Origin of the sequence: Roseibium sp. HPY-6 (genome assembly GCF_040530035.1) — a bacterium.
Lineage (GTDB): Bacteria > Pseudomonadota > Alphaproteobacteria > Rhizobiales > Stappiaceae > Roseibium.
In genome coordinates this window covers 1318401-1433743 of sequence record NZ_JBEWCD010000002.1, presented here as the reverse complement: position 1 = coordinate 1433743, position 115343 = coordinate 1318401, and the positions used below count along the sequence as shown (strand labels likewise).

The 115343-nt window shown below is 56.9% G+C and carries 107 protein-coding genes (2 of these 107 cut by a window edge); 60 read left to right on the top strand and 47 right to left on the bottom strand.

The window, feature by feature from the left end:
• From phoB to ABVF61_RS17975, 8 genes are all read right to left on the bottom strand, one after another.
• Positions 1-519, bottom strand: the 5' portion of a protein-coding gene (phoB, locus tag ABVF61_RS18010) for a phosphate regulon transcriptional regulator PhoB (protein ID WP_353994917.1). It extends 180 nt beyond the left edge of the window; 519 of the gene's 699 nt are visible here — the first part of the coding sequence; it begins with the start codon at positions 517-519; its stop codon lies beyond the left edge, outside the window.
• A 70-nt stretch (positions 520-589) separates the two neighbouring features.
• Positions 590-1288 (bottom strand): phosphate signaling complex protein PhoU, encoded by a 699-nt coding sequence (gene phoU, locus ABVF61_RS18005; protein ID WP_353994916.1) that lies wholly within the window; start codon positions 1286-1288, stop codon positions 590-592.
• A gap of 31 nt (positions 1289-1319) precedes the next feature.
• Entirely contained in the window at positions 1320-2117 is a 798-nt protein-coding gene (gene pstB / locus ABVF61_RS18000; RefSeq protein WP_353994915.1) for a phosphate ABC transporter ATP-binding protein PstB, read from the bottom strand.
• Positions 2118-2128: 11 nt separating this feature from the next.
• Positions 2129-3478 (bottom strand): phosphate ABC transporter permease PstA, encoded by a 1350-nt coding sequence (gene pstA / locus ABVF61_RS17995; protein WP_353994914.1) that lies wholly within the window; start codon positions 3476-3478, stop codon positions 2129-2131.
• Entirely contained in the window at positions 3478-4950 is a 1473-nt protein-coding gene (gene pstC, locus ABVF61_RS17990) for a phosphate ABC transporter permease subunit PstC (RefSeq protein ID WP_353994913.1), read from the bottom strand. The genes pstA and pstC overlap by 1 nt, the downstream gene beginning before the upstream one ends.
• A gap of 81 nt (positions 4951-5031) precedes the next feature.
• The gene (locus ABVF61_RS17985) at positions 5032-6069 is read right to left on the bottom strand and encodes a substrate-binding domain-containing protein (protein ID WP_353994912.1); all 1038 of its coding nucleotides are present in this window, start codon (positions 6067-6069) and stop codon (positions 5032-5034) included.
• A 481-nt stretch (positions 6070-6550) separates the two neighbouring features.
• On the bottom strand, positions 6551-7900 hold the full coding sequence (locus ABVF61_RS17980; protein ID WP_353994911.1) for an ATP-binding protein: 1350 nt from the start codon (positions 7898-7900) through the stop codon (positions 6551-6553).
• Positions 7901-8085: 185 nt separating this feature from the next.
• Positions 8086-8562, bottom strand: coding sequence for an SRPBCC family protein (locus ABVF61_RS17975; protein WP_353994910.1), 477 nt, complete (start codon positions 8560-8562; stop codon positions 8086-8088).
• 317 nt (positions 8563-8879) lie between these two features.
• On the opposite strand from ABVF61_RS17975, the gene ABVF61_RS17970 reads away from it, so the two are divergent.
• Positions 8880-9791, top strand: coding sequence for an MBL fold metallo-hydrolase (locus tag ABVF61_RS17970; protein WP_353994909.1), 912 nt, complete (start codon positions 8880-8882; stop codon positions 9789-9791).
• A gap of 41 nt (positions 9792-9832) precedes the next feature.
• Here the strand turns inward: ABVF61_RS17970 and ABVF61_RS17965 are convergent, their stop codons facing one another.
• Positions 9833-10819: a DUF1499 domain-containing protein gene (locus ABVF61_RS17965; RefSeq protein ID WP_353994908.1), complete on the bottom strand. Its 987-nt coding sequence runs from the start codon at positions 10817-10819 to the stop codon at positions 9833-9835.
• Between the two features lie 253 nt (positions 10820-11072).
• On the opposite strand from ABVF61_RS17965, the gene ABVF61_RS17960 reads away from it, so the two are divergent.
• The 3 genes from ABVF61_RS17960 to ABVF61_RS17950 all read left to right on the top strand — a co-directional run bounded on the left by ABVF61_RS17960 (position 11073) and on the right by ABVF61_RS17950 (position 13300).
• Positions 11073-11450, top strand: coding sequence for a hypothetical protein (locus tag ABVF61_RS17960; protein WP_353994907.1), 378 nt, complete (start codon positions 11073-11075; stop codon positions 11448-11450).
• Between the two features lie 300 nt (positions 11451-11750).
• Complete coding sequence (locus tag ABVF61_RS17955) at positions 11751-11894, top strand: hypothetical protein (RefSeq protein WP_353994906.1); 144 nt, start codon at positions 11751-11753, stop codon at positions 11892-11894.
• Between the two features lie 431 nt (positions 11895-12325).
• On the top strand, positions 12326-13300 hold the full coding sequence (locus tag ABVF61_RS17950) for a magnesium transporter CorA family protein (protein ID WP_353994905.1): 975 nt from the start codon (positions 12326-12328) through the stop codon (positions 13298-13300).
• Between the two features lie 28 nt (positions 13301-13328).
• On the opposite strand, the gene pdxH is transcribed toward ABVF61_RS17950, so the two are convergent.
• A complete protein-coding gene (pdxH, locus tag ABVF61_RS17945) occupies positions 13329-13964 on the bottom strand; it encodes a pyridoxamine 5'-phosphate oxidase (RefSeq protein WP_353994904.1) in 636 nt (211 codons plus the stop codon).
• 80 nt (positions 13965-14044) lie between these two features.
• Between pdxH and ABVF61_RS17940 the strand changes: the two genes are divergently transcribed.
• Together ABVF61_RS17940 and ABVF61_RS17935 are read left to right on the top strand one after the other, a co-directional pair.
• A complete protein-coding gene (locus tag ABVF61_RS17940) occupies positions 14045-14512 on the top strand; it encodes an RT0821/Lpp0805 family surface protein (protein WP_353994903.1) in 468 nt (155 codons plus the stop codon).
• Between the two features lie 201 nt (positions 14513-14713).
• Complete coding sequence (locus ABVF61_RS17935; RefSeq protein ID WP_353994902.1) at positions 14714-15688, top strand: DnaJ C-terminal domain-containing protein; 975 nt, start codon at positions 14714-14716, stop codon at positions 15686-15688.
• 180 nt (positions 15689-15868) lie between these two features.
• Here ABVF61_RS17935 and ABVF61_RS17930 read toward each other — a convergent pair whose 3' ends face one another.
• On the bottom strand, positions 15869-16360 hold the full coding sequence (locus ABVF61_RS17930) for an SRPBCC family protein (protein WP_353994901.1): 492 nt from the start codon (positions 16358-16360) through the stop codon (positions 15869-15871).
• Position 16361: 1 nt separating this feature from the next.
• Entirely contained in the window at positions 16362-16724 is a 363-nt protein-coding gene (locus ABVF61_RS17925; protein ID WP_353994900.1) for an ArsR/SmtB family transcription factor, read from the bottom strand.
• A 90-nt stretch (positions 16725-16814) separates the two neighbouring features.
• Between ABVF61_RS17925 and ABVF61_RS17920 the strand changes: the two genes are divergently transcribed.
• Genes ABVF61_RS17920 through ABVF61_RS17910 form a run of 3 tightly spaced genes read left to right on the top strand, consistent with a single transcriptional unit; the run spans position 16815 to position 18357 of the window.
• The gene (locus ABVF61_RS17920) at positions 16815-17345 is read left to right on the top strand and encodes a MarR family winged helix-turn-helix transcriptional regulator (protein WP_353994899.1); all 531 of its coding nucleotides are present in this window, start codon (positions 16815-16817) and stop codon (positions 17343-17345) included.
• On the top strand, positions 17342-17674 hold the full coding sequence (locus ABVF61_RS17915) for an antibiotic biosynthesis monooxygenase family protein (RefSeq protein WP_353994898.1): 333 nt from the start codon (positions 17342-17344) through the stop codon (positions 17672-17674). Before ABVF61_RS17920 ends, ABVF61_RS17915 begins: the two co-directional genes overlap by 4 nt.
• Positions 17671-18357, top strand: coding sequence for a GNAT family N-acetyltransferase (locus ABVF61_RS17910; RefSeq protein ID WP_353994897.1), 687 nt, complete (start codon positions 17671-17673; stop codon positions 18355-18357). Before ABVF61_RS17915 ends, ABVF61_RS17910 begins: the two co-directional genes overlap by 4 nt.
• 45 nt (positions 18358-18402) lie before the next feature.
• Here ABVF61_RS17910 and ABVF61_RS17905 read toward each other — a convergent pair whose 3' ends face one another.
• On the bottom strand, positions 18403-18918 hold the full coding sequence (locus tag ABVF61_RS17905; RefSeq protein ID WP_353994896.1) for a GNAT family N-acetyltransferase: 516 nt from the start codon (positions 18916-18918) through the stop codon (positions 18403-18405).
• 10 nt (positions 18919-18928) lie between these two features.
• Entirely contained in the window at positions 18929-19438 is a 510-nt protein-coding gene (locus ABVF61_RS17900) for a ClbS/DfsB family four-helix bundle protein (RefSeq protein ID WP_353994895.1), read from the bottom strand.
• 255 nt (positions 19439-19693) lie between these two features.
• Between ABVF61_RS17900 and ABVF61_RS17895 the strand changes: the two genes are divergently transcribed.
• Positions 19694-20089 carry a hypothetical protein gene (locus ABVF61_RS17895; protein WP_353994894.1) on the top strand — a complete coding sequence of 132 codons (396 nt, stop codon included), beginning with the start codon at positions 19694-19696 and terminating at the stop codon, positions 20087-20089.
• Positions 20090-20135: 46 nt separating this feature from the next.
• Here ABVF61_RS17895 and ABVF61_RS17890 read toward each other — a convergent pair whose 3' ends face one another.
• Positions 20136-21458, bottom strand: coding sequence for an NAD(P)/FAD-dependent oxidoreductase (locus ABVF61_RS17890; protein WP_353994893.1), 1323 nt, complete (start codon positions 21456-21458; stop codon positions 20136-20138).
• A gap of 1 nt (position 21459) precedes the next feature.
• Positions 21460-22785: an NAD(P)/FAD-dependent oxidoreductase gene (locus ABVF61_RS17885; RefSeq protein ID WP_353994892.1), complete on the bottom strand. Its 1326-nt coding sequence runs from the start codon at positions 22783-22785 to the stop codon at positions 21460-21462.
• Between the two features lie 220 nt (positions 22786-23005).
• Between ABVF61_RS17885 and ABVF61_RS17880 the strand changes: the two genes are divergently transcribed.
• Entirely contained in the window at positions 23006-23236 is a 231-nt protein-coding gene (locus tag ABVF61_RS17880; RefSeq protein WP_353994891.1) for a hypothetical protein, read from the top strand.
• Positions 23237-23535: 299 nt separating this feature from the next.
• The gene (locus ABVF61_RS17875) at positions 23536-25626 is read left to right on the top strand and encodes a fatty acid cis/trans isomerase (protein ID WP_353994890.1); all 2091 of its coding nucleotides are present in this window, start codon (positions 23536-23538) and stop codon (positions 25624-25626) included.
• A 29-nt stretch (positions 25627-25655) separates the two neighbouring features.
• Here ABVF61_RS17875 and ABVF61_RS17870 read toward each other — a convergent pair whose 3' ends face one another.
• Positions 25656-26549 (bottom strand): LysR family transcriptional regulator, encoded by an 894-nt coding sequence (locus ABVF61_RS17870; RefSeq protein WP_353994889.1) that lies wholly within the window; start codon positions 26547-26549, stop codon positions 25656-25658.
• 159 nt (positions 26550-26708) lie between these two features.
• Between ABVF61_RS17870 and ABVF61_RS17865 the strand changes: the two genes are divergently transcribed.
• The 3 genes from ABVF61_RS17865 to ABVF61_RS17855 are packed head-to-tail and all read left to right on the top strand — an operon-like array spanning position 26709 to position 31031.
• Positions 26709-28325, top strand: coding sequence for a GMC family oxidoreductase (locus ABVF61_RS17865; protein WP_353994888.1), 1617 nt, complete (start codon positions 26709-26711; stop codon positions 28323-28325).
• Positions 28322-29809, top strand: a complete 1488-nt coding sequence (locus ABVF61_RS17860) for an aldehyde dehydrogenase family protein (protein WP_353994887.1) — start codon at positions 28322-28324, stop codon at positions 29807-29809. Before ABVF61_RS17865 ends, ABVF61_RS17860 begins: the two co-directional genes overlap by 4 nt.
• Before the next feature lie 10 nt (positions 29810-29819).
• Positions 29820-31031 (top strand): mandelate racemase/muconate lactonizing enzyme family protein, encoded by a 1212-nt coding sequence (locus tag ABVF61_RS17855; protein WP_353994886.1) that lies wholly within the window; start codon positions 29820-29822, stop codon positions 31029-31031.
• Between the two features lie 59 nt (positions 31032-31090).
• Here the strand turns inward: ABVF61_RS17855 and ABVF61_RS17850 are convergent, their stop codons facing one another.
• Entirely contained in the window at positions 31091-31738 is a 648-nt protein-coding gene (locus ABVF61_RS17850) for a GntR family transcriptional regulator (RefSeq protein WP_353994885.1), read from the bottom strand.
• A 139-nt stretch (positions 31739-31877) separates the two neighbouring features.
• On the opposite strand from ABVF61_RS17850, the gene dctP reads away from it, so the two are divergent.
• The 6 genes from dctP (at position 31878) to ABVF61_RS17820 (ending at position 37014) form a co-directional block, all read left to right on the top strand.
• A complete protein-coding gene (gene dctP, locus ABVF61_RS17845) occupies positions 31878-32861 on the top strand; it encodes a TRAP transporter substrate-binding protein DctP (protein WP_353994884.1) in 984 nt (327 codons plus the stop codon).
• A gap of 59 nt (positions 32862-32920) precedes the next feature.
• Positions 32921-33454: a TRAP transporter small permease gene (locus ABVF61_RS17840; protein WP_353994883.1), complete on the top strand. Its 534-nt coding sequence runs from the start codon at positions 32921-32923 to the stop codon at positions 33452-33454.
• The gene (locus ABVF61_RS17835; RefSeq protein WP_353994882.1) at positions 33454-34767 is read left to right on the top strand and encodes a TRAP transporter large permease; all 1314 of its coding nucleotides are present in this window, start codon (positions 33454-33456) and stop codon (positions 34765-34767) included. Before ABVF61_RS17840 ends, ABVF61_RS17835 begins: the two co-directional genes overlap by 1 nt.
• A gap of 22 nt (positions 34768-34789) precedes the next feature.
• Positions 34790-35575, top strand: coding sequence for a maleate cis-trans isomerase family protein (locus ABVF61_RS17830; protein WP_353994881.1), 786 nt, complete (start codon positions 34790-34792; stop codon positions 35573-35575).
• On the top strand, positions 35568-36383 hold the full coding sequence (locus ABVF61_RS17825; RefSeq protein WP_353994880.1) for a helix-turn-helix transcriptional regulator: 816 nt from the start codon (positions 35568-35570) through the stop codon (positions 36381-36383). The genes ABVF61_RS17830 and ABVF61_RS17825 overlap by 8 nt, the downstream gene beginning before the upstream one ends.
• Positions 36384-36480: 97 nt before the next feature.
• Positions 36481-37014, top strand: coding sequence for a YbhB/YbcL family Raf kinase inhibitor-like protein (locus ABVF61_RS17820; RefSeq protein ID WP_353994879.1), 534 nt, complete (start codon positions 36481-36483; stop codon positions 37012-37014).
• 329 nt (positions 37015-37343) lie between these two features.
• On the opposite strand, the gene ABVF61_RS17815 is transcribed toward ABVF61_RS17820, so the two are convergent.
• From ABVF61_RS17815 to ABVF61_RS17805, 3 genes are all read right to left on the bottom strand, one after another.
• Complete coding sequence (locus tag ABVF61_RS17815) at positions 37344-38618, bottom strand: PQQ-dependent sugar dehydrogenase (RefSeq protein WP_353994878.1); 1275 nt, start codon at positions 38616-38618, stop codon at positions 37344-37346.
• A 214-nt stretch (positions 38619-38832) separates the two neighbouring features.
• The gene (locus ABVF61_RS17810; protein WP_353994877.1) at positions 38833-39150 is read right to left on the bottom strand and encodes a c-type cytochrome; all 318 of its coding nucleotides are present in this window, start codon (positions 39148-39150) and stop codon (positions 38833-38835) included.
• 405 nt (positions 39151-39555) lie between these two features.
• Positions 39556-40428, bottom strand: coding sequence for a LysR family transcriptional regulator (locus ABVF61_RS17805; RefSeq protein WP_353994876.1), 873 nt, complete (start codon positions 40426-40428; stop codon positions 39556-39558).
• A 95-nt stretch (positions 40429-40523) separates the two neighbouring features.
• Here ABVF61_RS17805 and ABVF61_RS17800 point away from each other — a divergent pair, with 95 nt between their 5' ends.
• Together ABVF61_RS17800 and ABVF61_RS17795 are read left to right on the top strand one after the other, a co-directional pair.
• Entirely contained in the window at positions 40524-40994 is a 471-nt protein-coding gene (locus ABVF61_RS17800; protein WP_353994875.1) for a c-type cytochrome, read from the top strand.
• Positions 40995-41014: 20 nt separating this feature from the next.
• Positions 41015-41575: a luciferase domain-containing protein gene (locus tag ABVF61_RS17795; RefSeq protein WP_353994874.1), complete on the top strand. Its 561-nt coding sequence runs from the start codon at positions 41015-41017 to the stop codon at positions 41573-41575.
• Positions 41576-41642: 67 nt separating this feature from the next.
• On the opposite strand, the gene ABVF61_RS17790 is transcribed toward ABVF61_RS17795, so the two are convergent.
• Positions 41643-42368 (bottom strand): haloacid dehalogenase type II, encoded by a 726-nt coding sequence (locus tag ABVF61_RS17790; RefSeq protein WP_353994873.1) that lies wholly within the window; start codon positions 42366-42368, stop codon positions 41643-41645.
• Positions 42355-43266, bottom strand: a complete 912-nt coding sequence (locus tag ABVF61_RS17785) for an alpha/beta fold hydrolase (protein WP_353994872.1) — start codon at positions 43264-43266, stop codon at positions 42355-42357. Before ABVF61_RS17785 ends, ABVF61_RS17790 begins: the two co-directional genes overlap by 14 nt.
• Before the next feature lie 109 nt (positions 43267-43375).
• Between ABVF61_RS17785 and ABVF61_RS17780 the strand changes: the two genes are divergently transcribed.
• A complete protein-coding gene (locus ABVF61_RS17780; RefSeq protein ID WP_353994871.1) occupies positions 43376-44254 on the top strand; it encodes a LysR family transcriptional regulator in 879 nt (292 codons plus the stop codon).
• 100 nt (positions 44255-44354) lie between these two features.
• Here ABVF61_RS17780 and ABVF61_RS17775 read toward each other — a convergent pair whose 3' ends face one another.
• Positions 44355-46514 (bottom strand): malate synthase G, encoded by a 2160-nt coding sequence (locus ABVF61_RS17775; protein WP_353994870.1) that lies wholly within the window; start codon positions 46512-46514, stop codon positions 44355-44357.
• Between the two features lie 225 nt (positions 46515-46739).
• On the opposite strand from ABVF61_RS17775, the gene ABVF61_RS17770 reads away from it, so the two are divergent.
• Both ABVF61_RS17770 and ABVF61_RS17765 read left to right on the top strand, forming a co-directional pair.
• Positions 46740-47660, top strand: a complete 921-nt coding sequence (locus ABVF61_RS17770) for a DMT family transporter (protein WP_353994869.1) — start codon at positions 46740-46742, stop codon at positions 47658-47660.
• Between the two features lie 65 nt (positions 47661-47725).
• A complete protein-coding gene (locus ABVF61_RS17765; RefSeq protein ID WP_353994868.1) occupies positions 47726-50500 on the top strand; it encodes a cation:proton antiporter in 2775 nt (924 codons plus the stop codon).
• Between the two features lie 29 nt (positions 50501-50529).
• Here the strand turns inward: ABVF61_RS17765 and ABVF61_RS17760 are convergent, their stop codons facing one another.
• The 5 genes from ABVF61_RS17760 to ABVF61_RS17740 all read right to left on the bottom strand — a co-directional run bounded on the left by ABVF61_RS17760 (position 50530) and on the right by ABVF61_RS17740 (position 56719).
• Positions 50530-51336 (bottom strand): mechanosensitive ion channel family protein, encoded by an 807-nt coding sequence (locus tag ABVF61_RS17760; RefSeq protein ID WP_353994867.1) that lies wholly within the window; start codon positions 51334-51336, stop codon positions 50530-50532.
• A 126-nt stretch (positions 51337-51462) separates the two neighbouring features.
• Complete coding sequence (locus tag ABVF61_RS17755; RefSeq protein WP_353994866.1) at positions 51463-52980, bottom strand: ankyrin repeat domain-containing protein; 1518 nt, start codon at positions 52978-52980, stop codon at positions 51463-51465.
• Between the two features lie 188 nt (positions 52981-53168).
• Complete coding sequence (locus ABVF61_RS17750) at positions 53169-54032, bottom strand: SDR family oxidoreductase (protein ID WP_353994865.1); 864 nt, start codon at positions 54030-54032, stop codon at positions 53169-53171.
• A gap of 147 nt (positions 54033-54179) precedes the next feature.
• Positions 54180-54923 (bottom strand): crotonase/enoyl-CoA hydratase family protein, encoded by a 744-nt coding sequence (locus ABVF61_RS17745; RefSeq protein WP_353994864.1) that lies wholly within the window; start codon positions 54921-54923, stop codon positions 54180-54182.
• Positions 54924-54937: 14 nt separating this feature from the next.
• Complete coding sequence (locus tag ABVF61_RS17740; protein ID WP_353994863.1) at positions 54938-56719, bottom strand: acyl-CoA dehydrogenase; 1782 nt, start codon at positions 56717-56719, stop codon at positions 54938-54940.
• Positions 56720-56937: 218 nt separating this feature from the next.
• Between ABVF61_RS17740 and ABVF61_RS17735 the strand changes: the two genes are divergently transcribed.
• The 15 genes from ABVF61_RS17735 (at position 56938) to ribB (ending at position 73200) form a co-directional block, all read left to right on the top strand.
• Positions 56938-57930, top strand: coding sequence for an L-threonylcarbamoyladenylate synthase (locus ABVF61_RS17735; protein WP_353994862.1), 993 nt, complete (start codon positions 56938-56940; stop codon positions 57928-57930).
• Between the two features lie 559 nt (positions 57931-58489).
• Positions 58490-59419 carry a histone deacetylase family protein gene (locus ABVF61_RS17730; protein ID WP_353994861.1) on the top strand — a complete coding sequence of 310 codons (930 nt, stop codon included), beginning with the start codon at positions 58490-58492 and terminating at the stop codon, positions 59417-59419.
• A gap of 121 nt (positions 59420-59540) precedes the next feature.
• On the top strand, positions 59541-59789 hold the full coding sequence (locus tag ABVF61_RS17725) for an exodeoxyribonuclease VII small subunit (RefSeq protein ID WP_353994860.1): 249 nt from the start codon (positions 59541-59543) through the stop codon (positions 59787-59789).
• Between the two features lie 317 nt (positions 59790-60106).
• Positions 60107-61309, top strand: a complete 1203-nt coding sequence (locus ABVF61_RS17720) for a helix-turn-helix transcriptional regulator (protein ID WP_353994859.1) — start codon at positions 60107-60109, stop codon at positions 61307-61309.
• Between the two features lie 377 nt (positions 61310-61686).
• A complete protein-coding gene (gene dxs, locus ABVF61_RS17715) occupies positions 61687-63606 on the top strand; it encodes a 1-deoxy-D-xylulose-5-phosphate synthase (protein WP_353994858.1) in 1920 nt (639 codons plus the stop codon).
• A gap of 163 nt (positions 63607-63769) precedes the next feature.
• Entirely contained in the window at positions 63770-65209 is a 1440-nt protein-coding gene (locus ABVF61_RS17710; RefSeq protein ID WP_353994857.1) for an MFS transporter, read from the top strand.
• A 71-nt stretch (positions 65210-65280) separates the two neighbouring features.
• Positions 65281-65673, top strand: coding sequence for a hypothetical protein (locus tag ABVF61_RS17705; RefSeq protein ID WP_353994856.1), 393 nt, complete (start codon positions 65281-65283; stop codon positions 65671-65673).
• A gap of 37 nt (positions 65674-65710) precedes the next feature.
• Positions 65711-66208 (top strand): copper chaperone PCu(A)C, encoded by a 498-nt coding sequence (locus tag ABVF61_RS17700; protein ID WP_353994855.1) that lies wholly within the window; start codon positions 65711-65713, stop codon positions 66206-66208.
• Between the two features lie 134 nt (positions 66209-66342).
• Positions 66343-66969, top strand: a complete 627-nt coding sequence (locus tag ABVF61_RS17695; RefSeq protein ID WP_353994854.1) for an SCO family protein — start codon at positions 66343-66345, stop codon at positions 66967-66969.
• 25 nt (positions 66970-66994) lie between these two features.
• Positions 66995-67132 (top strand): hypothetical protein, encoded by a 138-nt coding sequence (locus ABVF61_RS17690; RefSeq protein WP_353994853.1) that lies wholly within the window; start codon positions 66995-66997, stop codon positions 67130-67132.
• A gap of 49 nt (positions 67133-67181) precedes the next feature.
• On the top strand, positions 67182-67922 hold the full coding sequence (locus ABVF61_RS17685) for a TlyA family RNA methyltransferase (RefSeq protein ID WP_353994852.1): 741 nt from the start codon (positions 67182-67184) through the stop codon (positions 67920-67922).
• Positions 67923-68122: 200 nt separating this feature from the next.
• Entirely contained in the window at positions 68123-69373 is a 1251-nt protein-coding gene (locus ABVF61_RS17680) for a hypothetical protein (RefSeq protein WP_353994851.1), read from the top strand.
• Positions 69374-69451: 78 nt separating this feature from the next.
• A complete protein-coding gene (locus ABVF61_RS17675) occupies positions 69452-70684 on the top strand; it encodes a class I SAM-dependent RNA methyltransferase (RefSeq protein ID WP_353994850.1) in 1233 nt (410 codons plus the stop codon).
• Between the two features lie 3 nt (positions 70685-70687).
• Complete coding sequence (locus ABVF61_RS17670; RefSeq protein WP_353994849.1) at positions 70688-71800, top strand: class I SAM-dependent methyltransferase; 1113 nt, start codon at positions 70688-70690, stop codon at positions 71798-71800.
• Positions 71801-71880: 80 nt separating this feature from the next.
• The gene (gene ribB, locus ABVF61_RS17665; protein WP_353994848.1) at positions 71881-73200 is read left to right on the top strand and encodes a 3,4-dihydroxy-2-butanone-4-phosphate synthase; all 1320 of its coding nucleotides are present in this window, start codon (positions 71881-71883) and stop codon (positions 73198-73200) included.
• Positions 73201-73250: 50 nt separating this feature from the next.
• Here ribB and yghX read toward each other — a convergent pair whose 3' ends face one another.
• A complete protein-coding gene (gene yghX / locus ABVF61_RS17660) occupies positions 73251-74156 on the bottom strand; it encodes a YghX family hydrolase (RefSeq protein ID WP_353994847.1) in 906 nt (301 codons plus the stop codon).
• A 146-nt stretch (positions 74157-74302) separates the two neighbouring features.
• Positions 74303-75148, bottom strand: coding sequence for a LysR family transcriptional regulator (locus tag ABVF61_RS17655; protein ID WP_353994846.1), 846 nt, complete (start codon positions 75146-75148; stop codon positions 74303-74305).
• Between the two features lie 110 nt (positions 75149-75258).
• On the opposite strand from ABVF61_RS17655, the gene ABVF61_RS17650 reads away from it, so the two are divergent.
• Positions 75259-76023 (top strand): TSUP family transporter, encoded by a 765-nt coding sequence (locus tag ABVF61_RS17650; RefSeq protein ID WP_353994845.1) that lies wholly within the window; start codon positions 75259-75261, stop codon positions 76021-76023.
• Between the two features lie 29 nt (positions 76024-76052).
• Here ABVF61_RS17650 and aroC read toward each other — a convergent pair whose 3' ends face one another.
• Complete coding sequence (aroC, locus tag ABVF61_RS17645) at positions 76053-77138, bottom strand: chorismate synthase (RefSeq protein WP_353994844.1); 1086 nt, start codon at positions 77136-77138, stop codon at positions 76053-76055.
• A gap of 313 nt (positions 77139-77451) precedes the next feature.
• On the opposite strand from aroC, the gene ABVF61_RS17640 reads away from it, so the two are divergent.
• Positions 77452-79734: a putative bifunctional diguanylate cyclase/phosphodiesterase gene (locus tag ABVF61_RS17640; protein WP_353994843.1), complete on the top strand. Its 2283-nt coding sequence runs from the start codon at positions 77452-77454 to the stop codon at positions 79732-79734.
• 61 nt (positions 79735-79795) lie between these two features.
• Here ABVF61_RS17640 and ABVF61_RS17635 read toward each other — a convergent pair whose 3' ends face one another.
• The 4 genes from ABVF61_RS17635 to fabI form a co-directional block, all read right to left on the bottom strand.
• The gene (locus tag ABVF61_RS17635; protein WP_353994842.1) at positions 79796-80974 is read right to left on the bottom strand and encodes a DUF3095 domain-containing protein; all 1179 of its coding nucleotides are present in this window, start codon (positions 80972-80974) and stop codon (positions 79796-79798) included.
• A 123-nt stretch (positions 80975-81097) separates the two neighbouring features.
• Positions 81098-81529, bottom strand: a complete 432-nt coding sequence (locus tag ABVF61_RS17630; RefSeq protein WP_353994841.1) for a hypothetical protein — start codon at positions 81527-81529, stop codon at positions 81098-81100.
• A 275-nt stretch (positions 81530-81804) separates the two neighbouring features.
• Positions 81805-82452, bottom strand: coding sequence for a histidine phosphatase family protein (locus tag ABVF61_RS17625; RefSeq protein WP_353994840.1), 648 nt, complete (start codon positions 82450-82452; stop codon positions 81805-81807).
• Between the two features lie 73 nt (positions 82453-82525).
• Positions 82526-83344 (bottom strand): enoyl-ACP reductase FabI, encoded by an 819-nt coding sequence (gene fabI, locus ABVF61_RS17620; protein WP_353994839.1) that lies wholly within the window; start codon positions 83342-83344, stop codon positions 82526-82528.
• A gap of 169 nt (positions 83345-83513) precedes the next feature.
• Here fabI and ABVF61_RS17615 point away from each other — a divergent pair, with 169 nt between their 5' ends.
• From ABVF61_RS17615 to ABVF61_RS17600, 4 genes are all read left to right on the top strand, one after another.
• Entirely contained in the window at positions 83514-84926 is a 1413-nt protein-coding gene (locus tag ABVF61_RS17615; protein ID WP_353994838.1) for an FAD-binding oxidoreductase, read from the top strand.
• A gap of 1001 nt (positions 84927-85927) precedes the next feature.
• The gene (gene dnaA / locus ABVF61_RS17610) at positions 85928-87391 is read left to right on the top strand and encodes a chromosomal replication initiator protein DnaA (RefSeq protein ID WP_353994837.1); all 1464 of its coding nucleotides are present in this window, start codon (positions 85928-85930) and stop codon (positions 87389-87391) included.
• 335 nt (positions 87392-87726) lie between these two features.
• Positions 87727-88158 carry a glyoxalase superfamily protein gene (locus tag ABVF61_RS17605; RefSeq protein WP_353994836.1) on the top strand — a complete coding sequence of 144 codons (432 nt, stop codon included), beginning with the start codon at positions 87727-87729 and terminating at the stop codon, positions 88156-88158.
• 184 nt (positions 88159-88342) lie between these two features.
• On the top strand, positions 88343-90145 hold the full coding sequence (locus ABVF61_RS17600; protein WP_353994835.1) for a caspase family protein: 1803 nt from the start codon (positions 88343-88345) through the stop codon (positions 90143-90145).
• 14 nt (positions 90146-90159) lie between these two features.
• On the opposite strand, the gene ABVF61_RS17595 is transcribed toward ABVF61_RS17600, so the two are convergent.
• The gene (locus ABVF61_RS17595) at positions 90160-91020 is read right to left on the bottom strand and encodes a class I SAM-dependent methyltransferase (RefSeq protein ID WP_353994834.1); all 861 of its coding nucleotides are present in this window, start codon (positions 91018-91020) and stop codon (positions 90160-90162) included.
• A gap of 75 nt (positions 91021-91095) precedes the next feature.
• A complete protein-coding gene (locus tag ABVF61_RS17590; protein WP_353994833.1) occupies positions 91096-91839 on the bottom strand; it encodes an SOS response-associated peptidase in 744 nt (247 codons plus the stop codon).
• 134 nt (positions 91840-91973) lie between these two features.
• Between ABVF61_RS17590 and ABVF61_RS17585 the strand changes: the two genes are divergently transcribed.
• The 5 genes from ABVF61_RS17585 (at position 91974) to ABVF61_RS17565 (ending at position 94986) form a co-directional block, all read left to right on the top strand.
• Positions 91974-92486 carry a hypothetical protein gene (locus ABVF61_RS17585; RefSeq protein WP_353994832.1) on the top strand — a complete coding sequence of 171 codons (513 nt, stop codon included), beginning with the start codon at positions 91974-91976 and terminating at the stop codon, positions 92484-92486.
• Positions 92487-92523: 37 nt separating this feature from the next.
• Positions 92524-92943 carry an NUDIX hydrolase gene (locus tag ABVF61_RS17580; protein WP_353994831.1) on the top strand — a complete coding sequence of 140 codons (420 nt, stop codon included), beginning with the start codon at positions 92524-92526 and terminating at the stop codon, positions 92941-92943.
• A gap of 103 nt (positions 92944-93046) precedes the next feature.
• Positions 93047-94075 (top strand): DUF3179 domain-containing protein, encoded by a 1029-nt coding sequence (locus tag ABVF61_RS17575; protein ID WP_353994830.1) that lies wholly within the window; start codon positions 93047-93049, stop codon positions 94073-94075.
• 38 nt (positions 94076-94113) lie between these two features.
• Complete coding sequence (locus ABVF61_RS17570; RefSeq protein WP_353994829.1) at positions 94114-94524, top strand: TIGR02301 family protein; 411 nt, start codon at positions 94114-94116, stop codon at positions 94522-94524.
• Between the two features lie 189 nt (positions 94525-94713).
• The gene (locus ABVF61_RS17565) at positions 94714-94986 is read left to right on the top strand and encodes a hypothetical protein (protein WP_029063820.1); all 273 of its coding nucleotides are present in this window, start codon (positions 94714-94716) and stop codon (positions 94984-94986) included.
• 69 nt (positions 94987-95055) lie between these two features.
• Here the strand turns inward: ABVF61_RS17565 and ABVF61_RS17560 are convergent, their stop codons facing one another.
• On the bottom strand, positions 95056-95721 hold the full coding sequence (locus ABVF61_RS17560) for a LysE family translocator (protein ID WP_353994828.1): 666 nt from the start codon (positions 95719-95721) through the stop codon (positions 95056-95058).
• 178 nt (positions 95722-95899) lie between these two features.
• On the opposite strand from ABVF61_RS17560, the gene ABVF61_RS17555 reads away from it, so the two are divergent.
• A complete protein-coding gene (locus tag ABVF61_RS17555; RefSeq protein WP_353994827.1) occupies positions 95900-96559 on the top strand; it encodes a hypothetical protein in 660 nt (219 codons plus the stop codon).
• A gap of 46 nt (positions 96560-96605) precedes the next feature.
• On the opposite strand, the gene ABVF61_RS17550 is transcribed toward ABVF61_RS17555, so the two are convergent.
• From ABVF61_RS17550 to ABVF61_RS17540, 3 genes are all read right to left on the bottom strand, one after another.
• A complete protein-coding gene (locus ABVF61_RS17550) occupies positions 96606-98177 on the bottom strand; it encodes a sulfatase family protein (RefSeq protein ID WP_353994826.1) in 1572 nt (523 codons plus the stop codon).
• Positions 98177-100096 (bottom strand): TRAP transporter permease, encoded by a 1920-nt coding sequence (locus tag ABVF61_RS17545; protein ID WP_353994825.1) that lies wholly within the window; start codon positions 100094-100096, stop codon positions 98177-98179. The genes ABVF61_RS17550 and ABVF61_RS17545 overlap by 1 nt, the downstream gene beginning before the upstream one ends.
• A 70-nt stretch (positions 100097-100166) precedes the next feature.
• Positions 100167-101174 (bottom strand): TAXI family TRAP transporter solute-binding subunit, encoded by a 1008-nt coding sequence (locus ABVF61_RS17540; protein ID WP_353994824.1) that lies wholly within the window; start codon positions 101172-101174, stop codon positions 100167-100169.
• A gap of 86 nt (positions 101175-101260) precedes the next feature.
• On the opposite strand from ABVF61_RS17540, the gene ABVF61_RS17535 reads away from it, so the two are divergent.
• Entirely contained in the window at positions 101261-102172 is a 912-nt protein-coding gene (locus ABVF61_RS17535) for a LysR family transcriptional regulator (RefSeq protein ID WP_353994823.1), read from the top strand.
• Between the two features lie 37 nt (positions 102173-102209).
• Here the strand turns inward: ABVF61_RS17535 and ABVF61_RS17530 are convergent, their stop codons facing one another.
• Positions 102210-103109 carry a LysR family transcriptional regulator gene (locus ABVF61_RS17530; RefSeq protein ID WP_353994822.1) on the bottom strand — a complete coding sequence of 300 codons (900 nt, stop codon included), beginning with the start codon at positions 103107-103109 and terminating at the stop codon, positions 102210-102212.
• A 100-nt stretch (positions 103110-103209) separates the two neighbouring features.
• On the opposite strand from ABVF61_RS17530, the gene ABVF61_RS17525 reads away from it, so the two are divergent.
• Positions 103210-103620 (top strand): RidA family protein, encoded by a 411-nt coding sequence (locus tag ABVF61_RS17525; protein ID WP_353994821.1) that lies wholly within the window; start codon positions 103210-103212, stop codon positions 103618-103620.
• Between the two features lie 418 nt (positions 103621-104038).
• Positions 104039-107254: a tetratricopeptide repeat protein gene (locus ABVF61_RS17520; protein WP_353994820.1), complete on the top strand. Its 3216-nt coding sequence runs from the start codon at positions 104039-104041 to the stop codon at positions 107252-107254.
• Between the two features lie 60 nt (positions 107255-107314).
• Here ABVF61_RS17520 and ABVF61_RS17515 read toward each other — a convergent pair whose 3' ends face one another.
• The 4 genes from ABVF61_RS17515 to ABVF61_RS17500 all read right to left on the bottom strand — a co-directional run bounded on the left by ABVF61_RS17515 (position 107315) and on the right by ABVF61_RS17500 (position 112314).
• Positions 107315-107968 carry a class I SAM-dependent methyltransferase gene (locus ABVF61_RS17515; protein WP_353994819.1) on the bottom strand — a complete coding sequence of 218 codons (654 nt, stop codon included), beginning with the start codon at positions 107966-107968 and terminating at the stop codon, positions 107315-107317.
• A gap of 20 nt (positions 107969-107988) precedes the next feature.
• Positions 107989-109251 (bottom strand): BtaA family protein, encoded by a 1263-nt coding sequence (locus ABVF61_RS17510; protein WP_353994818.1) that lies wholly within the window; start codon positions 109249-109251, stop codon positions 107989-107991.
• Between the two features lie 156 nt (positions 109252-109407).
• Positions 109408-110619: a L,D-transpeptidase gene (locus tag ABVF61_RS17505; protein WP_353994817.1), complete on the bottom strand. Its 1212-nt coding sequence runs from the start codon at positions 110617-110619 to the stop codon at positions 109408-109410.
• Between the two features lie 363 nt (positions 110620-110982).
• Positions 110983-112314, bottom strand: a complete 1332-nt coding sequence (locus ABVF61_RS17500; protein ID WP_353994816.1) for a dihydroorotase — start codon at positions 112312-112314, stop codon at positions 110983-110985.
• A gap of 176 nt (positions 112315-112490) precedes the next feature.
• On the opposite strand from ABVF61_RS17500, the gene ygfZ reads away from it, so the two are divergent.
• The 4 genes in view from ygfZ to ABVF61_RS17480 are tightly spaced (at most 55 nt apart) and all read left to right on the top strand, a layout consistent with a single transcriptional unit that may run on beyond the window.
• Positions 112491-113381, top strand: a complete 891-nt coding sequence (gene ygfZ / locus ABVF61_RS17495; RefSeq protein ID WP_353994815.1) for a CAF17-like 4Fe-4S cluster assembly/insertion protein YgfZ — start codon at positions 112491-112493, stop codon at positions 113379-113381.
• Positions 113382-113405: 24 nt separating this feature from the next.
• On the top strand, positions 113406-114068 hold the full coding sequence (locus ABVF61_RS17490; protein WP_353994814.1) for a YfbR-like 5'-deoxynucleotidase: 663 nt from the start codon (positions 113406-113408) through the stop codon (positions 114066-114068).
• A 55-nt stretch (positions 114069-114123) separates the two neighbouring features.
• Entirely contained in the window at positions 114124-114630 is a 507-nt protein-coding gene (locus tag ABVF61_RS17485) for a tyrosine phosphatase family protein (protein ID WP_353994813.1), read from the top strand.
• 16 nt (positions 114631-114646) lie between these two features.
• Positions 114647-115343, top strand: partial view of an NUDIX hydrolase gene (locus ABVF61_RS17480; RefSeq protein ID WP_353994812.1) — the 5' portion only. It continues 287 nt past the right edge of the window; 697 of the gene's 984 nt are visible here — the first part of the coding sequence; its start codon is at positions 114647-114649; its stop codon lies off the right edge, out of view.

The following is a 115343-nucleotide window of genomic DNA, read 5'->3' as shown; positions in this document are numbered from 1 at the left end:
GAACACGCGGCCCGGGGAAGTCATCAGGAACTCAAGAAGCCGGAACTCGGTCGGCCCCAGGTGTATTTCCTTGGTGTTACGGCGAACACGGTGGGTTTCACGGTCGAGTTCAATGTCACCGGACCTGAGCATCGTGGAGACGACTTCCGGACTCGCTCGGCGCAGGATTGCGCGCACCCTTGCCATGAGCTCGGGGACCGAAAAAGGCTTTACGACATAGTCATCGGCACCAGTCGACAGACCGCGGATACGTTCTGCTTCCTCGCCGCGCGCCGTGAGCATAATGATCGGCAAACGTTCGGTGTCTTCCCGTGCCCGCAGGCGCCGGCACAGTTCAATTCCGGAGAGCCCGGGAAGCATCCAGTCCAGCAGGAGCAGATCCGGCAGGCTCTCCCGCAGGCGGATTTCGGCTTCGTCTCCACGGACACAGGATTCGACCTGGTACCCTTCCGCTTCCAAATTGTATCTCAAGAGAAGGCTGAGCGGTTCTTCGTCTTCAACGATCAGCACTTTCGGCATTCGTTCACGCTCCGATATTACCGGCCGGCACACGCATGCCGGCCGAAAGAGTCCCGCAGTCTTTCAGTGCTTAGCCAGCACTTGTTGTTTCATCAAGCTTTTCACGGTCTTCGGGAAGCCGTTCGCCGGTGACCATGTAGTAGACGTTTTCCGCAATATTGGTTGCATGGTCACCGATGCGCTCGATGTTCTTGGCGCAGAACAACAGGTGCACGCATTGAGTGATCACGCGCGGATCTTCCATCATATAAGTCAGCAGTTCACGGAACAGGGACGTGTAGATGGCGTCGACTTCAGCATCGGCCTCCTGCACCCGGCGAGCTGCTTCCGCGTCGCGTTGCGTGTAGGCGTCGAGTACCAGCTTTAGCTGGCCGAGCGCGAGTTCCGTCATGTGTTCAACGCCGATCGCCAGCTTCTTCGATTGCAGATTGCTGTCGATCGCAATCGCGCGCTTGGCGACGTTTTTCGCCAGATCACCAACTCGCTCAAGATCGTTGGCGATGCGGCTTGCCGCGGTGATTTCGCGAAGGTCCTGCCCCATGGGCTGACGGCGCGCGATCATTTCGATCAATTTTGCCTCAACCGCCTGGTGCAGCGTATCGAGCCGTTCGTCGTTTGCGACAGTGGTCTTGGCGAGTTCGTGATCCTGAGAAACAAGAGCTGCGACCGCGTCGGCAAAGGCGCGTTCCGCGAGGCCACCCATTTCGGCGACCTTACCGGCCATTTCCGTCAGTTCCTCGTCATATGCCGAGACAATGTGTTCAGACATCCTGTGTCCCTTTCCGATTTCGGAAAACCGCTTAGCCGAAGCGGCCAGTAATGTAATCCTGAGTGCGCTTGTCTTTCGGATTTGTGAAGATGTCCTCCGTCGGACCTTCTTCAACCAGAATACCCAGGTGGAAAAAAGCTGTACGCTGAGAAACACGCGCCGCCTGCTGCATGGAATGCGTCACGATGACAATGGTGTAATTCTCACGCAGCTCATCGATCAACTCCTCGACCTTTGCCGTGGCAATCGGGTCAAGGGCCGAGCAAGGTTCGTCCATCAGGATCACTTCCGGGCTGACCGCAATGGCGCGCGCGATGCACAGACGTTGCTGCTGCCCACCGGACATTCCCGTTCCGGGCTCGTCCAGACGATTTTTCACCTCTTCCCAAAGGCCGGCTTTCTGGAGGCTCGAGGACACTATGTCGTCGAGTTCCGCCTTATTGCGGGCGAGACCGTGGATACGCGGACCATAGGCGATGTTGTCGTAGATCGACTTCGGGAACGGGTTCGGTTTCTGGAAAACCATCCCGACCTTCGCCCGAAGCTGCACCGGATCGACTTTGGGGTCGTAGATATCTTCGTTGTCGATCTTGATCGATCCTTCCACGCGGCAGATATCAATCGTGTCGTTCATGCGGTTGATCGTGCGCAGGAAGGTCGACTTGCCGCAGCCGGACGGGCCGATGAAAGACGTCACCGAACGCGGTTGGATTTCAATGTCCACGTCCTTGATGGCATGTGTATCGCCATAAAAGACCTGAACCTTGTTTGCGGATATTTTGCTCTCGGTCATTTCGTTCGCCTGTTCAATACTCGGCATCTCGTTCATCGCATCAATCCTTACCAGCGGCGTTCAAACCTGCGGCGCAGGATGATCGCGAGAATGTTCATTGAGAGGAGGAAGATCAGGAGGACGATAATTCCACCCCAAGCTTTCTCAGTAAACGCGAGATCGGACCGCGCCGCCCAGGTGTAGATCTGTGCAGGCATTGCCGAATTCGGCTCGGTGAAGCCGGCGATGAAGCCATCCGGGTAACCGCGCGCGACGAACCCGACCATACCGATCAGAAGCAGCGGTGCCGTTTCGCCCAGTGCCTGTGCCAGCCCGATAATGGTTCCGGTCAGAATGCCGGGCATCGCCAGCGGCAGCACGTGATGGAAGATCGCCTGCATCTTGGAAGCGCCAACACCGAGTGCTGCGTCCCGGATGCTTGGCGGAACCGCCTTCAGCGAAGCGCGCGTGGAGATAATGATCGTCGGCAGCGTCATCAGCGTCAGGACCAAGCCGCCGACCAGCGGCGCAGATTGAGGCAAATGCATGAACTGGATGAAGACCGCCAGACCCAGAATACCGAAAACGATAGAAGGAACGGCCGCCAGGTTCGAGATATTCACCTCAATCAGATCCGTGAACCTGTTCTGCGGTGCGAATTCTTCAAGATAGATGGAGGCGGCCACGCCTATCGGAAGCGACAAAAACAGAACCACCAGCATCATGAAGAAAGACCCGATCACCGAAGCGCCGATGCCCGCCGCTGCGGCATTGTCCACACCGGCGTCCGCACCGGTGATGAAAGGCCAGTTAAAAACGGTCTTGATGACGCCAGCCTCGACAAGATTATCAACGACGTCCAGATCCGATTTCATCAGAAAGCGGCTGTCGGTCATGCCTTCACGGGTGATACGACCGCTCATATAACCGTCTACCCTTGAGGATGCTGCAAGGTCGAACCTGACCGGTTGGCCCAGTTGGTCCTCATTTTCCCGGAAAAACTCGCGGATCGTACCACCCGGCTTGCCGACGATGCGCTCGATGGCTTCGGGTTCCACGGGTGTTTCAATACCGCTTTCCTGGAGCTGGCCGGTCAGCGCATTGATGAAGATTTCCTCGTAGGCCCTTGTCTTGAACAGCGTGCCTTCGGCAGCGTCGTACTGTTCCTGCGTCAGAGTGAACTCAACTTCAACGACCGTGCGCGAGAAAGCCGGAAATCCCTGCGAGATGATCGCGTAGGCCAAAACGACAAGAAAGAACAGCCCGATCGCAATCGCTCCAATGCCGTAAGCCTGAAAGCGCTTCTCAGCAGCGTTGCGTTTGCGTGTCAGATCATCAAGCGCGTAGAGCGACTTCGGCTGCATCGGAGCTTTCGCCGGCGATGCGGATGTCTCGGGAGGAAGTGTTGCGTCGGTCATCAGTCATACTGCTCCCGGTATTTGCGCACGATATAGAGTGCGACAATATTGAGACCCAGGGTTATCACGAAGAGTGTCATGCCAAGCGCGAAGGCAACCAGCGCGACAGGCGACGCAAAGTCTGCATCTCCGGTCAGCTGACTGACGATCTTGGCGGTGACGGTTGTCATGGCCTCGAACGGATTGAGGCTGAGGCGCGCAGCCGCACCGGCACCGAGGACCACGATCATCGTTTCACCGATCGCACGTGAGGCCGCCAGCAGGATCGCACCCACGATCCCGGGAAGCGCCGCCGGCAGGATTACCTGGCGCACCGTTTCGGACTTGGTTGCTCCAAGACCGTAGGACCCGTCGCGCATTGCCTGGGGCACAGCGTTGATGATGTCGTCCGACAGCGAGCTCACAAACGGGATCAGCATGATACCCATGACGAGGCCCGCGGTCATGACCGCCGTTCCCGCCTGCATGATTCCGAGGCCCTCATTACCAAAGACGGACAAGAGCAGCGGGCCTACGGTCAGAAGCGCGAAAAGGCCATAAACGATTGTCGGGATACCGGCCAGCACCTCAAGCAGCGGCTTGGCGACGGCGCGCACCTTGGGTCCTGCGTATTCGGACAGGTATACCGCCGCGAAAAGGCCGATCGGGACGGCAACGAGGAGCGCGACGATCGAAATATAGAGGGTGCCCCAGAGCAGCGGCAGGATGCCAAGCTGGGACGAGCTTCCGCGCCCGGAGAAACTCGGCGACCAAGTCAGGCCGAAGAAGAAGTCGGAGGCGGGATATAGTCTGAAAAACTCCCAGGTGTTGAACACCAGAGACAACACGATCCCGATGGTGGTCAGGATGGCGATAGACGCCGCCGCAATGAGGATTGCCTTGACGCCCTGTTCAACGACGTTTCGCGCCCTGAACTCGGCATTGGTTTCCCGGATAGCCCAGAATGCCGCGAAAAGTGCGACCAGAATGACCGCAATCGACATGATCAGATTGCCGGTCGCATTCAGAATGCGATACCGCTGTGCGGCCCGTAGGATCGGCTGCGTGATCTCGGATGTAACGATCTGCCCAGCATCTCTGAGACGCGTGCTTATGTCCGCGAAGTCGGCACGGGCATTGCGCGCGAATTGCTCGGTCATCGCGCCCGTTGCAACAGCGTTGTCGAGGCCTCTCGCAGCGCGGCGTACCTCGGCAAGAACAAGCCCGCGGGACGATCCTTCTGCGATCGACGTTTCAGGGATCATACCGGAAATGACGTTGTTAACGTAAAATGGCTGCGCGAGCAGCCATACAATGAGGAGCAGAAAGGCAGGGACAACCACCTTCATTGCTACGTTTGCCCCGTAATAGGACGGTAGGGAATGCAGAGCTGACAGCTCTCCCCCAGCACTGGACATGGCCCGCGACCGCCCCAGAACGTACCCCACCCCAGCGATGGCAAGCACGATCAAGATGAGCCAGAACAAAGGCATTTGCTCCCCCGGATAAAAACGAAAATCGAAAAGAAAAGGGGCGGCGGAATATGCCGCCCCGTCGATCGAGCGAGGGCTCGATTACTTCATTGTCTCTTCGTTGGCGACGGACGCCTGAACAGCTGCCAGTTCCGGATCGGATACCAGGCCATACTGAGCCAGCGGGCCCTGCGGACCAGCAATTTCGTCAGCGATGAAGAACTGAGCGTACTCTTTCAGGCCCGGGATCACGCCGATATGTGCCTTCTTGATATAGAAGTACAGCGGACGGGAAACCGGATACTCGCCGGAAGCGATCGTCTCGGTGGACGGAGCAATGCCGCTCATGGTGGCGACTTTCAGCTTGTCGGTGTTGTTCTCATAGAATGCGAGACCAAAGACACCGATGCCGTTCGAGTTGGTGTCGATGCGGGCAAGCGTCTCGGTGTAGTCACCGTCGATGTCAACGGACTTGCCGTCGCGACGGACTGCGATGCAGGCGTCTTCAGCATCGTCCTCGGACATGCCACCATCCATCATTGCCTTCAGGGCACCGGACTCTTCACAACCAACAGCCAGAACCTTCTCTTCGAAGACTTCACGTGTGCCGTGCTTTGTGCCCGGAATGAAGGCCGCAATGTCGACATCCGGCAGTTCAGAGTTGAACTCAGACCACTTGTTGTAAGGGTTGTCGACGATCTCGCCGTCCTTCAGAACTTTAGCGCCGAGCGCGTTGAAAACGTCAACCGGTTCGAAAGCTGTGAAAGCAGGACCGTCTTTTTGAGACGCGAACACGATTCCATCATAGCCGATGCGCACTTCGATGATGTCTTTGACACCAGCTTCGGCACATGCCTTGATTTCTTTTTCGCGGATCTTGCGGGAAGCGTTGGCAACGTCGATGGTGTTTTCGCCAACACCTTCACAGAAGCGCTTCAGGCCTGCGGAAGAACCACCGGACTCAACGACAGGTGTCGGGAAGTCGGTGTTTTCGCCAAAAGCTTCAGCAACGATGGAAGCGTACGGAAGAACTGTAGAAGAACCTGCAACCTGAACCTGGTCACGAGCCTGAGCTGCGCCAACGAATGCAGTGGAAGCAACAGCGAGAGCCGTTGCGCTTACGAGGGTCGTAAATTTCACTTGACCACTCCCTTTGAATGTCAAGGTTTGTAGAGGATCACCGAACACGAGATGCACGTGTGATGCCGGGAAACTAGGCCCGCTGGATGAGAGTTCTATGACAGTTTCTTCTCAGTTTTGTGACAATTTAAATTATTGAAAAATATAGATAATTTTGTTTTCTTGACTGTTTTGTGTCAAAGTCGGGCCTGCATGAATGTTACACTGACGCAACGGTTGCAGGTTGCGGAATCACACTGACGTCGAGTTAGTTCAGATCGCTTCAGGCTGCGGCCATGCATCAAAGGAAATGGACGCTCCACTTGTCAGAACACTGCGCCGGCGCTTCCCGATCATCAAAAGAGATATTCAGAACAAGATCCCGTGACAGGGTTTGGCAATCTCTCGGCAAACGGTCTCTTGAAACAGTTTTAATCGCTTGGCGAAGAAAACAATCGCGTTTCACGGCAAGCCTTCAAGACGATCACTTCACTGCGGCTCGTCATGCAGATGCTGTTTCTTCCTGCTCGTCGGATTGCTCGAGCGCAGGCAGACGGACCCTGAATGTGGCTCCCTCACCCGGCTCGCTCTCGACCTCCAGACGTGCGCGATGCCGAGTCAGGATGTGTTTTACAATCGCGAGTCCGAGGCCTGTCCCCTTCAGTGCACGGCTTGATTCCACGTCCACCCGGTAAAATCTTTCCGTGAGCCGCGGAAGATGTTCGCTTGGTATGCCCTCACCATAATCACGGACAGACAACACCCACGACGCAGCATTCAGATCATCCACTTGTGCACTCAGACCCACATCGACAAAGTTTCCGGAGCTGCCGTATTTCAGGGCGTTTTCAACCAGATTTTCAACGACCTGTATAAGCTCATCCCTGTCGCCTCTCAACCGAACGGCCGTTTTAGGCAAATCGATGCGAATCTTCACGTCCATGTCCCTGGCCAGCGGGGACAGTGCGTCAGACGTATGACGAATGATCTCAGCAAGATCGACAATCGAAGCAGGGCGAACATGCGCCTTCAGCTCGATCCTGGACAAAGACAGGATATCGTCGATCAGCCGGCGCATTCGTCCGGCCTGATCCAGCATGATCGACAGGAACCGGTCCTGAGCCTCCGGATCGTTGCGCGCAGGCCCCTGAAGGGTCTCGATGAAGCCGGTCAAAGACGCAAGAGGCGTGCGCAATTCATGGCTGGCGTTTGCGACGAAGTCGGTTCTCATGCGCTCCAGACGCCGGTTTTCGGTCAGATCCTGAATAACAACAAGAATGAAATCAGGCAGCGGGTTGGAGCGGCCCTGCGCACTCGAACCTGGCATGTAGATGGGCGCAATGTGAGCTTCGTACCAAGTCTCGGTCGGGACTTTTTCAATCCAGCTGATCCGTTCAGCGCCACCAGAATTGCACACACGGTCAAACGCCTCCAGCAGAGAGGGGGCACGCAGGGAGAAAGACAGCGGATCCCCCGGTTTCACGCCGTCATAGGTGGCCAACGCCTGTGCATTGACATAACGCGTGATGCCGCGCCCGTCCGCCACGAAACACGGCGTCGGCAGCGCATCGACTGTCATCTTCATTCCGGTACCGGGCCACATACGGCGCATTTCACGCTGCGTATTCAGCCTGACACGACGGCTCGCAGACCGTCTGGGAATGAACGCCGCAACAGCGGTCATCGCGAGCATTGCGCCCGCCGCCGGCCAGAAGGGCACTTGAAAGAGAACAACGGCCGCGACCGCAGCGGCGAGCGCCGTCAAAAGCACCCAGCGGGCTTCGCCTATTCTCGTCAGGGGTGAGGCGGCGGACTGAGCCTCTGTGGGTTCATCTAAAGAAGATGAGGACATGGAATTACGCGCAATATAGGGAACCTGTGGGCTATGCCTCGTTGACCCGACACTATTTCGACGTCTTAAGAGTTTGCAAGGTCGAAATTCTGGTATCGAAAGCGGGCTGCAGTCGAAGTACCACAGCAAGCATGTCAGGCAGGCGACACACGTGCCAATTTCTTAGATCCGGTTCAACCGTGCTGTCACGAGGCCGGATTTGCTGCCGCAGCCTTCAGATTAGCGATGATCTCCGGCCACCCGTCCTGCCGGCGCATCATATCAAGATACTCCGTGCCCTTTTCGCCGTGGCGCAAAAATTCGTTGTGCACGATTTCAAGCCGGGTTTGTTCGCCCGCTTCGCGAAAATTCACCATAACGCGGCTCGCCGTCAGAGGATCGGCGACTTCTTCCCCGTCCTGGGAGATCTGCCATGCCAACCGGAGATAAATCGGTGGTTCGATCGACAGGACGGTTCCCCAAATGCGCCGTCTTCCATTGCCGTCTATCTCGTAGCAGCTACCGCCGACGCAAGGTTCAATACCTGCATCGATCTGGCCTTCGCCCGGTGTGTGAAACGGCGACCGCCACCACAAATCCAGCTTATCGACGAACAGCGAAAATGCCCGGTCACGCGGTAAATTCAACAAAACGTCGAACCGGCATTCCTGATCATCCGTCATGCTTTTCCCACCACGTTCCCGTTGCCTCGCATTGTCTGTTGCCAGGTCACTTTATCTGAAGTCTCATCAAAGATCTGCTGGCCAGGCGCACCGACATTTTCGTGTACCGGCAAATTTCTTCATATTACGAAAATTGAACACCAAAGCGCGCGCATGCTTTTCGATTTATTGAGTGTTGCGTAGCTGATTCAAACGTCAGATACATGACGATATCATTGGCAGTCGGCAAGTTCTAAGGCGGTACACAGACCGCTTGTTCTGGTGGCCAGACCTTCCTGGTCTGTCTCGCCGCGCCCGGGCATCTTGAAATGGCAAGCATGAAACACGATCGCGACTTTGAGCCCAACTACGGCACTCCAGTGGAGCTTTCTCCAGGGTTCAGGCGCTTGACGGCCCCAAACCCGGGGCCCTTCACTTTCAAGGGGACCAACACGTATCTGCTCGGTACGCGGTCAATTTTGATCCTTGACCCCGGGCCCGCTCTGCCGGAGCACGTCGGATCGCTCGCAAAGGCGTGCGAAGGATCAAAGATTGAGGCGATCCTGGTGTCGCACACGCACATGGACCACTCGCCGGGTGCCAAGTTGCTGAAACAGGAAACCGGCGCTCCTATCATTGGATGCGGCCCGCATAAGGCGGCGCGCGATCTTCTTGAGAACGAAATCAACCCGCTCGACAGCAGCGGTGACAAGGAGTATCGGCCCGACCGCCAGTTGCAGGACGGCGAGATCCTCCAGTGCGCCGAGTTCAGTCTTGAAACCATTGAAACGCCGGGACACACGGCGAACCATCTCTGCTTTGCCCTTCAAGGCGAGGATCTGTTCCTGTCCGCAGACCATGTCATGGGTTGGTCCACGTCGATTGTTGCACCGCCGGACGGATCAATGTGCGACTACATGACGTCAATCGAGAAGCTGCTCGCCAGGGCCGAGACAAATTACTATCCCGGGCACGGTGGAATGGTTGCGGACGCAAAGGCATATGTCCAGGATCTCAAGCAGCACCGCCTCCAGCGGGAGGCCTCCATTCTTGCACTGCTTGCCAAGGGCAGTTGGTCGATCCCGGAAATTGTGGCAGAGCTTTATGCGGATATAGATGTGTCACTTCATCCCGCTGCAGGTTTGTCTGTTTTTGCGCATCTTGAAGATCTTGCTAAGAGATCCCTCATTACCTCGACACCCGAGCTGTCGCTCTCAGCCCGATATTCGATCCAGACCATGCGGTCGTAAGCCGAAGCTGCCAATTTCCCGAAGATGGATGCAAAATGGATCTAACCGGCCAGATCGGAAATGTCCGGACCGTCTGTATCCGGCGCGGCCTCTTCTTCGAAGTATGGCTTGAACCCCGGCAATGGAACGAGGTCTTGCGGCGCTTCGATCAACTCGGGTTCGAGCGTTTCTTCCAGGTCGCTTTCTTCAACCGACAAACGTCCAATATCGCCGTAAGTCTCAAGCAAGACACGATCAATTTCGGCGAACACCGTCCTGATCTGGCCGGCGTTGGTCGACATATCCCGCAAGGGCGTTCTGGAGCGGGATCGCACATCCAGCAGAGCACCCACGCGGTCGGGCCGAATTCGAAGGGCCACATCGAACTTCAGCCCCAGCACAGGGGTAGATCCTTCCGCCTGCAGACGCGTTGCCGCATCGAGCAGATCCGGCGGCAATTCATCAACGACAGTCCAATTGAGGTTTTCAAGTGCCTTGGCGCCCGCAACATGCAATCGGCCAGGCGCGATCCTGTATCTCCTGGGCACAATGTCAGCAGCGCGCTGGCCCGGTTCCAGCCTGGAAAGTATTCCAGACACGGTATACTGCGATACGACAGGCCATACTTTTTCCTCAAGCAGGGACGTCGTCCAGCTCAAGAATGGCTGTTCTGTTGCAACGGTCTGCGGTTTTACCTCAGGCGGATCGAACTTGTCCGTCGTGATGTCATTCGCGCCCGGACTGGCAATCAGCATGCCTGCGACCAACGCTGGCGGGAAAAGGGCGATTATCGCAAAGAGCGATCCCGTCAACGCTGCCGGGATGCCAGGCCCGCCAAGGGTCCAGATGCGGTGAAACGCGACCAACGCCAGCAAAAGCGCGATCAGAGCAAACACGCCAGCGCCCGCGAGCGAGAGCGCAAAAACATCCGCATCCACCAGTCCTGCCCGCTTGGCAAGAAACGCGGTGACAGCGATTGCAAGCGCGATCGAACCTATTGTTCGGCTTGCCGGCGCAGAAGCTGTTTTGTGGATCGCGTATCGCTTCATGTGTTCCCAACCTGCATCGCAAACGCATCGCTGCCCGCGATCGGCCAAATCAGATATCTATTTCGTTTACAGACAAATTGTCAAAAATGAACTTCACTTCCACTGCTTGGTCAGAATAAATTCGTGGTGTCGGCAAAATGGCCACGCTGAGTCGCGTGCGCGGCCAGAACACCTGAATTCCACAGAACAATCCGTTGATCAGCCAGCGCCCGCCCGATCCATGTTTCAAAACCACTGTCCAAGAGATCCAAGCGTGCAGAAAAAGGACAAGAGAACCGGTGGTCTGTTCGGAACAGGTTTTGGCAATATCATTTTGTGCTACGCTTTCATCTTAACATTTTTCCTGTCTCCGTTTGCACTTTACTTCGCGATCAGCTTCTCCGAACCCGCGGAAAACCGTTTTTTTGCCCACTACTACTATATTCGCACAACAATTGCTGTAATGGTCATCGGCGGATGCATGGGAAGTCTGATGATCCTCTTGGGAGCAGACGTGTCTTCGTTCCTGATACTTGCCGGATTGGCTGTCGTTGCCTTGGCGGGAATGCTCACCTTTTTGCGATGCCTGAAGGGAATCCTGTGCGCATTCAAGGGCGAGCCGCCTCGCACCTACACGAGCTATCTGCTGTGAGGTAGGAACCTGGCGGCCCCGAATGAGCAAGCAAAAAATGAAACCGTTACGAATTACTTAACGCAATACTTCAAATTTGCTGCCCCTGGGTTACATCCTGTTATAGAAATTGACTGGCTGAGACGGCTAAAGAAGCGCATGATTTCAATGCTGATTGCGGGATGATCGCGGAAAAATCCGATTTTTAAAGATCCCGCCCTTGGAATGCCGCAATTGGACACGACATGCACGCGGCCCGCAGTTTACCGCGCACCAAATCGCCAGTTAGCGGGGACTGGTACAACAAACGGACCTGGAAAAATGTCTGAGCAATCGTCCCAACCGGTATCAGAAGAACCGGCTGGAGCCAAATTGATTAACCAGTACAAGCCCGTCGGTATTGCTGCTTTGAATGCAGCAGCGCTGTGCAAGAATGCAGGCGCCTCGACGAAGAAAAACAAGTAATTTACCGCGACTGAGCGGACTGATTATTTGAAGAGTTCGTGTTGGCTGCGGCCAGCACAGCGTGAGTTTGTGTCTCAATCCGTTGTGCCGCTTGCACAATCGCCTCGACACGAGCCCGCGATGAAAAGACCCTTGCAAAACGTAGCGCTTGTGAATACCGCAGACGCTTCCTGCCGCTGGGATACATGACCCGGCGGCCGGGGTCTCTCCTTGCTTCCGCTAAAAGCGCGATCAGCCGGCACACCCATTTCGTTGCCCGCTCCGCTTTCTCGTTCGTGTCCTGCCAAGCTTAACCGTCCGGGCCGAAAGGATCGGCGACCCGTGTACGCGCGAAAACCTCTTGCAATAGATGCCAAACTCGCCTTCTCATCAGGCTCTTGTCACCTGCAACCGACCCTTCCGGTGCAATGCGACTGTGCGGAGTTTGCCTCATGATCATTGCCTACTGCCCATCCGTCAAAGGCCTGGAACGAATTGAACTTGCACCGGACGCGCCGCTTCCGGCGACTTCTGTCTGGATCGACCTCGTTGCGCCCACCAGAGACGAACAGAAAGCTGCCGAAAAGCTGATGGGTGCAGAGATCCCAACCCGGGAGGAAATCGCATCGATCGAGACGTCAGAGCGGCTTTACGTGGAGCCGGGTGCCGTTGTCATGACAACTCAGATGCCAATGGCGACACGGACGCTCGATCCCATCCTGTCTTCCGTCACATTCGTGTTGAGTTCAAAACGTCTGGTCACCGTGCGCTATGGCGAACCGCGTTCGATCGCCATCCTTTCAAAAAAAGTACAGGCAGACGCCACGATTGCTCACATGGGCCCGGCGGTTTTCTATGCGCTGCTCGACATTATCGTGGACCGCTGCGCCGATGAAATGGAAAGCGCATCTGCCCGTTACGACGAACTGGCGGTGCAGGTGTTCGGCGACGGCCTCAACATGCGCAAAACGGCGAGCTACCAGATCGCGATCAAACAACTCGGCCAGATCGGGCTTCATGTTGCCAAAATGCACGATGTGTGCACGAGCCTTTCCAGAGCCCTTTTGTTCATGAACACGCATGCGAAGCGGCTTGGCTTGAGCGAGGAGCAGGGAACGGAGCTTAAAACCTACGGCCGGGATATCCGCTCAATCAAGGAACACGCCGATGCCCTGGACAACAAGCTGGCGTTCCTGCTCGATGCAACCGTGGGTCTCGTGACCCTCGAGCAGAACCAGATTTCGAAGATTTTCACCGTGCTCGGTGTCATCTTTCTGCCCCCGACCCTCATCGCTTCGATCTACGGGATGAATTTCACGAACATGCCTGAGCTGCAGTGGGAACAGGGGTTTCTGTTCTCGATTGGCATGATGCTGGTGTCGGTAATCGCCACTTTCCTCTTCTTCCGCTGGAAGCGGCTTCTTTAGAACACGCGCTGTTGCAAAAACGCGGTCTTCACGGATAAAGCCGGTCCTTTTCCCAAGGCTCGTCTGGGGCCTCCCGTTTGAACACGATGCGGTCGTGCAAGCGGAAAGGCCGGTCGTGCCAAAACTCGATCGATGTCGGCACAAGGCGCATTCCCGACCAGTATTCGGGTCGCGGAATGTCTCCAATGCCGAATTTGGCAGTAAACCTGGCGACTTCCTTTTCCAGGGCAAATCGGCTTTCTAGCGGCCTCGACTGTTTCGACGCCCAGGCGCCAATGCGGCTGCCGCGCGGTCTTGACTGGTAATATGAGTCAGCTTCCTCGTTCGAGACCTGATGAACCGCGCCGCGTATGCGCACCTGACGGCGCAGGGACTTCCAGTGAAAACACATGGCTGCCTTTCCCGAAGACAGGAGTTCGGCACCCTTGGCACTTTCGAAATTGGTGTAAAAAACGAAGCCGCGCTCATCGACTTCTTTCAGAAGAACCATGCGCACATTCGGCAGGCCGGTTTCATCGACCGTTGCCAGCGCGACGGCATTCGGGTCGTTCGGTTCAGAGGCCTTGGCGTCCTCAAACCATTCAGAAAAAAGATCAAATGGTTTCTTGACCTCCGCAAAGTCACCTTTTGTTAACTCTTCGGGGGGATGCTTGAGGTCTGTCATAGGTTACCTGTCGAAGAATTCGACCGCCTGCAGTACGGCAACAATCTGCCAGCACGGGGGCTGTCTGTAGAGTGTATCGTATGCGTTCATATACTGTCAGGCGCAACAAGATCCAGTCTCTTGTCGGCCTCCTTCTTCTGCTTGGATGCTGCCTTGCCGGATGCGCCCGGGTGACGGTGCCTATCGGCAGCAACAATGTCGAGACGCCTACGGTGCTTACCGGCTCCATTCCTTCTCCCACCGACCAGGCCTATGCGGATGTTGACGCCGACGACCGCGCCGTCATCGCAGAAAATCTGGACACATTCGCCCCGTCCGCAAATGAGACGGCGGCCGATCAGGAAGTTCTGTTGTCCTGGCTTAATCCGATCAGCGGCAATTCAGGTACCCTTACGAAGATCGATGTCGACAACCTCGGCGAGACAGGTTGCCTGTCGTTCGAAACCACGGCGAACACCATCGCAGGCATCCGGCTCTACTCCGGAACGGCGTGCAGAGACATAACCCAAAAGTTCGCCGTAACAGCGCTCAGCGTTGCCGACGCTTGATCGCCCGGCCAAATCAAATCATAACAAAGCACCTGCCTATCTCGAGCGAAGGACTGGAAATCCGGTTAATTCGTTCCGATATAGACAAGAAGTCCGGTCAAGTTTACCTCGAGAAAACGCGCGCTTCGGAGCAGGTCATGTGTCCGGAGCGTTTATGCGTGAGGTGAAGGGCTGGAAAATCTTAGATACCTGGTGATGTGAATGCGAGATCCCTACAGCGTTCTCGGGGTGGCAAAAAATGCCAGCGAGGGCGACATTAAAAAGGCTTTTCGGAAGCTGGCCAAAAAACACCATCCGGATCAGAACAAGGACGATCCGGCGGCGCAACAGCAATTTGCCGAAGTGAACCAGGCCTACGAAATTGTGGGCGATAAGGACAAGCGGGCGCAGTTCGACCGCGGCGAGATTGACGCGGAAGGCAAGCAGCGCTTCCAGTCAAAAGGGTTCGAAGGTTTTTCCGGCTTTGAGGATTTCGGAACGGGCAACGGTGCCCAGGGCTTTCGCTCAAATGGCGGTTCGGGTGGCTTCGATGACATCCTGAATGACATTTTCGGCGGCTTCGGTGGTCGCTCCGGATCCCGGCCTGGTGCTGGCGCAGGGTTTGGCGGTGGCGGCGCGCGCACGAAAGCACCGCCGAAAACCAAGGGCAAGAACGTGGACATCGTTGCCCGCGTGTCCCTCGAAGACATCGTCAATTCCGGCAAGACGCAGGTGACACTTCCAAGCGGCAAAACCGTCAATGTCACCTTGCCGAAAGGTTTGGAAGAAGGCGAAAAAATCCGCCTGAAGGGTCAGGGCCATCCGGGTGACAACGGCGGGCCTGCCGGCGACGTGATGGTCGAAGTCCGTATCAAGCCACATAAGCTTTTCGAAGTGAAAGGGTCCGATCTTCACCTGGATCTGCCACTGACGCTCTATGAGGCAGTGCTCGGTGCAAAGGTCCGCACGCCGACGCTGTCTGGTGCGGTGAACCTGACGATACCGCCGAACACCTCCAGCGGGAAGGCCATGCGTCTCAAGGGCAAAGGTCTGCCAACCAAGAATGGCGGGCACGGCGATCTCCTGGTGAAACCGCAGATCATCATGGCGCCCCATGCCGACAATGAGCTGGACACCTTGATGAAAGCCTGGAAGGAAATCACACCTTACCGGGCGCGTGGACCGGAGTTTGATTAAGCCGCAATCGGCTTAGTGCCCCCTCAGATGTCCTATCAGCTTTCAGGCTGTCAGTCAGGGTTCGCCGCCCCGGCCTTGAGCCGGGGCCGTTTCCCCGCGTTGACAAAGGTCCCGGATCAAGTCCGGGACCGCTCATGTAATGATGAGAGGGTATGCCCGTCGACCGGACAGCGCACATTGTCAGCTCTGCAATTCCGCCAGCAGTTCTTCCAGCATCTCCATGCCCTTGCCCCAGCCCTTGTCGAGGCCGCTGATCGCACCGGCGAAACAAGAGATCTCCGCTTCGCTTGCATCGTGCGGTGTCCAGACAAGCCGGACCTCGGTCTGGTCGCCGGACTGGGTGAATGTCACCGTTGTCAGAAGCGTGCGCGGCCAGTCGGGCATCATCGGGTTTGCCGTGACCTCCCAGTCTGCATCCGAGACGGAATGCAGCCAGACGAGCCTTTCAGGCGCGACGACCTCGGTATATTCAACCCGCTGATAATGGGATCCACCACCGAACCGCATTTCATTCAGCCAGAGCCCGCCAGGTCTGACATCAAGCTGGTGAATGACAGTTTCGACGCCGGGTCCATACCAGCGGGCGAGCAGATCCGGGTCCGTCCAGGTTTTCCAGACCAGGTCACGCGGCGCGTTGAAACGCCTTTCGAGAATGTACTCAGGCAATGACACGTCAGTTCTCCTGCTTGTCCGTGTTTTTCAACTCTTCAAGAAGCGTGTCGAGCTGATCAAAGCTCGACGACCAGAACGTTCTGAACTCTTCCAGCCACGCGACCGCATCCTTCATCGGGCCGGCGTTCAGCCGGGCCGGGCGCCGCTGGCGATCCGCACCGCGCGTTATCAGACCGGCACGTTCCAGAACCTTCAAATGTTTCGAGACAGCCGGCTGGCTCATGTCGAACGGCTCTGCGATTTCCGCAACGGATGCCTCCCCTGCTGCCAGCCGTGTCAAGATTGCGCGCCGCGTCGGATCGGACAGGGCGGCAAAGACTGCATCAAGTCCGGATCGATCAGATATATAACCAACTTGTTCCATAACTTAATGGTTAAATACTAATCACTGATTGTCAAGCTTGTCAATTTAAATAACATGTTATATAACTTGTTATATAACAGGAGTTGCGGCATGGTTGAAGATGTTGTCCGGGCCCTTGGCTACGGCACGCTCGGAAGCCGGCTCAAACGGATCGGTGAAAAACTGCAGGCACAAACCGAGGAGGTCGGTGTTCAGCTCACCGGCGCCGATTTGCCGGCTTCTCATAATCCTGTCCTGGCAGCGCTTGACCGGAACGGTCCACTCAGTATCGGGCAAATCGCGGAAGCGCTTGGACAAAGCCAGCCCGGAGTGACGCGGATGGTGAACAGCCTCAGGACGGCCGGTCTAGTCGTGGGGCACGCGGACGAAACCGATCGGCGCATCAACAGAATAGCCCTGACGAAAACAGGTGAAGCCCTGGTTCACCATCTGCAGGAGACCTTCTGGCCACAGATCATGGTTGCCGTGAAAGATGCGTGTTCCGACTTGAACGGCTCACTCCTGCAGCAACTCTCCCAACTGGAAGAGGCGCTTGAGGACGTGCCTCTCAAGAAGCGCTGCTCTCAAAGCGACAGCCCGAACTGGGCGGTGCTGACACGGGAAATGGAGAAAGATGTATGATCAAGCGTATCTGGCGCGGATGGACGACCCCTGAGAATGCCGACCGCTATATTCAGGTTCTGACCGGTTCGGTCATCCCCGGCATCGAAGCCATGTCGACACAAGGCTACCTTGGCATTGAAGTCTTGCGCCGTTCGCATGCCGACGAAGTGGAATTCATGACGATCATGCGGTTCCGTTCGATCGACGACATTATCGCCTTTCAGGGTCCTGATTATGAGCGCAGCCATGTGCCGGAGGTGGCCCAACAGGTGCTGAGCCGCTGGGATCAGGTCGCGAAACACTACGAATATCTGACTTCAAGCGAACACTTGGAAATGAAGTCATGAACAATCCTTTGAACCGCGTTGTCTGGTCGGCACTTACGTCGCGGCAAAGCCGGATTTCAATTGGCGGCGCGCGCGCGAGGCGATTTGATCCGGAGATCTCGCCTTTTGCCGCGTCGAAAGACAATTCAGCCGGCGCCCTGGACGCGTTGGCGGACCTGATCGCGCCGAACGATGCGCCGGTGTTCCTGCTTCAGGCGGAACAGATCCGGCTGCCCGACACGCTCGTTGCCGAAAAAACCGCGCTGGGGGTCCTCATGACAGAGCGTGTTGCGACGACAGCGAAGACACATGATTTCGAGATTTCCGCACTCTCAGATAGCGACATACCCGAGATGCTCACGCTTGCGGAACTGACCAAGCCCGGCCCCTTTACCAGCCGGACACCTGAACTCGGTACGTTCCTTGGTGTCAAACTCGACGGGCGGCTGGCTGCCATGGGCGGAACACGGCTGAACCTTAAGGGCTTCACGGAAATCAGTGGACTTTGCACCCATCCTGACCATCAGGGCAAGGGCCTCGCAAGCGCCCTCACCCTTCAGATTGCCTCTGAGATCCGAGCGCGCGGAGATACGCCCTTTCTTCATGCTTATGCGGACAACCACGGTGCAATAGCGCTTTACCGCAAGCTAGGATTTGAAATCTGGGACGAGGTGAATGTCGCCGTTGTCAGCCGTGGATCCTGAAGCGAGGTGAAACGCTTAATTAGCGCCGCGCAAGGTGCGATCGAGCTACTTACGAGTGATTTCGTACGCCCGAGCGGACATCTGAATGGCAGGAAGCAAAAGTCCCGGGAGGATTTCGAACTGTGTCTCACACTGGGTTTTAAAGCACATGGCTTTATAGAACTGCACCGCTTCTGTGCTGCTCTTTAGAACTGTAAGCTGAGCACTGTTTGCCCGATCATGTTCAAGAATTGCATCCCTCAGCAACCTCTGACCGAGGCCCATTTTCTGGAAGTCACGCAGAACATAGAGCCCCCACAGATAAGTCACATTTTTCCGTGACGCCGACATACAACATCCGCAAACACTGTCTTGATGTTCCGCAACGAAAGCCGTCTCTCCGTTACACGGAAGCAAGCCGCCGATATCCTCGCTTGCCAAAGTCTCAACAAGTCTTTTTGTCAGGTCCTGCCCAAGCTCGGCTTGGTAGGTCTCCCACCAACTCGCCCGCAGAAAGGATCTGAGACCATTCACGCGCGCGGCATTGATTTTGGAGATGAAAATACGATGCTGCTCCGCCATTTTTTCCTGACTAAGCCGCGCCCTTTTTCTCAAACTCCCGTAGCCTTTGCCGCAGATATTTCGCAGCCGAACGGTAATGGCTCGGCCCTGAAGCTTCCGCCCAACGCCCGCTCGTCCACGCATTGTTCGCGCCTTTCATGGGCCCGGCATAAAGATCGTGATCTGACAACTTCTCGATCAGACCGAGTAGAGCTTCGTGGCTCTGTTTCAGAAACTCGACTGCCTGCAGCCAGTTCATGTCCGCCTGCTGTTTTCTGAGGTCTGCGTTGTACCGCTTCGTCTCGTTCCACTTGTATCCCTTTGCCGGGAAATAGACTGTCTTGCCCAGTTGGCCGTCTTCATACCAGCCCATGAACAATTCAATCCAGTGGGCACGGTGCGCGACGATGTCTTTCGGCGAGATGCCTTCGCCGTCTGTTTCCAGCTGCAAAGCAACGGGGAGCTTTTCCAAAAGGAGTTCCAGTTTCGAGAACTCTTTTTCGGTCAGCGACAAAAGCTCTTGTTTCGACTGTGCTGCCATATCAAACCCTCCAGGCACCTTGCACTGGAGCGAAATTCAAACATCCCGGCATTGATTTCTGACAAAGTCTTTCCCAGAAAATACCTAGCGTCCCAGGGGATTGAACGCATTGCCCTCAAACACCCGAACAACCTATCAAGGGTTGCAATCCGGCAACACGCTGAGACAATTTGATTTGCGTCGCATATAGATATTGCAATCTTTGAGCGCATCTCCTAGCCAATCTACACCTGATAAAAATGACTAGGTTAGACAATGCGTATTCTATTTGGCCTGATAATTCTCTCACTCTTTTCCTCCTTCAGTTTTGCCGACACAATCCGTCAGACCATACCAGCGAACAAATCGTCGGCGGTGGGTCTTCACGGAACCTATGGCCCCGAATGTGAAAGTGGCGTGACCCCGCAGATTAAAGTGACCAAAGAGCCCGAAAACGGCAGCGTCTCCTTTCAGCAGATCAACACCAAACTCAGCGAAAAGGCCGGCCGCTGCGCAGGCAGGCCCGTGAAGGGAACCGTCGTGGTGTACAAGCCCAACAGAGGCTTCCGCGGCAAGGACGTCTTTCGGATCAGGTTCACCATGGACATGTATGACTATGGTTCTGCCAAGATCAGGAACGTGGCCCATAAATACGTTATCGAGGTAAAGTAGGCTGCACGGCGCGCGGGTCCGTGTTTGATCGCTGAGTGAACAAAGTTTATCTGTCCTGCCAGTCGTAGAACCAGTAAGCGCCCTGGAGAAAGAGCTTGCGGAACGCAGGCAGAGGAAACTTGCGAAGCGGCGCTTGAAGCGGTGCGGGCAGGTCCTGCCGTTTCAAAGAACCGGTTATCAAACCCGCCAGCTTTTCTCCTGAAATGGACGCCATCGCGACACCGCTGCCGTGCCAGCCCATGGCAGCGTAAATGCCCTCCATGCCCGGCACCTCGCCGACGAAAGGCGTTAGTGAACGCGCAATGCAGACATTGCCGTGCCAGCTGAAATCCGCCTCGACATGTGCCCAGGCCGGGAACATCGCTTCGAAATCGCTGCGGGCCCGTTTTCGCATCGCCGCGAGCGATGGCGCGTTATCGAAGATGCCGCCGCGCGTCCCGAACAGGAAACGGCGATCCGGCAGCAATCGAAAGTAATGAAGCAAAATTCTGGTATCGGCGGCCATTGTGTCCGCGGTCCAGCCCTGATCAGACAACTCATTCGCGCTCAGCGGCCGCGTGACCTGAATGGACGACATTACCGGCAGTGTCCGTCCGTACAACCAGTTCGGAACGTTTTCCCTGGCATAACCGTTTCCCGCAAGCACGACCTTTTTCGCGCGCACAAAACCTTGTTCTGTTTCAAGCCGCCAGCGGTCGCCGTCGAGGCTGAGCCCTGTGACCGGTGACTTGCCGAAAATCCGTGCCCCGGCGCGGCGCACTTCATCGCCGAGCGCCAGCACATACTTCATTGGATTGAGGGCAAAACCATATGGCACGTGAAGGCCGCCGTGGAACCCCGGACCGCCATAACCCTCGCCGTTGAGATCCGCCTTTGAAAGTACACGCGCCTTGACACCAAAATTGTCTTTCAGAAATACGGCTTCATCGCCGAGGCTGCTCAGATCCCTGGGGCGATGGGCCAGATAGATCTCGCCGTTCGAGTGACAATCGGCGTCGATATTCCAGTCTTTAAGCCGTTGTGCGACCAGATTAATGCCGGCGACCTGGTAAGCCATAAACTTTCGGGCTTCATCCAGTCCAAACCTTCGGACCAGCTGACTTGTATCGAGCTTGGTTCCCCCAAGGCAACAGAAGCCGCCGTTGCGGCCCGACGCGCCGAAGCCGACATGTTCCGCCTCCAGAATGCATACGGATACACCGCTTTGCGCCAGTTTGAGAGCAGCGCTCAAACCTGCAAAGCCTGCGCCGATAACCGCAACCTCAAAGAGTGCATTGCCCATGAGCTGACGGTCTGAGCGCACATTCCCGACGCTTGCTTCCCAATAGCTGCCGATTGTTGTGCGGGGGATCTTGTTCTGCTGCAGCATGTCAGATCCCAAGCCTGTCGCGCAGAGAAAACCAGGTCATCGCCAGAACAAGAATCGGAAACCGCAGCCGGTCGCCGCCGGGAAACGCGGGAATGTTCAACTTCTCGAAGACATCGAAACGGCCGGCGGTTCCCGCAACGGCTTCCGCCAGGATCTGTCCACCGAGGGTCGCCATCGCGACCCCATGACCCGAATAGCCCGTCGCCGTCAGCATGTTTGGCGCAAGCCTTTTGAAGAAGGGCATACGTTTGGGTGTGATCGCCAGTGTCCCACCCCAGCCATAGTCAATACGAGCATCTTTCAGCTGCGGAAAGATCTCCAACATGGGAGCCCGAACGAACGACTTGATGTCATCGGGAAAACGATATCCGTAATTCTCGCCACCGCCGAACAAAAGGCGGCGGTCCGCAGAAAGACGGAAATAATTGATCACGAACTTGCTGTCGGCGACCGCGGCATTGTTCGCGATCAGATCCCCTGCCTCGTTTTCGGAGAAAGGCTCCGTCGCAACGATGTAATTGTTAATCGGCATGACATGTGCGGCAGTCTCCCGGTCGAGCCGTCCGAGATATCCGTTGCAGGCCAGGATCAAATGATCCGCAGAAACCTCGCCTTGGCCGGTCGCAACGGTAATCTTGCCGCTGCCCTTGCCGCGCACCGAGGAGACGGTCGTTTCTTCGAAGATCCGCGCACCGGCTGCCTCGGCGGCCCGTCCGAGACCAAGCGCAAAATTGAGGGGATGAAGATGGCCGGCACCCATGTCGAGCGAACCGCCAAAATAACGGGGACTGCCGACATGGTCCTTTATTTCATCCGGGCCGACGAAACGAATGTCTTCGTAGCCGTAGTTGAGGTGCAGATGCTCCACATAATCCCGGCTTTCCTCCAGGTAGGACTTTCGGTGATCCGCGTGAAGGATTCCTGGCGTGAAATCACATGCGATAGCGTGCCGCGAAACCAGGTCCCTGACCAGATCCTTGGACTGTTCGGCCAGGTCCCAGAGGAGCTTCGCATGCGCCACGCCGTGCCGCTCTTCCAGAACTGTTTGTTCAACCCGTTGCCCTGACCCAACCTGCCCCCCATTGCGTCCCGACGCGCCCCAACCGACCCTGTTGGCTTCGAGAAGGATCACGTCAAGCCCGCGTTCCGCCAGATGCAGTGCGGCCGAAAGGCCTGTATACCCGCCTCCGACAATGCAAACCTGGCAGGTGTGCTGCCCGCCCAATGGAGTGTGCGACGTGGTCCAGTTTGCCGTTGCAGCATAATAGGAAGGGGCGTGCCGACCAGGCGTATCGTTCGCCGTCAGGAGATCTAGCGCTGTCAGCATCGCGGCTCGCCGGCTCCTTTGAATACACGCGTCGTGACCTGAAGCGTCACCATCTATCGTTCAAGCGCTTGATTCAAGGTGAAGTCAACTCTCTGCGAGGAAGTTTTTGCTTGATTTTGCAAGCCCTTGCAACTCACCCTGCATTAACCGGCACCCTTGACAGCCTGCGCGTGACCCGTGACATGTTCAAATTCAGATGACCCAAAAGGAAGGCAAAACTGTGTTAGGTCCCACGGAACACCCCTGGCTCGACCCTTTGTGGCGGCGTGTCGCGCTTGTCGTATTTTGCGGCGGCTGGACAATAATGGAATACGCGCTCGGCAATCCGGGCTGGGCGATTTTCATTGGAGCGATCACGCTCTATGCCGGATGGAGCTACTTGTTTGCCTACAAAGGTCCGGATGACCCGACCCGGCAGACGCGGCCAAGGATGGACGAAAGCGAGGAATAGCCGAAGTCATGCAACGGGATAGCGTTACTCGATTTTCTGCAATGCTCGTCTTGGAGAGGATACTCCCGTTCGCGATTCTGCTGCTGTTGTGTCTCGCGGCCGGTATCGAGAGTTCCCCGGCAAGCGATAGGCCAAGTCCGAACCTGTCATCGGTACAAGAGACACTCAACAAACGCTGCGTCGTCTGCCATGGCTGTTACGATGCTCCTTGCCAGCTAAAACTGTCTTCACCGGACGGATGGCTTCGCGGAGCGACCAAAGCCAGGGTGTACGACTCTTCCCGTCTTGAAGACGCACCGATGACCCGCCTCGGGATCGACGCCAAAACAGTGCCCGAATGGCGCCAAAAGGGATTTTTCCCGGTTACAGGTACAGATGGTTCTCCGTCCGTGCTCAAGGCATTGCTCGAAGCGGGACGCAATCAGAAATTCACATTGGGGGCTGCACTGCCGGACGACATCAACCTCAGTCCTCTGCGGCGCAACAGCTGCCCGTCCCCGACCGAAGTCACCGACTATCTCACTGATCATCCCTATGGCGGAATGCCGTTCGGGACAGCGCCACTGCCAGACGCAGACTATCTCAAGCTTCAGGCATGGGCCTCGGATGGCGCACCGTCTCCGACCGAAACCACACCGCTTCCGGAGAACGCGCTGGCCGAAGTCGCCCGGATTGAAGCTTTCTTCAACGCCGCAGACCCAAAGTCCAGACTGGTTGCGCGGTATATCTACGAGCATCTCTTCCTGGCGCATCTGCATCTTGAGGGAGGCGGCCCGAGGCGCTTTTTTCGCCTAATCCGCTCGCGAACCGCGCCAGGCCAACCAGCTGATGAAATCCCTTCCAGGCGGCCCTTCGATGATCCGGGCGGGCCGTTTTTCTATCGGCTCATTCCGCTCGACGGCACCATCCTGCACAAGGAACACATTGTCTACCCAATCGGCAGCAAGCGTCTCAAACGCTACGAGGAGCTCTTTCTGGCCGACGACTGGTCTCTTGACGAGCTTCCTCCTTATTCCAGACAAGCCGGCGGAAACCCTCTGTCCACGTTCCGGGCGATCCCGGCGCGAAGCCGCTATCAGTTTCTTCTCGATGACGCGCTTTATTTCGTGCGCACGTTCATTCGCGGTCCCGTCTGTTACGGCCAGGTCGCGGTCAATGTGATTCAGGATCGCTTCTGGGTATCGTTTCTCGATCCTGACACGGACCTTTCCGTGACCGATCCAAGCTACCTCCAAGAAGCTATCCCGATCCTGGAACTGCCCGTCGCGGTTTCTGATGACAAGATCACCGAACGGCTGAAGAGTTTTCTTCTGGTGAGCCCGATCAAGTATCAGGCGTTCCGCCAGAAACGATATGCGGAAAGAGCTCTGGCAGAGGGAGGTCTTGGATATTCCGACATTTGGGATGGTGAGGGAAACAACAAGGACGCGCGCCTTACGATCTATCGAAATTTCTCGTCTGCGTCGGTCGTCACGGGATACGAGGGTACGGTCCCCAAAACCGCCTGGGTGATCGATTTTCCGCTATTCGAGCGGATCTACTATGACCTTGTTGCCGGATTTGATGTCTTCGGCAATGTCGAGCATCAGCTCACCACAAGAATGTACATGGACAACCTTCGCCGCGAAGGTGAACGCATGTTCCTCTATTTCCTGCCTGCCGACATGCGTGACGCTTTGCATGACAGCTGGTACCGGGGGCCGCTGGCAAATCTGATAGATCTCTGGAAAGAAAGCCCGATCGACGTCACTACGCCCTCAGGCATCGCGTATCGCACCGACAATCCGAAGGCTGAGTTTTTGGAAGAGCAGCTAAAAATCGCACCAAGGCTTTGGCCGGTCAGCGATCCGATTAACCGGTGCAATGGCAGCGATTGCGCCAACGAACAGAGCGTCGCGGGCGAGCTTAGATCTCTCAGCGGGAGCCCCGCACCTTTCGCGAAGTTCTTGCCGGACATCTCGATTCTGATCGCCGATAGAGCCGGATCGTACGAAGTCTTTACGCTTGCCCACGACATGGCGCATAGCAATGTTGCATTCATCTTCAACGAGGATCTGCGCCGGGAGCCCGAAAAGGACGAACTCACCATTGTACCCGGCCAGTTCAGCAGTTATCCGAACTTCGTCTTCCGGATGAGCGCCGAGGATGTCGCAAACTTCGTTCAGGACGTGCGTGCAATCCGGAGCCAACAGGACTTCCTTGCCGTTGTCGAGCGCTATGGAGTGCGCAGAACTGACCAGACATTCTGGCAGACCTTTGACCTGATCCAAGCGTCGCTGAACGCTCAAAACGCGATCCAGGCCGGGCTTCTTGATCTCAATCGATACAACGATCCGAAACCCCTTGATCCGATTGAAAGGCTTTTTGAATTCACGTTCTCCGTCGACTAACCGACCGCAGAACCGGAACCGGAACATTCTCAGCCGGCATCTCGACCCAGTTCGCTGATCAGCCAATCACAAAAGATGCGGGCGTCGGGTCCGAGCGCTTCGACCGGTGCCGAAGTCACCAGGTAATGACTGTGGCGGCTTTTGATTTTTCTGTTTGAGGCGCGCACCAGACGACCGGCGTCGAGATAAGGCTTTGCAAGGGTTTGCAGGACCAATGCATGGCCGTGGCCAAGAGCAGCAAGTTCAAGCGCGGAAAGCGTTTGGTCCACCTGAAGGCCGGTCCTTTGCGGAACGGGATGGCCGAATGTGCGGAAGAAGCTTTCCCACGTGTCAATCACCCCCATGATATCGAGACGGGGTGCCTTGGCCAGTGCCGAAAGGTCTTTCTCTCCTTGTGCGAAAACAAGGTCAGGGTGGCACACGGGGATGATCGGATCGTTCAGGAGAAACGTGACCCGCCCGTCGGTCCAGGTGCCGTCTCCGAACCTTATGTCTATCTCGAAGAGGTCCGGATGCAGTTTTTCCGCCCAGGAAGCTGAAATCATCTGCAGGTCAATGCCCGGATGCACCTGCTGGAAGGATCTCAGGCGCGGTATCATCCATAAATGGCTGAAGCTGTTCAGGCAGCGGAAGCGTACCGGCTGCTGGTGCCTTTCGCCAAAGACCGAAACAGTCGCGATTGAAAGGTCCGAAAAGGCCTTCTCGACACTCGGCAGGTAGGTTTGGCCAAGGCGGGTGAGGACGAGCTCCCGATGAACCCGATCGAATAGCGGAAATCCCAGCTTCTGTTCCAGCTGCCGCACCTGGTAACTGACAGCGGCCGGCGTGATGAGGAGTTCCTCGGCCGCGCGCGTGAAGTTTCCCAGCCGCGCGGCAGCTTCGAAGGCCCGGAGCCAGGGCAAGGGAGGAAGACTGTATGTCATCAGGTCAACCAGCTTGTGTGAACTCGGAGATTTTTCTATTTTTTGACAGGTACATCCTGCAAAATTTTTCGAAGTCATACCAAATTTTTTTTCACTTCAAAGTTTCTGCAAACTCGGTGAAACTTCGCGGTGAAAATCATGTGGCGGGCATTATGCTGAATGCAAAACGTTGACTACATCATCGTGGGCGCCGGATCCGCGGGCTGCGTTCTGGCGGAGCGTTTGAGCGCGGACCAAGGGATCAGAGTGTTGCTGCTTGAGGCCGGCAGTGCCGACTCGTCACCCTGGGTTCGCCTGCCCCTTGGCTACAGCAAACTCATCTCCAGTCCGAGGCACACCTGGCAATTCACAACCGAGCCCGACGACGGCCTCAACGGGCGCAGCATTTCCTGGCCGCGCGGTCGTCTTCTCGGCGGTTCAGGATCCATAAATGCCATGGTTTATTGCCGGGGTCTGACGGAGGACTATGACGACTGGGAGGCTTCCGGTGCTGAGGGTTGGGGCTGGCGCGATGTCAAACCGATCTTCGAGCACCTTGAAACAAAGGTATCACCCTCCGGCGAAGAACACGGCAGCGGTCCGATCCACGTTCAGAACACGTCTGAACAGATCCATCGACTGAACAGACATTTTTTCGCCGCGCTTGACGAGACAGGCCTCCCGCAAACAGACGACATCAACGGAGACCGCCCCGAGGGCGGCGCCATCTACCACATCAACACGCGACGGGGTGAGCGCTGTTCATCCGCGCGGGCATTCCTGCGTCCGGCCATGGCGCGCGCCAACCTTTCCGTGCGTACCGAAGCTCAGGTCAAGCGCATTCTTTTTGACGGGGTGACAGCGGTCGGCGTCGAACTCACAAGCGGCGAAACGATCACTGCCTCAAACGAGGTCGTTCTGGCTGCAGGTGCGATCGGTTCACCACAGCTCCTCCAGATCTCCGGTGTCGGTCCCGGCCAGTTGTTGCAAGGCCTCGGAATCCCGGTTCTTTTTGCAAATGACAATGTCGGTGGCAATCTCCAGGATCATCTCACGGCGAGCTACACGTTTCGTGCAAGGGAAGCGACACTCAACTCAGTCCTGCGCCCGCTTGCAGGCCAGGCCACTGCCGCCCTGCAATACGCCTTTTCGCGCACGGGCCCCCTCGCCCTTTCGGTGAACCAATGCGGCGGCTTCTTGCGATCACGCCCCGGTTTGAACCAACCGGATCAGCAGCTTTATTTCAACCCAATCAGCTATCGCATGATGGCCAAGGGCAAAACGGCGAAGATGGCTCTTGATCCGTTCGACGGGTTCATTATCTGCGCGCAGCCGACGCGCCCGACGAGCCGCGGGCGGGTCGATATCAAAAGCGCAGACGGCACCGTTTCGCCGTCAATACAGCCGAATTCACTTTCGACCGAAGAAGACCGGCGCGCCGTCGTTGACGGTGGCAGGCTCTGCCAAAAAATCATGGCCAGCAATGCGATGCGCTCCGTCGTGGAAGCATCGGTCGCCCCGCATCTTGGATCCCTTGACGACAGCGAACTTCTCGCAGATTTCCGCGCGCGCGCCAGCACAGTCTATCATCCGGTTTCCACCTGCCGTATGGGCGAAAACCGGGATACGACCGTGACCGACAGCCGCCTGCGTGTTCACGGCATCAAGGGCCTCAGGGTCGTCGACGCATCAGCTTTTCCAAACATCACATCAGGCAACACCAACGCACCGACGATGATGCTTGCCCTCAAAGGGGCAGACATCATCCTGCAAGACCGGAAACGAGCCACATCATGACCGCTGAGGACATCGCCCAGGATTATCTGAAGACCGGATGGCTGGATAATCTACCGAACGGCCATTTCATAAACGGAAGGGTCACGCCGCCATCAAACCGGAAAATGGAGAGCTTTGATCCAGGCCGCGCGGAGGCGTTTGCGGAGTTCTCACTCGGCGAGAGTAAGGACATGGACCACGCCGTCGCGACGGCAGAGAAAGCTGCTGCGAATTGGCGTCTGGTGCCACCCGGCAAGCGTTGCAGGATCCTCAACAATGTCGCCCGTCTTTTTCGCGAGAATGCTGACCGACTTGCAGTTATCGAGGTGGTCGATAGCGGCAAGACCCTCGCAGAAGCAGCAGGTGACGTTCAGTCCTCCGCGCGGCTCTTCGAGTATTACGCTGGTGCCGCCGATAAGCTGGACGGCAGGTCTGTCAATCTCGGCCCCGCCTACACCGCTTTCACCGTACGCGAACCGGTGGGCGTAACAGGGCATATCATACCCTGGAACTATCCGACATCGACCTTCGCGCGCGGTGTCGCCCCAGCACTCGCCGCAGGATGTTCCGTCGTTGCCAAGCCCGCCGAAACAACACCCTTCACAGCGTTGATCATGGCCGAACTTCTATGCGAGGCCGGTGTCCCGGAAGGACTAGTGAATGTCGTAACAGGTCTTGGCTCGGATGTCGGCGCGCAAATGGCGCGCGACCCACGTATCAAGCAGCTAACCTTTACCGGTTCCGTATCAACCGGCGTCAATGTTGCTCAAATGGCTGCGCCCAATGTCACGCGTCTGACCCTTGAACTTGGAGGCAAGTCTCCGCTGATCGCCTTTGGTGACGCGGATCCCGAAAAAGTCGCCGACGGCGCCTACTGGGCGATCTTTTCCAATTCCGGGCAGATCTGTTCCGCAGGATCCCGTCTGATCCTGCACAAGACGATCCGCGACGATGTGCTTTCAATTCTCACCGAGCGCGCCAAATCAATCAGGCCTGCGCACGGCCTGACGGCCCCTGACATGGGCGCCATCAATTCGCAGCTGCACCTGTCGCGTATCAAGGCCCATGTTGATGCAGCAAAATCACGCGGTGCAAATCTGCTGACAGGCGGGGACGTTACCGTGGACGCGGACACCGGCAAAGGCTGGTTCTTTCAGCCGACCGTCATCGCCGACCTTGCCGCCAACGATCCCGCTGTGCAGGATGAGATCTTCGGACCCGTCTTGTCAGTTCAGAATTTCGAGAGCGAGGACGAGGCTATCCAGTTGGCCAATGGAACGGAATTCGGCCTCATCGCGAGCGTCTACACGCAAGATGTCGGCAGGGCCATGCGGGTCGCGTCAGCCATGGATTGCGGTCAGGTTTCGATCAACGACTACTGGGCCGGCGGCCTGGAACTTCCCTTCGGTGGCAACAAGAAGTCCGGATACGGCCGCGAGAAGGGTTGGGAGGGACTTGACGCCTATACCAAGGTAAAGTCGATCACCATCAGCAACGCGAGCTAAGAACCCTTTCATGAAACTCGCCCAAATCGAGACCTTTGTTGTCGGAAATCCTCCGCCGCGCCATGGCGGGCGCTACTTCATTTTCGTGAAGCTGGTCACCCTATGCGGTATTACCGGCTATGGCGAAATCTACAACGCCACGTTCGGGCCTCATCTGGTCGCCGAGATGGCGAAAGACGTGTTTCAACGGCAGTTTGAAGGCGAAGACCCGCATCATATCGAAAAGCTCTGGCATAAAACCTATGGCGCCGGATACACGCAGCGGCCCGATGTTTCGGTCATGGGCGTTCTCTCCGGGCTGGAGATGGCCTGCTGGGACATTATCGGCAAGGCTGCGGGCAAACCCGCCTACGAGCTCCTTGGCGGCAAGGTGCACGAGCGGCTGCGATCCTACACATACCTCTATCCGCTTGACGGTGATGTCTATCCCGACCCGGACACACCCAATGTCTACAACGATCCCGGCATGGCGGCTGAGGCAGCGATCAAGGCGGTCGAACAGGGTTTTACGGCCGTCAAATTCGATCCGGCGGGCGCTTACACGATCTATGATGGGCATCAGCCGAGCCTTGAAGACCTGACCCGTTCCGAAGCCTTCTGCCGCACAATTCGGGAGGCTGTCGGCGACAAGGCCGATCTCCTTTTCGGCACCCACGGGCAGTTTACCGTTTCCGGTGCGAAGCGCATGGCGCGCCGGCTTGAGGCCTACGATCCGCTCTGGTTCGAAGAACCGATCCCGCCGGAAAAACCGGAGGACATGGCGGAGGTTGCCCGCTACACGTCCATCCCGGTGGCCACGGGTGAGCGGCTCTGCACGAAATACGAGTTCTCACGCGTTCTGGAAACCGGTGCCGCGAGCATTCTGCAGATGAATTTGGGCCGTGTCGGTGGCCTGCTTGAAGCCAAGAAAATCGCCGCCATGGCGGAGTGCCACTCCGCGCAGGTCGCCCCGCATCTTTACTGCGGCCCGCTGGTGGCACTCGCCAATATCCAGCTCGCCACTTGCAGCCCGAATTTCCTCGTCCTGGAATCCATCCGCACATTCGATGGGTTCTACGCCGAGCTCCTGAAGAACCCCATCCGCTGGGAAGACGGGTATGTTATCCCGTCTGGCGCACCGGGCCTGGGGCATGAGCTGAACGAAGATGTCGCGCGGGCACACCCTTATGAGGGCGATGAACTGCATCTCGGATTGCAGGAAAGCCCGGCCGATCCGCTTTGATCGAGTGCTTTGCTGAAGTAACCTCGCTTCACTCGAGCAAGAGATGTCAGCTGGACAACCTATCTGGGCTCTATGGCTTCCAGGATCATGGGTAACCGCTGTCCCTGCAGCATCATGTGATCGCGCATCAGTTCGTCGGCTTGCGTCCCGGTGTTTTTAAGGATCGCTTCCGCAATAGAGGCATGCTCTTCGGTCGATTTCTGCAGCCGACCACGCATCTGGAAAGGCATGGCGCGGTACGGGTTGATATGACCTGCTAGCTGTTCGATCTGCTCAATCAGCCTGTTGTTTCCCGCCGCATTGTGAATGGCCTGGTGAAACGCAAGATTGGCCTTTGCATAACCGTCCTGGTCATTTGCCTCGGCGGCCGTGCGGCAGAAGTGCAGGGCATCCTCGAGCGCGGCGGCCTTGTCGGCAGTCAGCCGTTCCGCGGCCAGACGGCATGCCATGCCCTCCAGCTCGGCGGCGACTTCAAACAGATCAATGAGTTCCTTCGCCGACAGCACCCTGACGAGGGCACCCTTACGCGGCTTGGTTTCCAATAACCCGCTGTCGACCAGAGAGCGAACAGCTTCCCGAACAGGCGTTCGCGAAACACCGAACCGCTCCGCCAGAGCCGCTTCTTCCAGTTGGTCTCCCGGGCGCAGGACACCGGAGCGTATGTCGTTCCGCAAGGTTTCGATCAGTTGGTCGGCAACGCGGGCCATCAGCATCAATCCTTTGATTTCCATCCCCTTTTAGCTTGCGACGCCTTGCATGTCGATACGTATGTTGACATTTATGTATTTATAAAATTATTATATGTATACATATAGAGTTCATATGTACCAAATGGAGGAGACTGACATGAAATCACCCCTGCTCACGGCCACCGCCCTAGTTGCGATGATGTCCGCACAAGCCGCGCAGGCGACGGAACTTCGGCTGTCACATCAATGGTCGACGCAAGATATTCGCCACAACGTCGCGCAGATGGTTGCCGACGAGGTCGCCACTGCTGACGTGGATCTCGCTATCAAGATCTTTCCGTCCAAGTCGCTGTTCAAACCCCGCGAGCAATACAAGCCGCTCAGCAGGGGACAGCTCGACATGACAGTGTTCCCGCTGAGCTATGCCGGCGGTCAGCGCCCTGCATTCAACCTCACGCTGATGCCGGGCCTCGTGAAGAACCACGACCACGCGGCGCGACTGTTCGACTCGCCTTTCATGGATGAGCTGAAGGCCGAAATGGCGGAAGACGATGTCATGGTGCTTGTGAACGGCTATCTGGCTGGTGGTTTTGTTGGCAAGGACAAGTGCATCACCAAACCGGAAGACGTTTCCGGGTTGCAGACCCGTGCCGCCGGGAAGTCCTTCGAACAGATGTTGGTCGGCGCTGGAGCTTCGATCGCATCGATGGCGTCATCCGAAATCTACAGCGCCATGCAGACCGGCGTTCTCGATGCGGCCAATACGTCATCATCGTCCTTTGTCTCCTACCGCATTTTTGAACAAGTCAGCTGTTACACGCCGGCGGGCGATGTTGCGCTCTGGTTTCTCTACCAGCCTCTCCTGATGAACAAATCCACCTTCGACGGACTGAATGGCGCTCAGCAGGAGGCGCTTCTTGCAGCCGCCGAAAAGGCGGAGGCCTTCTACCTCAAGGAGGCCAAGATCCAGGACGCTGCATCAGTCGAGGTCTTCCGCGAGGCAGGCGTCGAGATTGCCGAGATGACGCCTTCCGACTTCGATGCCTGGCGCGCGCTCGCCCAGAAGACCGCCTACAAGTCCTTTGTGGAATCCGTTCCGAACGGGCAATCGCTTTTGGATATGGCGCTTTCGGTCGAATAACCGGATTTCGGACGGCCCGCCGCGGGCCGTCTTCCCACTTACCACCTATGGAGCAGAAAATGGCTCTCGTTCTCTCAAGGGCCGCACGGTTCAGTGCGTCCGGAATCATCAGGCAGGTTTCCGAAGTATCCGGCTGGATAGCGGCGACGATGATCCTGAGCGCAGTGTTCCTCACCTGCCAGATGATCTTCATCCGTTTTGTCCTCAACGGTTCAACCGTCTGGCAAACGGAGGTCGTGGTGTATCTCGTTGTAGCCGCCACGCTTCTGGGCCTGCCTTTCGTGCAAAAGCACAAGGGACATGTCAATGTCGACCTCTTGCCGATGTGGCTCGGCCCGAGAGCGGCGCGCCTGCTCAAGACGCTGACCTCTTTTTCGGCGCTTGGCATTATCGGCGTTTGCACTTTCTATGGGTACGAATACTGGCATCTCGCATTTAGCCGTGGCTGGACTTCCGACACTGTCACCGCAGTTCCGCTCTGGATTCCCTACCTGTCGCTGCCCGTCGGATTCGGCTTGTTGTTTCTTCAACTCGCAGCGGATTGCCTTGAAGCGTTTTCCGATCTCCCGGGCAAACCGGAAGGAGCCCTGTGATGGATCCTCTTCTTCTCGGCACAATCGTTGCCCTTGCCACCATCGTCATCCTGTTCAGCGGCATTTCGGTTGCCATGGGCCTCCTGCTGGTGTCCGCGGTCTTTCTGGTCATTTTCGATGGGCTGCGGTCGCTGGAATTGATGCCGGAAATCTTCTTCGGCAAGCTCGATAGCTTCGCACTCCTGTCAATCCCGATGTTCATCATCATGGGAGCATCGATTGCCTCAACCCGGGCAGGCGCGGACCTTTACGAAGCGCTTGAACGCTGGCTGACGCGGGTGCCCGGCGGCCTGGTCGTCTCCAACCTGGGGGCTTGCGCGCTTTTTTCGGCCATGTCCGGATCCAGCCCGGCAACTTGTGCGGCCATCGGCAAGATGGGGATCCCGGAAATGCGCAAGCGCGGTTATCCGGAGGAAATCGCCACCGGCTCCATCGCCGCAGGCGGCACCCTCGGGATTCTGATCCCGCCTTCTATCACGATGATCGTCTATGGGATCGCCACCGAAACATCCATCGGCCGGCTGTTTCTCGCAGGTGTGATCCCGGGACTTCTACTGGTCGGCCTGTTCATGGCCTGGTCAATCTATGCAACCTGGCGCTCCGGTGGACGGTCAACGGCCCAAATCAGCTATTCTTGGCGTGACCGGGTCGAAATCCTGCCGCGCGTCCTGCCCTTCATCGCCATAATCGTCGGTGTGCTCTACGCCATGTATGGCGGTGTGGCGACACCATCGGAAACCGCGGCGGTCGGCGCCCTGCTGTGCCTGATCGTCGCCATGGTGATCTACAGGCTGCTCAGCCCAAAATCCCTTTGGGCAGTTCTGCGCGACAGCACCAAGGAAAGCGTGATGATCCTCTTCATTATCGCGGCAGCCGGCGTCTTTTCCTATATGCTCTCCAGTCTCTTCATCACCCAATCGATCGCCGCGTGGATCAGCGACCTTGAGGTCAACCGGTGGGTGCTCATGGCCGCCATCAATGTTTTCCTAATTGTTGCCGGGTTCTTTCTGCCGCCTGTCGCCGTGATCTTGATGGCTGCCCCTATCCTGCTGCCTGTAATCGTAAGCGCCGGTTTCGACCCGATCTGGTTCGCGGTTGTCCTGACCATCAACATGGAAATCGGCCTGATCTCGCCTCCGGTCGGGCTCAATCTTTATGTGATCAACGGCATCGCACCGGACATTTCGCTGAAGAAGATCCTCACCGGATCCCTGCCCTTTGTCCTGTGCATGCTTGTCGCGATCCTGTTGCTGTGCCTCTTCCCCGGCCTTGCCACCTGGCTGCCGAACCTCGTTATGGGCCCTGCCTATTGAGCGTCCTCAAAGGAGATTAAACATGACCAATGCATCAACCTACCGCCGGGTCGGACTGATTGTTCCAAGTTCGAACATCACCATGGAGACCGAAATACCGGCTCTGCTGAAAGCAAGAGAAGCGATTCTGCCGGACCGTTTCACCTTCCATTCCTCGCGCATGCGCATGAAAGCGGTTGTGAAGGAAGAGCTCGAAGCCATGGATGCCGACAGCGTCAGATGCGCGAGCGAACTTTCCGACGCCGCTGTCGAGGTGCAGGCCTATGCCTGCCTCGTCGCGATCATGTCGATGGGGCTTGGGTATCACCGAGCATCGTCCGAGAAACTAAACAGAGCAACCACCGAAAACGGTTGCCCGACACCTGTGCTAAACTCCGCCGGGGCACTGGTGGAAAGCCTGCAGGAGATGGGAATGAGGAAAGTTTCCATCATCTGTCCCTATATGAAACCGCTGACAAGGCTCGTTGTGGACTATATCGAAACCGAGGGCATCGAAGTGCAGGATTTCCTGGCGCTGGAAATTCCTGACAATCTGGAGGTTGCCTCACAGGATCCGGCGGCACCGGCCGAACTATGGCGCAAGCTGGACGTAAGGGGCGTCGACGCCATCGTCGCGTCTGCGTGCGTGCAAATGCCGTCGCTCCCGGCGATTGAAATGATCGAACGTGCGTCCGGACTGCCGGCAGTCTCCGCAAGCGTGGCAACGACCCGGAAAATCCTGCAGAGCCTCAACCTCACAGAAATCGCGCCGGGCGGCGGCGCGCTGCTGTCCGGCGGTCAACTCGCGCGGCTTCCCAAAGTTGCCTGAGACCGGTGAAACAGGATCTGCCGACAAACTGCCGGATCAGGTCGCGCTCTACCCCATCAGTCAGGCAACGACCGCGACCTTTTCAGATCTTTATCTGAGACTGGCCTTCCTCTTCTTCATCGAGGCCGGGTCAAAACGGGTCGTGACTCCCACCCAGGACCTGGTCGGAGAAGAGGGAGATCTTCTCATCTTCCCGCCCGGGTCCATGGTCACCATGGAAAACCGGCCCGTTCTGGATCGCAGCTATCGCGCCGTCGGGATTTCCTTTCCAGATGAGCTTGTCGCCACTGTCTTCGCGGACCAACCGGTCCCGGCGGATCGCGGGGGTATCCAGATTCTGCGGGCCGAACCGCACCGGCCGATGGATCTCCTGCCGATCATTGAGGACACGCTGAGCCAGGAAGCCCTGCCTGACGTCATATTGCGCCATCGCTTGCTGGAACCGCTGATCTGGCTGAAGGACAAGGGCGTCCACATCACCCTGTCGGGCGAAGAAGCCCCGCTGAGCCGGGTGCGCCGGCTGATCGAAACCGACTTGAGCCGTCCGTGGCGCGCAAGCGACGTGGCACGGCACCTTGCCATGAGCGAACCGACCATGAGGCGATGGTTGAAAGATGCTGGACAGGGTTTTGCCAGGATCCTGCGCAACACGCGGCTCGAACATGGACTGAGCCGGCTGCAGACCTCGACCGCTTCGGTTTCAGAAATCGCGCTGGAGTGTGGTTTCAAGACACCCTCACACTTTTCCGACGCTTTCCGGAAACGATTTGGAATAACGCCAAAAGAGATCAGAACTTCGGGAGATTGAGCGTTTTCCGACAGTTTATGATCGACCCTCGGAAGCTGGCAGACCTTTGAAAGACTACCTTTCGATCATTCAAGGCAAAGACCGAAAGGAACGCCAAATGCTTCGCAATTCGATTTTTTCTTCCACGCTCATGTTGGGCCTCCTGGCATCACCGGCCATGGCAACGGATTTCCAGCTCACCAGCACCACTATCGCCGAGGGTCAGCAATTAAACGCGGCCCAGGTCTTTCAGGGTTTCGGCTGTGAAGGCGGCAATACCGCGCCTGATCTGGCCTGGTCGGGCGCACCGGAGGGGACAAAAAGTTTTGCGGTCACCGTCTATGACCCTGATGCCCCCACCGGATCAGGCTGGTGGCACTGGTTCGCGTTCAACATTCCCGCCGATGTGACCGAACTCCCCGCCGAAACCGCTCTTCCCGAGGGCGCCGTGGAACTCGCGAACGACTACGGAGTGGCCGGTTTCGGCGGTGCTTGCCCACCTCCGGGCGAAGTTCACCGTTATGAGTTCACGGTCCACGCGCTCGGCACGGAACTTGATCTGGACGGCAGCGTCAGCAATGCGCTGGCCGGATACATGGTGAATGCTAACAGCCTGGCAAAAACTTCGATTACTGCCGTCTATAACAGGTAGATCGCACTCACGGCACAGGATGCTGAGCCTCATAGAACTCCCCGCCGCGTCCTCCTCCCGGAGTGTTGGGCGCAGCGGTTTGAACGACCAGCCCAGCCGTGTGTTTTCGCTATCGCCACAGAAGGAAGGCGACGCCTGGGTGTGCAGGAATGCCCGGCACTGCCGTGGTGAGTTCGAACTTAGTGATGCAATATTTGGTGTTCAGTACCACGTCCCTGGCAGCACAAGACAACGGGGCCAGCAAAAAGATGAGCCCGCGTCCAACCTTCACACTAGGGCTTTTGATGGTCGCCGCGCCCTCGTCAGTGGCGCGGCGACCTGTTAGCGGATCAAGGTGTCAGCTTGTGGATCATGCCTTCGTCGACGGCCGCATAAAGGCTGCCGTCAGGTCCGAGAACCACTGAGCGGAAGCGGCCAGCCTCCATGCCTTCCGGCAATGTCAATTCCGTTACATCGACCACTTCGGTACCATCGTCAGACAATTCAACCACATCGATACGCTGACCGAGAGGCGTGCCGCCAAAGCCGATGCCCATGATACCGACCACCATGGCGCCGTTCCATTTGCCCCAGGCGTCCCCTTCAAGGAAGGCCGCAGAGGACGTGCCCTGCGACCAGCCGTTGTTGTCCCAGATCGGAAGCATGGCGTCAGGATAGGTATCCAGATCGGTCATCGGCATGAACGCGGCGCGCTCGTAACGGTTCATCCCGTCCATCTGGTTGGGGCTGTATCCGCAATAGTCGTCCGGGCAATCTCCTCGACCAGCCATGTTCGGACGTGGATCCCAGCCGGCATTGCCGCCATTGACCAGGACAGTGATTTCGTCCGAATGCCAAGGGCCATGTTCTGCCGTGATCGGTGTGCCCGTCCCCGGATGGAAGGCGATCCCCTGCACATTCCGGTGGCCATAAGTGTAGGTGCGTTTATCGAACCCGTCGGGCGGTGTGTTCTCCGGCGCAGCTGTGCCATCGGCGTTCATGCGCAGCACTTTGCTGCCCATCAGGGTCGGGCTCTGCGGAACCTCCTCGTTGTGATTGTCGCCTGTCGTCAGATAGAGATAGCCGTCGGCAGGATTGAACCTGACACGCCCACCATTATGCGCCCCCGGACCACCGAACGGGTGATCCGATGCAGCCATCTTATAGGGAACATCATCAACGATGTCCGTGCGCTCACCGACGGACTTGAAGTCGTCGCCTACCTTGAGCCGCATCAGCCGGTTGGTGTGCGGGTCCGATTTCTTGGAAGTCGAATAGACGTAAATGTGCCGGTTGTTGGCGAAATCCGGATCGACTGCGACACCCATCATGCCGGCCTGCCCCTCACAGAACAGGTCGTCTTCCGTTGAGGCGTATCCCGAACTTCCGGTCATGCCCAAAAGTGCGTTTACGTCCCCAGAGGGCATAAGCACTGACAAGCCCTTGCACTTTTCAGTAAAGAACATCGTGCCGTCGTCCAGAAAGGCCATGTCCCATGGGTTTTCCAGATCTTCAAGAACCAGCGTATGCTTGAGGCTCGTCGTGTTCTGCGCGAAGGCCGGCATGGCGGCCATCACCGTTCCCACGGCGCAAGATACCATCCAAGTCTTTGTTCTATTTAACATTTAATCCTCCCACTGTGTTTGACTGGGTTTGCCGCTTGAAGCGATCTTTTATTGTTATCTCGCAGCCCGAAGCTTCTCCGGCTTCGGGTCAAACCGTAGTTCCAGGCCCAATATCCGCGGTGCGGAGCCTGACGTAATTCAACACAGGCGATTGACGTGAGAACGCATCGTCAACACAGTCAACCCGAGTAAAACGCTCGAAAAAACACAACCTTCAAGGCGATAAGGAAACAATAAAGGTCACAATGTTGGTGATATCTTCATCGGAGAGATTTCTGGCGCGCGGTGCCATGAGCGCCGTATTGGGTCCGACCTTTTCGCCGGCCCGGTATGTCGTCAGGCGGCCGACCAAATAATCTTCGGTGTTGCCTGCCAGCTTCGGGAAACTTGCCATGCCTTTGGCGGTAGGACCGTGGCAGGACCGGCACGACTTTTTGTAGAGCTTTTGCCCAGCATCCAGATCCTGCGCACTCGTCTGCGTGGCCAATACCATAGCCAAGGCAGCTAATGAGACAAAAAGGCTCTTCCTCATGCTTACGTGTCCCCTCCCACGATCCACATCAGTTGTTTTTTTATGACAGTAACGGCAAATTTCATATACGCAACACATTTTTGTATTTTAAAATTTAAAACAATTTTACACTGTTTTCCGCTCCCCGGTCCTGAGGTCACTTCATATGTGCGCTGTCCTGTCAAAATGGATTGTTGGTGGTATTCGGATCACGTAACGGTCCGCACAAGCAATTTGACAGTATCGACCTTCAGGAAGTTCACAGGAATAGCTATCGCATCAAAGATTTAGTCTGTCGCTCCGCACGCAGAACTAACCGGTAGTCTTAGCTGTGGATCACGCATCGCAGACTGGATTTTCAACACTACCGGGACAGCAGCATCGTGTACTTGCACAAATGCTTGGCGAGTTGCCTGGCTGGTCACATCAATCGATCGTGATACCTGCAAACGCGTCGGCAAAGAAAGCCAACAGGGTTTCGATGTCGGCCTGATTTCTGAACTCACGATGCGTTGCAACCCAGAGGCCGGTCTGCGGCCCTTCGGGAAGTCCGGCGACCGGTAAAAGCTGCGGCGTGTATTCTCCGACAAAATCCGGAAGCATTGCAAGACCAAGGCCTTTTGACGCCAAACCCGCCAAGGCAAGGAAACTGTCAGCGGAAAACTCAAAGCCGCTTTGGAGACTGCCAAATTGCCATTCTCCGACAGTGGATTGTGCAAATCCGGGAGCAACACCCAGCCATTTGTGTTCCTGAAGCGACAAACCCGCGGTCTTCGCCAGATAGTCGCATGCTCCGAACACGCGAAACCTGACCGAGGCTACCTGTACGCCACTCAGATCCGGTGGCAGATCGGCACCGGGCCTGACCAGGATTTCTGCACCGGACATGGACATGTCGACGGGATCGTTCGACACCGCGATTTCGATATTTATGCTTGGATGCTCCTTTCGCAACGCGCCCAGAAGTCCGGGAAGCAGCAAGCAGGCAATCGCGTCCGTCGTCGCCAGCCGGAACGTTCCTTCGATCCCTTTTGATGTGAGTGCAAGACTTCGCCGAATTCTCGCCGAGGCATCATCCATCAACTTGAGCGACGCCAAAAGCGCCCGCCCCTCCGGACGCAGCCGGTATCCGTCTTTGCTCCGATCGAAAAGCCTCACGTCATTCGCATCTTCCAGCAAGGCAATTCTGCGCAACACGGTTGCGTGGTTCACACCCAGCGCGCGCGAGGCTGCAGACAGCGAACCATGTTCCGCGACGGCGTGCACATATTGAAGATCATCCCATCTTATTCCGTGCATCTACGCACATCCTTATGCATTTATTTTCGCAATTTACCGGAATTTCTATTCGTGAGAAACAATTGATGTTCAAATTTGCACAGATGGAGCGTTCGATGAAACACGAACTGAAATTGATCTGCTCACTGGTTTTCGCGGTCACTGTCAGCGGCACCACGGCAACGGCCCAGGATACATTCGACAATGCGATCAAGGCACGCAAATCCGTCATGGCGCTTTACGCCTGGAACCTGGGCCAGCTCGGCGCGATGGCAAAAGGCGAAGCCGACTACAACGCTGAAGCAGCAACCACCGCGGCCGAAAACATCAGAATTCTTGCCACGATGAACAATGGTGCAGCCTGGCCGCAAGGGTCGGACAGCACTGCCTTGCCTGGCAAGACACGCGCGAAGGTGGAGGCGTGGACAACCTATCCGGAGAGCGCTGAACTCAACAAATCGCTTGCTACCGCCGCAATCGCGATGGCTGAGGTTGCCGGCAATGGTCTGGAGAACGTGCAGGCGAATATCGGGGCAATCGGAAGCGCGTGCAGTGCCTGCCACGACAAATTCCGGGAAAGCCAATAGCACATACGGACCTGGAGGATATGACCACCTTGCCGCGTGCTCCGCTTCTCTCAGCTATGGCTTTGCTGGTCCTTGGGGTGGCGTTCAGCCTCGCCCAAGCCGGGAGCGGACAGCTACCGATGCGAGAGGGCGCGGTTCCGCGTACGACCGGTTCGGTCCCGCACATCCAGATCGGGGCCGAACCGGTACCGGCGCTTTCCGATCAGTTGATCGGACGCGTCGCCGCCCTGCCCGGTGTAGACATCCGCGCAACGGTTATTTCCCTTCCGGGTGCAAAGGGTTTCTGGCTCACCGAAGATGTCGAACTCGCGCATCCAAATGCGATCGTCGGCGGACGGGAATTCGCGCATTTGCATCCGGACGGCAGTCTGCACGCCTCGCTCGCTCCGGAGCGGGCCAGGGAAGCTGTGAAGGCCGGTTGGGCCGCGCCGCATCCCTGGGCAAACCAGCGGCCCGGCTGGGAAGGGTTCGTCCTGATCTATACGCCGCGCACGACCGCTGAAACCGAAATCGTTTTCCAGCTTGTCCTTGACGGATACAACTACGTGACCGGGCGAAATCACGTCGCACCAGACCTGTGAGTATCCGGCTCTGAGAGTATTTCGACGTACTGTGCAGCTCAAAGCGACCGGTAAGCCATGCCTGCTCCTATGGGTTGGCATCCTCCTGGCGATGCGCTTCGACTAAGTCGGCCATGCTGTCGAACCGGAAATCGTAGCGCGGCATCTCGCCCGGGTTCATGGTCGCGCCGAACCCTTCCTTGTCGTGGCGACGGTAGATCCAGCAATTCGCCAATCCATGCCGGTTTGCAGGCGCGTGATCGTGAAACATGCTTTCGGCCGTATGCAGGATCTCGTGTTTCGCGATACCGACCCGCTCAAGTGTCTCAAGCATATAGTCGAAGTTCCGATCAGACGGCTTGTAACTGCCAATATCTTCAGCCGTGTAGATCCCATCGAAGTGGACACCAAGCCTGGCATTGGAGCCGGAAAAACTCAGATTGTCGGTATTGGTCAGGACAAAGAGCTTGAAGTGCTTTTTGAGATACAAAAGCGCTTCGCGGCTGTCCTCAAAGGCGGGCCATTGACGCACAGACTGTCCGTAGGCCGCACACTCTTCCCAGCTAACTTCAACGCCCCATTCTTCCGCAAAACGCCGGTAGACCACACCGAGCAGGTCGGCGTATTTCTTTGCCGGCGTCCAGCGTTGTGTGGTTGATTCATAATAGGCATGCGCTTCCAGGATCTCATCGCGGCTCAGGTGGCGGCTGACTTTGTCGGTCAGCGGTTTGAGACCACTGACCATACCGCTCTCCCAGTCGATCAATGTGCCGTAAACATCAAATGTCAGCGCCTTGTAGTCAGACAGTTTCACGTTCGTTTTCCTTGTACCCGGCCGTCACGGAGCGGTCCGAGACCTGCAGCCGCGCGTGCCTTTCGAGAAACTTCATGAGAATGGCAGTGATTTTCTCCGGCTGGTCTTCCATTGCGACATGGCCGCAATCTTCAAGCACATGCAGTTCAGCGCCGGGAATGATGTCCTTCAGTTCATACGCCCAGTCGACGACCTGCCATGCGTCCTGCGCGCCCCAGAGCAACTGAACCGGCAACCCGGCAAGCACATCGATCAGGCCCGGCAGATCATTCGTGTGCTTTGCGTCGTAGTGCGCGACCTGATGTGTGAAGAGGCTTGCCTGGCCAACGGGTCCCGAAATGAAATCCAGAAAAACATCCAGAGATGTCTTCTCGAAACGTTCCTTGTCAAAGACCGCGCTTAGAAGCCAATCGCGGAAATGACGCTTATGCTCGGCATCCGGGGCCGCGATGAGACTTTCAAGGCCGGCCTGCATCTGTTCCTGAGTGCGCCTGGACGGCCAGGAGTTGAACGAGACGGTGTCGATGAGGGTCAAAGACCGGAGGCGTTCGGGCGAAGTGGCGGCGAACCGCATTGCGATGCCTCCACCGATATCATGGGCGACGAGGTGAAAGTCCTGCACGCTCCAGTGTTGAAGCAAGCCTTCCAGGACCGGAACCTGCCCGGTAACCGACGTATCAATGCGATAGTCCCATGGCCTTTCCGACAACCCGTAGCCGAGGAGATCGTAGACATGCACCTTGTATCCGGCCGCAACAAGGGGCGGAACGACGTTGCGCCAAATGTAGGATGAGAACGGCGTGCCGTGAATGAGAACAACCGGTTCGCCTTCACCGTGAACGCCGTGCGCGATGCGTGTGTTGTTGATCAAGGCATGATCGTTGACAAGATGATGCATTTCCGCTCCCGAGACTTCGTCCTTTCAAAATCTCTAGCGCGCAGATACTATATGAAGCAAATGAATGATTGTCATATCATGATCTGTTTTTGTCATATGGAGCGTTGATGTGTCGGAACGGCTGGAAATAGACGCGTTGCGTGCCTTGCTCACCATCGCGAAGCATGGCGGCGTGACGCGCGCTGCCTCTCATTTGAACGTCTCTCAATCCGCAGTGAGCCACAAGATCCGGCGACTGGAACAGAACCTGGACTGCAGTCTTCTGACCCGCCGGCCGGGCGAACCCCTCTTTACCGATGCCGGTGCGAGGCTGTGCGACTATGCGCGCCGCATCGTGGACCTTCATGATGAAGCACTGGCAACACTCGGCAAGAAACCAGTATCGGGAAAGATTATGCTGGGCATGACCGAAGACACGACGACCAGCGGAATTGCGCGGATCCTTGGGCGTTTCATGCGGCTTTTTCCGAACGTCAAGGTGCAGACGCGAACGAGCCAGAGCCTCTGTGTTCAGGAATGGCTGAGGGCTGGTGATCTGGACGTTGCGGTAATGCAGATCTTCCGGAAAGACATATTGCCGGAAGACCTGATCCTTTTCGAAGACACCTTGCACTGGGTACGTTCGCCCGACCTGGAGCTGGAAACAGACCTCAGCATTCCGTTTCTGTCCTTCGACAACTATTGCTTCTACAAGCGATGGGCCTTTTCGGAAGGCCTTTCCATGGGACACACGTTCGAGAGCATTCTGGAATGCCCGAGTTCGGCCGGGATCCAGAGCGCGGTTCGCTCAGGCCTCGGCGTCGCTCTCCTCAACGGGCTTCACATCACGCCCGACATTTCCATCATCGAAGGCATCTTTCCAAAACCACCCGACATCGTCTTCATCGCGCGCGTGCGCGCCGGATCGGACAGCGCCGCCGTCAAGGCGCTTGTTTCCGAAATCGGCAAGGAAGTGCAGGCCTCCTCGCCCCTTAAACTGGCGGGATGATCAGACCGCTCTTGAATCATTCTTGCAAAGGAACGATTTCGCGGGGACCTCGCTAAATCGCTCTTTGCAAAGGTAACCTGCTCGAAACCAAGAAGAGGTCTCAAGCCGCCTTGGACTTGAATTCGATCCGGCGGCGATGGAGGACAGGTTCGGTATAGCCGTTCGGCTGGCTGGTGCCTTCAAGCACAAGTTCGCAGGCTGCCTGGAATGCGACCGAGCCTTCAAAATCCGCAGCCATCGGCCGATAGACCGGGTCATGAGCGTTCTGCCCGTCAACAACGGCGGCCATGCGCTTCATCGTCTCCAGAACCTGATCCTTCGTGACGACACCATGATGGAGCCAGTTGGCAATGTGCTGCGAAGAAATCCGCAACGTCGCCCTGTCTTCCATCAGGCCCACATTGTTGATATCCGGCACTTTGGAACACCCGATCCCCTGCTCAACCCAGCGCACGACGTACCCCAGAATGCCCTGGGCGTTGTTGTCGAGTTCTGCCTGAATGTCGTCGGGAGCCCAGTTCGGTCGCTCAGCCACGGGAATGGAGAGGACGTCATCGAGTTTGGCCGCTTCACGCGACTTCAGCTCCGCCTGCCGGTCGGATACGGACACCTTGTAATAGTGCAGCGCGTGAAGCGTTGCCGCTGTCGGGGACGGGACCCAGGCCGTGTTGGCGCCGGACATTGGATGTCCGATCTTCTGCTCCAGCATCGCCTTCATCAGATCCGGCATGGCCCACATGCCCTTGCCGATCTGAGCGTGACCCGGCAGACCACAGGCAAGACCGACATCGACATTGTTGTTTTCATAAGCCCCGATCCAGGTCGAGGTCTTCATATCGCCCTTGCGGATCATCGGACCGGCTTCCATCGAGGTGTGCATTTCGTCGCCGGTGCGATCCAAAAAGCCGGTGTTGATGAAGAACACCCGGTCTTTGGCCTGGCGGATGCATTCCCGCAGATTGAGCGTTGTCCGGCGCTCTTCGTCCATAATGCCCATTTTGAGTGTGTTCCGCTCCATGCCGAGCGCATCTTCGACCCGGTCGAAGATTTCACTGGCGAAGGCAACTTCCTCGGGCCCGTGCATCTTCGGCTTCACGATATAGACCGAGCCGGCGCGGCTGTTGGTGTTCCCGCCATTCGCGCCAATGTCATGCAAGGCGATCAGCGACGTTATCATGCCGTCGAGCAGTCCCTCGGGAACCTCATTCCCCTGGTTGTCGAGGACGGCATCGATGGTCATCAGATGCCCGACATTTCTCACAAGCAGAAGCGAGCGGCCATGGAGCGTCAATGCGCTTCCATCCGGTGCCGTATAGTTTCGGTCCCCGTGCAACTGGCGCGTGACCGTCTGACCGCCCTTCTGGAATGTTTCTTCCAGGTCGCCCTTCATCAGGCCGAGCCAGTTGGTGTAGACGACAACCTTGTCGTCCGCATCAACCGCTGCAACTGAGTCTTCGCAATCCATGATCGTCGACATGGCGGATTCAACAATGACGTCCGAGATATGCGCCCTGTCGGTTTTTCCGATCGGGTGCTGGCTGTCGACGTTAATCTCCAGGTGAAGGCCGTTTTTCACGAGCAGGATTTTGTACGGAGCTTCAGCGCTTCCAGAGTAGCCGGCGAACTGCCCCGCGTTTTTGAGCGTCGTGCCGCCATCGGCCGTGGCAATCTGAAGTGCGCCCCCCTCAATACTGAGACCCGTTGCCTCGGACCAACTGCCGCTGGCAAGCGGAGCGGCTTCATCGAGTACACCGCGCGCATATGCGATCACCTCGGCACCGCGTGCTTCGTCAAATCCTCCCGGCTGGGGTTTTGAGCCCATCGCGTCCGTTCCGTAGAGCGCATCATATAGAGATCCCCATCGGGCATTGGCAGCGTTCAGCGCGTAGCGCGCGTTCATAACCGGCACGACAAGCTGCGGCCCGGCGACAGAACCTATCTCCGGATCGACCCGGTCTGTTCCGACCGAAAAATCTTCGCCCTTGGGAACCAGATAGCCGATTTCGCTCAAGAACGCCTTGTATGACGACATGTCCGGCGTGCCGGGATTGGCCTTGTGCCACGCATCGATCTTCAACTGAAGCGCGTCACGTTTGTCCAGCAGTGCCTTGTTCTTCGGCGCAAGATCGTGGATCAGGGAAGACAGGCTTTTCCAGAAGTGGTCCTGGTCGATGCCCGTGCCCGGCAAAGCTTTTTCATTCACGAATTCATAAAGGACGTTTGCGACTTGCAATCCGTGGGCTTCAGTTCGGGCGGTCATTCTTTTCTCCAGACACTCGGCTCGCGTTCGTTTGTAACCATGTGTTTTGGGGTCAAACCTGCCGATCGTCAATCGCACCAACGGGCCCATGACTTTTTCCTTTTTGGAAATAATCAAAAAAATTATCTACACCAACGCGTGCGCGATCCGAAAATTTGGCTTTCCGTCACACCTGCAATCCGTTACCGGTTGCTCTCCGAGCCGCTCTTCCGAACAAGGATCTTTATGTTTGCGATTGCAAGACGATTTGGCGATCTGACCTACGGCAATGCCTTTGTCATGTTGACGCTGACCGCCCTCTTCTGGGGCGGCAACACAGTCGCCGGTCGTCTTGCCGTGGGCGAAGTCTCTCCAATGATGGTGGTTTTTCTGCGCTGGCTGATCGTCGCGGCCATTCTTGTCCCTCTGTTCTGGGGAAAAATCCGTTCGGACTGGGACGTGATGCGGCCCTACCTGCCGCGCATGATCCTGATGGCCGCATTCGGTTTTGTCGGCTTCAATTCGCTCTTCTATGTCGCGGCAACCCAGACGACCGCGGTCAATCTCGGGATTATCCAGGGGTCAATGCCGATCATTGTCCTGATCGGGTCGGTCATCGCGTTCGGCACCAAGGTCCGTTTGCTCCAGGTGCTGGGCATTCTGCTGACACTTGTCGGCGTCACCCTGATCGCAGCACAGGGCAGTCTAGACGTTCTCTTGTCGCTCGCGGTCAACCCGGGTGACGGCTACATGCTGCTGTCATGTGTGCTCTATTCCGGGTATGCCCTCGCCCTTAGAAACCGCCCGAAGGTCTCGGGCCTGACATTCTTTGCGGCCCTTTCGGGGATCTCGGTTATTGCCTCCATCCCAGGGCTCGTGTTCGAAGTGGCCACGGGCAGTGCCCAGTTGCCGTCTTTCGACGGCTGGCTTGTCGTTCTCTATATCGCAGTCTTTCCTTCGTGCCTGTCACAGATTTTCTTCATGCGGGGCGTCGAACTCATAGGACCACCCCGTGCCGGCGTTTTCATAAATCTTGTTCCGATTTTCGCGGCCGTGCTGGCGGTTACCATCCTGGACGAGCCCTTCAAATGGCACCACGGCATTGCACTTATCTTGGTGCTCGGCGGCATTTGGCTCTCCGAGCGCAAAGCAGTTCGTGAGAGCTGAACGGCCATTAGGCATAAATCTCTCGTGAATTTGATATCGCCGCATTCACAAGGCACATTGCGTTTATGGAAACACCATTAATTACAGGCGCCTTTGCGCTTTTATTGATAACAATCTCATTGCTGCAACCGCTCGCTCGGCGGCTCGGTCTTGCGCCGAGTGTCCTGCTCGCCGTCGTTGGTACCCTGATCGGGATTTCCGCGACCTATCTGTTTTATACAAACCATACCAACAAGTTCGACGATTTTGCGCAAGTCTTCGCGGATCCGCCTCTGAACTCAGAGATGATCCTTTACATGTTCCTACCGCTGCTGTTGTTCCAGACAACGCTGACACTCGACATACGCCGAATTCTTGAAGATCTTGTGCCGATCCTTGTTATGGCCGTCCTGGCGGTTTTTGTTGCGACGGCGTTCATTGGCGTCGCTCTCTACCCGCTGGCGGGCATGTCGCTGGTGGTGTGCCTGCTTCTCGGCTCGATCGTTGCCACGACGGACCCGGTCGCCGTCGTGGCAATCTTCCGGGACATCGGCGCACCCGCAAGGCTCGGGCGGATCGTCGAGGGCGAAAGCCTTCTCAACGACGCCGCCGCGATCGTCATCTTCGTGATCCTGATGGGTGTCCTTACGCAGCACGAGTCGCTGACGATCAGCGAAGCCGTGATTGCCTTCGGGCGCTCCTTCATCGGCGGCCTGATTGTCGGTGCCATTCTGGCCCGGGTCGCGGTCAGCCTGTTGTCCCTGATGCGTGATTTGCCGCTCGCGCAGGTGACGCTCAGCCTGGCCCTGCCCTACGGCACCTATGTGCTCAGTGACCAGTTCGCAGACGTTTCCGCCGTCGTTGCCGTTGTCTGTGCCGGCACGATCTTCAATCTTTATGGTCTGTCACGCATCCAGCCCGCCAACTGGCAGTTTCTTCACGCCGTCTGGGAGCAACTCTCGTTCTGGGCCGCTTCGCTTATCTTCCTGTTGTCGGCCATTCTCATACCGAAGCTGGTCGCCGGCTTCACACCCATCGACATCCTGCTGCTGCTCGTTGTTATCGTCGCTGCACTGGCCGCCCGTGCCGTGGTGATCTTTGGTCTACTGCCAATGATGAGCCTTTTCGGTGCCGGACAGTCGGTCAGCAACAAATACAAGACCGTCATCTTGTGGGGCGGCATGCGCGGAGCCGTTACGCTCATCCTGGCACTGAGCGTTTCCGAACACGCCATCCTGTCCGAAGACGTGTCCGGTTTCGTGACCAAGCTGGCGACTGGTTTCGTCCTCTTCACGCTGCTGGTCTACGGCACAAGCTTAAAGCCGTTGATCCGCCTGTTAGGCCTTGATCGCCTGAATGCTCGGGACGAAGCTCTCAGGACCCAGTTTCTATCTCTGGCTCTGCTGGATGTGCGCTCAGAACTCAAAGCTGCGGCAAAAAGCTACCACATCGATGAAAACGTCACGGAAGAAGTACTGAAAGGCTACGAAGACCGAGCCGCAGCTGCAGCCTCGGAAACAAACAAGCTTGAAGAACTCAAGGACTGGGACAGGGTCCGCATGGGACTGATAGCGCTTGCCGATCGCGAGCAGCAACTCGTCCTGGAACACTTTCACGAAAAGACCATTTCCGGGCGCGCAGTTTCGCGCTTTCTGACCCTCACAGGCCGCATAGGTGACCTGACACGAAGCGACGGTCGCAGCGGTTACAACAAGGCAACGCGTCAGCCGTTGAAATTCGGGTTCGGTTTCAGGTTTGCCCAGGCGCTGCAAAGGCGCCTCAGAATTGCACGGCCGCTTGCCAACAGGCTTGCGGACCGGTTCGAGTTTCTGCTGATTTACAGGATCCTCGCCGACGAGCTGATCGACTTCAACAACAGCCGCATAAGGCCGCTCCTGGGAGATCGCGTGGCCGACATTCTGCACGACATGCTGTGTCTCAGACAGGACGAAACCATTCAGGCTGTCGATGCGCTGCGCCTACAATATCCCGACTATGCCGATGCGCTGGAAAGCCAGTTCCTGTTGAAGGCAGGTGTGCGGCTGGAAGAAACCGCCTATGACGAAGCCAAGGGGCAAATGCTGATCGGAACGGAGCTTCACCGGGATCTTCTGCGCGATGTTGAGCGGACCAGGCGAACGAGCCATACGCGGCCAAAACTGGATCTCGGTCTGAAAACCGGGGACCTAGTCGGCGCACACCCGCTTTTCAAGGACCTTCCCCGGAAGCAACAGAAGGCGATCCGGCGGATGATGAGGCCGCAATTCGCAACCCCCAGCGAGAGGCTGATCCGCCGCGGTGACAAAGGCGATGCCGCCTATTTCATCGCCTCAGGTGCGGTGGAAGTTCAGGCACCCACGCATAGCGTCCGTCTCGGACGCGGCGACGTCTTCGGCGAAATCGCCCTCATGACAGGCGGGCGCCGCAGCGCGGACGTTGTTGCGCTCGGGTATTGCCAGTTGCTCAGTCTTGGCGCCCATGACTTCAAGTCTTTGATGGAGGAACACCCGGACCTGCGCGCTCATGTGGTCGAGCTTGCCACAAAGCGCCAGCTCATGAATACCGACAAGGCCGAGCACGAATTGGAAGACCCCGTCGTTCCGCAATTTTCCGACAGTTCATCGCAGGACAATCAGGTTGTTCAAGAGGCTGAACCGGTGGAGGTGGAAGGATCGGCGGCCCCTTCGGACAGCGAGGCTGCGGACAAGGCTGAGCCACCGGCACCGAAACTCCGGATCGAGGTCAAGGAAGAGATCACGCTCACCGAAACGATCGAATTTCCCGATGACACGTCCTCCATCGATGCCGAAGCCGAAGACACAGCGGACAAAGGCGAAAAGAAAGAGACCGCATCAGGATGACGCGGTCTCCGATTAAAGGCAAATGAGCCTCAGCCCGTCTTCTGAATTTCGACAGAATGCGGATAGGGAATGGAGACACCGCCGGCGTCAAAGGCTTCTTTGACCGACTTCAACATGTGAAACTTCAGTTCCCAATAGTCACCGGCGTCACACCAAAGCCGGACGCCAAGGTCGACCGAACTGTCACCCAGATTGGTTACCCGCACCCAGGGCTCCGGATCCTTGTGCACGCGCTCGTCGGCATTGGCGACATCCAGGATAATCTGAATGGCCTTGTCCGCATCGTCCCCGTAGTCGATGCCAAAAGTCAGGTCGAGACGCCGCGTGTCATGAGCGGAATAGTTGGTAACAACCGTTCCCCAGGCCTGACCGTTAGGCATGATGATCTGGACATTGTCCGGCGTGACAAGTTCGGTGACGAAGATGTTGAGATCCTTCACCGTGCCTGACGTTCCGCCGATATCAACGAATTGGCCGATCTTGTATGGCCGGAAGATGATCAGCATGACGCCTGCTGCGACATCGCTCAGCGTTCCCTGTAAAGCGAGGCCGATCGCGAGCGTACCGGCGCCGAGAACGGCGACAAGACTGGTGGCCTGGATCCCGAACAGTTGCAGCACTGCGATGAAGGTGACCAGAAGAACAAGCCACCTTACGATCGAGGCCGCAAATCCGCCGATCGTGTCATCGATCTGCGGCTGGCTGACGATCCGTTTTCTGACCACACGGGACAAAAATCCGGCAAGCATCCAGCCGATAACGAGAACGACGACGGCCTTGGCCGCGTTTATGAGTAGCGGCATATAGGCCGCCACCTGATCCATTGAGTCTTCCATGTGACCCCTCCGATGAAACCCAACCCAACGACGTCGACTTAAAAGCAGATTTAGCGCCCGGTCAAAACAACCGTATCTGCGACCAGAGATTGGGATTGGGCGAGCCGAATGGCCCGCCCCCTTTTCTTAGCGGACACCGTCGCGCCAGTCCTCCAGAAACTGCGCCATTTCCTCATTGCCGCAATTGGTGATGAACTTCGGATAGAGAATGCTACCGGCCTCCAGCAACAAACGCGCACAAGTGATGTAGTCAGCCTCCGGGCGTCTCGGCGCAAATTCCGATCCATGAAGTACCGTATCGAGGGCGTCTCCACCAAAGTCGTTCTTTCGCGCCAGATCCGGACCAAGCGAGAGAAAGTAGACCATTTCCTCCGCAAGGCCGTTCCAACCCGCAACATGAAGGGGTGGCAGTCCCATGCTGTCGGGCACATCCGGATCCAGTCCCGCGTCAACGAGCCGTTTCATGTGGTCAAGCTTGCCCGGGATGAACGCCAGCCGCGTGAGCAGACCCTGGTCCTCTTCACTCAGGCGCTCCGTTTCTAACCGCCCTGGCGAGCTCTTTCCCGACGCACATGCGGCAAGAACGATCTCGTTGCGGCCAAGCGGCCTCTCATGACCTTGCGCTGCCAAATAGTCTGCCACTTCATTGTTGCCGTAAATGAGCGCCATGGCATGGGCGGTGTGTCCGTCCCAGACCGCTTCCGGATCCGCTCCGTGTTTCAGAAGCAGTTTGACAACACATACGGAGCCGCCTCGCCTGGCCGCCTGATGAAGCGAGGGTATCGTGTTCATCGGCTGCCCGCTCGGGTGGTCCGGCACGCTCAGGTTGGGATCAGCGCCTCCCTCCAGCAAGAGCCTGACCATTTCTTCGTTGTCGAAATCGAGAGCCCTGGGCAACGCGTTCGTCCCGTCCGGCAACGCACCGTGTCTCAAAAGAGCTTCGAGGGCTTTCGTGTGACCAAGTTCAGTGCTGTGGTAAAGGCTCTCATCGTCATTCGGATTGGCGCCACGTTCCAGCAACCACTCGCCAAGTGCGAAATTGTCTGCATGACAAAGAGCCCCGTAAAGGGCCGATATCTTGTAGTCTTCGCCCGGCTGAGCGGGATATCCGTCATCGACATCGGCACCGCCGGCAACCAGAAGCTCGGCAATCGCCAGCATGTCATGAGCCTTCTCGGGACTACGATGTATTTCCTTTGAATAGGCCAGATGCAGGATCGGCGTACGCACGCCTATGACCTGCGTTGCGGCTAAGGGGTCAGCGTCCAAGGCAGAGCGAACAGACGCCAGATCGTATAACGCTATTTGGAGCCCCAGATTGGCGTCCTTCAAACCGGGGTCGTCCTGTAACAGCCTTTCAATGACCCAGTTTTGTCCGAAATAGAGCGCCATTTTCAGCCGCTCGGCTTTCTCCTCGCGGCTCATGGCCGCGCTTTCCAGAGCGAATTTCAGCTTGGGCCAACTGTCCTGTCCTGCCTCGCGGGCAACAACATGAAGGAAGTCAGCGTGCCTGAGGTCCTTGTCCTGGCTGACATGAGATGCGAGGCGGGCACGCGCTTCGGGATCCCCCTTGGCATACGCCTTGCGTAAGCGGCGCGCGGCCTTCTTGTGAGATTCAAGTTCGTGGGATACGCCGTCTGACATGGCTTTTCTCCTGTTAAAGCTGCCCGGGTGATCCGCTTTGTTCGGGCGCAGGTGAAAAACCAGCTATATGCGTCGGGTGTCAGGGTGCTTTCGCTTTCCGCGGATCCGGCTGCCGCCCTCGTCGGCTTTCAGAACGCTGCACGAACAAACGGCAAATTGCAAGTCTGTTCGTGTCTGCAAACCCCTTGTCAGTTTTCGGCAGGCCCCAGATCGGCCGGTGCTTCAATGTCTTCTGGAACGAAGAAATCGGGAGCAAGCGACAGGCTGGGATCGACGCGGTACTTGTCAAAGTCGCTCACGCCCCGGCTTGCCAGGAATGTGTCATCGATGACGAATTGCCCGGTAAAGTCCTTCGACGGTGATACGAAGATCTCGTAAGCGGCGTCCGCCAGGATATCCGGTGTCCGGCTCTGTTGCATCATCTTGTCCCCGCCGATGATGTTCTTGATTGCAGCTGTTGCGATCGTCGTCCGGGGCCAAAGAGCATTCACGGCAATTCCCTTGTAGCGTAACTCGCCCGCAAGGCCGAGCACCACAAGGCTCATTCCGTATTTCGCGATTGAGTAGGGCGTGAAGGGCGCAAACCACTTTTCCTGCATGTCGAGAGGTGGCGAGAGCATCAGAATATGCGGATTGTCTGCGTTCTTAAGATGCTCGATCGCGTGCTTGGAGCAGGCAAGCGTGCCGCGTGTGTTGATCTGGTGCATCAGATCGAACCGCTTCATGTCTGTCTGTTGCACGGGTGTCAGTTGAATGGCACTGGCATTGTTGACGAGAATATCCAGCCCACCGAAATGATCCGCGGTCTTGTCGATCGCCGCTTTCACCGCCACGTCGTCGCGCACATCCAGCACAATCGGCAACGCCTTTCCACCCGCCGCCTCGATTTCCTCTGCCGCGGTAAAAATCGTGCCTTCGAGTTTTGGATGGGGCTCAGCGGTTTTTGCGGCAACGGCGATGTTTGCCCCGTCTTTGGCTGCTCTCAAAGCGATCGCCTTTCCAATGCCGCGCGACGCGCCTGTGATGAAAAGCGTTTTGCCCTTCAAAGACATGGTGTTTTCTCCCGAGTTCCGCCGTCACGGCGTTTGGTTTGTGTGATGACCCTGAAGGAATGCCGTTCCATGGTTGTTGTTCCGGCAACCTGACTGTTCAGGAGTGGTTCGCCCAAAACACGCTGCTGCCTGTCCCCAGGTACGCGCTCAGGCCTTCTTCTTTGACATGAAGGCCTGAAATGCCGCGATTGTCTCCGGTGCCGACAGGCGGCTGGCGAAAATCTTGATTTCTTCTTCAACACGGTCTGAGAGGGCGTCCGTATTGCCTCTCAGGAGTTTTCTTGAAAGCGCCATTGCTTCAGGCGGTTTGGAGGCAATCTCCTGTGCGCAGGCGAGCGCTTCCGCGTCAACGTCGGTTTCGACAATCGCGTTGACCAGCCCAACACGTTCGGCTTGCTCGGCGTTCAGCGGTTTGCCGAGGCACAAAAGCTCAAAGGCGCGCGCATGACCCATCAGCTGAGGCCCAAGAAGGCTTGAGCCTGCCTCGGGGACCAGACCGAGATCGACGAAGGGAGAGCGGATGAAGGCACGCGGGCTGGCGAACACCATGTCACAATGCATCAACAATGTTGTTCCGACACCGATCGCAAGGCCGTCGACAGCAGCGACCAGCGGCTTTTCATTTCGCACCAAAGCGCGCAGGAAGCGGACGACCGGCGTCTCCGACATGGCGGACCTTCCGGCGTATTGCAGGAAGTCTCCTATGTCGTTGCCTGCCGTGAAGACCTCGGGTTGACCGCAAATCAGATGGCAGCGCAGTTCCTTGTTCTCGTTTCCAGCCTCCAGTGCCTCTGCAAGATCGGTGTACATTGCCCCAGTGAGGGCATTCTTTTTCTCCGGCCGGTCGAGACGCAGAGTTTGGACGCCGTTTTCGAAGCTTTTGCGGATCATGCCAAATCTCCGGGTTAGGACGCGAGCGCTTCAGCGTCGAATGCCTGAATGGCTGCGGCAGACAGGACGATGTCAGATTTCAATCCGGAGGTTTCGCCAAGGATTGTTTCGCAATAACTTCGCGCAAGAAGCATGCGCTCAGCAAGCTTTCGCGCAGGTTCGGAGACGGATCTCAGCGCGCCTTTCGCAAGCAACGAACCGCCAAGAACAAGACCGGCGAGCCGGAGATAGGGCGTAGCTCCGGAGAGCGCATCGTCAACCCGGTTTTCAGACAGCGCGGCAAGCATGTAACCGGTCGCCTCCTCCAGATCCGCGACGCTGTTTTTCAAGCAATCGGCCGTTGCGCCGAATTCAGGTCGGTTGGAAGCTGCCACTTCGTCGGCGATGTCGCTGAGTTCGGAAATAAACTGCTTCACGTGAGCACCACCCGAAAGGGGCAACTTGCGTGTCACCAGGTCGATCGACTGAATGCCGTTTGTCCCCTCATAGATTGGGGCGATGCGGGCGTCGCGCAGGTGCTGGGCGGCTCCGGTTTCTTCGATGTATCCCATGCCGCCATGGATCTGGACACCGAGCGATGCGACCTCGACGCCGAAATCCGTCGACAGCGCTTTTGCAATCGGCGTGAGCAGACCTGCACGCTCGTTCCAGAATGCCCGACTGTCGCCGTCGGCGGCGATCTTGGCCATGTCGATCGCATGCGCGCAAGCGTAGCAGATTGCCCTTGCAACCTGCGTCTTGGATTTCATCGACAAGAGCATGCGCTTGATGTCGGGATGGCGTGCTATGGGGCTCATGCCGCTGCCTGTTTCGCCCGTCGCTTTTCCCTGCTTGCGCTCAACGGCGTAAGCCAATGCGTGCTGATAAGCCCGCTCGGCAACACCCAGCCCCTGAATGCCAACCGCCAGGCGGGCGTTGTTCATCATCGTGAACATGCACGCCAAACCGCGATTTTCCTCTCCGACAAGCCAGCCTATTGCGCCGTCTTCGTCTCCATAGACCATTGTGCAGGTCGGAGACCCGTGAATGCCCATCTTGTGCTCAACCCCGGCAACACGAACATCGTTTCGTTCGCCCAAAGACCCATCCTCATTGACCAGAAACTTGGGCACCAGAAACATCGAGATGCCCCTGGTTCCAGCCGGAGCGTCCGGCAGACGGGCAAGCACCATATGAACAATGTTGTCCGTCAGGTCGTGATCCCCATAAGTGATGAAGATCTTCTGGCCGAAAATGCGATACGTTCCGTCATCATTGCGTTCAGCACGCGCCCTGAGCGCGTTGAGGTCGGACCCGGCCTGTGGCTCGGTCAGGTTCATCGTCCCCATCCATTCGCCGGACACCAGCTTTTCCAGATAGGTGCTCTTCAGCTTTTCAGATGCATGCCTTTCCATGGCCTCGACAGCGCCGATCGTTAGTGTGGGACCGATCGCGAACGCCATGGAACCGGAGTTCCACATTTCCATCGCCGCCGCAGACAGCATTTGCGGCAGTCCCTGTCCACCTGCTTCAGTGTCCGCCGACAAACCGTTCCAGCCGCCCTCTATCCAGGCATGATAAGCGTCGCGCCAACCGGGCGGTGTCGTGACCTTGCCATTTTCCAGGGTTGTGCCGTTTTTGTCGGCAACGGCATTCAACGGCGCGATCTCTTCGGCAGCGAAGCGACCAGCCTCGTTCAGAATGGCATCGACGAGATCATCGCCCAGTTCCGCGTGATGCTCCGTCTTTTGCAGTTCGTGCAGGCCGCAGACATGTTTTAAAGTGAAGGCAATCTCGTCAACTGGCGCGCGGTACATCCAGGTCCTCCCAAGAACCATTCGGCTCTATTAAGCCGGCGAATTTTTGTTTTTTCTGTTCGATGCTTGACGGCATTACTGGTTAGCCGCAAAAGGCCCTTGAAACAGCCGTTCGACCGGACAATAGACCACTTGACGTTAACGTCAACCCATGTCGCTACGGCAGGTCGGCCAGTTTTCGTTCATTGCGCCGCCACAACGTGACAGGGTTTTGGAAAATGCAGCGCTGGAAGGTCGACCTCAGCACAACGGATTGGCAAACCGCACCCGAAGCATCCCAGGTCTGCACCGCGCTCTCCAACGGCGAGCTTGTCGCAGTGCCGACAGAAACCGTTTATGGCCTGGCCGCCGACGCAACCAACGGTCTTGCCTGTGCCGGGATTTTCGAAGCCAAGGGCCGCCCGCAATTCAATCCGCTGATTTCTCATGTTCCAGCTCTTGCGGACGCACAGGAGCACGGGAGCTTCGGGCCAATGGCCCTCGCACTGGCGGAGGCTTTCTGGCCGGGGCCGTTGACCTTGGTGGTGCCCAAGAAAGAAACGTCTTCCATTTCCGATCTTGCAACCGCCGGACTGCAGACGGTGGCCTTGCGCGTCCCGCAAGGCCCGGTTATGCGGTTCCTATCGCAGAAGGCAGGCGTGCCGCTCGCCGCTCCAAGCGCCAATCGATCGGGGAAGATCAGTCCGACGCGCGCGGAGGATGTCGTCGCGGATCTCGGGCACGCGCTGAGCTTCATTGTCGACGGAGGTGCCTGCGAGGTCGGCATCGAATCCACAATTATCGGATTGACCGATGCGAAACCGCGATTGTTGCGTCCGGGTGGAATTGCGCGAGAAAGCATCGAAGCCGTTCTCGGTGTCTCGCTTGAAGGCGCCCCTTCAACGATGCAACCGGACGCACCATCGGCACCTGGAATGCTGGCATCGCACTATGCGCCGGATGCCAATATGGTTCTGAACGCACAGGAGGCCAGGCCTTCGGATGCCTTGCTCTCATTCGGACCGGACCGTCTACCCGGCGCAGAGAACGCCCTCGCGGAGTTCAACCTGAGCCCGAGTGCTGACCTTCGGGAGGCCGCATCGAGATTATTTGCAGGCATGCGTGAACTCGATCAAAGCGGCGCAAATGCCATCCGGGTTCAATTTATCCCCAGCTTTGGCCTTGGCGAGGCAATCAACGATCGCTTGAGGCGCGCAGCTGCTCCGCGATGACCGACAGCTGCTACAATTTGTGCTGGCATACGAAACACTGTCCAAAACATCGCTGTGATGCTTTTTTTGGCAGCACGAAAAAAAGGCAGGTTTTTCAGCACTTCGCGCGTAAAACTTATCCCGGCAGTTGAAGCCTGCCTACTCCAAGATGACCCGTCTTCGCTATAAGAATCCAATATAACAGATAAACAAAATTCAAGTTTACAACTGCTATACACGCAAGCATTTGAGTCCGAATACGTTTGTTTCAAAAGACCGTTTTCAAACTTATCAACATCAAGAGCCTGCCGGATTACGGTAAAAAGCTCGCATTCCCTTACGAGAATCACTTAGTCTTGTTCACAGAATTGAGATGCAGCGGACCTCCCCTCGGGCATTGCGGTGCTCGCACCTTAAAACAGGCCGGCAAATGTGCCGGCCTTCTTTTTGGGAAGATGAAACCCGCGCAGCCCGGGCACCGACTCGATAGTCTAAGACCTATCATCAATTGACAGTACTGTCCGGGGCGGCTCTGATAGACGCCATCAGACTAATAATCAGTTCTTTCCGGAAACGCCCCTTGTCCACGCTTGTCCTGCACCATTCTTGCTATGTCGACCATCTGACGCCTCTCGGGCATCCTGAGCGCCCCGACCGGATACGCGCGATCGACAGGATCCTGGAACACGAAAAATTTCAATCGCTGGAACGCGACCACGCGCCGGTCGCAGCGCTGGAGGACATCGCCAGGGCGCATCCGATGGCCTATATCGACCAGTTACACCGCCTGGCACCCGATGAAGGTGTCGCGCGCGTGGACGCAGACACAACCATGTCGCCCGGCACATGGGAAGCAGCCCTCAGAGGCGCCGGCGGCGCTTGCCGTGCGGTTGATGAAGTCCTGACAAAGAAAGTCAGCAATGCGTTTTCCGCGTCCCGCCCACCCGGCCACCATGCGGAAAAAGAACGGGCAATGGGGTTTTGCTTCTTCAACAACGTCGCGGTCGCCGCCCGGTATGCCCAGGAAAAACATGGTATCGGCAGGGTCGCTATCATTGATTTTGACGTTCACCACGGCAACGGAACGCAGGACATCTTCTGGGACGATGCCAGTGTCATGTACTGCTCCACGCACCAAATGCCGCTTTATCCGGGTTCTGGCGCCGCAACAGAGACCGGTGAGGCAAATACCATCGTCAACGTCCCGCTGGCACCCGGCGAGGATGGCCTAGCCTTCAAGGAAGCCATGGAGGTCGCCATTCTGCCGCGGCTTGATGACTTTGCGCCTGAGCTGGTCATCATTTCGGCCGGGTTTGACGCCCATGCGCGCGACCCGCTAGGTGGCCTCAATCTCTTGGAGGCCGATTTTGCCTGGGCAACAAGGGTGCTGATGGATGTCGCCGACAAACACAGTGATGGCGCAGTCATCTCCGTGCTTGAAGGTGGATACGACCTGGAAGGCCTTGCCCGATCCACCGCTGCCCATGTCATGACGCTGATGACGGGCTGAGAGCCAGGCTGGGAAAAACGACGGGGATCATCACTGCTATCTCGCCGTTCGCATCTTGACCTGCGCGCCGAAGCCCGCGAGTTTCCATCAGAACCGTTGGAGCCAGAAAGGGACCCTATCGATGAGCGATGCTGCAGGAGATATTTCCAAGCTTTCTTTCGAGGATGCGCTCAAGCAGTTGGACACGATTGTGCGGGAACTTGAACAGGGCAACGTTCCATTGGAACGCAGCATCGAGATGTATGAGCGCGGCGACGCTCTTCGCAAGCATTGCGACACTTTGCTGAAATCGGCAGAAGCCAAGGTTGAAAAAATCCAACTGGGCCAAAACGGCGAAGCGTCTGATACCACGGAACTCGACCCTCAGTAAGCATTGCCTCCACAGTGTAAGATCGAAGGGTCTTCAGCACACCGTCCATCTTGCACCTTGAACGGATCCCGGTCATTTCGAAGAACTGAAAGTTGCCTCACAGACTGCTTGTGAGTCGCGTTCAGTCCAGGATTCATGAGGGTTTCTCTTTCTGCTCTCAGGCCTCTTTCAAAGAATCTCGGATCGTTCCCTGCACTGTGCCCGGCCAGGCACATTGCGATAAAAACGCACTTCAGTTGCTATTTTTCAAACTAATTGCTAGTAATATTGACAGGTTTAAGAGGTCTTTATGTAATATTTAGTAGTTGCTTTTGATTATGCCTGCACTTAATAAAACAGACGAAGTCGATCTACTTTTACGTGTACTAGAATGCTCCACTCAATCCGATGGCTGGACTCCAATTCTGGCGCTTGTCGACTTAAAACTGGGCTGTACCTCGTTCATTTGCGAAATCGAAAAGAACGGCAATCCGACGCAGAAGTTCGGTGGAGACCGATCGTACGCGCATCTGAACGAAATGCTGCAGACCGCCAAACCGGATGGGGGACAAGATGCGCTTCGGTTTCTCATGACCAACGCGGCGCTCTACTATCCCTACTGCAAGACAACCCTGAACAAGGGCGAATTCAACGGCAACAAGCCCTCATTGGAAAGAGCCCGTTCGCGAGATGGCACTCCGAACAGCCGTCCAGAGGAGCCTGAAGTCCCGGGCCTGATTAGCCCGCTAAAGCGCACCGACCACTCAACAATCCTGTTCGGATGCCTCTTCAACACATATACGACCGAGACGATAGACGTTGAGCTCGCCTCAGAAACATTTCGTACCCTTACGAAAGTGTTGGCACCTGGGCTCGAAGCTTTTTTTCAGCTCGAGCGGGAGCGCGCTGAGAACCAGATACAGCGTATATTGCTTTCCTGCTCGTCCTGCCCCTCAGTCCTGATGACCGGGGACAGGACCGTGTTGGGACAAACCTCAACCGGCCTGAACAGCCTGCTCTCAACAGGAGGTGCAATTCTGCGCGGCGAGAAGGTCGATTTCAAAAACAAGCAACTGGAAGCCTGTCTCCAGGACGCCCTTGATGCTGTCTACGCCCCGAATACGTCCGTGCACACTAAAAACGGCACAGCCAACGCATCCACTCAGGATCAAAGAAACAATTCCGTTTGCATCGAGGACCCGGAGGGGAACCTTAGACGTCTCATTTTCGGACGCGTGCCCTCCCCGGTCAGCCAAAGCGGCATCAATCAGGAGCCCTGGGTGCTGATTCGAATAGCCGAAACATCCAAGCTTCCGGAAGACATTGAAGCGATCCTGCAGGACCGTTTTGACCTGTCGCAGTCAGAAGCCCATCTGGCGCGCCATCTGACGATGACCGGTTCGATGAACGATACGGTTGAAAAGCTCGGCATCACCCGAAACACCGCGAAGACCCACCTCAGGCGAATTTTTGAAAAAACCGGTGTTCACACGCAACTGCAGCTTGCGGGGCTGATCCACAGACTGTCGGGACTGTTCTAGCAGATTTCGTCGGATTGAAAGGGCCGGCTGCCCTGGCAACAGAGGCTGCCGGTAGTGGACCTGCAACAAAAAGGGGCCGCAAAACGCGACCCCAAGTTGATCACTGTGCACGTGGCCCCATCGACCACCCCATTCCAATAGGCCAGATCGACAATGTATGCATCACCCAAAAGGGTGACTGGATTTCAAAAACGCTCACCAACACTAAAAATGCACGTGATCTGCACCACAGCTCTGAAGCTTGACTGTAGTGTTTGTGAAAGTCGTCTGTTGGTATCGCGCAACAATTTGGCGCATTCCTGCAGCGGCATTTGCGCCCTATAACCGGTTGGTGTATGCCTGCCCGCCAGATTTACTTTCGTGGAGCCTTCAGCAGAGTGTCTTCAAAGCCCAATACCCCACTCCTTGATCAGGTCAACTCTCCCGAGGACCTTCGCGCACTCGAAGAAACCGATCTCCAACAGGTCGCCGACGAGTTGCGGTCGGAAACCATTGACGCCGTCTCGATCACCGGCGGTCATCTGGGTGCGGGTCTGGGTGTTGTCGAGCTCACAGTCGCGCTGCACTACGTTTTCAACACGCCGGACGACAAGATCATCTGGGATGTCGGGCACCAGTGTTATCCGCATAAGATCCTGACCGAACGGCGTGATCGCATCCGGACGCTGCGTCAGGGTGAAGGCCTGTCCGGATTTACCAAGCGCGCGGAAAGCCGTTACGACCCGTTCGGCGCGGCGCATTCATCGACATCAATCTCTGCCGGACTTGGCATGGCTGCGGCACGGGATTTAAAGGGCGGCGATAACAACGTTATTGCGGTCATCGGTGATGGCGCCATGTCCGCCGGCATGGCTTACGAGGCCATGAACAACGCCGGTCATCTCGGCTCACGCCTCATCGTCATCCTCAACGACAATGACATGTCGATCGCCCCTCCGGTCGGTGCGATGTCCGCATATCTTGCCAAATTGGTTTCCGGTCCGACGTACCAGACTTTGCGGGATGCGGCGAAGAACATTGCCAAGAACCTGCCCAAACCGGTTTTTGAGAAGGCGGCACGTGCCGAAGAATATGCCCGCGGGTTCTGGACCGGCGGCACCATGTTCGAGGAGCTCGGGTTCTACTATGTCGGTCCCGTTGACGGCCACAACATGGAACACCTTCTACCGGTGCTCAAAAACGTGCGCGACACGCACCATGGCCCGGTGCTGATCCACGCGGTGACGCAAAAAGGAAAAGGCTATGGGCCGGCGGAAGGTGCGAAGGACAAATATCACGGCGTCGCCAAATTCGATGTCATCACCGGCAAACAATCCAAGCCGAAAGCCAACGCTCCAAGCTATACCAACGTTTTTGCAACTTCGCTGATCAAGGAAGCGGAAGCCGACGACAAGGTCGTGGCCATCACCGCGGCGATGCCGGACGGGACCGGGCTCAATCTCTTCGGCGAAGCGTTTCCGGAACGGACCTACGACGTCGGCATTGCCGAGCAGCATGCCGTAACCTTTGCGGCTGGTCTTGCGACGGAGGGCTACAAGCCATTCGCTGCCATCTATTCAACGTTTCTTCAACGCGCCTATGACCAGGTCATTCACGACGTTGCCATCCAGGGCCTGCCGGTTCGCTTTCCGATCGATCGTGCCGGTCTTGTCGGTGCCGACGGACCGACCCATGCAGGCGCATTCGACACGGCGTTTCTCTCCTGCCTTCCCGGTTTTGTAGTCATGGCGGCTGCGGACGAAGTTGAATTGCGTCACATGGTTGCGACTGCAGCGGCCTATGATGAGGGCCCATTGTCCTTCCGGTATCCGCGCGGCGAAGGCGTCGGCCTTGACATGCCGGAACGCGGTAGCGTCCTTGAGATCGGCAAGGGCGTGATCCGGCGCGAAGGCACAAAAGTTGCGCTTCTGAGTTTCGGTGGACGAATGAGCGAATGCCTGAAGGCTGCCGATGAACTCGACGCCGCAGGGCTTTCAACAACAGTTGCAGACGCCCGGTTTGCGAAACCTCTCGACATGGACATGATCCGGCGTCTTGCGCGCGAGCATGAAGTCCTGATCACGATCGAGGAAGGCTCTGCAGGCGGTTTCGGCAGTCACGTTCTGACACGGCTCGCGGAAGAAGGCCTTTTGGAAAACGGTCTCAAGATCCGAACCCTGGCGCTTCCCGATGTTTTCATCGACCAGGACAAACCGGACGCCATGTATGCCAAGGCGGGTTTGAATTGCGACGGTATTTTGAAGGCCGTGTTCACGGCGCTTGGCACAGAAATGCTCACCGCTCCGCAACGGGCATAAACGGTTTTACGGCCGACGAAATCGTCGTTCGGGGACATGTATGCGGCACCCCTCAAATCATGATTGACAGAAGCTGCGATTACTGGAAAGGCTGCTAGGCAGGATCAATCGTGTCGGTTCCAACCGGCGCTTTTGTTTTAGCATCAGTTCCCGTGAGGCAATCATGGCTCAGACACTTCTTTCCGTGTCCGCTCTCTTGCTGTCTGTCGCCCTGCTCATTTTCGGGCACGGGCTCCAGACAACCTTGCTGCCTCTCGCTGCGGACCGGTATTACTTTACCGATTTCGAGATCGGTGCCATTTCCTCGGCTTACTTCGTCGGACTGGTGCTGGGCTGCCTGGCGGCTCCCCTCCTGATCATGCGCGCCGGACATATCCGCGCCTTCGCCGCGCTGGTTTCGCTTATGTCCGGCGCTGCAATCCTGCACCCGGTCATTATAGATCCCTATGCCTGGTTCATCATCCGCGTGGTATCCGGGTTCAGCCTGGCCGGGTTTTACATGATCGTAGAAAGCTGGCTCAACGAAAGCGCGACGAACGAGAACCGCGGAACGATCATGTCCATCTACATCGTGATCGTTTTCGGATCGCTGATCCTCGGTCAGGTATCGATCGCCAGTATGAGCATTGCTTCTTTCGTGCCGTTCGCAGTTGCATCGGTGGCGCTGAGCCTTGCCGTAATGCCAATATCCCTAACGACCGCGACGCAACCGGCTCCGATCACGCTGGTACGGTTCCGGCCAATCAGGCTCTACCGAACTTCGCCAGCGGCCTTTGTCGGGATCCTGTTGATTGGCGTTTGCCAAGGGGCGGTCTTCACGCTTTCGCCGCTTTACGGATCTCAGATCGGTCTCTCGACCAATCAGTCCGCCTATTATGCCGCGGCGATCATCGGGGGTGGCATGATCGCGCAGTGGCCGGTCGGTCGGCTCTCCGACCGGATGGACCGCCGGCTGGTTCTTGTCGGACTTGGAACGGCGACCACCGCTGCGTCATTGTCAATCGTGATCTTCTCACCAACCGTGTTCCTGGTTGCGATCCTGTCCGCGATCCTTGTCGGTATGTTCACGCAACCGCTCTACGCGATCGCGGTTGCCCACGCGTTCGACCATGCTGCACCCGAGGACTTTGTCGAAACGTCTTCAGGCATGCTGCTTTCCTTCGGCATCGGATCGATTATCGGTCCTTTGGTTGCCTCGCTGATCATGGGCCAGATCGGTCCCTCAGGCCTTTATGTCATGATCGCGGCGGTCAGCCTGACGATGGCTGCCTTTGTTCTGACGCGCGTCTTCACACGGCAGGCGCTTCCGGTCGACGAGAAGACCGACTTTGAATACGCCGCGACAGCACAGGTCGGTTCGGTCATTTCCCCCGAACCGCTTGATGTTGAGGCGGAAGAATATGTCATTCCGCCGGAGGAATTTCCGGCCTACGAGGATGACATCTATAATTTCGACACGGTGCCGGACGAGGAAACCGAAAGTACCGAAACGAAGGAAGACAATAAAACGGGTGACGAAAACGCACAGACCGGCCATGCGGGTAAACCTCTGGGAACCGACACCCCGCCGACCACTGACGGCGAACCCAAAGTCAAAACCTGAAACCGTTGCGGGACAGAAACTGCGCTGTTTCGCCCCTCGACAAGCCGTTTGAACCAGCGTAAGAGCGCTCCATGGCCATTCAAGCGTCACGACTGCACCTGCTGAGGCGGGAACGCCATCCCCTCGTCGCAATGGCGATGGTCGCGTTCACGCTGCGCTTGTGTCTCGGCATTCTGGCCACGGCGCTCTCGCCGGAAGTTGCGGCCGCCAATGGCCTCACTAGCTTATGCCACTCCTCGAGCCCGGCATTGGGCTTTGCCGCGCATGACCCTGCGACCTGCCAATGCGGTCCGGTCTGTGCGCACGGATGCGCAACAGGCACCTGTCTTTCAGCTGCTGCACCCTCATTTTCTCCAAATGCCCTTCCGGCGGAAAGTTTGCCTGCGAAGGTCAACCGTGATGCCAAACTATCGCCGTCCCGGAACGTTGCCCCAATTCGCGCGCCACCAGTGTCCCTGATCTGAAACCGAAACCAAATTTCAGACTTTAAAGGACACGGACATGAAACTCTGGACATCCATCGCCGCCGCAGCGGCGCTCACTTTCGTCTCTCTTTCCTCGTTTGCCGCTGACTACAAGGCGGGCGACCTGACGCTCTCCAAAACATGGACACGGGCAACACCGCCAAAGGCAAAAGCAGGCGGAGGCTTTGTCGAAATCATGAATTCGGGCGCAACAGCCGACCGACTTGTGGCCGCAAGTTCCGACGTTGCCGCAAAGGTTGAGATCCATGAAATGGCTGTCACCGATGGAATCATGAAAATGAGAGAGCTTAACGACGGCATTGAGATCCCTGCCGGTGAAACCGTCACGCTTCAACCAGGCGGCCTGCACATCATGTTCATGGGGCTAAATCAATCCTTCGAAGAAGGGACGACGGTCCCGGTCGTCTTGACCTTTGAAAAGGCTGGCGACGTAGCGATAGATCTTGATGTCGCAAAGATGGGCGCAAAGTCGATGGACCATGGTCATGGCGACCACGGCCATAATCACAACTAACCCAATTGTGAGCATGGCCGCGCTGCACGGCGCGGCCCTCCTGCACTAGATCATTATCTGACACGCAATCGCGAGGCGAATGCCATCACGCTGATGGGCGCAAGCAACGCAGTTGGTCAAGAAGGGGACACCCAATGTCCGGATTACAAATCTTTCGGTACGCGGCTTGGGCGGCAGTTGCCGTCCTTGCCGCCGCATCAGGATTTCTCGTTTATCAGCAGACTGCTGGCAACGGGAATTCCGGCGCCCTGATCGAACCGCTGGCAGCGATCGGCGGTCCGTTTGAACTCGTCGACGGCAACGGCGAGACTGTCACCGATGCGGAATTTGCCGGCAAGCCACTCGTCCTGTTTTTCGGGTTCACCTACTGCCCGGATGTCTGCCCGACGACCCTCTCCGAACTCCAGGGCTGGATGGAGGCTCTTGGACCTGACGCCGACAAACTCAATTACGCGTTCGTGTCGGTGGATCCGGAACGGGACACGCCCGATGTCATGCGCGACTATGTGTGGGCGTTCGACAAGCGGATCAGGCCATTGACCGGTTCGCGCGAACAGGTCGATGCAGTGATCAAGGCCTATCGCGTCTATGCAAAGAAGGTCCCACTTGACGACGGCGACTATACGATGGACCATTCCGCCGCTGTCTACCTGATGAATTCAGACAACAAGTTCGTCGGGACAATCGCCTATGCAGAGGCAGAAGAAACCGCGCTGGAGAAACTGCGTCGCCTGATTGCGAACGCGCCTGCCTCCAGCTGAGGCCGGCTCAAGTGGAGCACCATTGATGCGCATGCCACTCTATATAGGACTGACTGCCGGCGCGACCGGGCTCGTTGCGCTGTCAGCCGTCTTGTGGCTCTACGCCGGTGAACGGGTTTACGCCGACCGGCTCCTGTCTGCGATTGCCAGCTGCTTCGGCTGACAGCGCTAACCTCTCAGTTCCGGAATACGCTTGGTACCCACGGCGGCACATGGCCTCAAAACGTCTCGATCAGCATCTTGTCGACAGCGGCCACTTTGCAAGCCGTGCAAGGGCCCGCGACGCGATCCTGCGGGGCACGGTTCGACTTGACGGCGCGCTCTGCCGAAAGCCGGCGCAGAAAGTCTTGGGCGACGCGTCCGTGGAAGTCGACGACCCGGCTTCGAAATATGTGTCGCGCGCTGCCCTGAAACTTGTTGAAGGCCTCGACCGGTTTGGCGTCGATCCAAAAGGCAGGATCTGTCTTGATGTCGGTGCATCTACCGGCGGTTTCACGCAGGTCCTGCTTGAACGGAATGCGGCCAAGGTGCACGCGATCGATGTCGGTCATGATCAGCTTCGGGAGGAGCTTCGCGACCACCTCCGCGTTGTCGCGCAGGATGGGCTGAATGCACGTGACCTGAAAAGCCGTCACCTTGACGGAGACAGTCCGGACCTGATCGTTTCCGATGTCAGCTTCATCTCGCTCAAACTGGCTCTTCCACCTGCCCTCGATCTGGCAGCGCCCGGGGCTGAGTGTGTTTTGCTGGTAAAGCCACAGTTCGAAGCAGGCAGGGAGAAGGTCGGCAAGGGCGGGCTCGTCGACCCCGTCACTGCCGAAGAGACTGCGAACGACCTTCAAACATGGCTTTCCACCTATCCTGACTGGATGGCAGGCGATCTGGTCCCCTCGCCCGTAAAGGGTGGCGACGGCAATGCCGAATGGCTGCTTTATGGGCGAAAATCGATCTGATCAGCCGCTGTCGGGCAAGGAAGCGATCCGCGTCCACTGCCTGAGACGACCGGCAATGGTTGATTGTTTTCAAAACAAGCCGCCAAAGATCAACTCTCGATCGAAGATTTTTCCCTCATTGGTTGAGTTTTCTGCGATCACATTTCCCTTTTGGGAAGATTTCGGACCTATAACCGAAACAACACAAAAGGGAGCGTTACATGGATATTCCGGCACTGGAAAGCGTTGAATGCGCGATACTCCATGAACAATTCAATCCGTTGGACGGTAACGTCATTTTCCAGGTAATCCAAAAGCTTGCGAGGGAGCTGAATTACGCCCCCGAAGTCCAGTTGATCGCCTCGTCGACGCGCAAGGACATTCATGTGCATGCCAACGGCCACCGGATCCTGGTCAGCCAGAACACGGACCCGCTTGGGCCTGAAGGATTTCGAACGGCGCTCTCCACCCCCTATACCGGATTTGTCCTGCCCAACGCCCATGATGTCGTTATGCGGCACAAGGCGAATACTTTCATCACCATTGCCAAGGGATTTCTGGACAGCCGGCATATCAGGGAGGAATTGGGCTCAAGGTCTTCGCATTTTCTCGAAGCCATCAGTGCCGTTTCGTCTTTCAACACGCTGGAGGAAGCGGATCGGGCGAGAACCTTCTGTTACGAATTGGCAAAGCTCATCATTGGCCACAATCCGGCAACGGCGATCCATTGGTGCGTCAGCGACAACCTTGTACCTCAGTCTTATTTTGAAGGCGTTGCAAAGGATGGCGACTATACGCTCTTGAACATCCGCCCCTATCTCAGCTCCAGCGCGGGACGCCTCGGTGAAGGCCTGCCTCTGAAAATGGTGGTGAACGGGTCTCAATGGATCATCGGCAAAATGATCGAATTTGAGGAAGCGCGGGTTCCGTTTCCCTGGATGATGGAAGTTGTCTATGGCTTTATCAAGCTATGCCAGATCCGCGGGTCGATCCTGCCGGACAACAACACTTTCGGCAACGAGGACGAGGACTGGTCGGTTGCCGTTTATCACGAGAAGATCGAAGGCCACTCCGCCTGGGACAAAGTCAGACTTGTGGTCGTGCACGCGCCCGAATTCGGCATTTACGGGGATACGACGGCAAAACGCTATCACAGGTATGAAAGCGCGGAGGACATTCGCCAACGCGCCGAAGAAGAAAAACACGAGGTAACGGCGGCCAATGATCCTCAGCCTTATGACCGGCGACCGGAGTCCGCTGCGGAGCAAGCCGGATCGGGAGACCGCCTGCCTCCCGAAAGCGAGGCAGCAAACGACACCCGGCGCGAAATCAAGATTACGCAACAGAAACAGGATCTGAATGCCTTGCGCGATTTTGCCAGACGGTCCAGTGGATCGGACCGGGCGACCGGCAATGACACTCCACAGAGCTGGCTGTCCCGGGCCAAGGGTCTCTTCAGGGGTGATCGCTAGGCCACAATTCGTAAACGGCGCTCGCGACGGCACGCGCCAGATCTTGCCCCCATGACCCGTTGACGCTATCGCTCGCACATGCGCGAAACAAATCTACAAGTATCCGAACTCGGGCATCGCGGTGACGGAGTTGCACGCACGGACAAAGGCCCAGTCTACGTGCCGGGCGCACTGCCCGGAGAGACGGTGACTGCGAATGTCATCGACGGCAGGGCTAAAAACCCCAGCTTCAAGACACTTTCACCCGACCGGATCACGCCCGTCTGCCGACATTACGAAACCTGCGGCGGCTGTGCGCTTCAGCATCTGGCGCAAGCACCCTATCTCGTCTGGAAACGTGAACTCGTCGCAAAGGCGCTCAAGGACCGCGGTATTGTTGCGGAGGTTTCCGACACGATTTCCGCAACAGCCGGTGGCCGGCGGCGGGCGGTTCTGACGGCAACACGCGCCGGCAGGCACACGTTACTCGGCTATCATGAAAAGGCGAGCCACCGACTGGTCGATGTGACCGAATGTCCGGTTCTCGATCCAGCAATCGTCAATGCACTGCCCGGACTGAAATCGCTCGCGGGAGACGTACTGCCGCGAAAGGGAGAGCTTCGCCTGACCGTGCTGAATACGACGGCCGGTCTCGACGTTGCCATCGACAAGGCAGACAAAGGATACGATCGCAAGATCCCCAGCCTGTCGCAAAAAACAGTCGAGCTCGATCTGGCGCGGCTTTCGGTCAACGGCGAAGTGCTTCTTGAGATCCGCCCCCCTCGCCTCGACATGAACGGCGTTGGGCTAACTGTTGCGCCGGGCGGTTTTACGCAGGCAACCCAGGCCGGTGAGGAAGCCCTTTCCCTGTTGGTGTGCGAAGGTGTTGGAAAGGCAAAAACCGTTGCAGACCTGTTTTCAGGTGTCGGCACTTTTGCCTTTCGTCTTGCCCGCCAGGCAAATGTCCATGCGGTTGAAGGAGATGTCGGAGCAATGGCTGCCTTCGACAAGGCGCTCCGAAATGCGCGCGGGTTGAAAAAAGTAACCTTTGAGCGGCGCGACCTTTTCCGGCGCCCCCTGGTGCAGGAAGAACTGGAGCCGTTTGACGCGGTGGTGTTCGATCCGCCCAGAGCAGGCGCACAGGCGCAGGCAGAGCAGCTGGCCCGATCGAAGGTCAAAACCGTCCTTGCCGTATCGTGCAATCCGGCGACCTTCGCACGGGATGTCAGGCTTCTGCTTGATGGCGGCTATACGCTTCAAAGCGTCACACCGGTGGACCAGTTCCATTATTCGCCCCATATTGAGGTGGTTGCGCTATTGACCCGGGAGTGAGCCATGGCTGCAGTGGACGACAAGACGGATCTGTCACCCAGAGGAAACGGTTTTCCGCCTCTGGCCAGTCTGGCGCGGCGCACAAGATACGCCCTGCATCAGGGTAGCCGGGTCGCGCTCTACACACTGCATTCAGAAGCCATGCGCCGGATGAACAAGCGCATCCAAAAAGACCTGCCCGATACCCCCAAGGTTCAGCCTGACGGGCCGGTCCCCGGTCAGCGCCGCATGCTTGCCGACATTTTCAAACTGTTTGCGGACGATCTGAAAGCAGTCGAAGACGGGCTTTACCCGATGCCGTCGGACGGGACGCTCAGCCCGCGCGAGCTGCTTGAAACCAGCCGCGCATTCTTCAAGGACGTTCCTGAGGTGGCCAGGCGCCGCGCGACCGGTGCTCATCAGGAAGTCAATGAAGAGGTTAGCGGGTTCGCCGAAGCCCTGCCCCGTTATTACCGGCAAAACTTCCATTTCCAGACGGATGGATGGCTGTCGGAAGACAGCGCGCGGCTTTACGACTTTCAGGTCGACGTCCTGTTTTCCGGCGCGACGGCCGCCATGCGGCGTAAGGTCCTGATCCCTTTCGCAGAAATCCTGAAAAAGAAAGACCAGCGAAAGGTGACGTATGTCGACCTTGCGTGCGGTACCGGCGGTTTACTGCGCCCGGCGCTCAAGGCGTTTCCGCGCCTACACGGGATCGGCCTTGATCTGTCGGAGCCCTATCTTTCCGTCGCACGGGAGCGAACGAAAACACGCCGTGCGCGCTACGTGACGGCGATGGCGGAATCCCTGCCCTTCGCCGATGCCTCGCTCGACGTCATCTCTTGCGTCTTTCTGTTCCACGAATTGCCCCCGAAGGTGCGCCGCCAGGTGATCGCAGAAGTATCCCGGGTATTGAAACCGGGCGGGTCGTTCCTTTTCGTCGACAGCCTGCAAACGGGCGACGTGCCGGATTACGACGGCCTTTTGTCGCTCTTCCCCCAGCTTTTCCACGAACCGTACTATACGTCTTATCTCAAGGAAGACCTGACAGGCCTTTGCGCCGGCGAAGGCCTGCAGGAGCGCTGGATGACGCCGGCATTCGTGTCGCGCGCGGTCGCGTTCGTCAAATCGGACTGAACGCCAACTCTTTCAGTGACACTGAAATTTTGAGCAACTTTCTCTTGTGACTGAAAGAAAACGCGCGTATATGCGTTGTCATGAGACTCGATCAATGGCTGTTACAGACGGGTGAAAACCGGAGCGCATTCGCGCGTCGGGCAAACCTGTCGCCTGCCTCCGTAACGGCCCTATGCAACGATCCGAATGTCTGGGTCTCGCGGGACATGGCCCGCAAGATTGCCATCGCAACGGATGGCGCAGTGACCCCGAACGACTTTCTCGGATTGGCTACAACCAAGGAGCATCCCGTGTCCCAGGCCCGTGTCGCAGAAGCTATCCGCGCATTCGAACGTGGAGAAATGGTGGTCGTGACCGACGATGACGACCGCGAAAACGAGGGAGATCTGATCGTCGCAGCGTCTAAGATCACTTCGGAACAGATGGCATTCATGGTCCGTCACACATCGGGCATCATCTGCGCACCGATGACGCCCGCCAACGCGCGCCGGCTTCGACTTGATCCGATGGTCGCCGAGAACGACGCTCCACTCGCCACCGCCTTTACGATCTCTGTCGACTATCGTCAGGGACTGACTACAGGGATTTCAGCCGAAGAACGCTGCGCCACCGTTCATGCGCTTGCAAATCCCAATGTGGCGGCCGACGACTTTGTGCGTCCCGGACACATTTTCCCGCTTGTGGCGAAAGAAGGCGGCGTCATGATGCGTTCCGGTCATACGGAAGCCGCTGTCGATCTCTGCCGGTTGTCCGGCCTGGAAGAAGTCGGTGTCATCAGTGAGCTTGTAAACGACGACGGAACGGTGAAACGCGGACCGCAGGTTGCCGAGTTTGCCGCTGAACATGAGCTGAAGATGGTGTCGGTCTCCGACCTGATCGCCTGGCGCCAGCGCACCGAGCGCATGGTGGAGAGGGTCAATGAGCAACCGGTAGAGACAATTGCCGGGCCGGCCTATGCAATGACCTATTCAACGCCCTATGACCCGATGCATCATCTTGCCATCGTCTACGGCGACATTCTCGACGGCCGCAGCGTTCCGGTGCGCTTGCAACTGGAATCTGTTCTGGATGACGTTTTTGGTGAAAGCCGGCCGCTTGATCACATCATGAACCACTTCGCTGAGAGAGGACGCGGTGTCATTGTGTTCCTGAGAGAAGGCTCCGTCGGCGTTGCACGCCAGTCGCGGCGTGCCCGCTCCGACTTTGAGGCCGCAGATACGGAAGAACATGGCTCCGCACAGGCCCGGCAGGAACAGTGGCGCGAAGTCGGCCTCGGAGCCCAGATCCTGAAGGACCTCGGTGTCAGCTCAATCCGGCTGCTTGCCTCACGCGAGCGGCATTATGTCGGCCTGGAAGGCTTTGACATCAAAATCGACGAGACAGAAATTCTCGACACCTGAACGTTCATGTCGCAGGTGCGAGCAAAAGTGCCCGCACCTGCCAGGGCGTCTTACGACAGATGTTCCTTGAAAAACGCGATCGTGCGATCTTCGGCAAGCTTTGCAGCTTCTGCATCAAATCGCGGTGTGGTGTCGTTGTGGAAGCCGTGGTTGACGCCCGGATACATGTGGGCAACGTAGTCTTTCCCGTTGGCCTTGAGCGCCTCCTCGTAAGCTGGCCAGCCTGCATTGATGCGCTCGTCCAGTTCGGCAAATTGCAGCATGAGCGGTGCCTGGATCTTCGGTACATCGGCAGCATCCGCCTGACGGCCGTAAAACGGAACGCCTGCGGCCAGTTCCGGATAGGCAACGGCTATTGCATTCACCACGCCGCCGCCGTAGCAGAACCCAACCGCACCGACTTTGCCGGTGCTGTCGTCACTGTTCAGCAGATATTCAAAGCCGGCAAAGAAGTCGTTGAGGAGCTTTTCCCGATCAACGGTTCGCTGCAATTCCCGGCCTTCGTCATCAGTGCCCGGATAACCTCCGACAGAGGTCAGCCCGTCGGGCGCCATTGCCATGAACCCTGCTTTGCCGAGACGACGCGCGACGTCTTCAATGTAAGGATTTAAGCCCCGGTTCTCGTGAATGACGAGCACTGCAGGCAGTTTACCGGTGCTGCCAGCTGGCTTGACGAGATAGGCATTCACCTCGCCGTGGCCGTTTGGCGAGGGGTAGGTGATGCGCTGGGTCTCGATAGACGTGTCATCGGGATCCACCTGCTGGGCGAGTGCGTAGTTGGGCGACAGTTGGTCGAGCAGCATCGCCGCAGTCACACCTGCGACGGTGAATTTCGCCGCCCCGTTCAAAAACTCGCGCTTCGTGATCTTGCCGTGTGCGTAATAGTCGTAAAGGTCGAGCAGTTCCTGAGGGAAATCCTTCGCCGTCATCCGGCGAACCGGTGTCATGTCGTTCATCACATTACTCCTTGAACCATGCGAAGCAGAGTGCACCTTTGATAGTAGAAGAAGGATGCGCCAGGTCTATGGGAGAGCCGCGACGAAGTTGTAACGGTTTGTAACAGCACACCCGTCACGGCAGCCCTTGAGGCCCCGGAAGACTTTTACGATTTTCTTTCCGCAAATATCCGCTCGATCCAGCGGCTGACGGCAACCATCCGCGCAAGACCGGCCTGATCAGCGTGCTGCATCAGCCACACTTCCCGCTGCAGGTCCGGTTCGGGCTCCGGCAACCTTCTAATACGCGGGTCCGTTTCCGCAATCACTATCGGAATGACCGAGCGCCCAAGTCCCGCGGCAATCGCTTCAATGACCCCTTCCAAATCACTCGGGCGTATCTTTGAGACGCTACGCGCGCCGGATTTCAGATATTCGGCCATCCAGCGGGCCTGCGGAAGGAAGTTCATGTTCTCGTGGTAGATAATCCAGGGAAGTTCGTCGGAGCTGCCGTCTGACGGGCCGTAAGCCGCATGCTTGAGTACAGCAATTCGTTTTGCCGTCACATTGTGCCCACCATCGCGGGGTCGGCCAAGCCGGATCGCCATATCGGTTTCACGTCTGGTAAGGCTGACATTTCGCACCTCGGACGCCAGGTGCAATTCAATCCCGGGATGCTGCTGACTGAATTGCCTTATCGCGGGCATCAGAATTTTGGAATTCACGACCGGTACGGAAGAGAGCCTGACAATGCCTTCTTCGGCCAGCCTTGCACCGGTCAATTCAGATGTGAGCAAGTCAAGCGCTGTTTCCACGGATTCGGTGTGAGAGATCGTACGAAGTCCGGCTGCTGTCAGTTCGAGCGAACCATTTGCGGATTTTTCGATCAGTTGCGCACCGATTTCGTCCTGCAGAGCCGTTAAGCGCCTCGATACGGTTGTTGCATCAACCTGCAATCGTTCAGCCGCGCCGGATAAAGATCCGGCACGATAAAACGCCAACAGAAATTTCAAGTTCTCCCAATTCACCGCTGCATTATTGCAGCTCCTATCTGCACTTACGAGAATTTACTTGCGTTTATGCAGGCTGTTAGAAAGCACCAGCTACTTATGAAAGAAACACAATGCTTCAGGATCTGACCGTCTGGACCGGACTACCCCCGACATATCTGGCCATTAGCGCAATTATGGCGTTCGTCGCCGGGGCGGTGCGCGGCTTTGCCGGCTTTGGTCTTTCGGCCGTTTTGATGGCCAGCATCGTGGTATTCATTCCGCCCATCGAACTGATACCGGTCTGTTTCCTTTTGGAGCTTGCGGCCAGCGTTGCGATGTTCCGCGGCGGTTTGCGGGATGCAAAACTCAGCACCGCCATAACGCTCGCCCTTTTCAGTGCCATCGGCGTGCCGCTCGGTCTTCTGCTGACAACGAGCATCGACGCGGAGCTGTCAAAGCTGTTTGCCTTGATTCTCGTTCTCAGCCTGACAATCCTGCAGCTATTCAAAGTCAATTTTCACATGGCTTCTGATCGCGTTGCTTTGCCTGCGGCCGGTTTTGCTGCCGGCATCGTCAGCGGGCTTGCATCGATCGGTGGCATGGTGATCGCGCTCTATGTCCTTGCATCACCGAAAAAAGCACGCGAAATGCGCGGTTCGCTCGTACTCTATCTTTTTTTCGGGATGTTCACCTCGTCGGTGACGCTCATCTGGTTCGGCGTGCTCAATGAACAGTCTTTCGCAAGAGCCGCGGTCCTTGCGCCGCTTGTGCTTGCAGGCGTTTTTGCCGGGACAATGCTGTTCAGCAAAAGCCTCGACCAGACCTATCGCCGGGGATGTCTTTATCTTCTGCTTCTGTTTGCAGGAGCAGGTTTCATCAGAACCGTCGCCTTTTAGAATTCTCTCCTGCTGCGCTTTCGACGCCCTTATCCAACCTGTCCCCTGTGGCGCAGGAAATGGTCGGCCAGCACACAAGCCATCATGGCTTCACCAACCGGTACGGCGCGGATCCCGACACACGGATCGTGACGGCCTTTGGTCATGACGTCCACTTCCTCGCCCTGACGGGTGATTGATTTGCGTTCTGTCAGGATCGACGAGGTCGGTTTTACGGCGAAGCGAACCACCACCGGATCACCGTTTGAGATGCCGCCCAGCACGCCGCCGGAATTGTTCGTCAAAAATACCGGTCTGCCCACGTCGTCAATGCGGATTTCGTCGGCGTTTTCTTCGCCAGTAAGACGGGCGGCCTCAAATCCGTTGCCGATTTCGACCCCCTTGACCGCATTGATTGACATCATTGCAGCGGCGAGCTCGGTGTCGAGTTTCCCGTATATCGGTGCGCCCCAGCCTGTTGGAACGCCTTCGGCGACGACTTCAATTACGGCACCGACCGAAGAACCCGCTTTGCGTACACCGTCCAGATAGTCCGCCCAGTTTGCCGCAGCAGCGGCATCCGGCGAAAAGAAGGGGTTGTTGCCGACCTCGGCCCAGTCCCAGTTGCCACGATCGATCGTCTGTGTTCCGACCTGAACCAGTGCACCTCTAATGGTAACGCCCTGCAGGACTTTCCGTGCGACCGCACCAGCGGCAACGCGCATTGCCGTTTCCCGCGCGGAGGACCGGCCACCGCCGCGATAGTCCCGAATGCCGTATTTAGCGTCATACGTAAAATCTGCATGTCCAGGCCTGAACCGATCCTTTATTTCAGAATAGTCCTTGGAGCGCTGGTCGGTGTTTTCCACCATCAGGGATATCGGCGTTCCAGTCGTTTTCTGCACACCGTCTTCATCCGCCATGACACCGGAGAGAATTTTGACTTCATCAGCTTCCCGGCGCTGGGTTGTGAAGCGGGACTGCCCGGGCTTGCGCTTCTCCATAAAGCCCTGAATATCAGCTTCGGTCAAAGGGATCAGCGGCGGACATCCGTCAATGACACAGCCGATCGCAGGGCCATGACTTTCCCCCCAGGTGGTGACGCGAAACAAATGACCGAAACTGTTGTGGGACATACAGGGATCCAAATCGTGAGCAGGAAAGAGATCAGGCGCCGAGCGATAAGGCAAAGCGCTGCGAAGCTCAAGCCTTCCTTCGCTTTTGCCCTTGTTGAATGAAGTTTCCGACCGGTCAGACCAAGCCAAGTCCGGCCGTTTGTGTGCGCTTGGCAAATGCCGGAAGACCGGCTCCACTATTGTTGTGAGCTGAGATCTACCGTCTTTGAGACATGCTTATTTTTGACATCTATAAAAACATCTCGCGATTTCTTGCATGTATTTGCCAATCTTTAATGCTCATCGTTTATTAGAATAGTGCTTGGGCGGTTTAATGTGGGGCACAGAAGTGCACATCCGAGGTTGGCTGACAGGTCTGATTGTTTTTTTGCTGGCACCCTGCCTGCTTTTTGCCTCGCTCTGGTTTCACAGCAAGTTCGAAGATGTAAACTCGATAGACCGCAGTCTCGCCGGCCTTAATCTGATACAGGCGCTCGGTCCGCTGATGCAGGAAAAGGCGCTCACCGGGACCGTAAAGCAGCCGACTGAGCTGCTGGTACGACAGCTGGCTGATTTCGATGTCTCCGCACGAGAGCAAAGCCTTGTCGCAGACCTCAGCGGCTTCATGAACGAACAGGGCATCCCCGACGCCTTGCGCAAAGCCAGGTCGCTCGCATCATCAATTGCGCAGCATTCGCGGCTCAGTTCTTCGTCTTCGTTCGAAACGTCCGAGTTTCCGCATCTCATCAACGATACGCTTTTGAGCGTCGTCATTGAAACATCGGTCATGGTGAACAATGGTGAGATGCTTGCCGGAAAAGACGCGATAAACACCTGGGACAAGATGCTTGTTCCAGTCCAAGCAGGACAGTTCAAAGTCGCTGCTGATACCGCCTCCCGTGCGACTAAAGAAAACTTCATGGATCTACAGGGTCCGAAAGCCGACTCGCTCAGAGACAAGGCTGCTGCCTATCGAAGCGCCAATCTCGCCTACCAGTCGGCAGGTTCCAAACTTCTGTCATCGACCATTAAGGGGACCACTGGTGCGGATATTGCCAACGGTGAGCTGAACAAAGTCCAACCGGACTTTGTACGCGCCATCTTCAACCTTTGGCAGGAGACCGTTGATTATCTGCATGCGGACCTGCAGCACCAGCGGGCCGAGACCATGTTTGCGGTTGCGCTGGCGGGCCTTGTGGGCGGCCTCGTCATCATCGCCGCCTTTGCGATCGCGGTTGCGCTCAGCCGGGCGCTCGCTGACCGAACACAGCAAGAATTTGAGAACCTCGGTTTCCACGATCCGCTGACAGGGCTGCCGAACCGGCGCGCGCTCCTCAAGACCCTTCGCGGCCTGTCCGACCGTGAAACACCGAACCGGATTGGCCTTGTCATCCTGGACTTGCGTCATTTCAAGAAGATCAACGACCTGTTCGGCGATCAGTCCGGCGACTCGATCCTGCGGGACGTTGCCGAGCAGCTCGTCCAATTCGCCGAAGCCGAGGATTTCCTCTGCAGGACGGGCGGCACTGAGTTCATGCTGTTGCGCCCCGATCTCACGGACAGTGCGTCGTTTGAAGACACTCCTGCCAGGATCATCCGGGAACTTGGCCGGGAACGCCAAATTGAAGGCCAGAAGTTGGTCCTTGAATCAAATGCCGGTCTGCTGATCAGCAACGCCGGAGACCCGATAACCGACCAGTTGCTTGTCGATGCCGAGCTTGCTCTGCGCTCTGCAAAACAAAAAGCACCGCGCAAAGTGGAACGCTTCACCTCTGAAATGCGGGTTGCATTTGAGGAAAATGGCGAGATTGCCAAGCAATTGCTTCGCGCCATGAACAACGGCGAGATTGTTCCCTGGTTCCAGCCGCAGGTGGATGTACACACTGGTGAGATCATCGGTGCAGAAGCGCTGGTTCGCTGGCTTGACCATCAGACCGTCCGCTTTCCGGGCTACTTCCTGCCTGCCGCTGAAGAGGCGGGCTATATGGACCGCATCGAGGCAATCGTCCGCCAAAAGACACTTGAGCTCGCATCCGAATTTACTGGCAAGACCCGGCGAACTGTTCATTTCGGGCTCAACATATCGGCCGATCTCCTGAGCAACGCCTCCGCAGTGGGCGCGCTCCACCGTCACGTTCTGGACGCCGGACTGAACCCTTCCATGATCAGCCTGGAAATTCTCGAAGCGGTCATGATTGACGAGGACAAGGCAAAGCCAATCAAGGAGAATATCGCCCACCTCTCCGATCTCGGTTTCTTCATCGAGCTTGACGACTTCGGAACGGGACACTCCAGCATATCCAGCCTGAGGGATCTGAAGATCGACCGCGTTAAAATCGATCGCAGTTTTGTGTCCGGCGTTGACACGAACAAGGACCTGCAAAAATTCACCAGCGCTCTGATCAACCTCGCGAAAAGCCTCGATATCAGCGTGCTGGCGGAAGGCGTTGAAACGCCAGGGGAACGCGATTGGCTTGCACGGAACGGCTGCGACGTCATCCAGGGATTTCTCGTGTCCAAAGCTGTTCCGGAAGTCGAACTTGCGGCAATGATCCTCAAAAAGAACTTCACCGTTCAGTCGAACCCCTTTTTCAACGAGAAATCAGCCACTGCCTGAGACGTACCGGAGGATTGCCCGAATACATCATATTGCCTGAATGAACCTGGATGGCGCACGCTCAGACCATTGAAGACGAAGCCTGCCGATTCTTGAACTCCGCTGCCGCCATGGACAAGCCGCCGTTGGAGCCGTCGACAAAGTGGATGTGCTGACTGTTGCCTATATCCTGAACGAAACAGGTCATGAGTGCCTCATTCGAAACATGGAGCCCGAAAATGACGTCGCCGTCTTCATAAGCTGTCGCAAGACACGTCTGGAGCGCAGAAAGCTGTGTCGGCGTGAGGTCCAAAACCAGCTGAAGGCTGTCGCCGATCTTGCGATGGTCCGTGTTGAGGCTGAGTTCCCGGAAGTATTTTTTCGGATCGAATGGTCCCACGCGCATGCCGGTTGTGTAACTCCAGACAAAAAACACGCACTCCACCCAGGTCTTGACCCATCCGCGCGCGAGGTTCCCGGCCGACGCGAGGTTCACCTCAAGTCTGAGACCCTTCGGCGGGAAGCGGAATTTCAATCGCGTCTTGTCTGCCAGTCTCGTTCGTGCCTCATCGATCAGCGGGTTGAAACCGATTTCCTCGCCAACCCTGTCCATAAGTTCGCTCAAGGGCCTTTGGCCGGCCGGCTTCACGATCAAGGAGACTATGTGCCCGTTACGGGCAGGCAACGGTTCCCATCGGCAGGACAATCCGTCCAGCGGAGGCAAAGCCACGTTGTCGGGCGAAATTGCGTAAGGCGTCACCGCTTCCGGGTCTTTCAGAATATTGTCGGCGATCTCCAGCCCGTCACCAACAATCATCGCCAGATGATTGCCAGGGCTCAAAAGATATTTGCGCACCCTGATATCACCGCCGCGCTGCCTGATATCGGCGACAGGAATGGCCGCGGCGCGAAGCTCAAGCTCCATAACCTGACGGGCCAGGTCAACGACACCCGCAAGGGCGTCGCTCCCCTTCTGCAGGTCGTCCGCCGGCACAAGGAGCATAGCGCCGTCGCCGCCGAAGACGAACGGCACGCGCTCGCGTCCGACGCTGTTCAAGACCGCCGCTATGACAGACGCGCCGGTCATGTTGACGTCCTTGTAGCGACCGTTGGCAACGGCTTCACCAGAACTCACAATGTCCGCCGCGAGGACATACCAGCCGTCAGGCACCGGTCGATAGTTCCCCAGATCCGCAACGTTGCTGAAATCTGAAAAGCTTGGCAGCTCGGAATAAAAATTGTCCGTAGTGACCGAGCTCATCATCAACCCCCTGATTGCCGGGCTCAACTGGCCTTAACATCGCGAAATACGTTCAAGTACGAAGAACCGATCATTTGCAGTTCAAAACAATATTGTGAACATGCTCCGCATCCGCGTTTGAAATTACCGGGGGAAGTGGAGCACGGCGACAACTGCCTGGTTCATGCTTCCTCTTGAAATTGCCTGCGCAAGCTCGAGGCGCGCCAGAATATCCTCGTCCTGATTCCGCACTTCTTCCAAATACTCCATCCAGCGCTGAAGGAATTCTTCTGTAGCGGTGCCCGGAAACTTGACAGCTCCCCCGGTCGGACCAACGAGGCGCTGTGCCAATTCCCTGTTGACGACGAAATACTGCCCACGTCCATACCTATGCGCTGATCCGTCCGCACTGGGCACGGATGCCGCCATATAGCCCGTGCAAATTCGGGGATTGGAGATGTCAGCCAGATATTCGCCGACCGTTGTATCACTCAAGTAGAATTCGATTATATCGAACGGGTACTCGGATCTTATCGATACGGTCGAACTTCCGGTGGGTGTCACCCGCTCGTTCATACCCATCCCCGATACGTTTTGAAAAATCTGTCCGCGGGCGCGCGGTGCGCTGTCATCCGTGAAGCCAGATTCATGAAGGGAATAGTGAACTTGGTTTGATCTCGATGCAGGAGCACCGGGTGCACCGCATAGGCAGATTCCAGGAATAACACTCATAATATAGCTCCGACTTGTTATTGCGAAGCCCCTCAATCTCCCACAAGGGATACTTGAGAATATATGTTATTCACGATTCCAAGATCTGTGATGCATCACACATCTTATCACAATGCTTACTAAACCTCTGTGAAGCTGCTTTCACGCCAAACGAAGACCTTGTCCTGCGGAGCCGACAGTTTCGGCGCGTGCGCGCTTTCCAAGCCTTCCAGCATGCCTCGCAGCACGCGGTAAACGCCACCGTGTGAAACAACGACAGTGGGACGCTTAACAGTCTGAAGCCAGGCGCCGACGCGCTCCATCAGCATTTCATAGCTTTCGCCACCCCCGGGAGGCACGAAGCGCCATTTGTCTGCGCGTCGCTGCAAAATGAGGTCCTGCTCTTCGTCGGCCAGATCTTCAAGGCGGAAGCCCTCCCATCGACCGAATGTCAGTTCCAGCAGTCTTTCTTCAAGCCGAAAGGCACCGGCATCAAGCTCCATGCCCCTGCGCAAAAGCTCCATCGTCGTCCTGGTACGACCCAGCGGCGAGGCGACGTAATCAAGCGCGCGCGGATCCAGGCCTTCTTCTTCCAGGAATTTACAAAGGCGATATCCGTTTGCTGCAGCCTGCTCTCGGCCTGTCTCATTCAGCGGAATGTCGATGTGCCCCTGCATGCGCCCTTCGGCATTCCAATCCGTTTGGCCGTGTCGGACGAAAATCAAGAGTTCGGGATCGTGCATCTTGGGCAGTCGAAAGGATGGCGCAGCGGTTTGCAGGGTTGTCATACATCCTCCCGGGAGATGGAGCGCATTGAGGGCAGAAATGAAAATGGCCGGTCTTGCCGGCCATCCAAAGGTGTCAGTCTTTGACGACGGATATGTCCGGCGCGTCCACTGCTTTCATACCGACGATGTTGTAGCCGCAATCGACATGCTGAATTTCACCGGTCACGCCTCTTCCCAGGTCAGACAGCAGGAACAGGGCGCTGTCGCCGACCTCTTCGATCGTGACCGTCCGCCGGAGCGGCGAATTGTACTCGTTCCATTTCAGAATATAGCGGAAATCACCGATACCGGACGCTGCAAGCGTCTTGATCGGACCCGCCGAGATAGCATTAACCCGGATGTTTTGCGGGCCGAGATCCATAGCAAGGTACTTCACGCTTGTTTCAAGTGCCGCCTTTGCAACACCCATGACATTGTAATGCGGCATAACCTTTTCGGCGCCGTAATAGGTAAGCGTGAGGATCGAACCGCCCTCTGGCATGAGCTTCTCCGCGCGCTGCGTGACGGCTGTCAACGAGTAGCAGGAGATGTCCATGGTGCGCGCGAAGTTATCGGAAGACGTATCGACGAAGCGCCCGGTCAATTCCGCCTTGTCGGAAAAGGCGACGGCATGGACGACAAAGTCGATTTTCCCCCACTTCTCTTCCAGCAGGCTGAACACGGCATCAATTGTCTCGCCTTCCGTCACATCGCAATGGCCTGCAACGATCGCACCCAATTGTTCGGCAAGCGGCTCGACCCGCTTTTTCAGGGCATCACCCTGATAGGTCAGCGCGAGCTCGGCTCCAGCGTCGGCCAGCGCCTTGGCAATACCCCAGGCAATTGACTTGTTATTTGCAACGCCCATGACCAGGCCGCGTTTGCCGTTCATCAGTCCGCGCGTTTCCGCCATCTTCATCTCCGAAAAGAATTCCCTTGCCGCCCGAACGGGCTGGCCTCCTATGGCACAAGGGTTTGGTTCCTTCAAGATCCGGGGCGACAGGATGCACCGTCGACGTCCGCACAATCACACACTATGGTGGCGCGCGATTTTCCTGTTAAAGTTTACGAGGATCCCGCTCATGGAGCGCACTGCACACGCCGACCGTTTCGCTGAATTGATCGGCTCTGCGAACGTCTTGACCAGCCCGGCCGACCAGGCACCCTACCTCGTCGAGTGGCGCGACCTTTATCGCGGTGTGACAGAGATAGTGCTGCGGCCCGGCAGCACCCAAGAGGTCAGCGCGATCATGGCCTATGCATATGCACACGACCTCAAGATCGTACCACAGGGCGGGAACACCGGACTTGTCGGGGGGCAAATCCCGCAGGAAACCGGGGATGAAATCGTTTTATCGGTCACACGTCTGAACAAGGTTCGAGATGTCGATCCGGCCGGTTTCACCATCACGGTCGAAGCCGGCGTGGTGCTGGAAGCGCTCCAGGGTGAAGCCGAAAAAGTCGACCGGTTGTTCCCCCTTGCGCTCGGCGCACAGGGCTCGTGTCAGATTGGCGGCAACATCTCCACCAATGCCGGCGGCACTGCCGTGCTGGCCTATGGCAACACCCGTGATCTGGTTCTTGGGCTGGAAGTCGTACTGCCGACCGGCGAGATCTGGGACGGTCTCAGGACGCTCAGAAAGGACAATACCGGTTATGATTTGAAACAATTATTTATCGGCGCGGAGGGCACCCTGGGGATAATTACCGCGGCCTCGCTGAAGCTGTTTCCGAAGCCGAAGAAACTCGAGGCTGCTTTTGTCGGTTTGCAGGATCCGCAGGCCGCACTGAAGCTCTTTACAACGGCACGCGCGCAGGCCGGACCTGTTCTGACCGGGTTCGAAATCATGCCACGGGTCGGCCTCGAATTCTGCCTGAAGCATCTGGAAGCGGCTCGTGATCCACTCGAAGGCAGCCATGAATGGTATGTCCTGATGGAGCTGTCCAGCGGTTCCGAAGCCTTTCCCATTAGAGATCTTCTGGAGAGCATTCTCGGCGAGGCCTTTGAAGAAGGGCTCGTTGAAGACGCTGCCTTTGCCCAGAACCTCTCGCAGGTTCACGACTTCTGGCACATCCGCCACGGTATGTCCGAGGTGCAAAAACCGGAAGGCGGGTCAATCAAGCACGACGTCTCCGTGCCGGTTTCCCACATTCCAGAGTTTCTGGACAAAGCTATCGCGGCTGTTTCAGAATTTGTGCCTGGCTGCAGACCTGTGCCATTCGGCCACATCGGAGACGGCAACATACATTTCAATGTCAGCCAGCCTGTCGGCGCCGATAAGAATGAATATCTCGCCAAATGGGACGAGATGAATGAGATCGTACATTCCATCGTTGGTGAGTTTGGTGGCAGCATCTCCGCAGAGCATGGTATCGGCCGGTTGAAAAAGCCCCTTCTTGCTGACGTCAAATCCGAAACGGAGTTGATGTTAATGCGACGTATCAAGCGGGACCTTGATCCAAAAAACCTTCTGAATCCTGGTCGAATTCTTTAATCAGCAAGTTGATCGCATGATCCGAAGTTGATCAAAGACCTGGCAGAAAGCATTTGATCCGTAACGTGCCGGTCCCCATCGATCTTCGTGCAAGGCTGTTCCAGCGCCGCTTCAGCTGAAACCGCTCTCCGGAGGCTGGCCTCTTTACTTCTACAATTCTTGGGTGAACTCGAGTTGTACTGTATTCAAGAAGGGCGCATCCTTCTCAAAATACCCGACGCCCCTTCTTTAAAGTTCAATTGTAAAAAATGACATGTAGTCGCGATATTGTCCTGGCTTGGGGAAAACCTGGCACAATTGCGATCGGCGGCTCTGTGAAACAGTTGCCTTCAAAAACTGCGCTATCGGCTTGATTGGATTTAAGCTTGGTCAAAGACACTGGGCTCGATTGAGTGACAAAGTGCCCACCCCGCCCGCGAAAACATCAGAATTTTTTTCCCCAGATTGCGCTCGGGCGCCTCGTTGTCTGACCTGAAAAACGCAAAAAAACGGCTTCTCGGCCCTTGAGTGGTATTTTTTTCGCTCAACAACCTTGTAAAAAATAACTGAGTTTTCAAAGAGAAATGGGTGATTTCCTCGCGGAAACTATCAAATTTCACACCCGCCTTTTGAAAACTCGCAGAAAAATTTCGAAAAACTTAAATTTTTATTAAATTTGCTTGTGTGCCCGAAGGCATAGCGGAAACAGCAAAGGGGGATCAACTCGGCCAGGACTTGCGGCATGTCCTGAAGGTGATGGGGCAAAAGTTTTGCTATGTATTGCTTACATTCAAACCCTGCCTCATCTACGCGGAATACGATATGAATCGTCTATGACCTCATAAGAATAAGCTATTTGTAAACATGGTAAGTAAAAGGTTAATCATGTGGCATGGGCGTCGAAAAAAGCCAACCGGTCGAAAGACCTAACAAAAGCAAATGAGCGGCGAACGCGGAAATCGCAGCTCTGAGACAGTGCACGAGGGAGAGCGACCCCATCGTTCTCTCACATGGAGGCCACAATGCAGGTTCAGAACTTAGCTAGTTCGGATCATTGGGATCGTGTGAAGACAGAACTGAGAAACGAACTCGGAGAGGATATTTTTTCAAACTGGTTCGGAAGAGTGAAGCATGAAGAGACCGTCGGCGACTCTGTTCGCTTGTCGGTCCCTACCCGTTTTCTGAAAAACTGGATCCAGAACAACTACGAAAAAAAGCTGATCGGTTTATGGAAACGCGAGCTTGATGACATCAATCGCGTCGAGCTCACGGTGCGCGGTGCGCTTCGCCCGCGCCAAATCAGTCCGGCACAGCCGCCAAAGGCAATCACCGCCCGCCGCATCAGCGGGAGGTCGGCCCCATTCGACATTGCCCCACAATTTGGAAGCTCGGCCAGTTCGGCAACCATTCCATGTCTCGCAGATACCGGTGAAGAAGCGGCTGCGGAGTTCTTGAGCGGTGCTGCTCTGAACCCAAAGCTCACCTTCGATGCCTTTGCAGAAGGCGCATCCAACAGCCTGGCTTGCGCCGCCATACGTCAGATGGCCGCCGGCCACGAGGGCACGCTGGGTATGCTTTACATGCATTCCACGACCGGTATCGGCAAAACACACTTGCTTCAGGCAGCAGCAACAGAGGCCCGTAAAGCCGGCCGCAGGGTTGCATATCTCTCGGCCGAGTTCTTCATGTATCATCTCGTGCCTGCACTGCGCACTCCGGCGTTCCCGGTCCTGCGCCAGGCAATGAAATCCATCGATCTCTTGCTCGTCGACGACCTCCAGTTCCTTCATGGCAAACAAGCGCATGAGGAATTCGGCAAAACGCTTGAAATGCTCATGGAGGCGCCGAAGCAGATCATCATGGCAGCTGACAGGGCTCCGGAAGAACTTGGGACGCTCAGCACCAAAGTCATGCAGCGCATTCAGACCGGTGAAGTCGTCAGCATCCAGTCGACCGACTATGCGCTTCGCCACGAGATCCTCAGGAAACGGATCGCATCGGCGCGGCGCACCCACCCGGCCTTTACCGTGCCGGATGAAGTGGCCGACTACATCGCGCGCTACGTCATCTCGTCGGCCCGGGACCTGGAAGGGGCACTAAATCGCCTCTTTGCGCACAACCAGCTGACAAAACAGCCGGTCACGATGAACCTGGCTGAGAAGACCCTGCACGACCTGGTCAGAATCGGCGAGCCTCGTTCAATCAAGGTCGAAGAGATTCAACAGGTGGTCTGCAAGCACTTCAGCGTGACGAAGGCAGACCTGCTGTCATCGTGCCGCGCCCGGACGCTCGTGCGTCCACGGCAGATCGCGATGTATATCGCGAAGGTTGTGACTGGAAGGTCTTTGCCGGAAATCGGCAGAAGGTTCGGAAATCGCGACCACACCACGGTTCTTCATGCCGTACGCAAAATCGAAGACATGGTGACAAAAGATGAGACACTTGCGCAGGAAGTCGAGCTGCTTAAGCGCCTCATCAACACCTGACGGGTTTCGGGGCAACCCCAGCCCTGCAACGGCGGTGCCGCAGATCACCGCCTCCCCCGGCACCGGGCAGCCTTTATGCCGGGTGTCATGAAAACCTCCCTCCCTTTAAGCCGCGTCAGCGGCTTTCTTTTTGAGTTGACACCAACGCCTGAAAGCCATACGCGTTGCGCAGGTTTCGGGAAGCCGGCCGCCCGCAGGCAAACAGCCTTGGTGAATTTCCCTGTGCGAATTGTTTTCGCAGATCGTCATCCTTCGCAAGAACGTGCAGGGTTTTGGCAATGCGGGCCCCAAGAAGGCGCAAGCCTTTTTCCTGCCTTTCTTGGAAAGGTTGAATTATGGAACTCCCAAGTGTTGCCGAGCTGAAATCGCAGGCAAAACGATTGCGCAAAGCCCTGAAGGAAAACGGCAAGGCGCTGTCGCACAGTGAGGCTCTTGAACTCCTGTCAGCACAATATGGCTACCGAGACTGGAATACCGCGCGTGCTCGTGCGGCGCAGCTCAATCAGCTTTCCCTTGCTGTCGGAATGCGGGTTGCAGGAACCTACATGAAACAGGCTTTTGAGGGTGAAATTACATCCCTCAGTATGGCTGGGAGCAAAGAGCACTATCACGTGACCCTCCAATTCGACACGCCGGTCGACGTGGTGTCATTCGATAGCTTCTCTGCGTATCGAAGCCGGGTGAACTGCCTCATAGGTGCCGATGGTGTCGCCGTAAAGCGAACTTCCGACGGTGAACCCTACCTGAAGATGCGTCCGGCGTCCTGAAGTGCGGTACCCATCCTCACCGAATGCGTTTGCTTCAGGTGCAAATTTCCTGTCGTCAGGACATTGTCCGCCATGCGCCTGATCTCCCGCCGTGTAAAGCGGCGGGAGCCATGGCATACTTGCCGGTGACGGTACCGGCATAAAGGCTGGTCGCACTGAGTTACTTTATCGGTCGAGGGACGGTATGCATCAGTTTGGATATGGCGCTGCAGGACGAATGAAGCGTTTGGGGCTGGTGCTGGCAGCGTTTGCCTGTCTTGTCGTGACCGCGATCCAGGACACGAATGCAGCTGTCATACCGGGTGGAAACAGCGGATGGCTGATCGTGGCCAGCCGGCCCAATGCCCCAGATGCGATCAATCTGGCCAGAAGCTACGCAAACAGGTTTCCACAAACAACGGTGTTCCAGTCGAACAACGGCTGGTTTGCAGTATCTCTTGGCTGGATGAGCCAACCTGCAGGCAATCGCTACAAGGCAAGTCTGCTTTCAAGCGGTGCTATACCCGGTGACAGCTATTTTCATAACGGCCAACGCTTCCAGTTCGCCGTCTGGTCCGCTTCGGGGGTGACCGGCGGAGCCTCACAATCCCTCTTTGCATCAACGCGGATCGCACCGGCGCCTTCCGGTGGCATCAGCCCGGCTCCGTCGTCACCGCAGGGCTATGTTACCGGCCTGGATCCACGAGGTGACAACTTCCTGTCCCTCAGGGCCGGCCCGAGCACGCGATACCGGGAAATCACGCGCATGGGGCTGAATACGCCTCTTACCATTCTGGGAAGGAACGGTTCCTGGCTGAATGTCGCCCTTTCGGACGGCAGAAGCGGTTGGGCCTACGGAAAGTACATTGCCTCCGTCCCCGGTTATGCTCCCACTCCACCTGCTGCGTCGGCACCTGCTGCGGCTCCATCTGACGTCACCCAGAGATCGATCACGCCACCGCGTCAAGGTGTTGTCGGCAGCTTGAGCTCTACGGGAGACAATTTCCTGTCGCTCAGGACCGGCGCCGGAACACGCTTCGATGAAATCGCCAGGTTGCTCGAGGGCACCGAAGTAACCATGATGACGCAGCAAGGGGCCTGGTTTGAAGTAGAACTTACCAACGGCATGCGCGGATGGGCCTACGGGCGCTACCTCGAAGCAGCTAAACCGCGTCAGACGGCATCGCCGTCCGTTCCCACGATCGGTCCCGAAACGTCCCAGCCAAATCAGCAGGCACCGGAGCCGGTGCAAAGCGAAGTCGCGCCGAAGAACCCTAACCTTCCTGATCTCGGTACGCTGCCGGAGGGCAAACGGGTCGCACTTGTCATTGGCAACTCAGCCTATGAACATGCGCCGTTTCTTCCCAACCCGAAAAACGATGCGACCGACCTGATGGAATCGCTCAAACGCCTCGGGTTTACGGTCATTGTCGGCCTTGACCAGAGCAAGGTCGCCATGGAGGGGACCGTACGCACCTATGTGCGCGCCATTCAGGATGCCGACGTGGCCCTGTTTTTCTATGCCGGTCACGCAATGCAGCTGAGCGGCAGAAACTACCTCATCCCGATCGATGCGAAACTTGAAGACGAGACTGCCGTTGATTTTGAAACCATCGAGCTTGGAACGCTGCTGGATTACATGAATGCGCCGGGCAGGCTATCGATAGCGCTGTTGGATGCCTGCCGGGACAATCCGCTTTCGCGCCGTTTTTCGCGAAGCCTCGGTGCGAGCAGAAGCTCGCGTGTTGAGCGTGGTCTTGCGGCACCTCAGGCCGGTGGCGGCAATATTCTGATCGGCTTTGCGACCGCCCCTGGCGAAGTCGCGCTTGATGGCGATGAGGACAACAGTCCGTTCACGACAGCACTGCTTGATCACATCGAAACGCCTGGGCTTGAAATCGAAATCATGATGAAACGCGTCAAAGCGGATGTTTATGATTCAACACGTGGAACACAATCGCCATGGCACAATTCGGCTTTGAGACGTGAGTTCTATTTCAAGAAGTAACATCTTGGCCGCGTTCAGGACCGTTGCCCCAGCACCAGGTGCCCCGGAACCGGGACACCTTCTTCCAGCCGGACCGTAATCGGTTCCATGGCCAGGATCGTGAAGCCGGTGTCTGACAGTGCAGAGCGAATGTATCCTTCCGCCTGGGCAAACCTGTTACCGGGTCCCACCATGTAAGGCCTGCCGTTCATGACGTCGTCCGCCAGCGTCTCAGTCGAAAAGGCCAGATATCCCTTTTCTTCAAGCCGATCTGCCGCCGCGCTCAGGAACGGCTCGACTGCACCCAGATACGGGAAGACATCCGTTGCGGCGATCAGGTCCCAATTCGGGCGCGTGTCGTCTTCGTCTTCAAACTCCTGAAGAAATTCGACCGCTTCGCCGACATAAAGATCATCGTAGACCTCGCGATCATAAGCGAGTTCGATAATCCTTTCTGACAGGTCGACACCCGTGCGGTGAGACGTGCAGTCAGCCAGTGCCATGCCGGTCAGTCCAGTTCCGCATCCCAGATCCAGCAATCGGGAAAACGGACCGCAATCGAGCCGCTGGAAAAGGTCGCGCAAAAGCAATGGAACACAATACCCAAGCTCGTCGACAAGGATGTCGTCAAAGACGTCCGCGTGCTGATCGAACAGTGTTGCGACGTAGGCATCAGGCATTTTTTCTGGCGCCGCTGCGGCTCCAATTGCGGCCAAACGGATGGTGACACCGCCAGTATCATTCGGATCCAATGCCAGCGCTTCCCGAAAGGCTTGCTCGGCACCGGCCAAGTCACCGGATTTCTGCAGTTCCAGTCCGCGATTGTAAGCCGCCGCAAGTTCCTCGTTCTCGACATCGCCTATCAGATTGCCCGGCGTTTTCTCGCTATCATCCATTCTTCGTGCCCGCCTTCAGACCGCAGTCCTATAAACGTTCCCCGCCGAATTTCAGCGGTCAGTTTCCAGGGGTGCTTAAAACAGATCCAACTGGCTGTCGTCTACCTTGGAGACTTTTGCGGCACTCTTTTTCGCAGACGGCTCGATTTCTTGCAGATCGACCGGCGTCTGAATATCGGCGTCGTCATTGACCACCTTGTTCACGCGCGAAGAAATTGGCGTCGCAACAAGATAGTCGTCTTCGACAGAAACGAACAACTTCTTGGCTTCGCGTGTATCAACATTGGATGTGTCGAGCCAGGTTTCAAAAGCGTCGGGCTTCAAGATGACCGGCATCCTGTGGTGGATCGATGACATCATGCGGTTTGACTCGATCGTCAGGATTGCCCCTGTGTCCATGTCACCACCATCCGGGTCCGACCACGTTTCCCACAATCCGGCAAATGCCATGACGCCTCCGTCGGCCGGCCGGATCCAGAATGGCTGCTTTCCGTCCGATGTCCTCCGCCACTCGTAAAACCCGGAGGCCGGGATCAGGCAGCGCCCGTGACGCATGGCCGAGCGGAAAGACGGTTTTTCCACGGCTGTTTCCGACCTTGCATTTATCAGGAGCGTGAAACTCGAAGGATCCTTCACCCAGTTCGGAATGAGCCCCCAACGCACGAGATGGAACCTGCGCGCGCCATATTCATAGCGAACCGTTGCAATGGGCTGGGTCGGCGCGATGTTGTAGCGAGGCGGAAAGTTCGGTCTTTCGGAGTAGTCGAAAAAGTCTCTGACGGCATCGGGCGGTGTCGTTAGGGCAAGTCGGCCGCACATCGCAATTCTCCTCTCCGAGGCAGTGGTCCGACACCAACCGCCACGCCGATTTGCCGGAAGAATGCTGCAAAGTTAGGCAATTGGAAACAAAAAAGAAGTAGCTTAGCTTCCAAGTCAAAAAACAGGGGGCAGGTATGGAGTGTTTGGATCCAGTTTTGGGCGCCGGTGAGCTGGCCGCCGAACGGCTGGAGCAGGCAAACATCAATCCCCAAACCGGACTCGCCACAGACTATCTCAATCACTTCAACGAAGTCATGATGCTTCTTGAAATGCTGCCCGACATGCCGGACTGCTCCGAGGACGTGCTGGAATGGGGTCCGCTTGACTACGAAGGTCATTTCGAAAATTCCACCTTCAAAGACAAGCAACTTGCAATTCGGGCGTATTACGCGGCTCCCGGGTACTTACGGGAACACCTTGAAGCGCATGTCGATGACATCAATAAGCTGGTCTGTGAAATACAGGACCAGTTGCGTCAGACCGGTGATGCAGGCTCAATCGCAGCCGACATCGCTTTCAGAGCCACGCACGAAATCAAACCTTTGATCGCTCTTGCAGGCGCTGTCATACACGGTCATGTTGAGCCAGAAGCAACGCAACACGAAGGTGACGGTGCCCAGGCAGAAATCGACGCGCTGTTCGCCTGATCTTTCACCCAACTGCTTTGCCAGACAGGGTGTTTCCATGTCCCGTTTCTATCCTGATGCGCCACGCGTCGGTGTCAGCGTCCTGTGTCACCAGGACGGCCATGCGCTTTTGATCAAGCGCGGAAAAGATCCTTTCAAGGATCACTGGAGTTTGCCCGGAGGACTGGTCGAAGTGGGTGAAACGCTTGCTGAAGCAGCGGAACGCGAACTCATGGAGGAAACGGGGGTCAGGGCCATCCTGAGCGCGCCCGTCGAAACCTTTGATTCCATACAAAGGGACGCCGACAACAACGTTGTGACACACTTCGTTTTGACGGTGTTTTGCGGCTCGTTTCATTCCGGCGAGGCAATTGCGGGAGACGACGCAGCGGCCATCGAATGGGTCCATCCGGACAATCTGGGCGACCGCCCGACCACCCCCGGCACGGTTGAAAGAATCCGCCGCCTTTTGCCCTGATCCAGCTGTCGGAACGCTGCCTCACGCAGGTTTGCAGAACCGTGATTCCCAATTGCGTATCTGTTCGTGAAGCATGCTGAGGTTCCAACGTCCGGAGGCGCCCATGCGGATCATATTCAAGCGGCTATCACCCTTTCTCGTTCGCCTCGTATCCTCCTTGTGCCTGCTTTTTGCACTGTCGACCACCGTTATGGCCGATCCGGACCAATGGCGGCGCGCCGGATTTTCGACGGACTTTTCACAGACAACCGTGGATCTTGGAACGATCTTCTCGGGCGGCCCGCCCAAAGACGGCATTCCATCAATCGACAAACCGTTTTTTGAACCTGCAAGCGGCATTGACTGGCTTCAAGGCAATGAACCCGTAATTTTTCTTGAACTGGATGACGCCGTAAAAGCCTACCCTTTGCAAATTCTGATCTGGCACGAGATTGTCAACGATCAGATCGGCAATACGCCGGTTTCAGTCACCTATTGCCCCTTGTGCAATTCTTCAATCGTCTTCGATCGCAGGCTGGACGGGGACACTCTCGATTTCGGCACCACGGGTCTGCTCAGAAACTCCGATCTTGTCATGTATGACCGGCAGAGCGAAACATGGTGGCAGCAGTTTACAGGGGAAGGCATTGTAGGAACGCATGCCGGGCGCGAACTGAAGATGATCCCGTCACGCGTGATCGCCTTTGAGGCGTTTCGCAAGGAGCATCCAAATGGAGACGTGCTTGCGCGCCCTTCACCGCCGATGCGCAATTACGGTTCCAACCCCTATGTCGGCTATGACAGCCGCTCTGCTCCCTACGCGCTCTTCCAGGGAGACTTGCCGGACAACATCAACCCGATGGCGCGTGTCGTGGTCGTGCGCGACACCGAAGACACATATGCGGTCACACTTGACCATATCAGAACCTCCGGCCCCGTTACTCTGTCTGCTGATGTCACTGTGCGCTGGACCGGCGAACAGGCCTCCATACTTGACCAGCGCAAGACGGAAAACGGGCGTATTGTCGGCTCAGTCGAAGCCGTCAGAAAGAAAGGCGATGCCGAAAAACCGCTTGTACACGACGTTACGTTCGCGTTTGTCGTGCATGCCTTTCACCCCGAAGTGGCAATTCTTGGGATCACTTCCCCGTAGCGCTTGCAGTCGTCCTTTTCGGCGCGCATGATCCGCCGATGATCAAGAAATGCATACGTGATGTCTGGTGCCGGACGCTCGTTCTGGCAATGGTGGGGCTGGTTATGCCGTCACAGGTTGCATTCGCTCAGGTGTCGGGCATCGACGCACCGCCTTACGAACAACAGCTCATGCGACTGTCGGAAATCTTCGGCGCACTCCATTTCCTGCGACCGTTATGCAAAGAAAATGATGCAACAAGCTGGCGCGACCGGATGGAGGATTTTCTGGACGCAGAAACGGTCGATGAGAACCGCCGCCGCCGTTTCATCGAACGGTTCAATCAAGGTTACCGTGGTTTCTCAGTTGCTTACAGAGAGTGCACAGGGGCTGCACGTATCGCAATGGTACAGTATCTTAACGAAGGAGAAACCATCATCAGTGACGTCACCAGCCGGTACGGACGGTAATGTGCCGAAAAATGTCAAAACGTTACGAGTTGGTTAACCTTTTGAATCAAATTTGTGGGTGGACGTTAAGTTTGCGTTCACGGTTGCTTATCACCACGGATCTGCGTGCTAGGATCAGATAATGAGATTCGGGAGAGGGACACGTTGGAGTTGTCTTCAACGGATCGGGACAGACCGGTAAGGAAACGAATGATAAACGACGATTACGCTGAGGCGGCCATGGACGCCGAATTTGCCGAAGACGAAGACATCCGGCGCGCTGCGCTCGGCTTCATCTCGGATGCCTGGGCAGAGGCAATCGCCAATGGCGTCGATGCGGATGCCGTGGCGCATGCTGCAATGTTTACTGCACTTGCCGACCTCGTCGCGGCGTACGGCGAAGATGCGGTAGCCAAACTTGCAGAAGGACTGCCGGACCGGATCCTGCAAGGCGATTACACCGTGAATCGCGTCCTTCAGTAAGGCTGGTTCAGATCTGACGAATGAGGCCGGTTCTCCCGGCCTCTTTTGATTCGTGGGCGCTTCTGTTCGTTACAAGTGGCTCCAGAAACCTGTTGCGTGGCTGATGCCATTCACCACCAGATCAAGATAGATTAGCCCGCCAAAGACAATCAGCGCGACACCCGCGATATGATTGATCCGGTCAAGCCAACGGTCGTCGATCCTTGTCTTGAAATGCGACACCACTGCCGAAACAAAAATCCACCATGTCGTTGCGCCGGCCGCAACACCCGCGATCATCATGAGTGCGCCAAAGTGATCGCCGGGCTCTGGACGATAGTTTCCGAGAGCACCGAAAATAAACAAAAACACCAGGATGGTTCCCGGGTTGGTGATGGCAATGAAAAAGGCCGCCGTCGTGTCACCCAGATAGCTGTATTCGCGGCCGTTATCGCTTTTTTGCAGATGCGGATGCGTGTTCCAGATCTTGATGCCGAAAATGATCAGAAGCGCTCCTCCGACGACTTCAATCAAGCGGAACTGTCCCTCGATGAAATTCGTAACGGCAGCAACGCCGAAAATCGCCGCTGACGCAAAAATCGTATCGGCGACCACGGCGCCCAAACCGACGAAAACACCATGACTGAACCCGCTTCTGACGGCGTGCTGGATGGCCATAACGTTGACGGGCCCCACCGGGGCCGTCGTGATAACCCCAACAAAAAACCCGATCAGCACGTATTCCAAAACAGTCACGGCTGGTCCTTCTTGCTAGACCGCTGATGTTTTATGAAGTCCCTCCTTCTCGATATCGACCGCGGTGATCGATGACAAGAACAGGAAAAGTCCCTCAGCCAGTTTTCACTCTGCCATGAATTGTTTAAGGAATGTCTTGGGGGTGCACGAGACCGGATCCATCCAACGGGAGATCGTCATGGCACGGACATTAGCAGCAGTGGTGGCGGGCGTTTGCCTTTTGCCGATGGCCAGCGTTGCGAAAACGGTAACGACGGAGCCGATACCGGTCGAACCCGAAACAAGCTCGCAAGCCGCACCGATACCAACGGAACAGCTTGATCTCCCGGAAGCAAGCGAACAGCCGGCAGCTGAAACGCCTGCAGACCTTGCACCGCCGCAGGTCTACTACAACACCTCCACATTGCCGAAACCCGTCGCGCGCATGCATGCGCAAATGAAGGAAGCGGCCCTCTACGGGGACCTGGAGCGGTTGCGCATGGTTTTGGAGAGCAACGAACTGCCGCCAACGCTGTCCCTCACTGAGATTGGCGATCCGATAGACTTCCTGAAGGAAAGTTCCGGTGACGGCGAAGGGTTTGAGATCCTGGCGATCCTGGCGGATACGCTCGATGCAGGTTTCGTGCATGTGGATGTCGGAACACCGCAAGAAATGTATATCTGGCCTTATTTCGCACGCTACCCGCTGTCAGACCTGACCCCGGATCAGAAGGTTGAAATGTACCGGATCATCACGGCGGGCGACTACGCGGAAATGGAAGAATTCGGTGCCTGGACTTTCTACCGGGTCGGCATCGGGCCCGATGGAACCCTGCACTATTTCGTGGCCGGAGACTGACCCCGGCCTTGCCGCCCGCGTTTCCGGGACATGGTCCAGGCGTCGACTATGCCCGAAATGCCGGAAGCGGTGCCCGGTCCTGAAGTTCGATCATACGGCGCAGCATCGTTTCCGTCAGATCATGCCGTATCGGGGCAAAGGCCGGGTCCTCAAACCGGTTGTCCAGTTCATGCGGATCATCATGCAGGTCGTAGAGCTCATTCCACGTCTCACCCTCTCTCAAGGACATCCTGAAGCGATCCGTGACAAGCGTGCGCACGCGCTGTGGCCGGTCGAATCCGGTCATCGTTCGCTGGCTGTCTTCCTCGACGATGACGGCTTGCGGCGGTTTTGTCGAAAAGAGATCCCGCCCCTGCATGCCGTTGAAGGACTGAACGCCGGCGCGCGCGAGGATGGACGCGGGAATATCGATTGAAGACGCAAGGTCCCGGTTTACGGCATGCGCCACTTGATGTGCCGGATCACACCATATGAACGGCACACGAATGATGCTCTGGTAGTGCAGCAGAAGCTTCAGCATGAGCCCGTGATCGCCCATGTAGTCGCCATGATCGGAGGTGAAAACCACCACTGTATTGTCAGCGAGCCCGAGCGACTGGAGGCTTGCAAGAACCCTTGCGATCGTATCGTCGATCATCGTGATCATGCCGAATGTCAAAGCGATAATGGCCCGGGCCTCGTCCTCAGTGACGACAAACGGATTTTGCGAGTTTCGAGGGTCGCTGCCATTTTCCATGGCCGCACGCATTGCCTTGATGGGTGGCAGGCTCCCCTGTCCGAAGGAGGCCGGGAGATCCATCTCGCCTGGGTCATAAAGATCCCAGTACTTGCCCGGCGGCGTGAACGGATGGTGCGGATCGGGGAAGGACATCTGAAGGAAAAACGGCTCTTCCCTGCCGGCCTGCTGGCTCAGCCAGTCTTCACACCGCGAGCCGATCCAGCTGGTCGAATAAAGCTCTTCTGGAACCGCGGTGCGCCAGGCCTGGGGGGCCTTGATCCGGTTGCAGGGCAGCGCGTTTTCCGGACCGACGAGACTGTCAAAATCCTGCCTCTGGCTTCGCGCCCATAAGAGATAATCGCCCGATGCCTGGTCCGCGTGATCGGCGGCAATTTCAACGTGCTGGAACCCGTAAAAGTCACCTTTCAGACGTTCGGCGATGGGTGTCTCCCACTGCGGTGTCAGTTCCAGTTCGTATTCCGGGCCATGGCGGTTGTTTTTGAAGGCGTCCCGCAGATGTGTTGACGGTACGTGTTTGCCGTCTTCCGGAACAAACTTGTTGGCGGCCGGCAGGCCGCTGAAGCTTTGAAGATGTGATTTGCCGATCAGCGCCGTGTGATAGCCCGCATCGCGCAGCAGCTCGACAAAGGTGGTGTGATCCCTGGAAAGGGGAATACCGTTATGGCGCGCACCGTGGACCGAACACATCCGCCCGGTCATTATCGAGGCCCGATTGGGCATGCAGATCGGATTAGCGACGTAGAACTTCTCCCAGCGGCATCCCCTCGCCGCGAGGCTGTCAATCGCCGGCGTTCTGACCCGGGTGTTGCCGTAGCACCCGAGATGATCGGCACGGTGCTGGTCCGTGATGATAAACAGAAAGTTGGGACGCTTGGACATCATGCTGCCTTGGGGTTGGGGACGGATCGGCGCATATCGAAGAGTATCAGGGCGATTCCTGCGGCGAGCGCCGGCAGGTGCACCCAAGGCGACACTGCAAGGAGTGCGAATGCGGCGACGAAACGAAGAACAATTTCGGCGACCGTGAGTTTTCCCCGGTCGAAACCGGACAGTGCCGACGAGAACAGCCAGATACAGAAACAGGTTCTGGCAACGATCCAGACAAACTCCGCCAGATTGAACTGCTCGACAATCAGGATCGTCGGATAGAAAGCGAAGATGAATGGAATGATGAACTTTGCCATGCCCAGCCGGAAGGACATCAGCGCCGTCATGAGCGGATTGGCCCCGGCAATCGGCGCCGCTGCATAGGCCGCAATCGCGACGGGCGGTGTCAAGGACGACGCGACGCCGTAGTAGAACACGAACATATGTGCCGTGAGCATGGAAACTCCGAGCGCCTGGATCGCCGGCCCCATCACCAGAATGATGATCAGATACGCCGGCAACGTGGGCATGCCCATGCCGAGCACGAGAGCACCGACCATGGCGACGAGGAGCGCCGAGAAGAGGCTTTCTCCACGCACGGAACTGATGACATTTGCAAGCTTCAAGCCGAGACCGGTCGAATCGAGCGACCCGACCAGAATCCCGATGGCCGCAATCGCAATCAGAAGCGTTGCGCCCGACTGCGCGCCTTTGACGAAGCTGTTCCAGATGCGCATCGGGTTTTCGCGTACCTTTGGATTGATAAACGAAAGGCACAAGAGAACGACGACGGCGTAGAAGCCGGCCTTTGATGTCGAAAGACCAAAAATCAGCGAAGCTATGACGGTCAGAATGGGACCGATAAACAGAACGGAGTTGATTGCATCGACCCGTGTGATCTTGTCTTCAACCTTTAACGGCTGGGCCTCGATGCCCTGTCTGCGCGCTTCCGCGGATACGGCCGAAAACAGGCTGAAATAGTAAAACAGGGCCGGAAGGAGCGCCGCGACGATGACATTGAGGTAGCCGGCGCCGGTCAGGTCCGCCATGACCAGCGCGGCCGCCCCCATGATCGGTGGCATGATTTGGCCACCGGATGATGCGGTTGCTTCAATGCCAGCCGCAAATGTCGGTGAGAACCCGCGCTTCTTGATCATCGGGATCGTGAATGTGCCGGTTCCAACTATGTTGGCCACCGTTGAACCGGACATCGTTCCGAACATGGATGACGCCAGAATTGCTGCATGCGCCGGACCGCCTCTGGTGCGGCGCGTGGCGAGAAAGGCGAATTTCAGCAGGGTATCGCCGGCACCGGTGCCTTCCAGCAGCACCCCGAAGATGATGAAGATGAAGACTGTTACCAGGACGATGTTCGTTATCGAGCCGAAGACACCTTTATTGGTGTTGTACCAGAGCGCTTCACTGACTTCCTTGAGCGAAAAGCCGGTGTGCTCCAAGAGCCCGGGTGCGTAATTACCAAAGAACAGATAGACCACCGCCAGCGAACCGACGACGAACAACCCCCACCCCCACAAACGGCGGCACAGCTCCAGGAAGACAGCAAGACCGGCCAAGGCAGGCCAGGCATCGCGGTTGCTGACGTCGTAAAGGGCTTCTTCCATCTGTGTCTGAACGAAGAAAAACGACCAGATCGACCAAAGCCCTGCCACGATCATCAGGAGATCAAGACCCAAATGAAAACCGGACTTGGCCGCGGACATCTCCGGATCTGCCGTCTCACGCTGTTTGCGCGCTACCGCGACCCCAACAACAAGCGCCAGGGCGAAGGCAACGGCCCGGTGAACCTTCGGATCAAGCAATCCGATGCCCGAACTGTAGACAGCGATAAAGCCGAGGGCAGCACACGCCAGGATCGAAGCAAACACAAATATGCGGGACATCCAGCCGGATGACGGCGTCTCAGCGTCCATGACACTCTCCGTGGATAAGAGGGAGGGCTGTGGAACCGGGTGCCAGACACCCGGTCCAAGCGCCTTTCAGTCAGGGACGGAGGTCGTCCGGAATATCAAACCCGGCTTCCTCGTAGTATTTCAGCGCTCCGGGATGAAGCGGAACGTTCACGGACGTGAAAGCACTGTCCTTTGTGACGTCCTTCAGGAAAAACGCCGTCGCGTGCACGTCGTCGATGTTCTCCCAAAAAGACTTGGTGGCATTGTAGACAACATCGTCGGGCACACCGGCATGCGTTCCAACGAACTGCGAGAACCCTAGAGCTGCAATCGGGCCCTTGGTCAGTTGACCCTTATAGACCTCTCCGTCGAATTTCATCATGCCACGGCCCGGGCGTCCGAACAGGCTCTGCATCGCGTCGCTTTCAAGCGCGGCCTCCGGTATCGACAGAAGACGGAACTCTCCGGACAGACCGAACTGTTCAATCCGGGCGGAACCGATTTCAGCCGGGCGCACCATCACGTCAATCTTGCCGTCGGCCAAGGCGGTGTAACCTTCTCCCCAACTCAATCGCACGGACTTATAGTCGTCGCCCGGCTCAAAACCGGTGATGTTCCGGATCAAGGCCTCGGAGGTCGCGGAGGCAGCGCCTGCAGGTGGACCAGTGAAGACAGATTTGCCTTTCAGATCTTCCCAGCTTTCAATTCCTGAACTCGGCAGCGTCACGACGTGATAAGCGCCTGCCCTGAAGCCAAGAATCGAGCGCAGGTTTTTCGAAAGTTCCGGTGCATCGCCAATATTTTTGTACATGGCCTTCTGGCCGGCCATGAGATTGACGAGTGACGGCACGCTGGAGAAAAAATCGATTTCGCCCTTTGCGCCCTTCAACATCGATTTGGTCAGCGTCTGGCCGGCATTGACCTGAACCTCAACATCACCGCCGGCTGCCTGGTTGGCAAAGGCGACAAAAAGGGTGTGTGCAGGGTCGCCAACGCCTGCAGTTTCTCCCTTGTAGATCTGCGCCGCCGCGGTCAGGGGCAAGCTCAAGGCAAAAGCTGCGGCGAACGCAACCGGTCTCAGAAATTTGCTGTGAAACATGTTTTCCTCCCATTTCATGTCCCATCTTAACAAATTCAATTCATCTCATATAATCAAACAAACGAAACCATACATAAGCAATTGCTATGAAATTAGATCCCAAGCATCTTGCCCAGCTTTCCGTTATCGTTGAGGCGGGCTCCTTTCAGACCGCGGCAGATCTTCTGGCACTGACACAGCCGGCTTTGAGCAGAAACATGCGCACGCTCGAGGCCAGGCTTGGCGCGTCGATCTTCCAGCGGGACGGCCGCCGATCTGTTCCGAACGCACTCGGCTTGAAGCTCGCGCGGAACGGGTTGGCCATCCGCATCGCCGAAGAGCAAGCCGCGAGTTTTGCAACACTGGCCGCAGCCGGAAGCGCGGGGCACCTGCGCCTCGCGGCTCCCCCGATCGTGGCCGGACGCTTTCTTTCCGATGCCCTGTCGCGTTTCATCACCGACAACCCTGGTTGCAATATCGAATTGCGCACCGGCCTCGCACACGAGTTGCGCACGATGCTTGAGCGGGGTCAGGTCGACGTCGTGTTTGGTCCCCAAAGCCTTGCAGACCCGGTCGAGGGATTGAGTTTCCTTCCGCTGATCGATGACAGGGTTGGCATCATGTGCCGGACGGACCATCCTCTCACCCACAAAAAGAAGCTCATGGCGTCAGATCTCATGTCACAGGTGTGGCTTGCCCATTCACGCGGCAGCCTGTTGCGGCAGCAGACGGAGGCAGCCATGATTGCGTCGGGAATCCAGCACATGCAGATCGCTTGTGAAACCGATTCAATCAGCTCGGCATTCGAAATTGTCGCCGCCACCGAACTGATTACGACGATGCCAATCGGAACCTCAACGCCATATCTTGAGGAAAAGCTGGTCTTTCTGGCTTTCGATCACCCGCAGTTTCACCGTCCGCTTGGGGCCATCTGCAGAAACAACATGCCCGCGACTCCCGTGGTGGAGAGTTTTCTGAAAGTCCTGCGCCATGACCTGAACGAGAAAACCGGGCCATAAACTCAGGCGGACTTCGACAAGAGCCACTAATTGTCGCTTAAATCTGCGAGATATGCGCCGTCAGCACATCGATGAAATGCCTAACACGCGGCTCAAGCAATCGCTTGTGCGGATAGAGCGCAATGACCGGAACCGAGCCACAATCCAAATTTGGAAGCACCTGCTCAAGGCGACCAGCCACAAGATCTTCCTCGACCAGCAAATGCGGCAAGAGGGCAATACCAAGCCCGGCCAACGCCGCTTCGCGCAGTGCTTCAGCGCTATCCATCCTGAGCCGCACGCGTCCCTGTACGCGTACGCTCGTGCCATCTTCCTCAAAAATGCGCCATCCTTGCCGGTCCCCCCGGCTGGTGAACTGCATCAGATCATATAGGTCAAGTTGCTCGGCCCGGCCGGGGCGACTGCGATCATTGAAATACGCAGGCGAGGCACACAAAACCGGTTTCAACGTCATAAGCGTTTTTGAGATGAAGCTGGAATCAGGAGAGCTGACACCAACCCGGATGGCGAGATCAAAGCCGCTGTCGATCAGATTGTCGATACGGTCCGAAAAGCCCACCTCGATCCGCATGTCGGGCCAGCGGTGTATGTAGCTTTTCACGACCGGCAGTAACAGCCGACGGCCGACGGCATCCGGAGCGGTGATGCGCAATGTACCCCGCGGGGCGCCGGGTTCAGTGTTGAAGGTTGCATCCGCGGCCTCGATCGCCGCGCGAATTTCCAATCCTTGCCGATAGAGACCTCGTCCTTCGTCGGTCAGTTCGAGCGCCCGGGTTGTCCTGTTTAGGAGCCGAGCACCGTAAGCATCTTCAAGGCGCGCGATTGCCTTGCCTGCAGTTGAACGCGACAGGCCGAATGCCTTACCGCCAGCAACGAAGCTGCCCGCGTCAACCACGGAGAGGAAGACAAGGATGTCATTCACTTTGGAACCGATCATGTCGCCTTTTTAGCGAAAAACGCTCGACAGAGAAACGAAATGAATTCGCCAAAAAAGCAATCCAAAAGAGAACTCCGAACGCTTCCAGGAAAGGGCGAACATGTCATCGCAAATCAGACGCCTCAACCCGCCATCACTCCCAGATGTCCGAAAGGTCGGCTATTCCCAGATCTCGGTTGCCGGTCCCGGCGCCTTGGCTTTTGTGTCCGGACAGGTCGCCTGGTCTGCCGAAAACAGCGCCGTGACCGGCTCTCTTGATGAACAGACCGCCCTCGTCATCAAAAATCTTGAATACGCGCTGGTCGAATTGAATTGCCGCGCAGAGAACATCGTCAATATGCGCGTCTATATGACGGACCTCACACCGGAAACGCAGGCGATTGTCATGCCGCAACTTTTGTCATTCTTAGACGGCGCTCAGCCGAGCCTGACCGGGATCGGCGTTTCCGCATTGGCAGCACCGGAGCTGAAGATAGAAATTGAGATGGTGGTTCAACGGAACGCACAATGAGTCTATCACCCTAGCCCACACGGCACTCTGGCAGGCGCTGCATGTGAGATCCGCTAGCACCCAAGGACCGTCCGGGTACAAAGCAGATGCGACTGTTCCTTCTTGTGCCGGGTTGCCTGAGAGCTTGCGTAAATCCAAGCTTCCGACACCCGGTGCCGAGGAGCAACGGCATCTTCAAAGTTCAATACTGCGCCTTTAGGCAACTGATTTAATTCACCAAATTAATATATAAACGCAAATAAATGCTTCAAAATTAGGAATAATTCTTCCTTTACTATTTCCATGGTGCATAAAAAAGTTGCAAAAAAGATATAAATTTCCACTTTTCCTTATCATTACATGATTTTAACTTAAAAATACTCTCGCACTGCCCCACTTTTCCGAAACTGATGGGATTGGCTCGGGAGTTGGTTGAACTTTGAGGAAAAGAAGCGTCATAAATTCAGACCAGCAGCAGCGCACGCAGGCGGTGACCCTGGATACCGGCCTGGCCTGGCCGGAGGCCTATTTGAACCTGCTTCCCCTGGTAAAAGAGCAACTGGGCGCTGAGGGCACCATTTGCCTCAGCAGGGAATTGCGCGGTGGCAAATCGGGCGCCCAGGTACTCGTTGCGGATGTACACAGCACCCGCTTTACCGGACAGGCTATCCTCAAACTGGACAGGGCCTGGGACCCGGTTCATGGCGGCCAACCGGAACCAAAACTGCTGTCCCAGGCGATTGCCGACGCTCCTGAATTTGCTCAGGAGCATTTGCCAAAACTTCTGTTTTCCGTCGAACACGACAATCAGTTTGCCATTTTGTTGACCATTGCCGGCCGTGGTCTGGAATATGCTTCGCCATGGCCCAATGTCGCATTCGAAGAGCAGCTGCCGGTAATCAAGCAGCTGTCGACCGACCTCTTTTCCAAGTGGAACGGGAACTACAGGCTGAGCGATGGGATCCACTCGCCTCAGGACCTGCTTGCCTCCTGGCTCGGGTACAGACTGGTCACGGGGTCCGGCGGGCGCATTCATCAGTTTCTCACCAGTGAATGCGGTCTTGATGCCGCTACACCCTCCATAACATTCGAGGGGCAGTGGTATCCGAATCCGCTCGCGTTTGCGGACGGTGCCTTCCAGGGCGACGACAGATTGCAAATCCGCGCTGTGAAAGGTCGTTGTCATGGCGATCTTCACGGTATGAACTTGCTTGTTTCCGACGAGCAGCCGGGCTCGCTCGACTATTTTCTAATCGATATGGCCGACTACGGGTCAGACCAGTTTCTCTTTTTCGATCATGCCTATTTCGAGCTTTCGTACTTGCTCGTTGCGCGGGACCAGCAAAACTCCGGCTATTGGGAAGCCCTGTTCGAGCAGCTGAGCCGACGCAACCGGCATGAACAGGGCCGTGGCCTGCAGGCAGATGATCTCGGCCTCATGCAAATCGTGACCTCGTTGCGAGGTGGTATCAATGACTGGATCGAGAAAAACGAACCCGACCGTCTTTCCTTCATGGAAAGCCAGTGCCTTCTGGCACGGGTCGCAGCAGGGCTGAATTTTGCACACAAGAACATTGATCCGCGCCTGCGCCGTATCGCTTTCGTTTATGCGGCTTACAGTCTCAAGGATTATCTGCAACTCAACCGCATCGACTGGCCCAAAGACGGCATGTCGTTTTCGATCGACACTGGCGTGGGTCAGGTCACGCCACGCAAACCGGATCCGGTCCCAACGGGCGTGCCGCCCTCCTCGCCCTCAGCAAATGATGAGCAAAGTGCAGACCCCCGCTCAAAAGCGACAACCGAAAACACAAATACTCTGTCCGGAGGACCGCTCCAAAAGCGATCGTTCATGGAAGAGCTGCGCCGGCGGCATGTCGTCAAGGCTGCGGCAGCCTATATCGTTGTTGCCTGGCTGTGCCTGCAGGTCGCCCTCGTTTTGCAGGCCTCTTTGAGACTGCCCGACTGGACGGACAGTCTTGTTGCGACGCTGCTCACCCTTGGATTTCCAATCGCCTGCATTCTCGCCTGGGCCTATGAACTCAGCCCCACAGGCCTGCAGCGCACAACAGCCGAAAGCGGACTGGACGAACGGCCATCGAAATCGGGTATAGCCTTCAACTACCTGCTTGGTATCGGCGTGCTTCTCATTCTCACGATCTCGGTGGGCAGCCCGATTTATGATCGGGTCTTCCCTGCTACCCAGGACACAACAGTCACAAGCGACCAGGTGTCGATCGCCGTATTGCCGTTTCGAAACCTCAGCCGAGCGGAAGATTCCGACAGTTTCAGCGACGGGTTGACGATCGAGATCATGAGCACTCTGGCAAGGTCAAATCTGTTCCGAGTTCCCGGTCTCAGGTCGTCGTTCAGTTTCAAGGACAAAAACGAAGATCTGCGCGTCATCGGCAGGACACTGGGTGTCGACTACATTCTGGAAGGCAGTGTGAGAACCATCAACAACGACTTCCGCATCGAGGCACAATTGGTCAAGGCTGAAGACGGCTTCCTGATCTGGTCCGGTTTCTTCGACGAATCTCTCGAAGATCTCTTTTCGATCCAGGAAAAAATCGCGTCTGAGGTCGGCGTCGCCCTTGAAACGCCGCTGCAGATCACCGCTGCCTCGCTTGAAGAGGGGCGCACGTCAAACAGCGAAGCCTATGAGCTGTTTTTGAAAGGTATCGGGCTTTATCAGCAGCGCGGTGAAGCGCTTAAGGAAGCGGCTGGCGTTCTGAACGAAGCGGTTCGGCTCGATCCAGACTTCGCGGCCGGATGGGCCGCTCTCTCGCTCGTCTATAATGTCTATCCCAACTACATCAAAACCGAAAACGGGCGACCGGTTTCGACACCAATGATGCTGTCCCAATCGCAAGAATTTGCGCTGAGAGCCAACCTACTCAATCCGCAATTGCCTTTCGTCCAATATGCAATGGCGAACACGTTTCGAAGAAACCGGCAATGGATGCAAGCCGAAGATATGTATCGCGACGCCCTGGAAACGATACCCGACGCTTATGACATTCTGGAAGACTACGCCGAATTGTTGACGATGCTGGGCCGGCATGAACAGGCGATTGCAATGGCCGAGTACATCTCCGAAGCCGATCCGCTCAACAGCGTTTTTGAGTTCCGGCTCCTTGAAGCCAAATGGGCTGCGGATCCCAGTGAAGCGAATGCTGAAGCGCTGGTCAGCTATTTCGAAAAGGACACGCCTCAGCAGGAGCCGATTGCGCGCGCCATCATCGGATACATGATCAAGACAGGACAGACCGACAGGTTGATAGCACTGATCGAGGCGTGCGACACGTGCCAGGCTGACTGGCGCAGCAAGGTTTTGCAGATGATCGATTCGATCGGCAAAGATGCTCCGGAAGAGATTTTTCAGAAATACAAGAATGAGAACTTCATGGGGTATACCCTGCTGGACACGATCGGCGGTCCGGATCTCGCTCTTGAAGCTTATCTCTACTATGCACTTACCCTAAGGCGTTCGGCCGTTTCGTATTCGGTTCCCTGGAGCGTCATCGAAAAGGTTGGCGACAAAGAGCAATTCAAGTTCCTTGTGGAGCAGACCGGACTACTCGAATACTGGCAGCAACGGGGCTGGCCGGACCAATGTGAACCGCGCGCCGGCGACGACCTGACGTGCAGCTGACAGGTGAAAGATGTAGTGACGTTTTGAAGGTTCTGGCCGGGTCATCCCTTACTCCAGCCGTTACAGCTTTCGCATCTCGGCGTAATCGGCATACCCGCGATAAAGGTGCCGGAAATCGAGTTCCGCGTTCGTATTGTCAGCCAGTTGGCGCAATTCGGTTTCAAGGTCGGCGCGGGGTGTGACATGAAACGACTTCAGCCACGAGAACAGAAGCTTCGCAAACCAGCCCGGCAGTCCACCCTGCTGTCCGAAATCGACCACATGGATGCGTCCGTTCTTATTCAGGCGCTCCGCGCCAGCCGAGAGTGCCTCCCGCCAGATCGGGATCATTGAAAGCGTGTAGGAGTAGAAAACACGGTCGAATTCAGGAACGTCCAGCGGCTCCGTCGCAGCCGGGTCGGCAGCGTCTCCCTGAATGAGAATAATGCGCTCGCTCAAACCCGCTTTGGCGATGTTTCGGGACGCTGTCTCCAGCATGTGACTAGAAATATCCAGGCCATAGAACCGAACCCCCGGATAACGCTTTGCCGCCGCGATCAGATTGCGCCCGGTCCCGCATCCCAGTTCCAGCACATGACCGTTTTGCGGCGGCTGCAGTTGCCTGATGAGGTGATCCCTGCCCAGAAGATAATATTTGCGAGTGAAATCATAAAAATGGCGCTGGTACCGATAGACCGCGTCCATCAACTTTGCTGTTTCAACCGCCTCACTCATTGTGGCTACCGTACCGAGATTTAACCGTTGAAGACGTAGAGATGGAAACCGCCATAAATCGACGAACGATCCTGTCGGCCAAGTTCCAGGCTTTCCTCTTCTTCATAGGTCCAGCGGCTCAGGATTTCATCAGCAACACGGCCAGGAAGCAGTGACGGCTCAGCTGCAGTCCGGAAGACCACCCTGCCACCCGGGCGTGCGGTGCGTGTGATCTCGGACCACAGCGCGTTCAGCTGCGCATCTGTCATCCAGTCCTGCGCATCAAGCAGAACATACGCATCCAGACTGTCGTCGCCGGTCGACTGAAGATGTTCCGTAAAGTTACGATTGAGTACCCGGACGCGGCCTGCCCTTTGCCGGATCTCCTCAAAGTGCGTCCGCTTCAGATAGGGCGGCAAGGGACCGGATTCCCCAGCCGGTTCGCCAGACTGCGGCGCATAACCCCGCCCGAAAGCCTGCCAGGCAAAATAGTTGTCTTTCATCGAAAAGTCGCAGGCCAGTTTTTCAAGGCGATCCTTGAGCACTGAGGACATATCGCCATCGGCATTGGCGGAAACGAGCGCGTCATATTGCGCAGGCGGTATGCCGAGACCATAGAGGGACATTTTCTTCGACGTAGCCCAGCGTACCAGGCGTTTGTCAAACAATGGAGCCAGAGCGGTGTCGAAGAATGTACGCTGCTCTTCCAAAGAGCGGGTCTTGACCATGTGCTTGGGATCGATGCCGTAAAGCCGCGCCACCAGATGCCCGACGCCGATGCAATAGCCCAGAAGGCCATGGTGGTAGAGATCCCGCGAAAACAGCGTTATGCGCTTGCGGCCCCAGTTCGCGAGATCACGGCCTTCCCAGTAAGCGATGGTGTCTGTATCCAGGTTGTCCTTGAGAAAACGGTTGTAAGCGGCAACGTTAGCCTTTTCGTCTGCCTCACCGAAAAAACGGTAGAAGGTTTCGTAGTTCGGGAAGTGTTTGGCGGCTGCAAGTTTCAGTCTGCCGAGTGCGACATGGGCGCGGTTCAGATCGACGGCGGTAATCTCTGCCGGATTGGCAGTGAGATAAGACATCACGTTACAGCCACCGGATGCGATGGTGATCATCCGCGATTCCGGCGTCAGGCGCAGTGCCTTCATGTCCACATCCGGGTCTTCCCAGATCTGGGGGTAAACCAGACCCTTGAATGCGAAAGTGAAAAGACGCTCAAGAATGCCTTCACGGGACGTCGCCTCGGAGCGGTGAACCGCATTGCTTAGCCGTTTTTTTGAAGCTGTGAGCGTGCTCTGCGTCATTTTTTTCTCCCGAGTCGCCGCGCGAATGAACTGCCCTGCGATACGTTACAGAGACGACATTTTGGTGACGTTCAGGGGATATTGTGCACTTATCCGGATAATAAAAAACCCCTCGCAATATGCGAGGGGCGTCTTTTGATGTCAGGGGGCAAACCGTTACCGGGTGATGACGACAAAGTCCGTACCCAGACCCGTATTCCGCTTGAAGCTCCGGTCCGTGATCGTCAAAGACGTTCCCGGCGTGAGCATTTTGGAAAGCTCCTTGGCAACCTTTTCCGGCATGTCGATCCGGTTCAGCAGATCGTCCGATTGGCCACCACGCTCGCCTTCGGCTGAGACGGCAATCCACTCGACGGAATTGTCGCCCTGTTCGAAATCAAGCGCCGTGTAGACATGCGTGCCGATTTCCTGATCGATATTCTTGACCGAAACCGGTGCGGAATAGATGTCCGAGAATTTGCGGCGGACACGCAGGATTGCATTGTGCGGCTTTTCGTATCCTGCCTCTTTATGGATACGCGCAACCAGGGCGTCGGTGATCTGGCCGGTCACCGGCAGGTCGGCACCCTCCTGGTAAAGGCGGATCGCGGCACGTGTCTTGCGACCGACGACGCCGTCAACCGGACCGGCATTGTAGCCCATCTGATTGAGAAGGCGCTGCAGTACACGCATCTTGCTCGGAAGCTTTTGCGGCGTGATGATCATCCGCAGCGGGCGATCGAAGTGTGGATTTTCCGGCTGAACGACCGGCAATGCAGCCTGCAGGTTAGCCGGCTGAATAGCTCCGCGCAGCGCAGGATCGGCCTCAATCGTCTTACCTGACAGGCTGGCGATCTCCGTTGCCGGGACATAAGGCTGCGGCAGAATATCGTGCCGGATAGACTGCGGGTTGGCAGCGTCACGCGTTACGACGACGTGCATGCCGCGCTCCGTCATGGAATAGAGCGACTTTGCAAAGGCGCGCGGCAGTCGGATGCAGCCATGCGACGCAGGATACCCGGGCAGCTTGCCAACATGCAGCGCAATACCGGACCATGTCAGCCGCTGCATGAACGGCATCGGCGCATTGTCGTAAAGGTTGGAAAAGTGCTTTCGGCGCTTTTCCAGGATCGAGAACACGCCAGTGGGCGTGCTGTGACCGCGCTTTCCGGAAGAAATCGGCGACACTTCAATCAGGTCGAGGCCGCGATAGACCTTGATCTTTTGTTCGTTGATGGACACCAGCATGTGAAGCGGGGCTTCTCTTGCCGGTTCCTTGGCTTCATCTGAGGCATTGTCGCGGGCGATAGCCGCTGAAACTGTACCTGCTGAAAAGAGTGCGGCGGTTACCAGAAGGCCCATTCCGCGGGTACGCATAACTTGAAACATTTTTGACGACATCCCTGAGCTCTCCAACGCTAAACCCTTAAAGCTCGCAGAAAACTCTACTTAAAACCCTTTTAGATCAGGTTAGGAAACACGGTTACCCGTTGGTTTCCCTCACCCATTTGCAATTTGACATTCGCACCTTAGCCAGCTTCCTGCTGTTATTCACATCACAAATTGTACGGATTGGTTTCAACATCGAAGGCATTCCGGCAGTTTCGAACGAGCATTGTCGTGCACACCGACATGGTGCCGCGACTGGATTCCACGTCTCGGAACGAGAGCTACCAGAGATCAAACACAACGGTCGCTGAAAGCGTCAGGCACAAAGGCAAACCGCACTTTTTGTGCATTCGGCAAACTGCCTTACGACTTCAGTCCATCCTGAAAGACGACCGCTTCACCGCGTGAAGGCGTTGAGAGTTCGCCTTCCCACATCACCCGCTGGCCGCGCACGATGGTGCCGACAGGCCAACCGGTCACTGACTTGCCGTCATAGGGGGTCCAACCACACTTCGATGCGATCCAGTCGTTGCGAATGGTCTCGGTCCGCTTGAGATCGACAACCGTGAAGTCAGCGTCATAACCAACGGCGATCCGGCCCTTGCGAGACGTCTGGAAAAGGCGCGCGGGACCGGCGCTTGTCATATCGACAAACCTGGCGAGGCTCAAACGACCGGCATTCACATGGTCCAGCATGATGGGAACAAGAGTTTGAACTCCTGTCATGCCAGAGGGAGACGCAGGGTAGGGCTTCTGCTTTTCTTCCAGTAGATGCGGTGCGTGGTCGGAGCCGAATATATCAAGGATGCCCTGCTGCAGTCCCCACCAGAGACGCTCGGAATGGCGGGCGGCACGCACAGGCGGGTTCATTTGCACGAGTGTCCCCAGCCGCAAATAAGCCTCGTCCGTCAAGGTGAGGTGGTGAGGTGTTACTTCGATCGACGCGACATCCTTGTGATCGATCAGGTAGTCGACTTCTTCAGCCGTGGAAAGATGGAGAATATGGATCTTTGCACCGGTTTCGCGGGCAATGCTGACAAGCCGCTGCGTGCACTGCAACGCTGCAATCTCGTCGCGCCAGACCGGATGCGAAGTCGGGTCGCCTTCAACCCTTTCGCCTTGACGTTCACGAAGACGGAACTCGTCTTCGGAATGAAAGGCTGCACGGCGCCGGGTGGCCGACAGAATGTCCCGGACCCCGTCGTCGTCCTCTACCAGTAGGTCTCCGGTCGAGGACCCCATGAACACCTTGATCCCGGCCGCAGCAGGTAAACGCTCCAGATCCGGGATGTCCTTCACGTTTTCCCGCGTTCCGCCAACCCAAAATGCAAAATCGCAGTGCATCCTGTGATGGCCCCGGGAAACCTTGTCGGCCAGGGCGCTTTCGTTTGTGGTGAGCGGGTTGGTGTTCGGCATTTCAAACACCGATGTCACGCCACCCATGACCGCCGCGCGTGACCCGGATTCAAGGTCTTCCTTATGGTCCAGGCCCGGTTCGCGGAAGTGAACCTGGGTATCCAGCACCCCCGGCAGGACATGAAGTCCGGTACAGTCAATCGTCTCGCCTGCCTGCGCGGGATCGAAAGTGCCTATCCCCGCAATCCTGCCGTCCCTGACTGCGACATCACGTTGTCCCTCGCCGTCCTGATTGACCACGACTGCACCCTTCAGGATCAGGTCATAGGTGTCGTTCATGGGGTTTCCTCCGGCAATGAAATCGTATGGGGGCGGTCGTATCCCGGCTTATACGCGCCCGATTTGAAAAGGACCAGATGCCCAGCAGGAAATCATGGCCTTGCCGAGCCCCGGCAAAAGACTTATTTCGCCGCATAGACCTGTGCTTTATTCAATCAGCTTTTCGGGAGCTTCTCGTGCCGACCGTTAAAACAGCCCACCTCAGCGACCGAAGCCTGATCCGTGTTGCAGGCGAGGAAGCGCATCACTTTCTGCAGAATCTGGTGACCGCTGACCTTGAAGATACAGATGCAAACGGGGCATCCTCCGCAGCTCTGTTGACCCCGCAAGGGAAAATCCTCTTCGACTTTCTGATCTACAAGGTACCGGACGGGTATCTTCTCGACGCACCGGCCTCAACCGCGAATGATCTCCTCAAGCGCCTGACGTTCTACAGGCTCCGCTCAAAAGTTGAGCTGGAGTTGCTTGGCGACAACACCGGTGTCCACGCAGTCTGGGACGGGACGGTTTCAGCCAACGGCGCCCAGTTGCAAGTTGCTGACCCGCGGCTACCGGATCTTGGTGAGCGCGCTGTTGGACCGGCAGATCTGTTTAATGCAAAAGGCACCGTTGAAATGGTCGGTCTCGAGGATTACGACGCGCACCGCATTGCGTCTGGTGTGCCGGAGGGTCTCAAGGACTACGCGTACTCCGATATCTTTCCGCATGATGCGGACCTCGACCAGCTCGGTGGAGTATCCTTCACAAAGGGCTGTTATGTCGGCCAGGAAGTCGTTTCCAGAGTTCAGCACCGGGGCACGGCGCGCAAGCGGTTTGTTCTTGTTGAAGCTTCCAGCGCTTTGCCGGTCAAAGGGACGCCTGTGATGGCAGGTGGCAAATCAATTGGCGAACTTGGTTCGGCAACCGCTGGCGATGGACGCAACATCGGCCTGGCGCTTCTGCGTCTTGACAAGGCGGCGCAAGCCAAGGACAACGGCACCCCATTCCACTGTGGTGATACTGAAATCCAGATCAGGGTCCCGAGTTGGGCAACGTTTGCCCTGCCGGAGCAAATCGCCGCGGACTGAACCTGCCTATCTTGATTGTTGCCCATGCCACAAAGCCCTTCCGACCAAACACCACGCGCTTGGCAACGCATGCTTTCCGGCCGGCGGCTCAACCTGCTGGATCCATCGCCGCTCGATGTCGAGATCTCCGATATTGCCCACGGGCTCGCGCGGGTGGCGCGCTGGAACGGACAGACATTTGGCGATCACGCATTTTCCGTCGCCGAGCACAGTCTGATTGTCGAAGACATCGCTCTAAAGCTTAAACCGGACCTTTCCGCTGACTGGCGGCTCGCCGTCCTGTTGCACGATGCACCTGAATACGTAATCGGCGATATGATCTCGCCCTTCAAGGCGGTGATCGGAGAGGCCTACAAGGCGGTCGAGGCACGCCTGCAAGCCGCTATCCACCTGCGCTTCGGGCTGCCAGCTGACATTCCGGCTGCGATCAAAAAGCTGGCCAAGCGCGCCGACATTATCTGCGCCTATTTCGAGGCGGTCGAACTTGCAGGTTTCGACCGGGACGAAGCCGGCAGGATATTCGGACGTCCGCGCGGTTTTGCACCCGGCAAGAATGGTGACTTGCACTATGGATTGAAGCCGTTGCCGGTTGCCGTGGCACAGGAAAAGTTCATGCAGCGCTTTGAGGCGATCGAAAAGCTGCGCGAAGCTGGGAACAACCATAAAAGGCAACGCGCAAAAGCGTGACCTTCACCGCAAATACCCCTAGTTTACCGGCAGATACGAATAATCTGGTTCTGCCATGCTGCATGTTTGCTCGCTTTCAAAACTGAACGATACGGTCGCTGCGACCGGTGCAAAATACGTTGTCACTCTGATCAATGCCGAGATGGATGTTCCCACGCCTGCGGGCGTCCAATCGGAAAATCACCTTTTTCTCGCCTTCAACGATATTGTCGAACAGGTGGCAGGACTGACGCCACCGAACGAAAGTCATGTCGAAGACTTGCTGGCTTTTGTCTCGGCATGGGATCAGGAGGCCCCCCTTGTGATACATTGCTGGGCCGGGATCAGCCGCTCAACGGCGGGCGCCTATGCGGCGGCTTGCGCTCTCAGTCGCGAGGCAGATGAATACCGGCTCGCCCACCTGCTGCGCGAAATGTCTCCTTCAGCAACACCCAACGCACGCATCGTTGCGATGGCCGACAAATTGCTTGGCCGCGACGGCCGCATGATCGATGCCATCCGGGGCATCGGGCGCGGCGCAAATGCCTTTGAGGGCACGCCGTTCATCATGCCGATCGAATAGGTTTTCAGGAGCATTCATGCCGAACAGACACGCCAGTATCGAGATCGGTTTGAATGCGGTGGTCGTCTCCGTTTCAGAAGGCGTGCCACAGATCGTGCATGTGACGGACGTTGAAAGCAACGCACTTGACAACCTGCCCTACGGTCCATTCGATCCTATCCATCACCGGACTTTCGAGATCGGTCTCAGGACTTGGGTGGAAAGCCAGACGGCCCTTAGCCTGGGCTACGTGGAACAGCTTTATACATTCGGCGACCGTGGACGGCACAGGGTGAGCGGTGACGAGGGACCGCATGTGGTCTCTGTCGGATACCTGGCACTGACCCGTCAAACGGCAGATTCAGAAAATACCCTGGCACGGCACAAATCCGCCTGGCGCTCGTGGTACGACTATTTTCCCTGGGAGGACTGGCGCAACGGCAGGCCGCCGGTTCTGGACGAGGAGATCCTTCCCGCGCTTGAGGCCTGGACGCTGGAGACGCCACCGGCGGGTGAGCCTCCGAAACCTCTCAGCCGCCGGGAACGTGTGCGCATGGCATTCGGTCTTGAAGTACCCAACTGGGATGAAGAAAGAGCTCTTGAGCGATACGAGCTGCTTTATGAAGCAGGATTGCTTCGCGAGGCCAAACGCGACGGCCGACCGGCGGCCCTGGCAAGGGAAACACTGCCGTTTCTGGGGGTTGCGATGCGCTTCGATCACCGCCGGGTGCTGG

Bases quoted from the DNA above. Each gene is read 5' to 3' on its own strand.
- ABVF61_RS17925 (WP_353994900.1), bottom strand. From the start codon at position 16,724: ATGGAACAAGTTGGTTATATATCTGATCGATCCGGACTTGATGCAGTC.
- dctP (WP_353994884.1), top strand. From the start codon at position 31,878: ATGAAATCACCCCTGCTCACGGCCACCGCCCTAGTTGCGATGATGTCC.
- ABVF61_RS17850 (WP_353994885.1), bottom strand. From the start codon at position 31,738: ATGGCCCGCGTTGCCGACCAACTGATCGAAACCTTGCGGAACGACATA.
- ABVF61_RS17905 (WP_353994896.1), bottom strand. From the start codon at position 18,918: ATGGCGGAGCAGCATCGTATTTTCATCTCCAAAATCAATGCCGCGCGC.
- ABVF61_RS17585 (WP_353994832.1), top strand. From the start codon at position 91,974: ATGGAGTGTTTGGATCCAGTTTTGGGCGCCGGTGAGCTGGCCGCCGAA.
- ABVF61_RS17860 (WP_353994887.1), top strand. From the start codon at position 28,322: ATGACCGCTGAGGACATCGCCCAGGATTATCTGAAGACCGGATGGCTG.
- ABVF61_RS17650 (WP_353994845.1), top strand. From the start codon at position 75,259: ATGCTTCAGGATCTGACCGTCTGGACCGGACTACCCCCGACATATCTG.
- ABVF61_RS17815 (WP_353994878.1), bottom strand. From the start codon at position 38,618: ATGTTAAATAGAACAAAGACTTGGATGGTATCTTGCGCCGTGGGAACG.
- ABVF61_RS17675 (WP_353994850.1), top strand. From the start codon at position 69,452: ATGCGCGAAACAAATCTACAAGTATCCGAACTCGGGCATCGCGGTGAC.
- ABVF61_RS17900 (WP_353994895.1), bottom strand. From the start codon at position 19,438: ATGGCAGCACAGTCGAAACAAGAGCTTTTGTCGCTGACCGAAAAAGAG.
- ABVF61_RS17570 (WP_353994829.1), top strand. From the start codon at position 94,114: ATGATCAAGAAATGCATACGTGATGTCTGGTGCCGGACGCTCGTTCTG.
- ABVF61_RS17750 (WP_353994865.1), bottom strand. From the start codon at position 54,032: ATGTCTTTGAAGGGCAAAACGCTTTTCATCACAGGCGCGTCGCGCGGC.
- ABVF61_RS17835 (WP_353994882.1), top strand. From the start codon at position 33,454: ATGGATCCTCTTCTTCTCGGCACAATCGTTGCCCTTGCCACCATCGTC.
- ABVF61_RS17635 (WP_353994842.1), bottom strand. From the start codon at position 80,974: ATGAGCTCGGTCACTACGGACAATTTTTATTCCGAGCTGCCAAGCTTT.
- ABVF61_RS17965 (WP_353994908.1), bottom strand. From the start codon at position 10,819: ATGAAGCGATACGCGATCCACAAAACAGCTTCTGCGCCGGCAAGCCGA.
- pdxH (WP_353994904.1), bottom strand. From the start codon at position 13,964: ATGACAGACCTCAAGCATCCCCCCGAAGAGTTAACAAAAGGTGACTTT.
- ABVF61_RS17895 (WP_353994894.1), top strand. From the start codon at position 19,694: ATGCGTATTCTATTTGGCCTGATAATTCTCTCACTCTTTTCCTCCTTC.
- ABVF61_RS17955 (WP_353994906.1), top strand. From the start codon at position 11,751: ATGTCTGAGCAATCGTCCCAACCGGTATCAGAAGAACCGGCTGGAGCC.
- ABVF61_RS17595 (WP_353994834.1), bottom strand. From the start codon at position 91,020: ATGGATGATAGCGAGAAAACGCCGGGCAATCTGATAGGCGATGTCGAG.
- ABVF61_RS17545 (WP_353994825.1), bottom strand. From the start codon at position 100,096: ATGGACGCTGAGACGCCGTCATCCGGCTGGATGTCCCGCATATTTGTG.
- ABVF61_RS17700 (WP_353994855.1), top strand. From the start codon at position 65,711: ATGAAACTCTGGACATCCATCGCCGCCGCAGCGGCGCTCACTTTCGTC.
- ABVF61_RS17760 (WP_353994867.1), bottom strand. From the start codon at position 51,336: ATGGAAGACTCAATGGATCAGGTGGCGGCCTATATGCCGCTACTCATA.
- ABVF61_RS17745 (WP_353994864.1), bottom strand. From the start codon at position 54,923: ATGATCCGCAAAAGCTTCGAAAACGGCGTCCAAACTCTGCGTCTCGAC.
- pstB (WP_353994915.1), bottom strand. From the start codon at position 2,117: ATGAACGAGATGCCGAGTATTGAACAGGCGAACGAAATGACCGAGAGC.
- yghX (WP_353994847.1), bottom strand. From the start codon at position 74,156: ATGAACGACATGACACCGGTTCGCCGGATGACGGCGAAGGATTTCCCT.
- ABVF61_RS17680 (WP_353994851.1), top strand. From the start codon at position 68,123: ATGGATATTCCGGCACTGGAAAGCGTTGAATGCGCGATACTCCATGAA.
- ABVF61_RS17670 (WP_353994849.1), top strand. From the start codon at position 70,688: ATGGCTGCAGTGGACGACAAGACGGATCTGTCACCCAGAGGAAACGGT.
- ABVF61_RS17765 (WP_353994868.1), top strand. From the start codon at position 47,726: ATGGAAACACCATTAATTACAGGCGCCTTTGCGCTTTTATTGATAACA.
- ABVF61_RS17625 (WP_353994840.1), bottom strand. From the start codon at position 82,452: ATGACAACCCTGCAAACCGCTGCGCCATCCTTTCGACTGCCCAAGATG.
- ABVF61_RS17590 (WP_353994833.1), bottom strand. From the start codon at position 91,839: ATGTGCGGCCGACTTGCCCTAACGACACCGCCCGATGCCGTCAGAGAC.
- ABVF61_RS17775 (WP_353994870.1), bottom strand. From the start codon at position 46,514: ATGACCGCCCGAACTGAAGCCCACGGATTGCAAGTCGCAAACGTCCTT.
- ABVF61_RS17810 (WP_353994877.1), bottom strand. From the start codon at position 39,150: ATGAGGAAGAGCCTTTTTGTCTCATTAGCTGCCTTGGCTATGGTATTG.
- ABVF61_RS17920 (WP_353994899.1), top strand. From the start codon at position 16,815: ATGGTTGAAGATGTTGTCCGGGCCCTTGGCTACGGCACGCTCGGAAGC.
- pstC (WP_353994913.1), bottom strand. From the start codon at position 4,950: ATGCCTTTGTTCTGGCTCATCTTGATCGTGCTTGCCATCGCTGGGGTG.
- ABVF61_RS17505 (WP_353994817.1), bottom strand. From the start codon at position 110,619: ATGTTTCAAGTTATGCGTACCCGCGGAATGGGCCTTCTGGTAACCGCC.
- ABVF61_RS17870 (WP_353994889.1), bottom strand. From the start codon at position 26,549: ATGACATACAGTCTTCCTCCCTTGCCCTGGCTCCGGGCCTTCGAAGCT.
- ABVF61_RS17795 (WP_353994874.1), top strand. From the start codon at position 41,015: ATGACCACCTTGCCGCGTGCTCCGCTTCTCTCAGCTATGGCTTTGCTG.
- phoU (WP_353994916.1), bottom strand. From the start codon at position 1,288: ATGTCTGAACACATTGTCTCGGCATATGACGAGGAACTGACGGAAATG.
- ABVF61_RS17555 (WP_353994827.1), top strand. From the start codon at position 95,900: ATGGCACGGACATTAGCAGCAGTGGTGGCGGGCGTTTGCCTTTTGCCG.
- ABVF61_RS17875 (WP_353994890.1), top strand. From the start codon at position 23,536: ATGACCCGCCTCGGGATCGACGCCAAAACAGTGCCCGAATGGCGCCAA.
- pstA (WP_353994914.1), bottom strand. From the start codon at position 3,478: ATGACCGACGCAACACTTCCTCCCGAGACATCCGCATCGCCGGCGAAA.
- ABVF61_RS17575 (WP_353994830.1), top strand. From the start codon at position 93,047: ATGCGGATCATATTCAAGCGGCTATCACCCTTTCTCGTTCGCCTCGTA.
- ABVF61_RS17490 (WP_353994814.1), top strand. From the start codon at position 113,406: ATGCCACAAAGCCCTTCCGACCAAACACCACGCGCTTGGCAACGCATG.
- ABVF61_RS17950 (WP_353994905.1), top strand. From the start codon at position 12,326: ATGATCATTGCCTACTGCCCATCCGTCAAAGGCCTGGAACGAATTGAA.
- ribB (WP_353994848.1), top strand. From the start codon at position 71,881: ATGAGACTCGATCAATGGCTGTTACAGACGGGTGAAAACCGGAGCGCA.
- ABVF61_RS17975 (WP_353994910.1), bottom strand. From the start codon at position 8,562: ATGACGGATGATCAGGAATGCCGGTTCGACGTTTTGTTGAATTTACCG.
- ABVF61_RS17615 (WP_353994838.1), top strand. From the start codon at position 83,514: ATGGAGCGCACTGCACACGCCGACCGTTTCGCTGAATTGATCGGCTCT.
- ABVF61_RS17885 (WP_353994892.1), bottom strand. From the start codon at position 22,785: ATGCTGACAGCGCTAGATCTCCTGACGGCGAACGATACGCCTGGTCGG.
- ABVF61_RS17830 (WP_353994881.1), top strand. From the start codon at position 34,790: ATGACCAATGCATCAACCTACCGCCGGGTCGGACTGATTGTTCCAAGT.
- ABVF61_RS17855 (WP_353994886.1), top strand. From the start codon at position 29,820: ATGAAACTCGCCCAAATCGAGACCTTTGTTGTCGGAAATCCTCCGCCG.
- ABVF61_RS17980 (WP_353994911.1), bottom strand. From the start codon at position 7,900: ATGTCCTCATCTTCTTTAGATGAACCCACAGAGGCTCAGTCCGCCGCC.
- ABVF61_RS17725 (WP_353994860.1), top strand. From the start codon at position 59,541: ATGAGCGATGCTGCAGGAGATATTTCCAAGCTTTCTTTCGAGGATGCG.
- ABVF61_RS17935 (WP_353994902.1), top strand. From the start codon at position 14,714: ATGCGAGATCCCTACAGCGTTCTCGGGGTGGCAAAAAATGCCAGCGAG.
- ABVF61_RS17740 (WP_353994863.1), bottom strand. From the start codon at position 56,719: ATGTACCGCGCGCCAGTTGACGAGATTGCCTTCACTTTAAAACATGTC.
- ABVF61_RS17540 (WP_353994824.1), bottom strand. From the start codon at position 101,174: ATGTTTCACAGCAAATTTCTGAGACCGGTTGCGTTCGCCGCAGCTTTT.
- ABVF61_RS17550 (WP_353994826.1), bottom strand. From the start codon at position 98,177: ATGTCCAAGCGTCCCAACTTTCTGTTTATCATCACGGACCAGCACCGT.
- ABVF61_RS17685 (WP_353994852.1), top strand. From the start codon at position 67,182: ATGGCCTCAAAACGTCTCGATCAGCATCTTGTCGACAGCGGCCACTTT.
- ABVF61_RS17535 (WP_353994823.1), top strand. From the start codon at position 101,261: ATGAAATTAGATCCCAAGCATCTTGCCCAGCTTTCCGTTATCGTTGAG.
- ABVF61_RS17785 (WP_353994872.1), bottom strand. From the start codon at position 43,266: ATGCATCATCTTGTCAACGATCATGCCTTGATCAACAACACACGCATC.
- ABVF61_RS17705 (WP_353994856.1), top strand. From the start codon at position 65,281: ATGGCCATTCAAGCGTCACGACTGCACCTGCTGAGGCGGGAACGCCAT.
- ABVF61_RS17940 (WP_353994903.1), top strand. From the start codon at position 14,045: ATGCGTTCATATACTGTCAGGCGCAACAAGATCCAGTCTCTTGTCGGC.
- ABVF61_RS17565 (WP_029063820.1), top strand. From the start codon at position 94,714: ATGATAAACGACGATTACGCTGAGGCGGCCATGGACGCCGAATTTGCC.
- ABVF61_RS17770 (WP_353994869.1), top strand. From the start codon at position 46,740: ATGTTTGCGATTGCAAGACGATTTGGCGATCTGACCTACGGCAATGCC.
- ABVF61_RS17530 (WP_353994822.1), bottom strand. From the start codon at position 103,109: ATGATCGGTTCCAAAGTGAATGACATCCTTGTCTTCCTCTCCGTGGTT.
- ABVF61_RS17840 (WP_353994883.1), top strand. From the start codon at position 32,921: ATGGCTCTCGTTCTCTCAAGGGCCGCACGGTTCAGTGCGTCCGGAATC.
- ABVF61_RS17515 (WP_353994819.1), bottom strand. From the start codon at position 107,968: ATGAGTGAGGCGGTTGAAACAGCAAAGTTGATGGACGCGGTCTATCGG.
- ABVF61_RS17580 (WP_353994831.1), top strand. From the start codon at position 92,524: ATGTCCCGTTTCTATCCTGATGCGCCACGCGTCGGTGTCAGCGTCCTG.
- ABVF61_RS17485 (WP_353994813.1), top strand. From the start codon at position 114,124: ATGCTGCATGTTTGCTCGCTTTCAAAACTGAACGATACGGTCGCTGCG.
- aroC (WP_353994844.1), bottom strand. From the start codon at position 77,138: ATGTCCCACAACAGTTTCGGTCATTTGTTTCGCGTCACCACCTGGGGG.
- ABVF61_RS17890 (WP_353994893.1), bottom strand. From the start codon at position 21,458: ATGCTGCAGCAGAACAAGATCCCCCGCACAACAATCGGCAGCTATTGG.
- ABVF61_RS17805 (WP_353994876.1), bottom strand. From the start codon at position 40,428: ATGCACGGAATAAGATGGGATGATCTTCAATATGTGCACGCCGTCGCG.
- ABVF61_RS17630 (WP_353994841.1), bottom strand. From the start codon at position 81,529: ATGAACGAGCGGGTGACACCCACCGGAAGTTCGACCGTATCGATAAGA.
- ABVF61_RS17525 (WP_353994821.1), top strand. From the start codon at position 103,210: ATGTCATCGCAAATCAGACGCCTCAACCCGCCATCACTCCCAGATGTC.
- ABVF61_RS17800 (WP_353994875.1), top strand. From the start codon at position 40,524: ATGAAACACGAACTGAAATTGATCTGCTCACTGGTTTTCGCGGTCACT.
- ABVF61_RS17735 (WP_353994862.1), top strand. From the start codon at position 56,938: ATGCAGCGCTGGAAGGTCGACCTCAGCACAACGGATTGGCAAACCGCA.
- ABVF61_RS17710 (WP_353994857.1), top strand. From the start codon at position 63,770: ATGGCTCAGACACTTCTTTCCGTGTCCGCTCTCTTGCTGTCTGTCGCC.
- ABVF61_RS17915 (WP_353994898.1), top strand. From the start codon at position 17,342: ATGATCAAGCGTATCTGGCGCGGATGGACGACCCCTGAGAATGCCGAC.
- ABVF61_RS17500 (WP_353994816.1), bottom strand. From the start codon at position 112,314: ATGAACGACACCTATGACCTGATCCTGAAGGGTGCAGTCGTGGTCAAT.
- dnaA (WP_353994837.1), top strand. From the start codon at position 85,928: ATGCAGGTTCAGAACTTAGCTAGTTCGGATCATTGGGATCGTGTGAAG.
- ABVF61_RS17605 (WP_353994836.1), top strand. From the start codon at position 87,727: ATGGAACTCCCAAGTGTTGCCGAGCTGAAATCGCAGGCAAAACGATTG.
- ABVF61_RS17970 (WP_353994909.1), top strand. From the start codon at position 8,880: ATGAAACACGATCGCGACTTTGAGCCCAACTACGGCACTCCAGTGGAG.
- fabI (WP_353994839.1), bottom strand. From the start codon at position 83,344: ATGGCGGAAACGCGCGGACTGATGAACGGCAAACGCGGCCTGGTCATG.
- ABVF61_RS17820 (WP_353994879.1), top strand. From the start codon at position 36,481: ATGCTTCGCAATTCGATTTTTTCTTCCACGCTCATGTTGGGCCTCCTG.
- ABVF61_RS17600 (WP_353994835.1), top strand. From the start codon at position 88,343: ATGCATCAGTTTGGATATGGCGCTGCAGGACGAATGAAGCGTTTGGGG.
- ABVF61_RS17640 (WP_353994843.1), top strand. From the start codon at position 77,452: ATGTGGGGCACAGAAGTGCACATCCGAGGTTGGCTGACAGGTCTGATT.
- ABVF61_RS17720 (WP_353994859.1), top strand. From the start codon at position 60,107: ATGCCTGCACTTAATAAAACAGACGAAGTCGATCTACTTTTACGTGTA.
- ABVF61_RS17755 (WP_353994866.1), bottom strand. From the start codon at position 52,980: ATGTCAGACGGCGTATCCCACGAACTTGAATCTCACAAGAAGGCCGCG.
- ABVF61_RS17690 (WP_353994853.1), top strand. From the start codon at position 66,995: ATGCGCATGCCACTCTATATAGGACTGACTGCCGGCGCGACCGGGCTC.
- ABVF61_RS17865 (WP_353994888.1), top strand. From the start codon at position 26,709: ATGCAAAACGTTGACTACATCATCGTGGGCGCCGGATCCGCGGGCTGC.
- ABVF61_RS17910 (WP_353994897.1), top strand. From the start codon at position 17,671: ATGAACAATCCTTTGAACCGCGTTGTCTGGTCGGCACTTACGTCGCGG.
- ABVF61_RS17510 (WP_353994818.1), bottom strand. From the start codon at position 109,251: ATGACGCAGAGCACGCTCACAGCTTCAAAAAAACGGCTAAGCAATGCG.
- ABVF61_RS17695 (WP_353994854.1), top strand. From the start codon at position 66,343: ATGTCCGGATTACAAATCTTTCGGTACGCGGCTTGGGCGGCAGTTGCC.